Below are 112,488 nucleotides of genomic sequence, written 5' to 3' on the forward strand. Positions count from 1 at the left end.
GTCGGCCATGAAGCCGGCAGACAGGACGACGTTGGGGATCAGGTCCACCACCAGCCGTGCGTAGAGTTCGATGTAGGTGTGGATCGCGCCGATTTCCAGCAGGCCGTCTTCGAGCAACTGGCTGATGCGCAGGGACTGGGTGCCCGCGAAGGAGAAGTCGAGCTTGCGGGCGATGCCCTTTTCAAACAGGTCCAGGTGCTCGGAGCGGCCGACACTGGGCATGATCATGTGCAAGTCGTGGAGCTTGGCGGGGTCGGCCTTGGCCAGGGAGCGGGAGAGGAAGTCGGCTTGTTTCTGGTTATTGCCTTCCAGCACCACGCGGTCGCCGGGGAGGATCAGGGCTTCCAGGGCCTCGACGATCTTGTCGCTGGGCAACACGGCCCCGTCTGCATACTGTTTGACCCGCCCGAGCCGCCGCTGCTTCTCGTCGCGCCGCCGCGTCCAGCGCGAGTCGGGGGTGTTGGTTGTTGTCATGGTCGCTCCACGGGGTTTGCTGTCGTGGGCTGTACCTTAGGAGTGAATCGGGGGGGCATCAATCAAGCCCGGTGGTGGATCGTTACGGATGGAGTAACGGAACATCAGCAAATACGCCCTCAAGCCGGACGCAGTTCTAAATGTGGGAGCGGGCTTGCTCGCGAATGCAGTGGGTCAGCTAATGAAGTGTCTGCTGACAGTCCGCATTCGCGAGCAAGCCCGCTCCCACATTGGTTCGGTGGTGTTTGTTAAATAGCGATCCCCAAAAGGGAACGATCAGTCCCTGCTTGGGACCGTTTTAAGCGGCTGTCGCCGGGCTGACTTGCTCCAACGCCCTATCAATCAGCATCTGCCCCAGCTCCGCCATTTGCTGGATGCCGAGCAGGATGGCGCGCTGGGAGGTGTCCAGGTCGAAGGCCAGGTTGCAGGTGAGTGCGTTGAGGGAGGACAGGGTTTCGCTGGCGTTGACCAACAGGGTTTCGGTGTCTTGGTGAGGATTTACGCTGAAGAGAGGTGGATTGGGGGTAGGTTTGACCATGATTTACAGCTCCGATATGTGATGGAGACTGCCCTCTTCCGCTTGCACGCGAATTAAGGTGGCAGCTGTGCGCAGGTGTGCAAGACCGGGCATATCGGACCCCGGCAGACCCCGAGGGATCTCCCACGCACAGCCGCCATAACATATACAGCAGGCATAAAAAACGCCCGTTGAATAGCTATGGGCGCCGGTGCGCCGACATGTAACCGGACTTGCACGTCCGTGTCACCGTTTTTTGCGATGACGGGACGAAGACTAGGCGCGCCGCCTGCACGCGACAAGTTCACGCACACCTCCAAATCTCGCAGGAAAAATCCGAAGCCCGCCGGTCTACAACTTCATGTCTATGCTCACAGCCCCCAAACCTTCGAGCGGATAGCTGCGGTACTCATAAACCTCACCACGAACAATGAGGTGGATGACGCCATCCACCTGAGTGACCTGGACATCTGGCTTTTTGGTTTTCAAAAAGGGATGTGCCGACATCAGCGCTGTCAGTATCTCCTGGTCACTGCCCAAGTCCTTATAAACGTAGTACCTGTAGGAAAATCCCACTGTCGCGCCGCCCTGTCCGTCACGCGCTCCATAAATTGAGTTGCCGTTGCCCAACGAGTGTTTCAAAACCACTTCGTCCAAATCCGGTGTGCCGGATGACATGATCCAATGGCCCCCGATATACATCAGGCAGGCTACCAGCAGGCAGTTGCGCAGGACCGGAAAGAGGCCTTTAGTAGCCCTGAGAAATTGCATACTCAATCCCCCTCCTTATCCAATATTGATCGCGAGGATCATCGCCAAACGGTTCTCCTCCCCACCATGACCCAAACTCCGGCTTGGTGGTTTCTGCGAATGTTTGAGCGACACCTGCTGCCCGTAACAAAACATGCTCGGGAATGCCCAGCACCGTACCTGTAGCACCATAATTGAAGTTTCCGAATGCCTCATACTCCAGGCTTTTCTGTTTGTAATCCCAAGGCCCACGCCCTCGGACCTGTGAGTAGAACCACGAATACATGAGCGCCGAACCGGGCTTCAAATGCAGCCTGCGGTTGTTGGCGATAGCGATATTGTCTTGCAGCGAAACGCCTGGGGGCGCGGGTGGAACGGCCATTTGCGAGTCCTTGCTGATGGAGTTGAGCAAGAAACGCTAACACTCAACAATCGGCAAAAAATCCCGAGTTCGTACTTACAGAAACTTCACACAACCATTCGATCCATGCCTTACGTCTCAGGTGTTAGGACAAGATTTGTCCAGGAACCATGAGGCACCGACAGTCAGATCGGAATGCTCTGACAGGCTATTCAGGTTGTTGCTCGGAACCGGTACCCCTAGCCTTTTCGGTCTGAATCGTCACGGGCATACCGCATGAATCTCACAGCTAAGAAGCGATGCAAGGACATCAACAACCCACCTCACCCAGGTGAGATCCTGCTTGAAGACGCGGTGCCAGCGTTGGGTATCACCATCACCGAAATGGCCCGGCGCCTTGGCTTCGCTCGCGAAACCTTTTCAAGGATCTTGCATGGCCACGCCCCAGTCAGCCCAGACCTTGCCGTGCGGCTGGAGCGGGCCGGGGTGAGTACTGCCCAGCTTTGGCTGTCGATGCAAAGCGCCTACGACTTGTGGCAGGCCGAGCATCGGGAACAGCCGGTAATTGAACGGTTTGCGCGGATTGATTGAGGTCTTGAGGCCAACACAATTTAGTGTGGGAGCGGGCTTGCTCGCGAATGCGGGGCGTCAGTCAGCGCATCTGTGACTGATCCAGAGCTTTCGCGAGCAAGCCCGCTCCCACATTTGGATCTTCATAGGTTTTTGGATACAGGGTAATCAGGCCAGGCCGGACTCTATCAACAAGGCTTCAAGCCCCATCAAATCCGGCACTTTCGCCACATGCTCACCCACCTGCACTGCCGCCAGTTCCAGCGGGCACAGCGGCACGTCCACGTAGCTGAGTTGGCTGTCGAGCTTGTACGAGCGGGGGATCCCCTGGATCACCAGCGCAATGAACTTCAACGTCGGCCGCCCGCCCAGGGCGTTGAGCACCACGATGCGTGAGCGTTCACCGGCGACGATGGCTTCGCCGCACGCGGCTTCAAAGCTGATCAGCGGCAGTTGCTGATCACGCCAGGTCACTTGCCGCAGGTACCACGGCGGTGCGTCGCTGGCGGGTTCGCCGCGCTGGAAGTCGATCAGCTCGGCAATCGCGACGTTGGGCAGCACCAGGTGGCGGTCGGCCAGGGGCAGCAGCAGGCCAGTGAGTTGGCTGGTGCGGTGGTCAAGCATGGGACTTGCTCCAGTAGGCGATGCTTTCCAGCAGCACCGACTCTTGGTACGGCTTGCCGAGGTAGTCATTCACGCCAATCGCCATGGCGCGGTCGCGGTGTTTCTGGCCGGTGCGGGAGGTGATCATGATGATCGGCAGGCGCATCAGCCTAGGGTCGTTGCGCACTTGGGTGGCCACTTCGAAGCCGTCCATGCGCGGCATTTCGATGTCCAGCAGCATCAGGTCCGGCGTGTGTTCTTCCAGCACCGCGATGGCGTCGATGCCGTCCTTGGCGGTGAGCACGTTCATGCCGTTGCGTTCCAGCAGGCGGCTGGTGACTTTGCGCACGGTGACCGAGTCGTCCACCACCAGCACCAGCAACGGGCGCTTTTTCAGCGGGTCGTTGAGGATCAGCGGCGCGTCGAACGTCTGGGCCGGCAAGGCCGGTTGCCGGGCGCGGATGTGCGCCAGCAAATCGATGATCAGCACCACACGGCCGTCGCCCAGAATGGTCGCGCCGGACAAGCCCTGCACCCCCGCAAACTGTGGCCCCAGACCTTTCACCACGATTTCCCGCGTACCCGCCATGGCGTCCACTTGCACCGCCACGCGCCGCTCGTTGCACTGCACCAGCAGCACCGGCACGGGCTGGTACTGGCCCAGCAGTTTCGGACGGCTGACGGTGTGCAACAGGTCGCCGAGGTAGAAGAGTTCGTAGCGCTGGCCGGCATATTCATAACGTGGCGGGTCCTGCTGATAATGCCCCGCCAGCTCATGGGGCAGCACACTCACCAGGCCTTCGATGGTATTGAGCGGGATAGCGTATTGGTCGTCCGCGCACTGCACCATCAACGCCCGGTTGACCGACACGGTAAACGGCAAGCGAATACGAAAGTGCACGCCCACCCCAGGCGTCGACTCAATGAACATCGAGCCGCCCAGCTGGCGCACCTCTTCGTGCACCACGTCCATGCCCACGCCACGCCCGGAGATCTGCGTGATTTTTTCGGCCGTGGAAAAACCCGGCTGCAGGATGAACTGCAACACGTCGCGGTCGCTGATCTCCTGATTGGGGTCGAGCAAACCGCGCTTGATCGCCTTGCGCCGCACGGCCTCCAGCGGTACCCCGGCGCCGTCGTCGCGCATGTCGAAGACGATATCGCCGCCTTCGTGGGTCAGGTCCAGGGTGATGCGGCCCTTCTCCGGCTTGCCGGCCAGCAGCCGCGCATCGCGGGATTCCAGTCCGTGGTCCACCGCATTGCGCAACATGTGTTCCAGGGGCGCCGCCATGCGTTCGAGCACGTTGCGGTCCATCTCGCCCTCGGCGTTGCCGACCACGAACTCCACGTCCTTGCCCAACTCCCCCGCCACTTGCCGCACGATGCGCTTGAGGCGCGGCAGCATGCGTTCGAACGGCACCATGCGCGTGCGCATCAAGCCTTCCTGCAACGCGGTGTTGATGCGCGCCTGTTGTTGCAGCAGGTCATGGGCGTCCTGATTGCGACGGTCGAGCGTGTCCTTGAGGTCGAGCAGGTCGGAGGCGGATTCGGACAACGCGCGTGACAGTTGCTGCAACTGCGAATGACGATCCATTTCCAGCGGATCGAATTCTTCATAGCCCAGGCGCTCGGCCTCGGCCTGCTGACGGCTGAGGATGCGCCCTTGGGTTTCGGTGTCGAGCCGGCGCAGTTGGTCGCGCATGCGCTCAATGGTCGTTTCCACTTCGGTCAGGGCGATGCGTGCGTCGTTGACTTGTTGCTCGATGCGGCCGCGAAAAATCGAGGTTTCGCCGGCCAGGTTAACCAAGTCGTCCAACAGCTCAGCGGAAATCTTCACCATGTCGGCCGTCGGGTCGACCGCCGCCTCGGCCTTGCCCGCGGGCAACGCCACCGGCACTACCGGTTCATCGCTGGGGTGCACCAGGCTTTTGATGCGCTGGATCAGCTTGTCCACCGAGCCCACCGGCAAGCCATCGGCCACCGCGTCGATCATCTGGGCCAGGCGGTCATGGCAGCCTTGCAGCAGCGCAAACAGTTCTGCCGACGGCGCCAGCAACCCGGCCGAGAGCCCTTCGTAGAGGGTCTCCAGTTCATGGGCCAGATCGCCGATCGGCCCGATCTCGACCATGCGCGCACCGCCCTTGAGGGTGTGCAGGTCGCGCAGCAGGGTTTCCACTTCCTGGCGATTGCCGGGCTCGGCTTGCCAGCGCACCAGCGCGCTGCTGGAGCTGTCGAGAATGTCGGCGGCTTCTTCGAGGAAGATATCCAGCAACTCAGGGTCGGCGCCCGACGCTGGCGCCACCGCTGCAGGCGCCGTCGGTGGGTTGCCCTGGCGTACCGCGCGCAACTTATCGACCAGCTCACGGCTGTCGCTCAAGGGTTGATGGCCTTGCAGCTCCTCCAACTGCAAGGCCAGGTGTTCATGGCTGGCCATCAGCACCTGGGACAGCTCGGCGCTGTAGCTGTAGCGGCGGTCTACCAGGCCTTCGTACAGGCATTCCAGCTCATGGGCCAGGTCGCCGATCGGGCCGATTTCGGCCATGCGTGCGCCGCCCTTGAGGGTGTGCAGGTCACGTTGCAACGACGACAACGGCGCGGCGCTTTCGGGCTCCAGCAGCCAGCGCTTGAGGGACTGCCCGGCACTGTCGAGGATGTCCACGGCCTCTTCGAGGAAGATCTCGACGATCTCGTCGTCCATGGCCGTTTCATGCTCCAACTGCTGGGTCGCGGCACCCAGCTCGGCGATGCTCAGCGCTCGGCTGCCATCGCTGCGGATCAACCCGGTGGCGGACGGGTCGAGAGCCTCGTCCAACAGCTCGCGCAGCGCCTCGACCCGTGCCGGGGCCGGGCTGATTTCCTGGCCGGCCGCCAGTTGGTCGAGCATGTTGATCAGGGCTTCGTGGGCCTGTTCGGCCTCATGGAAAAACCGCTCGCTCACGGCCAGGCTGCTTTCTTCGACGGCGCCGTACAGGTCGAGCAACGCCTCGCACAGCGCGTCGATGGCATGCAGGTCGGCGACGTGCGCGCCCTCCCCCAGGGTGGTCAGCTCATCCAGCAACGCCGTCAGTTCCTGGCGTTCGCCCGGGTGCTGTTGCCAGCGGCGCAGCAGGTTCTCGGCGTCGAGCAGGATGTCCATGCCCTGGGCCAGGAAGTTGGCGATCAACTGCGGGTCGCGCTTGATGCGCAAGCCCGTGTGGGGTGCGTCGAGCAGCGCGGTCAGTTGGCTGTCGAGCAGGCTTTGGGTGCGGCCGATCAGGTCCTCGGCGCCCTTGATCGGCGCCAACGGGTCACGGTCCAACTGGCGCACCCCTCGCTGGAACAGGCCCTCGGCCTCTAGCAGCAGCTCCACTTCGTCCAAGTCCAGTGGCAGGCGGTGGGCCTTGTACTCGCGGGTCAGATGGTCAAGCGGGCGGGCCAGTTCGGCGATGGGCAACACGCCGGCCATATAGGCGCTGCCCTTGAGGGTGTGCAGGGCGCGTTGCAGTTCATCGCTGACTTGCAACGGCACATGCTCGGCAGCCTGTTGCAGGAAGTGGTTGAGGCTGTCCAGGTGGCTCTGGGCTTCGTTGCGGAAAATCTCCAGCAGCATGGGGTCATGGGCTTCAGCCGCTGGCTCGGGTGTGCCGCTGGCCAGGGCATGGGCGCGGGCGGCCAGGGCGTCGACTTCATCGCGCTGGTGTTGATCGTCGGTGGCGAAATCGGCGATCAGCTCCGGCAGCAAGGCCACCGCTTCATCCAGCACCTCTTGCACGTCAGGACCCAGGGCCACGCTGCGTTCCAACACGCGGTTGAGCAGGTTTTCCACGGCCCAGGCCAACTCCGCCAGCACCAGGGCGCGCACCATGCGGCCGCTGCCTTTCAAGGTGTGGAAGGCACGGCGCATTTCGCCCTGGGCGGTCTTGTCGGCACTGTTGGGCAGGTAGCGGTGCAGCACGTCGAGGACTTCGTCGGTTTCCTCAAGGAAGACTTCGCGCAGTTCGTCGTCGATGGGTTCTTCGTCGGCCGGTGGTGGCAACAGGCTGCCCGGGCGTTGCAGGGCCGGAGGGTTCAGGCGCGACGTCGGGCTGGCCAGCGCATCGAACTGGGACTGGCTGGGCGTGGCCTCGGTGGTCAACGCCCCCTCCGGCGCAACCAGCGCTTGGCGCCACGGTTTTTCAGCCGGCAGATAACCGAGTGCCGCAAGGCCTTCGGTGGCCAACTCCAGCACCCGTTCACCTGCAGCGTCAGGGTCTTGGAGCATGCGCTCCAGGTAGTACTCCAGGCTGCTGATTACATCGGCAAAATGCCCCAACTGCGCCTCGTCAGGTGTCGCATCACCGCCCATCAGCTGTTCATCGACGTAGTCGGTGCAGCCGCGCATCAAGCTCGCAGCACGAGGCAGGGGAATCATCGCCAAGGCGCCGCGCACCTGGCTCAGCAGTTCCGGCAGGGACTCCAGGCGCTGGCGGTCCCAGTCGGCCTCGATGCAGTCGATCACCAGTTCCTTGGCTTGCTTGAGGCACTGGCAGGACTCACGGATCACCAACTGATGGATCTGGGTCAGGTCGGTGGTGGGCAGGCGGCTTTCTTCGCGGCTTTCCGGTTCGACGGTGCCGACCATCCCCGCCAACGTAGCCTCGACATAAAGCAAGGCGCCTGCAACGTCCATCAACACGGCGTCATTGGGTTCGCGCTGACCCTGGACCAGGCTCAGCACCACCGCCAACTGGTCGATGATCACTTTGCGCGGTTGGCCAAAGCCCAGTACCGCCAGGGTGTCGGCGATCTGTCGCAGCGGCGCGAGCAAGGCTTCAAGGTCGCTGGTGTGCTGGCGATCGCTGCGCACGAACAGGTCGAGACGCTCCTTGACCCGCACCAGTTCTTCGCACAACGCGCCGAGCACCGAGCCCATGGCATTGCGGTCCGGCCCGGCCAGGCGCGCACGCTCGGCATCGACCACGGCACTGTCGGGCAAGGCTTCGTCCAGGCCATAGCGTTCTTTCAGGCTTTGCATGCGCGGCGTCGGCCGGGTCACCTTGGCCACGTAGAACAGCAGGCTTTTGAGCAGTTCATCCGGCGCCGGCTGGTTGATGCCACCAATGCCTTGGGCCAGCAGGCGCTTGAGTTGCTTGTCACTGGCCTTGAGCAGGCTGCGCAGGGCCGGGCTGTTGGCGATCACGCCGGTGAGCATGCCTTCGACCAGCGCCGAGGTGACTTGCCACAACGGCAGCAACGGCGCGCCCTGGCACAGCGCTTCGAGGCGGGCGAAGACCCGCGCCATGTCTTCCAGGTTGCTGGGGCCGTGGTCTTCGCGCAGCAGGCCGGCGAGGGCCTGTTGCAGCAATTGGTGCCACTGGCGCAGCTGTTCGTGCAGGTCGGGCAACGCACGTTGGGCCAGGGCTTCGTCGGGCAGCGGCGCAATCGATAGCAACTGCGGGCTGAACAGGCTGGTCTCCGACAACAGGCTTTCGCCGCGCGCACTGCGCAGGTCGTTGAGCAGCGGCAAGACCACCAGCGGCAGGTCGCGGCGGGCGCTGTGCACGCGGTCCAGGTACAGCGGCAATTGGTTGAGCGCCTGTTGCAGCAGGCGGATGCTTTCGTCGCGCTGGCTGACGTGCCCGGCCTGGAGTGCCAGGGCGAGTTCTTCAAGCTCTTCGGCCAGCAGTGCCGCGCCGTAGAACTCGACCATCTGCAACGCGCCATGCACCTGATGGATGCCGGCCAGGCACTCGCTGATGGCCTCGGCGTCAGCGGTCTCGACAAAGGCGTCCAGGGCCGAACGCGCCTGTTTCAGGGTTTCGGCAATGTCGCCCTTGACCCATTCGAGGGCCACGTAGTCGTGCCGATCAACCATAACTGCTCCGCTTAGAATTCGTGGGTTGCTGGTGTTGCAGAGATCTCAAACCGAATGGAGATCTAGTGTGGGAGCTGGCGTGCCTGCGATAGCGGTGGGTCAGCTATACATGTGCCAGCTGATAGATCGCTATCGCAGGCAAGCCAGCTCCCACAGTTGGACAGTGGTGTGCTTTAAAATGCATTTCAATTATCGACCTGCTTGGGCGGCGGCAAGGTGAACCCCGACACCGACCGGCGCAACTGGCTGGCCATCTTCGCCAGGTTGCCGATGCTTTCGGCGGTGGCCGTGGAGCCCGACGAGGTCTGGGTGGTGATCTGCTGGATCACGTTCATGGTCAGGGAAATCTGCCCCGCCGAGGAGGTCTGCTGCTGCGCCGCGTTGGAAATGCTCTGGATCAACGCCGCCAGGGTTTTCGACACGCCTTCGATTTCTTCCAGCGCCACGCCCGCGTCCTGGGCCAGCCGCGCGCCGCGCACCACTTCGGTGGTGGTCTGTTCCATGGAAATCACGGCTTCGTTGGTGTCGGCCTGGATCGCGCGCACCAGGGTTTCGATCTGCCGGGTGGCCGCCGACGAGCGCTCGGCCAGTCGCTGCACTTCGTCGGCGACCACGGCAAATCCGCGCCCGGCGTCCCCGGCCATGCTCGCCTGGATCGCGGCGTTGAGGGCCAGGATGTTGGTCTGGTCGGCAATGTCGTCGATCAGGCTGACGATGTCGCCAATTTCCTGGGACGACTCGCCCAGGCGCTTGATGCGCTTGGCCGTGTCCTGGATCTGTTCGCGAATGTTGTCCATGCCGTGGATGGTGTTGTGCACCACCTCGTTGCCCTTGTTGGCGATCTCTACCGAGCGCTCCGCCACTGCCGAGGACTCAGCGGCGTTGGCCGACACCTGGTCGATGGACTGGGCCATCTCATTGATCGCGGTGGACGCCTCGGCAATCTGCTGGGCCTGGTGCTCCGAAGCCTGGGCCAGGTGCATGGCGGTGGCCTGGGTGTCTTGCACCGCGCCAGCAACTTGGCCGGCAGTGAGGTTGATGGTGGCGACCAGGTCGCGCAGCTGGTCCACGGAATAGTTGATGGAGTCGGCGATGGTGCCGGTGAAGTCTTCGGTCACCGAAGCGGTCACGGTGAGGTCGCCGTCGGCCAGGTCTTCGATTTCATCGAGCAGGCGCATGATCGCGTTCTGGTTGCGCTCATTCTTCTCGGCGGTTTCGTGCAGCTGGCGGTTGGTTTCGCGCACCATCACCAGGCCGATCAGGATGATCGAGGTCAGCGCCAGCAAGCCCAGCACATAGCCGCCAATGGTGTCGAAACTGCGCCCGCTGGCGAGGTTTTCAAACCCGGTGGCCAAGTGTGAGGCTTCATCGAGCAAGGTTTGCGACAGGTTGAAGATATTGCTCGCCGACGCTCGCACCTGGAACAGCTGCGGCGAGGTTTCGAGGATTTCATCCACCGAGCCGGAGACGAATTCGAACAACTCGGCGATTTCCGCCAGCCGCGCCCGGGCGTCGTGGTCTTCGACCTGGCTGATGCGCAACCCGGCGTTGCCCTGGAGCATGCCGTTGAGCACCTGGCCGAAGCGGTTGGCGTCGCGCCCAAAGGCGTCGGCGGCCTGGGCGGCGGTTTCGTCGCCGGCCAGCACGGTGTTCACGGCACCCAGGATTCGCTCGGCCAGCAGCGACTGGCGTTGGGCCAAGGCCACTTGGCTGGCCGGGGCACCGCGTTGCAGCAGGATGTCGACGACCTTTTCCGATTCCATCTGCAACTGCGGCACCGTTTCGGCCAGGGTCGCGGCCACTTGGTGCAATGACAGCACCGTCTGCTCGCTGGCGAGGATCGCGTCGGTGTTTTTCAGCAGCGCTTCCCAATCGGTCTGCACCGCACGCATCTCGGCACGCACGGCGTTGGGTGCGGCGGGCAGGCCGGTCTCGATGTCGCCTTTTTTCAGGTAGCCCCAGCGCTGGGCGAAGTCGTTGCGCGCGTCAGACAGCAACTTGAACGCCGCCGCCTTGCCAGCCGCGGCTTCGGTGGCGTTCTTGGCGATACGCTGGGACAGCACGCGCAGCTCGCCGGCGTGGCCGATGTACTGTTTGTCGTAGGTGGACTGGGTGTTGAGGTACGCGAAGTTGGCGAACAGCAACATGATGAACACGATCAGCGCGATGAACAGCACGATGATCTGCGAGCGACTGCGCGACGCGGCTTGGGGTTTGGGCGTGGTAGCGGTGGTCATGCGGCGACATCCATGAAGCCTGGGGCCTGGGCCAGAGCGAAGGGGCTGAAGACCTGCCACAGCTGGTCGCCGTCGAACTGGCCCCTGATAAACGGCGCGCTGGAGAGCGTGCCCGTCAACAATGCGTCTTGCGCGAAATGCTGCATGCCCACCACCTCGTCTACCAGCAGCCCGACAAACAGGTCGTTGTATTCCACCACCAGTACCCGCCGCTGCTTGCGCACCCGGGACAACTCAAGGCCGAGAAAACCGCCGAGGTCCATCACCGGCAGCAAGCGCCCGCGCAGGTTGGCCACGCCCTTGACCCAGGGTTTTACTCCCGGCATCACGGTGCAGCGCGGTTCATGCAGGACTTCGGCGACTTCGCCCATGGGCGCCACGTACCAGTGCGGCCCCAGGCGAAAGCCGATCCCGCTCCAGCGTTGCAGGCGGGTTTCCTGGGACGGCAGGTCGGCGGCCAGCAGGCGGCAGCGGCGGTCGATGTCCAGCAGCAGCTCGAAGGCGGTTTGCGACTCGGTCATGGTGGCGAACCGTCAGCCGGCCAGCACCTTGTTCAGGGTAGCAATCAGGGTTTCTTCGTCCACCGGTTTGGTCAGGTAATCCTTAGCCCCCTGGCGGGCGCCCCAGATCTTGTCGGTCTCCTGGTCCTTGGTGGTAATGATGATGATCGGGATACCGTTGGTTTCCGGCTCCTTGGACAGCTGGCGGGTGGCCTGGAAGCCATTGAGGCCCGGCATCACGATGTCCATCAGCACGGCGTCGGGCAGTTCCTGCCGGGCCAGGGCCACGCCGTCCGCGCCGTTTTCGGCTTTCAGGACCTGGTGGCCATGCTTTTCCAGCATGCCGGTCAGTTTGTACATTTCGGTCGGCGAATCGTCGACGATCAGAACACGTGCCATGGTTTTCCCCACTACATTGGTTGGCGCCGGCCCTTGTGAGGCGGCGTCAGTGTGCTTGTTCTACTGCGGCGAAGGCAGGCACGTAGGCCTTGATCGCGCCCAGCAGTTCTTCCTTGCTGAAAGGCTTGGTCAAAAACTGATCGACACCCACGATGCGCCCCTTGGCCTTGTCGAACAGGCCGTCCTTGGAGGACAGCATGATCACCGGGATCGACTTGAACGCCGGGTTGTTCTTCACCAGCGCGCAGGTCTGGTAGCCATCCAGGCGCGGCATCATGATGTCGACAAAAATAATGTGCGGGTGATGATCAACAATCCGGGCCAGGGCATCGAAACCGTCGATGGCCGTGATGACGTCGCACCCTGCGTTCTTCAACAGTGTTTCAGCGGTGCGGCGGATCGTTTTCGAATCGTCGATCACCATCACTCTCAAGGCGTTGGAATGCTGTTCCATATCTGCTCTACCATCGCCACAGCGAATCGGTTTTCGGTGTGTACTGCCTGATGTCTCACAGGATGGGCGCCGCAAGCCTTGGAATCCAAGGGCTGCTGCACCGTGGCAGTCTTTTTAGCACAGTCTTGGGGTGCAATCTATCGAGCGGCCTGCCCGGTGGTTTTTCCTTGACCCACAACAGCCGCAGCGCCACTCTGACGCCACTTTTATGCGCCCTAATTTGCTAGAGGAAATCCCCCATGAGCGTTCGCGTCGGCATTGTCATGGACCCTATCGCCAGCATTTCCTATAAAAAGGACAGTTCGCTGGCCATGCTCCTGGCCGCCCAGGCCCGCGGCTGGACCCTGTTCTACATGGAGCAGCGCGACCTTTACCAGGGCGACGGCGAGGCCCGCGCACGCATGCGCCCGCTGCAGGTGTTCGCCAACCCGGAGAAGTGGTTCGAGCTGGCCGACGAAATCGACAGCCCGCTGAGCGATCTGGACGTGATCCTGATGCGCAAGGACCCGCCGTTCGACATGGAGTTCGTCTACTCCACCTACCTGCTGGAGCAGGCCGAACGTGCTGGCGTGTTGATTGTCAACAAGCCGCAGAGCCTGCGCGACTGCAATGAAAAGCTGTTTGCCACCCTGTTCCCGCAGTGCACGCCGCCGACCGTGGTCAGCCGCCGTGCCGACGTGCTGCGTGAATTCGCCGCCAAGCACGGTGATGTAATCCTCAAGCCGCTGGACGGCATGGGCGGCACCTCGATTTTCCGTCACCGCGCCGGTGACCCGAACCTGTCGGTGATCCTGGAAACCCTGACCGCGCTGGGCACCCAGCAGATCATGGGCCAGGCGTACCTGCCGGCGATCAAGGACGGCGACAAGCGCATCCTGATGATCGACGGCGAGCCCGTGGATTACTGCCTGGCCCGCATCCCGGCAGCCGGTGAAACCCGCGGCAACCTGGCGGCCGGTGGCCGTGGCGAAGCACGCCCGCTGTCGGACAAGGACCGTTGGATCGCCTCCCAGGTCGGCCCGACCCTACGCGAAAAAGGCTTGCTGTTTGTAGGCCTGGACGTGATTGGTGAAAACCTCACCGAAATCAACGTGACCAGCCCGACCTGCATCCGCGAGATCGACAACGCCTTTGGTACCAACATCGGCGAAATGTTGATGGCCGCCATCGAGCGCAAGCTACAAGCCAAGTGACATAGAACAGCCGGACACGCACCAACATTGCGCTATCATGCCCCACCTGTGAAACGCGCGATGTTGGTTTTTTTGTCATGACACTCCCGTCCGACCTGCCCCCCGAACTCTCCCACAGCGGCGTGCGCCCGGCTGATCGGCTCGGATTTACCCTGTTCCTGGCCGCATTGATTCACCTGGCCCTGATCCTCGGCGTGGGTTTCACCATGGTCGAGCCCAAGCAGATCACCAAGACCCTGGAAATCACCCTCGCCACGTTCAAGAGCGAGAAAAAGCCGGAAAAAGCTGACTTTCTCGCCCAGGAGAACCAGCAAGGCAGCGGTACCCTCGACAAGAAGGCCGTGCCCAAGACCACCGAAGTGGCGCCGTTCCAGGACAACAAGGTCAATAAAGTCACCCCGCCTCCGGCCCCCAAGCCCGAGGTCAAGCAGGCCGCACCCAAGGCCGCCGTGACCACCGTCGCGCCCAAGCCGCAAAAAGCCCCGACCCAGCGCGAAAAAACCAAGACCGAACCGACACCTGAGCCAGTAAAACCGGCGCCAACCTTCGACAGCTCGCAGCTTTCCGACCAGATCTCCAGCCTGGAAGCCGAACTGGCCAACGAACAGCAGCTGTACGCCAAGCGCCCGCGTATCTACCGATTGAACGCCGCCTCGACCATGCGCGACAAAGGCGCCTGGTATAAGGACGAATGGCGCAAGAAGGTCGAGCGCATCGGCAACCTCAACTACCCGGATGAGGCACGTCGCCAGCAGATTTACGGCAATTTGCGCTTGCTGGTGTCGATCAACCGCGACGGCACGCTCTATGAAGTGCAGGTGCTGGAATCGTCCGGCCAACCGCTGCTGGACCAGGCCGCCCAGCGCATCGTGCGCCTGGCCGCGCCCTTTGCCCCATTTACCGGGGACCTGAACGACGTCGACCGCCTGGAAATCATCCGCACCTGGAAGTTCGCCAAGGGCGACCGCCTGTCCAGCAACTGACGCAGATCCCCTGTAGGAGCCGGCTTGCCGGCGATGCGGCCCTCAGGTCTTGCGATGCCCATGCGGACGCTATCGCCGGCAAGCCGGCTCCTACAGGGTTCGCGTTTGACATGAAAGGTGGGCATGCCATGCATCCCCGGCTTGTCAGTTCGCCCCTCCACCGCCACACTAGCGGACATGAAAAATGTCAGCCCGACCTACCTCAAGCACCAATTCCTGATCGCCATGCCCCACATGGCTGACCCGAACTTTGCGCAGACCTTGACCTACATCGTCGAGCACACGGCCAATGGTGCCATGGGGCTGGTGATCAACCGCCCGCAAGAGCTGAACCTGGCGGATATCCTTGAGCAACTGCGCCCGGAAATCGATCCGCCAGCCCGTTGCCAACATGTACCCATCTACATCGGCGGGCCGGTGCAGACCGATCGCGGTTTCGTGCTGCACCCCACCGGGCCGAAGTTCCAGGCCACGGTCGACCTTGAAGGGGTTTCGCTGTCCACGTCCCAGGACGTGCTGTTTGCCATCGCCGACGGCATAGGCCCCGAGCAGAGCGTGATCACCCTGGGTTACGCCGGTTGGGAAGCTGGCCAGCTGGAAGCCGAACTGGCCAGCAATGCCTGGCTGACCTGCCCGTTCGATGCCGAAATCCTGTTCAACACCCCCAGCGAACTGCGCCTGGAAGCAGCGGCGGCCAAGCTGCGGGTCAACCTCAGCCTGCTGACCAGCCAGGCAGGGCACGCCTGATGGCTTTACGTCTGATTCTGGGGTTTGACTACGGCACCAAACAGATCGGCGTGGCGGTCGGCCAGGTCATTACCGGCCAGGCCCGCGAGCTGTGCACCTTGAAAGCCCAGAACGGCGTGCCGGACTGGAACCAGGTCGAAGCCCTCATTAAAGAGTGGAAGCCCGACGCCGTGGTGGTCGGCCTCCCCTTGAACATGGATGGCACGCCCAGCGACATGTGCCTGCGCGCCGAGAAATTCGCCCGCCGCCTCAACGGCCGCTACAACCTGCCCTTCTATACCCACGACGAACGCCTGACCACCTTTGAAGCCAAGGGTGAGCGCCGTGACCGTGGCGGGCAAAAGGGCAGCTACCGCGACAACCCCGTGGACGCCATCGCCGCCGCCTTGTTGTTGCAGGGCTGGCTGGATGAAAACACCGCTTTATTTGAATCCTGACTGACGCGGCTTGCCGCGTCTTTTTACGTTTGAGCCCGGACCCTGCCTGCGGCAAGGTCCTGAAGGAGCCTGCATGAGCCTGCCGAACCCCGCCGAACTGATCAGCCAGATGGCCACAAGCCTCACGGCCCATCTGCAACACCGCAACATCAGCGAGCCGCGCTTCATCGGCATTCGCACCGGCGGTGTGTGGGTGGCCCAGGCGCTGCTGGAAGCGCTGGGCAGCGATTCGCCATTGGGCACCCTCGATGTGTCCTTCTACCGCGACGACTTCAGCCAGAACGGCCTGCACCCGCAAGTGCGCCCTTCTGCCCTGCCGTTCGAGATCGAAGGCCAGCACCTGGTGCTGATCGACGACGTACTGATGAGCGGCCGCACCATCCGTGCCGCCATGAACGAACTGTTCGACTACGGCCGCCCGGCCAGCGTGACCCTGGTGTGCCTGCTCGACCTCGACGCTGGCGAACTGCCGATCAGCCCGGATGTGGTCGGCGCTACACTGTCGCTGGAAGCCCACCAGCGGGTAAAATTGTCCGGTCCTACGCCGCTCGAACTCGAACTGCAAGACCTCGCCCTTTAAACCGCCTTGTAAAGAGTCCCCGCGATGACGCCTCTAGATGCCAAGCGCCCGCTGCAGCTCAATGCTCAGGGCCAGTTGCAACACTTCTTGTCCCTCGACGGTTTGCCCCGCGAACTGCTCACCGAAATCCTCGACACCGCCGACTCGTTCCTTGAAGTCGGTGGCCGGGCGGTGAAGAAGGTCCCGCTGCTGCGCGGCAAGACCATCTGCAACGTGTTCTTCGAGAACTCGACCCGCACCCGTACCACCTTTGAACTGGCCGCCCAGCGGTTGTCGGCCGACGTGATCACGCTGAACGTGTCCACCTCGTCGGCGAGCAAGGGCGAGACCCTGCTCGACACCCTGCGCAACCTGGAAGCCATGGCCGCCGACATGTTCGTGGTACGCCACGGCGACTCCGGCGCCGCGCACTTCATCGCCGAGCATGTATGCCCGCAGGTGGCGATCATCAACGGCGGCGACGGCCGCCACGCCCACCCGACCCAGGGCATGCTCGACATGCTCACCATCCGTCGGCACAAGGGCAGCTTTGAAAACCTCTCGGTGGCTATCGTTGGCGACATCCTGCACTCGCGGGTGGCACGTTCGAACATGCTGGCCCTGAAGGCCCTGGGTTGCCCGGATATCCGCGTGATCGCACCCAAAACCCTGCTGCCGATCGGCATCGAGCAATACGGCGTGAAGGTCTACACCGACATGGCCGAAGGCCTCAAGGATGTGGACGTGGTGATCATGCTGCGTCTGCAGCGCGAGCGCATGGCCGGTGGCCTGCTGCCGAGCGAGGGCGAGTTCTACCGCCTGTTCGGCCTGACCACTGCGCGCCTGGCCGGCGCCAAGCCGGATGCCATCGTGATGCACCCGGGCCCGATCAACCGTGGGGTAGAGATTGAGTCGGCAGTGGCCGACGGCCCACAGTCGGTGATCCTCAACCAAGTCACCTACGGCATCGCCGTGCGCATGGCCGTGCTGTCCATGGCCATGAGCGGGCAAACCGCGCAACGTCAATTCGAGCAGGAGAACGCCCAGTGAAGCTCAGCATTCTCGGCGCCCGAGTCATCGATCCGGCCAGCGGCCTGGATCACGTTACCGATCTGCACCTGGAAGCCGGCAAGATCATCGCCATCGGCGCGACGCCTGCGGGTTTCAGCGCAGTTGAAAGCATCGACGCCAAAGGCCTGGTGGCTGCACCTGGCCTGGTGGACTTGAACGTCGCCCTGCGCGAGCCGGGCTACAGCCGCAAAGGCAACATCACCAGCGAAACCCGCGCCGCTGCGGCCGGTGGCGTGACCAGCCTGTGCTGCCCGCCGCATACCAAGCCGATCCTCGACACCTCGGCCGTGACCGAGCTGATCCTAGACCGCGCCCGTGAAGCCGGCAATTGCAAGGTGTTCCCTATCGGCGCCCTGAGCAAAGGCCTGGAAGGCGAACAGCTCGCCGAGCTGATCGCACTGCGCGACGCCGGTTGCGTGGCCTTCGGCAATGGCCTGGAAAGCTTTCGCAGCACCCGCACGCTGTTGCGCGCCCTGGAATACGCGGCCACCTTCGACCTGACGGTGATCTTCCACTCCCAGGACCGCGACCTGGCCGAAGGCGGCCTGGCCCATGAAGGCGCTGTGGCCAGCTTCCTCGGCTTGCCGGGCATTCCGGAAACCGCCGAGACCGTGGCCCTGGCCCGCGACCTGCTGCTGGTGGAACAAAGCGGCGTACGCGCGCACTTCAGCCAGTTGACCAGCGCACGCGGTGTCGCCCTGATCGCCCAGGCCCAGGCCCGTGGCCTGCCGGTAACGGCGGACGTGGCGCTGTACCAGCTGATCCTGACGGACGAGGCGCTGATCGATTTCTCCAGCCTGTACCACGTGCAGCCGCCGCTGCGCACCCTGGCCGACCGCGAAGGTTTGCGCGCGGCGGTCAAATCCGGTGTGGTTTCGGCGATTTCCAGCCATCACCAACCCCACGAGCGGGATGCCAAGCTGGCGCCGTTTGGTGCGACCGAGCCGGGCATCAGCAGTGTCGAACTGTTGCTGCCGCTGGCAATGACGCTGGTGGAGGATGGTTTGCTGGATTTGCCGACCCTGTTGGCCCGCCTGAGCGCAGGCCCGGCCCAGGCACTGCGCCTGCCAGCGGGCAAATTGGCCGTGGGTTCGGCGGCCGACCTGGTGCTGTTTGATCCGGCCAGCTCCACGGTTGCAGGGGAGCAGTGGTTGTCCAAGGGTGAAAACTGCCCGTTCATCGGCCATAGCTTGCCGGCGACGGTGCGTTACACGCTGGTAGACGGACGCATCAGCTACCAGGCCTAAAGCGGGCATGGTAAAAATGTGGGAGCGGGCTTGCTCGCGAATGCGGTGGTTCAGTCAGTAAATTCGGTGACTGACACTCCGCATTCGCGAGCAAGCCCGCTCCCACATTTGGATCTCCACAAATCTTATCGCCCGGCGTTGCGCTCGGCATTGCGGACCGAAATCTGTGTATTCAGCGTCCAGAAGTCGTACAGCACCCCCACCAGGAACAAACCGCCGGTCAGCAGGTAGATCAGGCCGGTAATCCATTTGCCCTGGTACATGCGGTGCACGCCGAACACGCCAAGAAACGCCAACAGAATCCAGGCCACGTTGTATTCGATCGGTCCGGCGGTAAAACGCAGGTCCGCTTCACGGTCCATGGCCGGGATAAGGAACAGGTCAATCAGCCAACCGATGCCCAACAGGCCGAAGGTGAAAAACCAGATCGTGCCGGTGACCGGTTTGCCGTAATAGAAGCGATGTGCACCGGTAAAACCGAAAATCCACAGCAGGTAGCCAATCACCTTGCTATGGGTGTCTGGCTGGGAATAATCCTGTCGATAGGTGTTCATGAAGGACCTCTTTTGCCTCGATAGATAAATTTTTTCATTTTCTTTGTGACTTTTTTACGGGCGCCCGACGTACGGCAAATGGTATCTTCCCTCCCCTGAAAGCCTTATGCCACCTGACTTGTGTAGGACAATTGCGGCGATTCGTCGCGTATTTCCTGATTTTGACGTCAAGGTTCAGTCGACAAACGGCCTGAGAACGACACAAAAAGCTGTTATAAAGTTGCGCGCAAACCTAAAAGAGCCACGCCTAATGCGACCATTTTTCAAGACATGGCTAACCATCTGCCTATTAATGCCACTGGCCGCCCACGCCACCAATCGTGAGCAACGACTTCCGAACGTTAATGGTTTCACCCCTAAAGTCCACAGCACACCGAGCACCGCCAAGTCGGTAAAGCTGACCGTCAACCGCCCGACTCAAGTGAGCAAGGTTCACGGTAAAGCTGTTCACACCGCACTGGCTGCCAGCAACACCAAGCAAAGCAGCAACGTCCTCAGCCGCGCCGTCAACGTGCTCGGTACTCCTTATCGTTGGGGCGGCAGCAGCCCAAGTAAAGGGTTCGACTGCAGTGGTTTGGTGAAATATGCGTTTAACGACGTAAAAGCCGTGGATTTGCCGCGCACTTCCAACGCCATGGCCGCCGGCCACGGGCTGAAGGTTGATCGCAAGGACCTGAAACCCGGTGACCTGTTGTTCTTCAAATTGAAGAGCCGCCAGGTCAACCACGTTGCCATCTACCTGGGCAATGATCGTTTTATCCACGCACCGCGTCGCGGCAAGGCCGTCAGCATCGACACGCTGAAAAAGCCGTTCTGGGACAAGAACTACGTGATTGCCAAGCGGGTGTTGCCTAAAGAGCAGAACAACCTGCGCGTCGTTCAGCGCTGATTACTGGCTGAACGCGTTACAAAATGTGGGAGCGGGCTTGCTGTGGCGAGGGAGCTTGCTCCCGCTCGGGTGCGCAGCGCTCGCAAGCTTTTAGGGCCGCTGCGCAGCCCAGCGGGAGCAAGCGCCCTCGCCACAAAACCTGCTCCTACATTGATCTAACCGCTTGCTAGATATCTGCAGGCACCCTCGCCTTCTCCCGCGCGTGCTCGCGACTGATCACCCCCTCGCTCACCAGCGCCTTCAAGCTCATATCCAAAGTCTTCATCCCCAACGCCCCGCCTGTCTGGATCGCCGAGACCATCTGCGCCACCTTGTCCTCACGGATCAAATTCCGGATTGCCGGCGTGCCCAGCATGATTTCATGGGCCGCCACCCGCCCGCCGCCGACCTTCTTCACCAGCACCTGAGACACCACCGCCTGCAGCGACTCGGACAGCATCGAGCGCACCATGGCCTTTTCACCGGCCGGGAACACGTCGACCAGCCTGTCCACGGTCTTCGCCGCCGACGTGGTATGCAGGGTGCCAAACACCAAGTGCCCAGTCTCGGCCGCCGTCAGCGCCAGGCGGATGGTTTCCAGGTCACGCAACTCGCCCACCAGGATCACGTCCGGATCTTCGCGCAACGCCGAGCGCAAGGCCGCCGAGAAGCTGTGGGTATCCCGGTGCACCTGGCGCTGGTTGATCAGTGCTGTTTTCGGCCGGTGGATAAATTCGATGGGGTCTTCGAGGGTGAGGATGTGCTGGCGCCGATGCCCATTGAGGTAATCGATCATCGCCGCCAGCGTCGTGGACTTGCCGGACCCGGTGGGCCCTGTGATCAACACCAGCCCACGCGGCAACTGGGCGATACGCTGGAACACCTCGCCCAGCCCGAGACTCTCCAGGCTCTGGACCTCGGCGGGAATCGTACGGAATACGGCCCCCATGCCACGGTCCTGCTGGAACACATTCACGCGGAACCGCCCCACGCCCGGCAGCGCGAAGGCAAAATCCGTTTCAAGAGATGTTTCGAAATCCTTTTGCTGACAATTGTTCAGCAACGGGCTCAATAGGTCCGCCACCTGCGGAGGTGAAAGCACCGGCCCGTCCAAAGGCCACACCTCCCCATCCACACGCAGCATGGGCGCCAGGCCAGCCGACAAATGCAGGTCGGAGGCGCCTCGGCGCACGCTAGCCGTCAGCAATTCAGTGATATCCATAGGGCTTTCCATTTCCAGTAGAATGCCGCGGACTCCATATCCACGGGCGCATCTTGAATGTCGACGATAGCAGACAACATTGGCCAGGTTAGCCAGCGCATCCGCGCCGCAGCCGACGCCGTGCAACGTGACGCAAGCAGCATCCACCTGCTGGCCGTGAGCAAGACCAAACCCGCGCAAGCCGTGCGTGAAGCCTATGCCGCCGGGATGCGCGACTTTGGCGAGAACTACCTGCAGGAAGCCTTGGGCAAACAGGCCGAATTAACCGACCTGCCCTTGAGTTGGCACTTCATCGGCCCCATTCAATCGAACAAGACGCGCGCTATCGCCGAGAACTTCGCTTGGGTGCATTCCGTGGACCGCCTGAAAATCGCACAACGCCTGTCCGAACAACGCCCGGCCGACCTGCCGCCGCTGAACATCTGCATCCAGGTCAACGTCAGTGGCGAAGCCAGCAAGTCCGGCTGTACGCCCGCCGACCTGCCGGCCCTGGCCGAGGCAATCAGCGCACTGCCGCGCTTGCAGCTGCGGGGCTTGATGGCAATCCCTGAGCCGACTGAAGACCGTGCCGCGCAAGATGCAGCCTTCGCCACGGTGCGTGAGCTGCAAGCCCGTTTGAACCTGCCGCTGGACACACTTTCCATGGGCATGAGCCACGACCTTGAGTCGGCCATTGCCCAAGGTGCCACCTGGGTGCGGATCGGTACCGCCCTGTTTGGCGCCCGCGACTACGGCCAGCCTTGAAATGGCTGACTTCCCTCTGAGTAAGGACCTGTCATGAGTAACACGCGTATTGCCTTTATCGGCGCCGGTAACATGGCGGCCAGCCTGATCGGTGGCCTGCGGGCCAAGGGCTTGCAAGCCCAGCAGATCCGCGCCAGCGACCCGGGCGCCGAGACCCGCGCCCGCGTCAGCGCCGAGCACGGCATTGAAACCTTTGCCGACAACGCCGAGGCCATCCAGGGCGTCGACGTGATCGTATTGGCAGTCAAGCCACAAGCCATGAAGGCCGTGTGCGAAAGCCTGCGCCCGAACTTGCAACCGCACCAGTTGGTGGTCTCGATTGCCGCCGGCATCACGTGTGCCAGCATGACCAATTGGCTTGGCGCACAGCCGATCGTGCGTTGCATGCCCAACACGCCTTCGTTGTTGCGCCAGGGTGTGAGCGGCCTGTACGCCACCTCCGAAGTCAGCGCCGAACAGCGCGGCCAGGCCCAGGAACTGCTGTCTGCCGTGGGCATCGCCCTGTGGCTGGAACAGGAGCAGCAGTTGGACGCGGTCACCGCCGTATCCGGCAGCGGCCCGGCGTATTTCTTCCTGCTGATCGAAGCCATGACCGCCGCCGGCGTGAAACTGGGGCTGCCGCAGGAAATCGCCAAGCAACTGGCCGAACAAACGGCCCTTGGCGCCGCGAAGATGGCGGTGACCAGCGACGTAGACGCCGCCGAACTGCGCCGCCGCGTGACCTCCCCAGGCGGTACCACGCAGGCTGCCATCGAATCGTTCCAGGCCGGGGGCTTTGAAGCCCTGGTGGAAAAAGCACTGGGTGCCGCAGCACATCGTTCAGCCGAAATGGCCGAGCAGCTGGGCAAATAGTCGTCCCCTACAAGGAATCAAACATGCTTGGAATCAATGACGCTGCCGTTTTCATCATCCAGACCCTGGGCAGCCTGTACCTGCTGATCGTGCTGATGCGCTTTATCCTGCAACTGGTGCGGGCGAACTTCTACAACCCGCTGTGCCAGTTCGTGGTGAAGGCTACCCAGCCGCTGCTCAAGCCACTGCGCCGGGTGGTCCCGAGCATGTTTGGCCTGGACATGTCATCGCTGGTGCTGGCGCTGCTGCTGCAGATCCTGCTGTTTGCAGTGATCCTGCTGCTCAATGGCTACCAGGCCAACACCGTGCTGCTGTTGCCGTGGGGCCTGATTGGCATTTTCTCGCTGTTTTTGAAGATCATCTTCTGGTCGATGATCATCAGCGTGATCCTCTCATGGGTCGCTCCCGGCAGCCGCAGCCCGGGCGCCGAGCTGGTGTATCAGATCACCGAGCCGGTGCTGGCGCCGTTCCGTCGCTTGATCCCCAACCTGGGCGGCCTGGATATCTCGCCGATCTTCGCGTTTATCGCGATCCAGCTGCTGCAAAGCTGGGTGATCCCGCGCCTGGCCTACTACGCGTTCATGCCTAAGGAATTGTTCGGCCTGATCTGATATGCCTCCTGTGCAAGCTGGCTTGTGTGGGAGCTGGCTTGCCTGCGATAGCATCACCGCGGTGTCACTGACACACCGAGGTGCCTGCATCGCGGGCAAGCCCGACTCCCACACAGGCCAACTGCCATATTTTGTATCTGCGCCTTTGCTTGCCGCTGGCCCCCCCGCTCTTTAGACTTACGCCTCATTTAAACGAGAGCAGGGTCGATGCCAGCTGCCTTCCCCCCCGATTCTGTTGGACTGGTCGTGCCCCAAGTGGCGCACTTCGGCGAACCGCTGGCCCTGGCCTGCGGCCGGTCGCTGCCAGCCTACGACCTGATCTACGAAACCTACGGCCAATTGAACGCCACGGCGAGCAATGCCGTGCTGATCTGCCACGCCCTGTCCGGCCATCATCACGCCGCAGGCTATCACTCGGCCGACGAGCGCAAGCCCGGCTGGTGGGACAGCTGCATCGGCCCCGGCAAGCCCATCGACACCAACAAGTTCTTTGTGGTCAGCCTGAACAACCTCGGCGGCTGCAACGGTTCCACCGGCCCGAGCAGCCTCAACCCGGAAACCGGCAAGCCGTTCGGCGCGGACTTCCCGGTGCTCACCGTGGAAGACTGGGTACACAGCCAGGCACGCCTGGCCGACCTGCTGGGCATCAGCCAGTGGGCCGCCGTGATCGGTGGCAGCCTGGGCGGCATGCAGGCCCTGCAATGGACCATCACCTACCCGGATCGCGTACGCCACTGCCTGGCCATCGCCTCGGCCCCCAAATTGTCGGCGCAGAACATCGCCTTCAACGAAGTGGCGCGCCAGGCCATCCTCACCGACCCCGAGTTCCACGGCGGTTCGTTCCAGGAAGCCGGCGTGATCCCCAAGCGCGGCCTGATGCTGGCGCGGATGGTCGGGCATATCACCTACCTGTCCGATGACTCCATGGGCGAGAAATTCGGCCGGGGCCTCAAGAGCGAAAAGCTCAACTACGACTTCCACAGCGTCGAGTTCCAGGTAGAAAGCTACCTGCGATATCAGGGCGAGGAGTTCTCCGGACGTTTCGACGCCAACACCTACCTGTTGATGACCAAGGCCCTGGACTACTTCGACCCTGCGGCCAATCACGACGATGACCTGGCGAAAACCTTCGAGGGCGCCAAGGCCAAGTTCTGCGTGATGTCGTTCACCACCGACTGGCGCTTCTCGCCGGCGCGCTCCCGCGAGCTGGTGGATGCCTTGATGGCGGCGCGCAAAGACGTCTGCTACCTGGAGATCGACGCGCCGCAGGGCCACGACGCCTTCCTGATTCCGATCCCGCGCTACCTGCAGGCGTTCGGCAATTACATGAACCGGATTACTGTGTGAGAACGCCATGAGAGCCGACCTGGAAATCATCCAAGACTGGATCCCCGCCGGCAGCCGCGTGCTCGACCTGGGCTGCGGCGATGGCGAACTGCTGAGCTGGCTGCGCGACAACAAGCAAGTCACCGGCTACGGCCTGGAAAACGACCCGGACAACATCGCCCAATGCGTGGCCAAGGGTATCAACGTGATCGAGCAGGACCTGGACAAGGGCCTGGGCAACTTTGCCAGCAACAGCTTCGACATCGTGGTGATGACACAGGCCCTGCAGGCGGTGCACTACCCAGACCGCATCCTCGATGAAATGCTGCGCGTAGGCCGCCAGTGCATCATCACCTTCCCCAACTTCGGCCACTGGCGCTGCCGTTGGTACCTGGCCACGAAGGGCCGCATGCCCGTGTCGGACTTCCTGCCGTACACGTGGTACAACACGCCGAACATCCACTTCTGCACCTTCGAAGACTTCGAAGCCTTGTGTGGCGAGCGTGAAGCCAAGGTGATCAACCGCCTTGCCGTCGATCAACAGCACCGCCATGGCTGGGCGAGTAAGCTGTGGCCTAATCTGTTGGGAGAAATCGGCATTTACCGGGTCAGCAGCCCTGGCCTGACCGACCACAAGATTGCCGTCTAATCATTTTCAAGAGGGACGCTCATGAGTCGTTTGGCTGTTTTTCTATTGACCGCACTGCTTGGCGCCAACGCCATGGCCGCCGACGTTATCGACCCTAACCGCACGAAGGAATTCGGCGATATCACCGTGCGCTACAACACCTTCACCTCCAGCTTCCTGCAGCCGGAAACCGCCCAGGCCGTTGGCGTGGTGCGTAGCAAGAACAAGGGCCTGATCAACGTGTCCGTGTTCAAGGGCGTGACCCCGGTGGTGGCGCAAGTGACCGGCACCATCAAGGACTCGCTTGGCAAAAGCGAAGTGCTGACCTTCAAGCAGATCACCGAAAAAGGCGTGACCAACTACCTCGCGCCCTACTCGGTGCCGCAGCAGGAATTCAAGACTTTCACCATCAATGTTGAAACCGGCGGCAAAGCCCACGGTTTCAGTTTTGTTCAAGAACTCTTCCCGGCCGAATGATGAAACTCACCCAACTCGTACTGGCCAGCCATAACGCCGGCAAACTCAAAGAACTGCAAGCCATGCTCGGCGACTCCGTGCAACTGCGCTCGATTGGCGAGTTCAGCCAGGTGGAGCCGGAAGAGACTGGCCTGTCGTTCGTCGAAAACGCCATCCTCAAGGCACGCAATGCTGCACGCATTTCCGGCCTGCCGGCGCTGGCGGATGACTCGGGCCTGGCGGTGGACTTCCTCGGCGGCGCACCGGGCATCTATTCGGCGCGTTATGCCGATGGCAAAGGCGATGCAGCCAACAACGCCAAGCTGCTGGACGCCCTCAAGGACGTGCCGGACGCCGAGCGCGGCGCGCAGTTCGTCTGCGTGCTGGCCCTGGTGCGCCACGCCGACGACCCGTTGCCGATCCTGTGTGAAGGACTGTGGCACGGGCGCATCCTGCATGCGGCCAGCGGTGAACACGGTTTTGGCTATGACCCGCTGTTCTGGGTGCCGGAGCGCAATGCCTCCAGCGCCGAACTGAGCCCGGCCGACAAGAACCAGATCAGCCACCGTGCTCGCGCAATGGATTTGCTGCGCCAACGCCTGAGCCTGAAATGACCCAGAACACCTCTGCGCAGCCGCTGATCCACGGCGGCGCGCAAACTCCACGGGCGGCCCTGCCCCTGCTGCCGCCCTTGGCACTGTATATCCACATCCCGTGGTGCGTGCGCAAATGCCCTTATTGCGACTTCAACTCCCACACCGCCAGCAAGGTGCTGCCGGAAGAAGCGTATGTGGACGCGTTGCTGGCCGATCTCGACCAGGACCTGCACGCGGTGTATGGCCGCGAGCTGAGTTCGATCTTCTTTGGTGGCGGCACCCCGAGCCTGTTCAGCGCTGCGGCGCTGGGCCGTTTGCTCAAGGGCGTGGAAGCACGCATCCCGTTTGCCAGCGATATCGAGATCACCCTGGAGGCCAACCCCGGCACCTTCGAGCAAGAGAAGTTCGTGGCGTACCGCAAGCTGGGGATCAATCGGCTGTCCATTGGCATCCAGAGTTTCCAGCAGCAGAAGCTTGAAGCCCTGGGACGCATCCACAACGGCGACGAAGCCGTGCGTGCTGCCGGCATGGCGCGCCAGGCCGGGTTCGATAACTTCAACCTGGACTTGATGCATGGCTTGCCCGACCAGTCCCTGGACGACGCCCTGAGCGACCTGCGCCAGGCGATTGCGCTCAAGCCGACGCACCTGTCGTGGTATCAACTGACCCTGGAACCCAACACGGTGTTCTGGAACCAGCCACCGGCGCTGCCGGAAGACGACACCTTATGGGATATCCAGGAAGCGGGTCAGGCGTTGCTGGCTGAGCACGGCTACGCGCAATACGAAGTGTCAGCCTATGCCCAACCGGACCGTCCGGCGCGGCACAACCTGAACTACTGGAGTTTTGGCGACTTCATCGGCATCGGCGCGGGCGCCCATGGCAAGCTCAGCCACCCAGATGGGCGCATCGTGCGCACCTGGAAGACACGCGCACCAAAGGACTACCTCAACCCGGCCAAAAGCTTTCAGGCCGGCGCGAAAGAGCTGACGAACGAGGAACTGCCGTTCGAGTTCCTGATGAACGCCTTGCGCCTCACCGAAGGCGTGGACGCCAAGCTATACGCCCAGCGCACCGGGCTGGACCTGGCGAGCCTGGATGAAGGCCGTCGCGAGGCCGAACAAAGTGGCTTGATGCAGGTCGAACCGTCACGCCTGGCGGCGACCGACCGCGGGCAACTCTTTCTCAATGACCTGCTGCAGAAGTTTTTGAGCTGACGCTCTTAAGGAAATCACATGGATTTGGTACTCGACCTGCTCGCCACCGTATCCCGCTGGAGCCGTAGCAATCTGTCGGAAATCTCCCTGGCCCTGGTGGGCTGCTTGCTGGTGCTGTTTGGCGCCGACATCAAGGGCTGGGTGGAAGCCCGCCTGGGCAGCGTTGCCGGTGCGTTGCGCGTGCCGCTGATGGCGTTGCTGTGCATGATCGGCAGCGGCGCCGCGTTGATCTACGCCACGCCGTGGATTGTGCGGGGCTTGAGCCAGTTCAATAACTACAGCCTGGCGCCGGTGCTGGTGGTCGTATTGGTACTAATTGGCGTAGTTGCAGACCGCCGCTGATCCAAAACCAACACACCCCCTGTAGGAGTCCGGCAAGCCGGCGATGGGGCCCTCAAGGTGCACCGTGATGAATCGGCTGCCATCGCCGGCAAGCCGGGCTCCTACAAGTTCAGAGTGCGGGGCAGGTCGGCGCTGATTTCATCCAGACAAAGCCAAGGACATCTCATGAGCAAAACGCTTCTGGACGACACCAGTAAATTTCTTAGCTATGTACTGCGTCACGAGCCTCAGGCAATTGGTCTTTCCTTGGACTCAGAGGGCTGGGCAAGCGTTGCCGAACTGATCGAGACCGCTGCCAGCAACGGGCGCAACCTTACCCGGGAATTGCTTGAGCAGGTGGTGTCCGGCAACGACAAAAAACGCTTTGCGTTCTCTGAGGACAACGGACGAATCCGGGCCGTGCAAGGCCACTCCAACAAGAACGTCCAGCTGCAACTCGACGAAAAACAACCGCCCGCGGTGCTTTTCCATGGCACCGCGACCCGCTTCATGGAGTCAATCAGCCAGCAGGGCCTGATTCCAGGCTCGCGTCATCACGTACACCTCAGTGAACAACTTGAGACGGCCAGAGAAGTCGGGCAACGCTATGGGAAAGTGGCGATTCTGCAGATAGACACCCCGAAGATGCTCGCCGAGGGCTACAGGTTTTTTCAGGCTGAGAATGGGGTTTGGCTGACAGAGCGGGTGCCTGCGCGGTTCCTCAAAGTGCTTTGACTCGACAGACATCGTAGGAGCTGGCTTGCCGGCGATGGCGGTGTGTCAGGCAGTTCATTGGCCGCCTATAGACCGCTATCGCTGGCAAGCCAGCTCCTACAAGGGTGCGTTTTGGGCTGGCCGATTTTTTGAATTTCAGCGACACATGTCGCTGACCAGCGTTAGACGAAGCAGCCCTATTTGGACGCCTGCCCTCCAAACGCTTTCTCGTAATACTCTTTAAGCGTCATCGGGTCTTTGCAGCCCAACGCCAGCGCTTGGTTCAGATAGGTCAGGTTGAGGCTGTCGGGCATGCCTTTTTCGTTCATTCGAGTTGCAGCCAATATGTAGTAGGCGTCGGCTCGGTACTGGTCATAGGTCAGCATTCGCGCACTGGCCTGCGCCTGCTGGTTGGCTACGGTCCACTCCTCCTTGATCTCAGCCAGACGATCTTTCTCGAAACAGAGCGAGCGTTGTGTGTACAAAGGGTAATAGCCCTGAAATCCATCAGCGCGCAGGAGCATCTGCTTAAGATCCTCCAGATACTTCACATGGCCTGGGTCAAGAAAATTAAGGCGCATGTAAGTCTGGTCGCATTGGTAGTAATAACCTACCGCGGCTGCCAACAGGCCTTGATCCATTGCCCTGTGCATCGGCTCGCAGACCTGTTTACGCTCGGCGTCCGACATCCCGAACCGACTTTGCATATTGGCCAGCATGTAAGTCGCTACCGTATGCCCACCGTCGGAAGCCATCTTCAGGTCGCTTTGCAACGCAGCTATCTTATCCTTACCTTCTTTGGCCAACTCAGCCGAGACCTTGGGATCCAGTTTGCCACTGGCTTCCAGAGGCAGGTTTTCCTCAATCAACACGCGCAGTTGTTCCGCTTTCTTTTGAGCACGCTCAAGGTAGTCGTCCGGAGAAATCACTGGAAGGGAGGCGGTCGTGGTGGCGAATACTGCCGCAGACAGCAGACTCAGCAGCAACAAGCAGGGGAACGTAAATTTCAAACCCTTGTATTCCTTTACAAGTAGAAACGAAAACGGCGGTGAAGCAAACCTGCTTCACCGCCGCTGATGCGTAGCCGTTTAAGCCAGCTTCTCGAACTTCAAATCCCACACACCATGCCCGAGTCGCTCACCACGACGTTCGAACTTGGTGATCGGGCGCTCCGCCGGGCGCGGCACGCATTTGCCGTCTTCGGCGATGTTGCGGTAGCCAGGGGCGACGTTCATCACTTCCAGCATGTATTCGGCATACGGTTCCCAGTCGGTGGCCATATGCAGGATGCCGCCCACTTTCAGCTTGCTGCGCACCAGTTCCGCGAAGGAGGCCTGGACGATGCGGCGTTTGTGGTGACGGGCCTTGTGCCATGGGTCTGGGAAGAACAGCATCAGGCGGTCGAGGCTGTTGTCGGCGATGCAGCGGTTGAGCACTTCGATCGCGTCGCAGTCATACACCCGCAGGTTGGTCAGGCCTTGGGTCAGCACGCCATTGAGCAGCGCGCCGACACCCGGGCGGTGAACTTCCACACCGATGAAATCCTGTTCCGGCGAGGCGGCCGCCATTTCCAGCAGGGAGTGGCCCATGCCAAAACCGATTTCCAGGGAACGCGGCGCCGAACGGCCGAACACCTGGTCGTAGTCCACCGGCGCATCCGCCAATGGCAGCACGAACAGCGGCGTACCTTGCTCCAGGCCCTTTTGCTGGCCTTCGGTCATGCGACCGGCGCGCATCACAAAACTCTTGATGCGGCGGTGCTTGGACTCGTCGCCTTCTTCCACGGTGTTCGGCGTTTCGTTTGATTCAGTCATCAATGGCTCTTACTTGATCAGACCATCCAGCGGCGAAGAGGCGCTGGCGTAGAGTTTTTTCGGCATGCGACCGGCGAGGTACGCCAGGCGGCCTGCGACGATTGCGTGTTGCATGGCTTGGGCCATCATGACCGGTTGCTGGGCATGGGCGATGGCCGAGTTCATCAGCACCGCGTCGCAGCCTAGTTCCATGGCGATGGTCGCGTCGGAGGCCGTGCCTACGCCCGCGTCTACCAGCACCGGGATCTTGGCTTCTTCGAGGATGATCTGCAGGTTGTACGGGTTGCAGATACCCAGGCCGGAACCGATCAGGCCGGCCAGCGGCATCACCGCGATACAGCCGATTTCCGCCAATTGGCGGGCGATGATCGGGTCATCGCTGGTGTAGACCATCACGTCGAAGCCTTCCTTGACCAGGGTTTCGGCGGCCTTGAGGGTTTCGATCACGTTGGGGAACAGGGTTTTCTGGTCGGCCAGCACTTCCAGCTTCACCAGGTTGTGGCCGTCAAGCAGCTCACGGGCCAGGCGGCAGGTACGCACGGCTTCGATGGCGTCATAGCAGCCGGCAGTGTTCGGCAGGAAGGTGTAGCGATCTGGCGACAGCACTTCGAGCAGGTTCGGCTCGCCTTCGATCTGGCCCAGGTTGGTGCGGCGCACGGCGAAGGTGACGATCTCGGCGCCGGAGGCCTCGATGGCCAGGCGGGTTTCTTCCATGTCGCGGTACTTGCCAGTGCCGACCAGCAAACGGGACTGGTAGGTACGACCGGCCAGGACGAAGGGCTTGTCGCTACGAACGATGCTCATGGGAAATCCTCGAAATGGGGTGAGGTTCTGCAGAATTCAGAAAGCTGCGCGACTAACCGCCGCCGATGGCGTGGACCACTTCGACCTGATCACCGTCGGTGAGCGCGGTCTCGGCGTGCTGGCTACGCGGGACGATATCCAGGTTGAGTTCCACTGCGACGCGACGCCCGGTCAGGTCCAGACGGGTCAGCAGGGCCGCAACGGTTTCACCGTCGGGCAGTTCAAAGGATTCGCCGTTCAACTGAATGCGCATGCCACGGGCCGCCATCGTTTTTAGGGGCCCGCATTCTAGCCCGATTGGGGTTGCTGGCCCAAGTCCCTTGGTCAGGCCGCTTGCAGGCGCCACGCCGCCAAGCCGAGGAAGAACCAGCCCAGCAGGAACGCCAAGCCACCAAACGGCGTGATGATCCCCAGCTTGCTGAAACCTGTCAGCGTCAGCACATACAGGCTACCGGAGAACAGCAGGATGCCGACGGTAAACGAGATACCCGCCCAGCTGACCAATCGGCCAGGAATATGCGCCGCCAGCAACGCCACACCGAACAATGCCAAGGTGTGTATCAGTTGATAGGTCACGCCGGTATGGAAGATCGCCAGGTACTCGGCGCTCAGGCGGTTTTTCAGGCCGTGGGCGGCGAAGGCGCCAAGGGCGACACCGGTGAAGCCGAAAAAGGCAGCCAACATCAGAAAGCCACGCAACATGAGGAACTCCAGTCAGACGCAAAGGGCCGGGTCTGTATAATGGCCCGCTCAACGGGTTCGGCCAAGCCATCTCTATGCTGCGTCTCCTCTTCAAACGTTTTCTCAAAGTCGTGAAATGGTTTGCCATCGGCAGTGTACTGCTGGTGCTGTTGTTCCGTGTCGTCCCGCCGCCCGGCACTGCGCTGATGGTGGAGCGCAAGGTGGAGTCCTGGGTCGACGGCGAGCCGATTGACCTGCAGCGCACCTGGGTGCCGTGGGACGAGATCTCCGACGACCTCAAAGTGGCGGTGATGGCCGGTGAAGACCAGCGCTTCCCGCAGCACTGGGGTTTCGACTTTGGCGCGATCCAGGCGGCGATCCTGCACAACGAGCGCGGTGGCTCGATCCGTGGCGCCAGTACCTTGAGCCAGCAAGTGTCGAAAAACCTGTTCCTGTGGGCCGGTCGCAGTTATCTGCGCAAGGGCCTGGAGGCGTGGTTTACCGGGCTGATCGAGGTGTTGTGGCCCAAGCAGCGGATTCTTGAGGTGTACCTCAACAGCGTGGAATGGGATGAAGGGGTGTTTGGCGCAGAAGCGGCCGCCCGGCATCACTTTGGGGTGAGTGCCAAGGCGCTTTCGCGGCAGCAGGCCAGTTATCTGGCGGCGGTGTTGCCTAATCCGAGGGTGTGGAGTGCCAGCCATCCGACGGCGTATGTGGCAAGGCGGGCGGCGTGGATTCGGCAGCAGATGAGCCAGTTGGGTGGGGACGGCTATTTGGTCGAGCTGAACAATTCCCGAAAAGCGCCCTGGTCTGACTGACACACTGCCCCCCCTGTGGGAGCTGGCTTGCCTGCGATAGCGGTGTATCACCTTGCCCATAAGTTGGCTGACAGGGCCCCGTCGCAGGCAAGCCAGCTCCCACAGAGACCGCGTAGATTCTGAAGACAAACAAAAATGCCCCGATCTTTCGATCAGGGCATTTTTTTGTTTTATCGCTGCGTGTTAGGCGGCGATCGACAATTTAAGCTTGTTCATCGCGCTCTTCTCAAGCTGACGAATCCGCTCGGCCGACACGTTGTACTTCTGCGCCAGGTCGTGCAGCGTGGCTTTGTCTTCTGCCAGCCAGCGCTGATAGAGGATGTCACGGCTGCGGTCGTCCAGCACTTCCAGCGCTTCGTGCAGGTTGTGGTTGGAGTTGTCGCTCCAGTCAGCATCCTCCAGCTGACGCGCCGGGTCGTACCGGTGGTCTTCCAGATAGTTGGCCGGCGATTGGAAGGCGCTGTCGTCGTCTGCTTCAGCAGCAGGGTCGAAGGCCATGTCATGGCCGGTCAGGCGACTTTCCATCTCGCGCACTTCACGCGGTTCCACACCGAGGCTTTCGGCCACGCGGTGGACTTCCTCGTTGTTCAGCCACGCCAGGCGCTTCTTCTGGCTGCGCAGGTTGAAGAACAGCTTGCGCTGGGCCTTGGTGGTCGCGACTTTCACAATGCGCCAGTTGCGCAGGATGAACTCGTGGATTTCCGCCTTGATCCAGTGCACGGCGAACGACACCAGGCGCACACCCATTTCAGGGTTGAAGCGTTTCACAGCCTTCATCAGGCCGACGTTGCCTTCCTGGATCAGGTCAGCCTGGGCCAGGCCGTAGCCGCTGTAGCTACGGGCGATATGTACGACAAAACGCAGGTGGGCGAGCACCATCTGCCGAGCCGCCCCCAAATCCTGCTCATAGTAGAGACTCTCGGCCAGTTCACGCTCCTGCTCGGGCGTCAGCAATGGAATGCTGTTGACCGTGTGCACATAGGCTTCCAGGTTCGCACCCGGGACCAAGGCATAAGCAGGTTGCAAAGAAGTGGTCATACGAAAAAACCTCCGACTCACATAACTCGTGCAGTGAAGCACTGCGAAAATTGACCGGGAACCGTAGGACAAGTTCCTAAACCACCAATACGGTCAATACAAACGAAACCACATTAATCTGACATTAACTACTTCGGTGCCAACTCACGTAAGTGACGGGCGACCGCAATCCAAGCACCGATATACCCCAACAAGACCGCGCCAAGCAAGAGACTCAGACCATCGGCTACCGGCACGCCCGCCAGGGCGAAATCACTGCCGTACAAGCCAGCCAGCCCGATCACCGCGTCGTTCAGCCAGTCAAGACCAAACGCCAGCACTCCCCAGGACAAAATCCCGGCACCAAAGCCATAAAGCGCGCCCATGTACAGAAAAGGACGACGCACATAGCTGTCTGTGCCGCCGACCAGTTTAATCACTTCTATCTCGGTGCGACGGTTTTCAATATGAAGACGAATGGTATTACCTATCACCAAAAGTAATGCAGACACCAACAACACCGTCAGGCCGAACACAAAGCGGTCGCCCAGCTTGAGAATCGCCGCCAGGCGCTCCACCCAGACTAGATCAAGCTGCGCCTGCTGTACCTTGGGCATCTCTGCGAGTTTTTGTCGCAGGACTTCCAGCGCGGGCTTGTCCACTTCATTTGGCGTGACCAGCACCACGCCCGGCAGCGGGTTCTGCGGCAGCTCTTTCAGCGCTTCGCCCAGGCCGGACTGTTGCTGGAACTCTTCCAGGGCCTGGTCACGGCTGATGTACTCGGCGTCTGCCACACCCGGCAGGTTTTTGATGTCGTCGCGCAGGGCCTCGCCCTCTTTGGCGCTGGCATCGATATTCAGGTACAGGGAAATCTGCGCGGCGCGCTGCCAGGAACCGCCCAGGCGCTCCACATTATTAAGCAGCAACGACAAACCCATTGGCAGGCTCAAGGCCACAGCCATCACCAGGCAGGTAAAGAAGCTGCCGATCGGTTGCTTGCCCAGACGACGCAGGCTGTCCAGCAGGCTGGCGCGATGGCTTTCGATCCAGGCGCGCAGCAGCGTGCCGAAGTCCGGGCCGTCGTCATCGTCGTGTTTTTTCTTTTTCTGCGGTTGCGGGTCGGCGGCTTTGGGCGCCACGCGCTCGGAAACCTTGGGGCTACGGGTCGCACTCATACGCCAGCCTCCCCGTCACCGATCAAGCGGCCGCGTTGCAGGGTCAGCATGCGGTGGCGCATGCGGGCGATCAGCGCCAGGTCGTGGCTGGCGATCAGCACGCTGGTGCCCAGGCGGTTGATGTCTTCGAACACGCCCATGATCTCGGCCGCCAGGCGCGGGTCGAGGTTACCGGTGGGTTCGTCCGCCAGCAGCAGGGCTGGGCGATGAACGATAGCACGGGCGATGCCGACGCGTTGTTGCTGGCCGGTGGACAGGTCGCCCGGGTAGAGATCGGTCTTGTCCGACAGTGCCACACGCTCCAGGGCCGAATCCACGCGCTTGACGATCTCGGCCTTGGACAGCCCGAGAATCTGCAGCGGCAGCGCCACGTTATTGAACACGGTGCGATCGAACAGCAATTGGTGGTTCTGGAACACCACGCCGATCTGGCGGCGCAGGAACGGAATCTGCGCATTGCTGATGGTGGCAAGGTCCTGACCAGCTAGCAGCAGCTTGCCGGTGGTCGGGCGCTCCATGGCCAGCAGCAGGCGCAGCAATGTACTTTTGCCGGCACCGGAGTGGCCGGTTACAAACAGAAACTCGCCGCGACGCACTCGAAAGCTCAGCTCATGCAAGCCCACATGCCCGTTGGCATAGCGTTTACCGACCTGTTCGAATCGAATCATGAACGCTCCCGCTCGGCAAAGAGTGCCTGTACAAAGGGTTCGGCTTCAAAGGTGCGCAGGTCGTCGATGCCTTCACCGACGCCGATATAACGAATCGGCAACCCGAACTGTTTGGCCAGGGCGAAAATCACGCCGCCCTTGGCCGTGCCGTCGAGCTTAGTCAATGCCAGGCCGGTCAGTTGCACCGTCTGGTTGAATTGCTTGGCCTGGCTGATGGCGTTCTGGCCAGTGCCGGCGTCAAGTACCAGCAACACTTCGTGGGGAGCGTCTGCGTCGAGCTTGCCGATCACGCGGCGCACCTTCTTCAGTTCTTCCATCAGGTTGTCTTTGGTGTGCAGGCGGCCGGCGGTGTCGGCGATCAGCACATCGATGTTACGGGCCTTGGCGGCCTGCACAGCATCGAAGATCACGGAGGCGGAATCGGCGCCAGTATGCTGGGCAATCACCGGGATCTTGTTGCGCTCACCCCAGACTTGCAACTGCTCTACGGCGGCGGCACGGAAGGTGTCACCGGCCGCCAGCATGACTTTCTTGCCCTCGGACTGCAGCTTCTTGGCCAGCTTGCCGATCGTGGTGGTCTTGCCCGCGCCGTTCACGCCCACGACGAGGATCACGAACGGCTTGTTCGGCTTGATCACCAGCGGTGCTTCCACGGGCTTGAGCATCGCGGCCAGCTCGGCCTGCAAGGACTTGTAGAGGGCGTCGGCGTCGGTCAACTGCTTGCGCGCGACCTTCTGGGTCAGGCTCTGGATGATCACGGCGGTGGCTTCGACACCCACGTCGGCGGTGAGCAGGCGGGTCTCAATGTCTTCGAGCAGCTCGTCATCAATGACTTTCTTGCCCAGGAACAGGCTGGCCATGCCTTCGCCGATGCTGGCGCTGGTCTTGCTCAGGCCTTGCTTGAGGCGGGCAAAGAAGCCGGTTTTGCTGGTTTCGGGCGCTGCAACGACAGGTTCCGGTTCGACGACGGCTGGCGCAGCCGCTTCGACGACGACGGCAACCGGCTCGACCACCGCGGGAATCGGCGGCGTGATGTGTTCGGCCTGCACGTCTACTACCAGGGCCACCGGTTCTTCAGCGACCGGCAGTTCCAGCCACGGCTTGGGCTCTGGCTCTGGTTCTGGCTCCGGTGCAGCTTCAACCACGGGCTGCAACACCGGTTCAGCCATCGGCAGTACCACTGGCGCCGGGGTTTCTACGGCCGGTTGGGCTTCTACGATTGGCTCAGGGGTAGGTTCAGGCTGAACCTGCGGCTGTTCGTCGACGGTTTCCTGCGGCTTTTTGCGCAGCCATCCGAACAGGCCTTTTTTCTCGCCAGCCGCAGCTGGGGTCTTCTTGTCGTCGTTGGAACCAAACATGGAGACGGCTATCTCAAGGTAGCGACGCGCCAGCAGGCGCGTCGGTAAATAAAATTCGATGCGTAACAGACTGTTTTTTAGCCAGCTCGTTCATGCGCAACATTTTGTAAGGCCTAAATAGAGCCTTAACGGGACAGCCGCAGTGGCCGTCACTCAGTCGGATCAGTATCCTAGCACCTCCTCGCCCGCCGACGCTAAGACCAAGCGGGCAGCCCAACAGGTTTAAAAACGAATGAATGCTCTAGCCCGCCATGCCGCAGGCCTGCTGTTCAGCACAGTTTGTCTGCCTCTCTCAGCCTTGGCTGCCGACCCACAACCCACCCACGAATTCACCCTGGATAACGGCCTCAAGGTGGTCGTGCGCGAAGACCATCGCGCGCCGGTGGTGGTTTCCCAGGTCTGGTACAAGGTCGGTTCGAGCTACGAAACCCCGGGCCAGACCGGTTTGTCCCACGCCCTGGAGCACATGATGTTCAAGGGCAGCGCCAAGATCGGCCCTGGCGAAGCCTCGCTGATCCTGCGCGACCTGGGCGCCGAAGAAAACGCCTTTACCAGCGACGACTACACCGCCTACTACCAGGTACTGGCCCGTGACCGCCTGGGTGTCGCCTTCGAACTGGAAGCCGACCGCATGGCCAGCCTGCGCCTGCCGGCCGACGAGTTCAGCCGCGAGATCGAGGTGATCAAGGAAGAACGTCGCCTGCGCACCGACGACAACCCCATGTCCAAGGCTTACGAGCGCTTCAAGGCCATGGCGTACCCGGCCAGTGGCTATCACACGCCGACCATCGGCTGGATGGCTGACCTGGAACGCATGAAGGTCGAAGAACTGCGCCACTGGTACCAATCCTGGTACGTGCCGAACAATGCCACCCTGGTGGTCGTGGGCGATGTCACCCCGGATGAGGTCAAGAAACTGGCCCAGCGCTACTTCGGCCCGATCCCCAAGCGCGACGTGCCACCGGCCAAGGTCCCGCTGGAGCTGGCTGAACCCGGCGAGCGCCTGCTGACCATGCACGTGCAGACCCAACTGCCGAGCGTCATCCTCGGCTTTAATGTGCCCGGACTGGCCACCGCCGAGGACAAACGTTCGGTGCAAGCCTTGCGCCTGCTCTCGGCCCTGTTGGATGGCGGCTACAGCGCACGCATTTCGGAACAACTGGAGCGTGGTGAAGAGCTGGTCTCGGCCGCGTCCACCAGCTACGACGCCTACACCCGTGGCGACAGTCTGTTCACCTTGACCGCCACGCCGAACCAGCAGAAGAAAAAGACCATCGCCCAAGCCGAAGCCGGCCTGTGGCGCCTGCTGGATGAATTGAAAGCCAAACCGCCGACCACCGAAGAACTGGAGCGCATCCGTGCCCAGGTCATTGCCGGCGTGGTTTACCAGCGCGATTCCATCACCAGCCAGGCCACCGCCATTGGCTCCCTGGAAACCGTCGGCCTGTCCTGGAAGCTCATGGACACCGAACTGGCTGACCTGCAAAGCGTGACCCCGGAAGACATCCAGAAAGCTGCGCGCACCTATTTCACCCGCGAACGCCTCAGCGTCGCCCATGTCCTGCCTGAGGAGACCGCTCATGAGTGATCGCAAAAGCAGCCGCTTGATCTTCCCCGGCCTGATCGTGGTCACCCTGATCGCGGCGAGCGCCGTGTATTTCCTGCGCCCGAGCGAATCCGTGGCCAGCCCGGCGCTGGAAAAAGCCCAATCGGCCAACAAACTGCAATCCCTGGCAGAGCTGGACGGCAAAGCGCCGACCAACCGCAAGCTCGACGTGCAGACCTGGACCACCGCCGAGGGCGCCAAGGTGCTGTTCGTCGAGGCCCACGAACTGCCGATGTTCGACATGCGTATCCTGTTCGCAGCCGGCAGCAGCCAGGACGGCAACGTCCCGGGCCTGGCGCTGATGACCAACGCCATGCTCAACGAAGGTGTGCCGGGCAAGGATGTGAGCCAGATCGCCAGTGGCTTTGAGGGCCTGGGTGCCGATTTTGGCAATGGCGCCTACCGCGACATGGCGCTGGTGTCCCTGCGCAGCCTGAGCGACAGCGACAAGCGCGAGGCCGCGCTGGCGCTGTTTGACCAGGTGATCGGCAAACCGACGTTCCCGGCCGACTCCCTGGCGCGGATCAAGAACCAGATCCTGGCGGGCTTCGAGTACCAGAAACAGAACCCTGGCAAGCTGGCGAGCCTGGAGCTGTTCAAGCGCCTCTATGGCGAGCACCCTTATGCTCACCCGAGCGAAGGCACGCCCCAGAGCGTTCCCGCGATTACCCTGGCGCAGTTGCAGGCGTTCCACGCCAAGGCCTATGCCGCCGGCAACGCCGTGATCGCCGTGGTTGGCGACCTCACCCGCGCCGAAGCCGAAGCCATGACCGCCAAGGTCTCCGCCTCGCTGCCCAAAGGCCCGACCCTGGCGAAGATTGCCCAGCCTGCCGAGCCCAAGGCCGGCCTGAGCCATATCGAGTTCCCGTCCAAGCAGACTCACCTGCTGTTCGCCCAACTGGGCATCGACCGCGCCGATCCGGACTACGCGGCCCTTTCCCTGGGCAACCAGATCCTCGGTGGCGGCGGCTTCGGCACCCGCTTGATGAGCGAAGTGCGCGAAAAACGCGGCCTGACCTACGGCGTGTACTCCGGCTTCTCGCCGATGCAGGTACGCGGCCCGTTCATGATCCAGCTGCAGACCCGCGCCGAAATGAGCGGCGGCACCCTGCGCCTGGTGGAGGACGTGCTGGCCGACTACCTCAAGAACGGCCCGACCCAGAAGGAACTGGACGACGCCAAACGCGAGCTGGCAGGTAGCTTCCCGCTGTCCACCGCCAGCAATGCCGACATCGTCGGGCAGTTGGGCGCCATGGGTTTCTATAACCTGCCGCTGAGCTATCTTGAGGATTTCATGAAACAATCCCAGGCCCTGACCGTAGAGCAGGTCAAGGCTGCAATGAATAAACACTTGAGCGCCGACAAGATGGTCATCGTGACCGCCGGCCCGACGATTGCGCAAAAGCCACTACCGCCCCCCACTGATAAACCCGCCGAGCAGCCGCTCGGGGTTCCGGAGCATTAATGGCCAGTTCATCTCGCCCGAAAAAACCCGTCCACAACGTGCATAACGGTGTGGGCCAGCTGCGCATCATCGGCGGCGAATGGCGCAGCCGCAAGCTGAGCTTCCCCGACGTGGTGGGCCTGCGCCCCACGCCGGACCGCGTGCGCGAAACCCTGTTCAACTGGCTCGCGCCGTACATTGCGGGCGCCAAGGTGCTGGACCCGTTCGCGGGCAGCGGCGCGCTGTTCCTGGAGGCGCTGTCCCGTGGCGCCGCCCTGGGCCAGGCGCTGGACGCCAGCAATGTGGCGGTTTCCAGCCTCAAGGAACACCTGGGCACCCTGCGCTGCACCACCGGCCAGGTACAGACCGCCGACGCCCTGCGCTACCTGGAAACCCAGCCGGCCAGCGAGTTCGACGTGGTGTTCCTCGACCCGCCGTTCAACCAGAACCTGCTGCCGACCGTGTGCGCGCTGCTGGAAGAACGCCAATGGCTGGCGCCGGATTCGTGGATCTACACTGAAAGCGAGGCGGCGCCTTCGACCCTGGGCTTGCCCGGAACCTGGCGTTTGCACCGCGAGCAGAAGTCCGGCCGCGTCTACTACGCGTTGTGGCAACGCAGCGTATAAATCTGTAATGACGGGCTTGTTGTGGCGAGGGAGCTTGCTCCCGCTGGGCTGCGAAGCGGCCCCTAAACCTGCAATCGTGTTCTGACTGACCAAGCGCGGCGTTTTAAATGGGGCTGCTACGCGCCCAGCGCGAGCAAGCTCGCTCGCCACAGAGAGTTTCATGACAGCCTCTTTCGACCTGTTCAAACCCGCCTTTGGCCTCGGCAACCCTCACCTGCAAACCTTGTGGGGACCGTTGTGGCGCCCCACCACCCACATTGAACGCCTGCGCGAACGCCTGTGGCTGGACGACGGCGACTTCCTCGACCTCGACTGGCACGGCCCCCACGACGCGCAAGCGCCGTTGGTGCTGGTGTTGCACGGTCTGACCGGCTCGGCCAATTCGCCCTACGTGGCCGGGCTGCAAAAAGCCTTGGCCACTCAAGGCTGGGCCAGTGCCGCGTTGAACTGGCGCGGTTGCTCGGGTGAGCCCAACCTGTTGGCGCGCAGCTATCACTCGGGCGCCAGCGAAGACCTGGCCGCTGCGATTGCCCATCTGCGCGCCAAGCGGCCATTGGCGCCGTTGTATGCCGTCGGCTATTCCCTGGGCGGCAACGTGCTGCTCAAGCATCTGGGGGAGACGGGCGAAGCGTCCGGGTTGCAAGGCGCGGCGGCGGTGTCGGTGCCGTTTCGCCTGGACCAGTGCGCCGATCGCATCGGGCTGGGCTTTTCGCGGGTGTACCAGAAGCACTTCATGCGCGAAATGCTGGCGTACATCCGCGTCAAGCAGAGCCGCTTTCAGCAGGATGGCCGGGCGGACGGGCTCAAGACCCTGGAAGACCTTGGCTCACTGGAGAAGATGCGCACGTTCTGGGATTTCGATGGCCGGGTCACCGCGCCGCTGCACGGTTTCCTGAGTGCCGAGGACTATTACCGCCGCGCGTCAAGCCGTTATTACCTGGGGGCGATTCGTACGCCGACCCTGATTATCCAGGCAGCAGATGACCCGTTTGTGTTTGCCCATAGCTTGCCCGAGGCCAGTGAGTTGTCGGCGTGCACCGAGTTTGAGCTGCTGGCCAAGGGTGGGCATGTGGGGTTTGTCGACGGTTCGCTCAAACGCCCCGGTTATTACCTGGAACGCCGTATTCCTGCCTGGCTACTGACGCAACACGGTTAAAACATGTGGGAGCTGGCTTGCCTGCGATAGCGGTGTGCCAGCCAATAATAAGATTGCTGACACGCCGTCATCGCAGGCAAGCCAGCTCCCACAGTTGATCGGGTTTACACCTCCGTCGATTTAGTCACCCGTAGCAATTTCACGCTGCGGATCGGTAATCCACTCGCTCCATGACCCCGCATACAACTTGCCCAACGGGTAACCCGCCAGGCTCAGGGCGAACAGGTTGTGACAGGCCGTGACGCCCGATCCGCAATAGGCCACCAGCTCATCCGGCGAGCGCCCCTGCAGTTGCGCAGCAAAGCGCTGCTTGAGTTGTTCAGCCGGCAGGAAACGCCCATCGCTGCCCAGGTTTTCAGTGAACGCCGCACACTGCGCGCCCGGAATATGCCCGGCGACTGGGTCGATCGGTTCCACATCACCACGAAACCGCGCCTGGGCACGCGCATCGATCAGGGTCAGGCCCGGTTGGCCCAGGCGCTTTTGCAGGTGTTCGGCATCCAGCACCAGGCGAGAATCAGACGTGCCGGCAAATGTACCGGGCTCGACCACCGGCGCATCCAGGCTCAGGGGAAACCCAGCGCTGTGCCAGGCCTTGAGGCCACCGTCCAGCACAAACACGCCGTCGCGCTTGCCCAGCCAGGCCAGTAACCACCAGGCGCGGGCGGCATAGGCGCCGGGGCCGTCGTCATACAGCACGATGTCGGTGTCGGCGCTGATGCCCCAGGCCCGCAACTGACGCACCAGGGCATCGGCCCCCGGCAGCGGGTGACGACCGGTCACCCCCTTGGTCACCGGGCCACTCAGGTGGCGCTCCAAGTCAGCATACTGCGCGCCGTCGATATGCCCTTCGGCATAGCTGCACAGCCCGTAGTCCGGGTCTTCCAGGGCAAAGCGGCAGTCGAGGATCACCAATCCGCCGGCCTTCTGGCGCTCGGCCAGTTGCTGGGGGCTGATCAATTGGGCAAGCGGCATGACGGACTCCTGTGAACAGATTCGGGAAAGGTCCTACTTCACTTCTTCCAGTGCCTGGTTCAACGGCACGTAAAACTCTTTGAACAGCGCATCCACCGCCTCTTTCGCCTGGGGCGTGACGAAACCTGCTTCCAATACCAGCACCTGATACACCCCGCGCTTGATCGCCTCAGCGCTCAACTGGGTGGAATTTTCGTTGGTGGTGCACAAGAAACGCACCCAGGAGGTGAGGATGATCCAGGCATTGAGGGTCAAGGCCTCGGTTTGCACCGGGTCCATATTGAGGATGCCCGCGTCGACAAACCCTTGATAGATAGCACCGCCTTGGGTCAGGCAGCGCTGGGAAAAACGCCGGTAGCCGGTGGCCAGTTCCGGGTCGCTCTCCAGCAGGTGTTCGAGATCACGGTGCAGGAAACGGTAGCGCCACATGCCGGCCAATACGGCTTGCAGGTAGAAACGCTTGTCTTCGACGGTGACGGCACGGCCCTGGGGCGGGCGCAGGAAACTGTCCACCAAGGCTTCGTATTCACGAAACAGCACGGCGATGATCGCCTGCTTGTTGGGGAAGTGGTAGTACAGGTTGCCCGGGGAAATTTCCATATGGGCGGCGATGTGGTTGGTGCTGACACTGCGCTCGCCCTGCTGGTTAAAAAGCTCCAGGCTGGTTTGCACAATGCGCTCGCTGGTCTTTACTCGTGGTGCCATAGGGAATCAGCTTCTGTACACGTGAAGGGGCATCTTACGGCCTATCCTTGCCAGGATAAATCCACATGTTGCTGCAATGTTATTTGACAATTTAGAGCAATGACTCTAATAAATGAACCATTCAAATAACAATCGGGAACTGTGCCATGTCTGCCAACGTTGCCTACCTGCAAGATTCCCAGGCGCTGGATCAACTCCAGGACCTGTTCGACGCCCAACGTCGTGCCTACGCGGCCAACCCGATGCCGCCCGCCGCGCAACGCCAGCAATGGCTCAAGGCCCTGCGCGACCTGCTCAGTGATGAGCGCCAGGCACTGATCAACGCGATCAGCCAGGACTTCAGCCATCGCAGCGCCGACGAGACCCTGTTCGCCGAGCTGATGCCGAGCCTCCATGGCATTCACTACGCCAGCAAACACCTCAAGCGCTGGATGAAACCTTCCCGCCGCGCCGTGGGCATTGCCTTTCAACCGGCGTCAGCCAAAGTCATTTATCAGCCACTGGGGGTGGTTGGGGTGATCGTGCCCTGGAACTACCCGCTGTACCTGGCCATCGGGCCGCTGGTGGGCGCGTTGGCCGCCGGCAACCGGGTGATGCTCAAGCTCAGTGAATCCACCCCCGCCACCGGCGAATTGCTCAAGGCTTTATTGGCGAAAATATTCCCCGAGGACCTGGTGTGCTTGGTGCTGGGTGAAGCCGAGGTCGGCATGGCGTTTTCCAAGCTGCCCTTCGATCACCTGCTGTTCACCGGCGCTACCAGCATCGGCAAACACGTGATGCGCGCTGCCGCCGAACACCTGACCCCGGTCACGCTGGAGCTGGGCGGCAAGTCCCCTGCCATCGTGTCCGCCGATGTACCGCTAAAAGATGCCGCCGAACGTATTGCCTTCGGCAAAGCCCTGAACGCCGGGCAAACCTGTGTGGCCCCCGACTACGTGCTGGTTCCAGAGGATCGGGTAGACGGCTTCGTCGAGGCCTACACCCAGGCCATTCGCGGGTTTTATCCGACGCTGGCTGACAACCCGGACTACACCGCCATCATCAACGAACGGCAACTGGCTCGGCTCAATGCCTACGTCAAGGACGCCACCGACAAGGGCGCGACCCTCATCCCTCTTTATGACCAAGGCCAGGCCCGGCGCATGGCTCACAGCCTGCTACTGAATGTCAGCGACGAGATGACGGTGATGCAGGATGAAATCTTCGGTCCGGTGCTACCGATCGTGCCGTATCGCGGCCTCGATCAGGCATTTGCCTACATCAATGGGCGCCCTCGCCCACTGGCCCTGTATTACTTCGGCTACAACAAAGCCGAGCAAAACCGCGTGCTCCACGAAACCCACTCCGGCGGCGTGTGCCTGAACGACACCCTGCTGCATGTGGCCCAGGACGACATGCCGTTTGGCGGCATCGGCCCTTCCGGCATGGGCCATTACCACGGCCATGAGGGCTTCCTCACGTTCAGCAAGGCCAAGGGTGTGCTGGTGAAACAGCGCTTGAACGCGGCGAAGCTGATCTACCCGCCGTATGGCAAATCGATCCAGAAGTTGATCCAGAAACTGTTCGTGCGCTGAAACCACCACCTTCGGGATAACAATAACAATGAACCCAAGCCTGACTGAAACCCCCGCGCTGTCGCGGCGCGGCGTCCTGAAAATCGGCCTGTGCACCAGCGCCTTCCTGGCCACGGCCGGGCTGGGTGCCAGCCTCAGCGGCTGCTCCAGCAGCACCCCGGCCAGCGGCTTTGCCATGTTGCGCAGCAGTGACCTGCCGTTCCTGCGAGCGGTCATTCCGGTGCTGCTGGAAGGTGCCGCCAGCGCCGAGCAAGTGCTCGCTGGTATCGAAGACACCCTGAAAAAGCTTGATTACAGCCTGCAGCACCTGTCGCCGGAGATGTTCAAGCTCACCCAGCAACTGTTCGACGTGCTGGGCATGGGCATCACCCGTGGCCCGCTGACCGGCATCTGGGGCAGCTGGGAAAACGCCAGTGCCGAACAGATCCGCAATTTCCTGCACCGCTGGGAAAACAGCTACCTGAACCTGCTGCGCATGGGCCAGGGCTCGTTGCTCAAGCTGGTGATCATGGCCTGGTATTTCCGACCGGCGTCCTGGGCCCATTGCGGCTACCCCGGCCCGCCGAAGATCTGACACCCCCCGTAGGAGCCGGCTTGCCCGCGATAGCGGTGCGCCTGACGCACCGCATCGACCGGATCGCCGGCAAGCCGGCTCCTACAAAGGTTCACTACAACAATAAGAGTGCATGTTTATGCCCGTACCCGATCTGTTCCGCGAGGGCCTGGCCCGTGGCTGGAAAACCCACAATGGCGCCGCCCTTGAAAGCGACCTGACCTTGGAAGCCGACGTGGCCATCATCGGCAGCGGCGCCGGTGGCGGCACCACCGCCGAGATCCTCAGCGCTGCCGGCTACAAAGTGTTGCTGATCGAAGAAGGCCCGCTCAAGACCAGCAGCGACTTCAAGCTGCTTGAGGACGAGGCCTACGCCAGCCTGTACCAGGAAGGCATTGGCCGCATGAGCAAGGATGGCGCGATCACCATCCTGCAAGGCCGGGCCGTCGGCGGCACCACCTTGATCAACTGGACCTCGAGCTTTCGCACCCCGGACGCCACCCTCGCCCACTGGGCCAGTGAATACGCGGTCAAGGGCCACAGCAGCGCCGAGATGGCGCCCTGGTTCGAAAAAATGGAGCAGCGCCTGGGCATTGCACCCTGGGCCATCCCGCCGAACGCCAACAATGATGTGATCCGCAAAGGCTGCGAACAGCTCGGCTACAGCTGGCACGTGATCCCGCGCAATGTGCGCGGCTGCTTCAACCTGGGTTACTGCGGCATGGGCTGTCCGGTCAACGCCAAGCAATCGATGTTGGTGACCACCATCCCATCCACCCTGGAAAAAGGCGGTGAGCTGCTGTACCTGGCCCGGGCCGAACGCCTCAAGTACAGCGGCGACAGCATCAGCAGCCTGGAATGCGTTGCCATGGATGAGCGCTGCGTGGCGCCCACCGGGCGCAAGATCACGGTGAAGGCCAGGCATTACGTGCTGTCCGGTGGCGGTATCAACAGCCCGGCATTGCTGATGCGCTCGGACGCCCCCGACCCGCATTCGCGGCTCGGCAAGCGCACCTTCCTGCACCTGGTGAATTTCTCTGCGGGGCTGTTCGACGAGGTGATCAACCCGTTCTACGGCGCGCCACAGTCCATTTACTCCGACCATTTCCAATGGCAGGACGGCACCACCGGCAAAATGTCCTACAAGCTGGAAGCTCCACCCTTACATCCAGGACTGGCCAGCACCTTGTTCGGCGGCTACGGCGGGCAGAATGCCCTGGAGATGAGCCAACTGCCCCACACCCACGCGATGCTGGCGCTGCTGCGCGACGGCTTCCACCCCGACAGCCAGGGCGGCACGGTGGATTTGCGCGGCGACGGCACGCCCGTGCTCGACTATCAGGTCTCGCCCTACGCCTGGGACGGCCTGCGCCGGGCTTTCCACAGCATGGCCGAGATCCAGTTCGCGGCCGGTGCCAAGTCGGTCAAACCGTTGCACCACGACGCGCGTTACGTGACGACCTTGGCCGAGGCACGCAGTGTGATTGACGGGTTGAACCTTGAATTGCACCGCACAACCCTGGGCAGTGCTCACGTGATGGGCGGCTGTGCGATGGGCGAAGACCCTAAAAATGCCGTGGCCGACAGCCTGGGTCGGCATCACCAACTGCGCAACCTGTCGATCCATGACGGCTCGCTGTTCCCCACCAGCATTGGGGCCAACCCCCAATTGTCGGTGTATGGATTGACCGCCCAACTGGCGACAGCATTGGCCGAACGTCTGAAAACGGCGTGAAAAAACACGGTCTATCGGGCTTTCTTCTACATAAGTTGACTTGGCCGACCGGGATGGCTGCGATACCATCCGGTTCCCCAACGGACTCCGCCAGGACGACGCGATGAACCGAGTGTTGTACCCAGGTACCTTCGACCCGATTACCAAAGGCCATGGCGATCTGGTCGAACGTGCCTCTCGCCTGTTCGACCATGTGATCATCGCGGTCGCGGCCAGCCCCAAGAAAAACCCGCTGTTTCCCCTGGAACAGCGCGTGGAGCTGGCGCGTGAGGTCACCAAGCACCTGCCCAACGTGGAAGTGGTGGGCTTTTCCACCTTGCTGGCGCATTTCGCCAAAGAGCAGAACGCCAATGTGTTCCTGCGTGGCCTGCGTGCGGTGTCGGACTTCGAATACGAATTCCAGCTGGCCAACATGAACCGCCAACTGGCGCCGGACGTGGAAAGCCTGTTCCTCACGCCGTCGGAACGTTATTCGTTCATTTCCTCGACGTTGGTCCGTGAAATCGCCGCTTTAGGCGGAGATATCACCAAGTTCGTCCACCCCGCCGTGGCCGACGCGCTGACCCTGCGCTTCAAGAAGTAAGGCTCTCTGTGGCGAGGGAGCTTGCTCCCGCTGGGGCGCGAAGCGGCCCCGCTCTGCTTGAAAAGATTGGGACTGCTGCGCAGTCCAGCGGGAGCAAGCTCCCTCGCCACAGGTAGTAGTGCTTGCCACAGGCTCGCACTGCGGGCGCCAATGCGGCACAATTGCGCGCATTAGTTTTTCAGATGCCTTGGCTGACGGCCCTGGCAGGAGTTTCCATGTCCCTGATCATCACCGACGATTGCATCAATTGCGACGTCTGCGAACCCGAGTGCCCGAACGCTGCGATTTCCCAAGGCGAAGAGATCTACGTGATCGACCCGAACCTGTGCACCCAGTGTGTCGGCCACTACGACGAACCCCAGTGCCAGCAGGTGTGCCCGGTAGATTGCATTCCCTTGGATGAAGCCCATCCGGAGACGGAAGAGCAGTTGATGGCCAAGTATCGGTTGATTACCGGTAAGGCGTGAGGCTCAACAGCGCCTGCCAGGGCCTCTTCGCGAGCAAGCCCGCTCCCACATTCGACCGCATTCTCATGTTGGAACCCGGTTAACTGTGGGAGCGGGCTTGCCCGCGAAGGCGGCATCAGCCATCACACAGAATCAGCGCTGACACTTAGGGCAAAACACACTCGCCCGCTGCCCCAGCACCACATTGCGCAGTTCCGTCCCGCACACCTTGCACGCCTCGCCGCCCCGGCCGTAGACGAACAATTCCTGCTGGAAATACCCCGGCTGCCCGTCCCCACCGATAAAATCGCGTAACGTCGTGCCGCCGCGCTCGATGGCAGCCGCCAGCACGCGTTTGATCTCGATGGCCAGCTTCAAATACCGCGCCCGCGAAATGCCGCCTGCCTCGCGACGTGGATCGATCCCCGCCGCGAACAGCGCTTCGGTCGCATAGATATTGCCCACGCCCACCACCACCGCGTTGTCCATGATGAACGGCTTCACCGCCATCGAACGCCCACGGGACAGCTGGAACAGGCGATCACCGTCAAACAGGTCGGTCAACGGCTCCGGCCCCAGGCGAATCAGCAGCTCATGGTTGTGCGGGTCCTGGCTCCACAGCATCGCGCCAAAACGCCGAGGGTCGGTGTAGCGCAGGGCCAGGCCCGACTCCAGTTCGATGTCCACATGCTCATGCTTGGCCGCCGGCATCCCCACTTCCACCAGCCGCAGGTTGCCCGACATACCCAAGTGGCTGATCAAAGTGCCCACTTCGGCGTTGATCAGTAGGTACTTGGCCCGTCGCTCCACCAGCACGATGCGCTGCCCAGACAGGCGCACATCGAGGTCTTCCGGGATCGGCCAGCGCAACCGGCGCTCACGCACCACCACGCGGCTGACCCGCTGGCCTTCCAGGTGCGGTGCGATGCCGCGCCGGGTGGTTTCGACTTCTGGTAACTCGGGCATGCGTACCTCGTGAAGAACGGTTTAGTGGGCGCCCAGCTCGCGGATCGACAGCTTCATGCTTTCGAAGTCGTAGTCCGACAGCCCCACGTAGTCGAGCACCAGGTGGCCGATGGCATTCCATTCATGGTCCACCGACTGGTTGCCCAGCACGCGGCAGGACGAACAGATGTGCTCGGCCATCTTGAGGATCGCCAGCAGGTTTTTCAGTTGGGAGTTGCGCGAGGACTCATCGCTGAAGATCGCCAGGGCGTTGTGGTGGTTGGCGATGGCGTCGGTCACATGCTGGGGCAGGCGCCAGGATTTGGCGGTGTAGTAGCCCACCACCGCGTGGTTGGTGTTGAACGCGTTGTTCTCGGTGTCGACCACGCGGCAATCAGGGCCGGCGTTGGCGTAGGCCTCTTCCAGCACGGTCATGTAATTGGGGAAGCGCTTGAGCATCAGCGGCACGCCACAATCGTGGAACAGACCCAGGGCGTAGGCTTCGTCCACCGCCTGGGCGCCGGTGCGCTTGGCCAGGGTGAGGCAGGTCATGGCCACGTCCTGGGCGGTGTCCCAGAAACGGTTGAGGGTGACGATGGTGTCGTCGCTCATCTCGCCCCTGATCGACAGCGCGTTGATCAGGTTGATGATCGAGCGGCTGCCCAGCAGGTTCACCGCACGCTGGATCGAGGCGATCTTGTTGCTCAGGCCGAAATACGACGAGTTGACGATTTTCAGCAGTGCGCCGGACAAGCCTGGGTCCTGGGAGATCAACCGTGCAATCACTTCCAGGTCCGGATCGGGCATGTACTGCTCCATCTGCAAATCCACCATGATTTGCGGTTGGGGCGGCACGCTGATGCCTTGCAGGGCCTGTTGGATCTGTTCGGCGGAAAGCTCTTGGGACATAAGTACTTACTCTGGGCTAGGCGGGGATTCTAACCTCTATGGGAACCTGACTGACACCTCAATAACCTGAATGCAAACCCAATCAAATGTGGGAGCTGGCTTGCCTGCGATGGCCTCACCGCCGTACGTCAGATACACCGCGCCGTCCGCATCGCAGGCAAGCCAGCTCCCACATGAACAGCGCCGCAACAGGTATACTCCCGCTCTTTTTTCCGGAGCGACGTCATGTCCCTGCCAAGCCTGCGTCTCAAAGCCAACGCCGATCGTCGTTTGCGCAACGGCCACCTGTGGGTCTACAGCAACGAAATCGACGTGGCCGCCACCCCACTCCACGGCTTCCAGGCAGGCGACCAGGCTATCCTGGAAGCGGCCGGCGGCAAGACCCTGGGCATCGTGGCCATGAGCCCGAACAACCTGATCTGCGCCCGCCTGCTGTCGCGCGACATCAAGTTGCCTTTGGACAAGTCGCTGCTGGTGCACCGCCTGAACGTCGCCCTGTCGCTGCGTGACCGCCTGTTCGACAAGCCGTTCTACCGCCTGGTGTACGGCGATTCCGACCTGTTGCCAGGCCTGGTGGTCGACCGTTTCGGCGACATCCTGGTGGTGCAGATCGCCTCGGCGACCATGGAAGCGCATAAAGAAGACGTGATCGCTGCACTGACCCAAGTGCTCAAGCCAAGCGGCATCCTGTTCAAGAACGACTCCGCCGCGCGTGACGCCGAAGGCCTCAACCGCTACGTCGAGACCGTGTTTGGCCTGGTGCCGGAGTGGGTGGCGCTGGAAGAAAACGGCGTGAAATTCGAAGCCCCGGTGATCCAGGGCCAGAAGACCGGGTGGTTCTACGACCACCGCATGAACCGCGCACGCCTGGCCCCGTATGCCAAAGGCAAGCGCGTACTCGACCTGTACAGCTACATCGGCGGTTGGGGCGTGCAGGCTGCGGCCTTCGGCGCCAGCGAAGTGTTCTGCGTCGACGCCTCCGCCTTCGCCCTCGACGGCGTGGAGCGCAATGCCGCGCTGAACGGCTTTGCCGAGAAGATGACCTGCATCGAAGGCGACGTATTCGAAGCCCTGAAAGAGCTGAAAGCCAGTGAAGAGCGCTTCGACGTGATCGTCGCCGACCCACCGGCCTTCATCAAACGCAAGAAAGACATGAAGAACGGTGAAGGCGCCTACCGCCGCCTGAACGAGCAAGCCATGCGCCTGCTCAGCAAGGACGGCATCCTGGTCAGCGCCTCGTGCTCCATGCACTTGCCGGAAGACGACCTGCAAAACATCCTGCTGACCAGCGCCCGCCACCTGGACCGCAATATCCAGATGCTCGAACGCGGCGGCCAGGGCCCGGACCATCCGGTGCACCCGGCGATTGCCGAGACGCGCTACATCAAGAGCATCACGTGCCGGTTGTTGCCTAACAGCTAAACCCTAGCGCGGATCAAAATGTGGGAGCGGCGGTGCGACGATTCGACTTGCCCGCGATGGCGGTGTATCAGGTACAGAATTTTAACCTGTTAAACCGCTATCGCAGGCAAGTCGAATCGTCGCACCGCAGCTCCCACATTGTTTTGTGTTGTGTCATAGCTAGTGCCTAAGCCTCTGAGCATTGACTTTCCCCCTCATCAAATCAATTCTGCGTCCTCGCTCAAGGACTGAGTTTTGACCTGATGACCACCCTCGCCACCCCCGCCCGCAAGACTGCCGCCATCTTTCTGCTGATGACGATGACGGTCCTCGGCGTGTTCCCCCTCGATGTAATCCTCCCCTCATTCCCGTCCATGGCGACACACTTCGGCACGTCGGTGGCCGACATCGCGCTCTCCGTCAGCCTGTTTTCCATTGGTCTTTCCTTGTCGCTGCTGCTGGTCGGCCCACTGTCCGACAACCTGGGGCGTAAACGGCTGCTGATGATCGGCATGACCGTTGCCGTCATAGGCTCAGCAGGCTGCGCGATGGCAGACGACTTCACTACGTTTCTGTTGTTCAGGGTGGTGCAGGCAGTCGGGTGCGGCAGCTTTGTGCTGTCACAGGCGCTGGTTCAGGACCTGTTTGTGGGCAAGGAGCAGGAGCGGCTGCGGATCGCGATTGTCACTGCGGGCGGGATCTGCATTTCAGTCTCGCCCTTGTTCGGCAGTTGGCTGCAAACCTGGCTGGACTGGCGCGGCAGTTTCCAGGTGTTTGGAGTCATTGGCCTGGTATTGGTCTTCAAGGCCTGGTTACTGCTGGAAAGCCCAAGCACCGCGCCATCAGTCCGCATTCCCATTCTGAAAGCCTATCGTCAGGTGTTGTCCGACCGGCGTTTTGTCGGCTACTGGCTGATCTCGGCGCTGGCCTTCACCTGCCACTTCGCCTTTATCGTGGTGTCGCCGATCATCCTGATGGAACAACTGGCCCTCACGCCTTACCAATTCTCCCTGGCGCTGCTGCTCTATGGTGCGGCGTATGTGCTGGGTGGCATGGGCGCGGGCTGGATGAACCGACGAATGGAAGGCCACACTCAAATCGTCACCGGCCTACGGCTGATCGCGTTGGCGGGCGTGCTGATGCTGGTGCTTCATAACGTGTGGGGCCTGAGCGTGATAACGGTGATGCTGCCGATGATCCTGTGCACCGCCGGCACCACCATCACCCGACCGATAGCCACATCCCGGGCCATGGGGCTGTTTCCACACAGCGCCGGGACGTCAGCATCGGCCGGCAACGTGATCATTTTCGTCAGCGGCGGCTTGATCAGCGGGCTGGTCAGCCAGGCCGGCACGCAGGTCATGACCGTACTGCCAATGACCTTCCTGATCCTGAGCGCAATCGGTATGGGCCTCAATGCCCTGGTGCAAAGGCCGGCGCACGTCTCGTAAGCGCTAACTTCACACTGGCGGCCATTCCCTCCCGCCGCCAGCGGTGTAGAATCGACGCTATTCATCGCCAGTCATCCCCCGGCGGGTTTATGAGCTCGAGGCCCAAGCAAGCGGCGATCCCGCGACGCGAGTGGCAACTTTTGGACACACGGCCATTTTCTGAGTGTTCCAGACGTCAATAGAAGCTCACTCCCCTTTGCACCTGATTAGTAAGTGATTAGCCGCCCGGAGTGCTCCATGCCAGATTACCGCTCGAAAACATCCACCCACGGCCGCAACATGGCCGGCGCGCGCGCACTGTGGCGTGCCACGGGGATGAAAGATGACGACTTCAAAAAGCCGATCATCGCGATTGCCAACTCGTTCACCCAGTTCGTACCAGGCCACGTCCACCTCAAGGACCTGGGCCAACTGGTCGCCCGCGAGATTGAACGCGCCGGCGGTGTAGCGAAAGAATTCAACACCATCGCCGTGGATGACGGCATCGCCATGGGCCATGACGGCATGCTGTATTCCCTGCCGAGCCGCGAGATCATTGCCGACTCCGTGGAATACATGGTCAACGCCCACTGCGCCGACGCCATTGTGTGCATCTCCAACTGCGACAAGATCACCCCCGGCATGCTGATGGCCGCCCTGCGCCTGAACATCCCGGTGATCTTCGTCTCCGGCGGCCCGATGGAAGCCGGCAAGACCAAGCTCGCCTCCCACGGCCTGGACCTGGTCGACGCCATGGTCATCGCCGCCGATTCCAGCGCTTCTGACGAGAAGGTCGCGGAATACGAGCGCAGCGCCTGCCCGACCTGCGGTTCGTGCTCCGGCATGTTCACCGCCAACTCGATGAACTGCCTGGTGGAAGCCCTGGGCCTGGCCTTGCCGGGCAACGGTTCCACCCTGGCCACCCACAGCGACCGTGAGCAGCTGTTCCTGCAGGCCGGCCGCACCATCGTCGAGCTGTGCAAGCGCTACTACGGCGAGAACGATGAGTCGGTGTTGCCGCGCAACATCGCCAACTTCAAGGCGTTCGAAAACGCCATGACCCTGGACATCGCCATGGGCGGTTCCACCAACACCATCCTGCACCTGCTGGCCGCGGCCCAGGAAGCCGAGATCGATTTCGACCTGCGCGACATCGACCGCCTGTCCCGTCACGTGCCGCAACTGTGCAAGGTCGCGCCGAACATCCAGAAGTACCACATGGAAGACGTGCACCGCGCCGGCGGGATCTTCTCGATCCTCGGTTCGCTGGCCCGTGGCGGCCTGCTGCACACCGACCTGCCGACCGTGCACAGCACGTCCATTGCCGAAGGCATCGCCAAATGGGACATCACCCAGACGGACGACGAAGCCGTGCACACCTTTTTCAAGGCAGGCCCGGCCGGCATCCCGACGCAAACCGCGTTCAGCCAGTCGACCCGTTGGGACACCCTGGACGACGACCGTGAAAACGGCTGCATCCGCAGTGTCGAGCACGCCTACTCCAAAGAAGGCGGCCTGGCCGTGCTGTACGGCAACATCGCCCTGGACGGCTGTGTGGTGAAAACCGCCGGCGTGGATGAGTCCATCCATGTGTTCGAAGGCAACGCCAAGATCTTCGAAAGCCAGGACAGCGCCGTGCGCGGGATCCTCGCCGACGAAGTGAAGGAAGGCGACATCGTGATCATCCGCTACGAGGGCCCCAAAGGCGGCCCAGGTATGCAGGAGATGCTGTACCCGACGTCCTACCTGAAATCCAAAGGCCTGGGCAAAGCCTGCGCCTTGCTCACCGACGGCCGTTTCTCTGGCGGCACCTCGGGCCTGTCCATCGGCCACGCTTCGCCAGAAGCCGCAGCCGGTGGCGCGATTGGCCTGGTGCAGGATGGCGACAAGGTACTGATCGACATTCCGAACCGTTCGATCAACCTGTTGATCAGCGATGAAGCACTGGCCGCGCGCCGCGTCGAGCAGGACAAGAAAGGCTGGAAGCCGGTGGAGAAGCGCCCGCGCAAAGTCACCACCGCGCTGAAGGCTTACGCCCTGCTGGCCACCAGTGCCGACAAGGGTGCTGTGCGTAACAAGGCGATGCTTGACGGTCTGTAAGCTGCGCCCCTAGAAAATGCCCCGCCAGGTGCGGGGCATTTTTTTGCCTGGCCAACCCCCTCCAGGACACTGGAGATCATACTGTGGGAGCGGGCTTGCTCGCGAAGGCGGAGTGTCAGTCAACACATGCATGACTGATGTCCCGCATTCGCGAGCAAGCCCGCTCCCACACAAGCCCGCTCCCACAGGGGTTATATGTAGGGCTTAAAACTGCGGGGTGTAGGTCATGGTGAACATCACATTGCGCGGATCACCGTAGTAGTTGCTGCCCCAGTTCGCGTTGTACGCCGGGATGTAGTACTTCTTGTCGAACATATTGTTCAGGTTCGCCGCAACGGTGAATTCCTGGTTGATCTTGTAGGCCACCCGCGAATCCCATAACGCATTGCCCGGCACACTGAAGGTGCGGTCATAGGCAACAGTGCTGCTTTGCGCCGTCACACCGGCACCGACGCTGAACTTCTGCCAATCCCCCGGCAACTGGTAATCACCCCAGACCTTGAGCAAGTGCTTGGGCGTCCAGGTGCTGAAAACCTTGCCTTCGTAAGTGTCGTCCTTGAGGAATTGGGTGGTGTTGTAGGTGTAGCTGGAGGCCAGTTGCAGGCCAGGCAGCACTTCACCGCCCAAGGTCGCTTCAAAACCCTGGCTGCGGACTTTGCCCGAGGCCACCGAGCAGTACCAGCCATTGCAGTTCATCGGCCCTTGCAGGTCCTGAACGCCACGGTTTTCCTGGTCGTAGCGAAAGATCGCAAACGAGGTGTTGAGTCGGCCATCGGCCAGTTCTCCCTTGATGCCCAGCTCATAGTTCTTGCCCTCAATGGGCTTGAGCAATGAACCGGAGGTGGTCAGGTTGGTTTGCGGTTCGAATGCATCGGCGTAGCTGGCATAGGCCGACCACTCATCGTTCAGGGCGTATACCAGGCCGGCATACGGCGTGACCTTGCCAGAGGTTTGCGTGGTGCTTTCTTCCGGCGCGCTGTACACACCCTGGCGACCGCTCTGGCCGATGTACGAATACTCATACCAACTGGTGCGTGCGCCGAGGATCAGGGTCAGGGGGTCCAGCACCTTGACGCGCCAGGTGCCATAGAGGCCTTTCTGGCGAATGTCATACCAGCTCTTGGAGGCGTTACCCGCCTGGAACAGCTGGTATTTGTCGCGTTGCACACGGTTGTGGTCGATGTTGAAAATATCCGCGCCATTCGTTGCCGCGCGTGCCCACTGGTCGTCGGTAGTGAGTTTGGAATAGTTGGCGCCCAGCACCACTTCCTGTTGGAAGCCCAGCCCATCGAACTTGCCGTTGACATACACATCCGCACCGCGGCTTTTGGTATTGAAGTCGGTGACCCAGTCGATGTAGCGCACATTGCCCGTGTCGCCAGGGTTGGGAACGGTATCCCACGTCGCCTGGTAGGTCGCGTCGTTATGCTCGTCCATGGCCACCAGCGCAGCCTTCACTTTCCAGTCATCGTTGAAACGATGCTCCAGGTCGGCGAACACCTGGGTCTGGTTGTTGACGGCGCGGTTCCAACTGGCGCCGACAAAGGTCGAACGCGGCAGGCCGATATCACTGCCATTGGCGTAGCGGGGCAACGACATGAAGTTGGGGCGTGAGTGGCCTTTCTGGTTGCTGATGCCGACACCGACGGTAGTATCGGGCGTGAAATCGTAGTCCACTGCCCCATAGACCGTCTGATTCCAGCCGCCGACATAATCGACAAAGGAATTGGTCGTGTCGTAATCCGCCACAAACCGCCCCCGCAGCGTGCCTTCAGGATTGAGCGGGCCACCCGCGTCCACTTGAGTGCCGTAATGGTCCCAGGAGCCGGCCTTGGCGGTGACGGTTACCGTGGGCGCCTGCTGGCCGCGTTTGCGCACCAGGTTCATGGTACCGCCAGGGCTGTTGGCGCCTTGCAACAGGGCAGCCGGGCCGCGCAGGGTTTCGACGCGGTCGTAGATCGCCATGTTTTCGGTGAGGTAGCTGCCCAGCGTGTAGGTGTTGCGCGCAATGCCCACACCGTCGTATTGCAGCGTGCCGACTTCGAAGCCACGGGAGAAGATGAACATGCCAGGGCCAGGAGATTTGGTCGCCGTCAGGCCAGGCGTGCGCTTGACCACTTCGGACAGTTTGGTGGTGTTCTGGTCATCCATTTGCTTGCGGGTCATGACGCTGACCGACTGCGGAATGTCCTTGAGCTTCTGCTCGCCCTTGCCCAGGGTTACGGCACCCGTGGTGTAGGAACCCGTACCTTCGGTGGTGACCCCAAGGCGTTCGGCGCTGATGGTGGTGGCGCCGACTTCAAGGGCGGTGCCTGTGCCCACGCGCTTTTCCAGGGTGACCGTATCCGCGTTGATAAACGCTGCGCTCAACCCTGTGCCGCCCAACAATTGGCCCAGGGCTTCGCGCTGCCCCAGGTTGCCCTTGACGCCCGGCGACACCACCCCTTGGGTCAATTCCCCGGAAACCAGCACCTGAACCCGCGTCACTGCCGAAAACGCCGCCAGCGCACCGTCCAGGCTTTGCCCCGGAATATCAAAACGATAGGTCTGGGCCTGGGTGGTCTCGGCGGCCTGCAAGTACAGCGGTGCAGTGCCGCAGGCCAAGGAAATGGCCAGTGCCAGCAAGGGCCGTGCGGCGTGTCGGTGTGCCATGGATGGTGCTCCCCGGTGCAAAAAGTCAGTGATCGGCGCCGCACTACTTGAGAGTGCTTACTATTTGCGCCTCAGTGATCAAGGACGATGCCTTGCAGAGAAACCCTGAAAGTTTTTGAAAAAAAGTGCCGGCTAGGACGCTTTGCCTTCGCGCAGCACCAGCAAATACGGGGTGTAGTGCTCGGCGTGCAGGTTGAGGGTGTATTCCAGTGCCTTGATCACGGCGTCGGGTTTGTCGATCTCGAACACCCCGGACACCACGCGATTACGCAGCGCATCCCCTAGCACCAGGGTCTTGCCGGGCCAGTAGCGGTTCAACTCGCTGACCACGTCCGCCAACGGTTGCTGACGAAATACCAGTTGCCGCTGGCGCCAGGCGAAGCCACTGGCCGGGTCGAAACCATGGGCGTCATTGAGCTGCTGGCCCTGATACTCCACGGCCCGCCCCGGCTCCAGATAAACCGGCGCCCCCTTGCCCGCACTGACCTGCACCTTGCCTTGCGCCACCTGTACCCGTGTCTGCGCATCACGCCGGGCCACGCTGAACTGGGTGCCCACCACCTTCACCCAGCCATCGCCGGACTGCACCACGAAAGGCCGCGCCGGGTCTTTGGTCACGCTGAAAAACCCTTCACCGCGCAGCAAGCGTACTTGGCGCTCACCGCCGCTCATGCGCACTTGCACCGCGCTGTCGGTGTTGAGTTGCAACTGAGAGCCGTCCGCCAACTCGACGGTGCGCGATTCGCCGGTGCGAGTGGCGTAATCGGCCCGCAGGCGGTCCAGCCAAGGGGTGTTCTGCACGGTCAGCCCCACCGCCAGCAATACCGCGGCGGCATAGGCCCAGCGCCGGGCGGGTTTGCGCCAGGCCGCCTGTTCGGCGCGACGGATGAACCGCGCCGGTTCGCGCAAGCCGCCCAGCATCGCCTGGACTTCCTGCCACGCATCGTCCTGGGCCTGGCCCTGTCCGAGCCAGGCGGCAAAGGCCTCCATTTCGGCCGGGGTCACGTCCTCGGCCTGCAGGCGGAAATACCAGCCTGAAGCTTGCTCGAACAACGCATCGGCAGTGTGTGCGGCGGTCATGGCCGACGTCCTTGTGTGTCGCAGGCGAGCCGCGTCTTGATGTAGGCACGGCATTCGATCAGGGCACGGCGCAGTTGGTATTCCACGCTGCGCGGGGTGATCGACAGGCGTTCGCCAATCTCGCGGTAGGAAAGTTCGTCGACATGATAAAGCAGGAAGATCTGCCGAGTCGCTTCGGGCAACGCCAGGATCGCGTCCTGCATCAGTTGTTCCTGCTGGTAGGCGGCCAATTGCTCATCGGCGCCTGGGTTGCCGCACGGCAATTCTTCACTGGGTTCGCCGGCGTCCAGGCGCTCACGGCGGATGGCCTGGCGCTGGTGATCGCGCACCAGGTTGCTGGCGATGGTGAAGAGAAAGGCCGGGAGGTTGTCGATCTTCTCGCCGCAGTCCATGCGGGCCAGGCGTAGGAACGATTCCTGAGTCAGGTCGGCGGCCACCTGGGCGCTGCCGGTGCGGCGGGTGACGAAGGCTTCGAGGGCTTTCTTCTGCTCCGCGAACAGGCGCGCGATCTGCGAATTCCAGGAGGGCACAGCACTACCTTGAGAAGAACGAGGGGTTCAGGGAGTGCGCACGCTAGCAGAAGATGAGATTGGTTCGCAATTGATATCTATTTTTGCTGCAAGGCCCGTGGTGTTCTTGGGATCGCTATCGCAGGCAAGCCAGCTCCCACAGGTTGACCGCATTCTCCTGTTGGAACTCGGTCAACTGTGGGAGCTGGCTTGCCTGCGATGCAGACGACTCGGTCTTACTGGATTTCGTCCGGCTTGACGATCACCCAGTTCTTGTCCGCCGTCACCGGCAGCCCTTCTTTGGCCTGGGCTGCTGCATGCTTGGCCATCATGCCGTTCAGCTGGGTCATGTATTTGTCTTTGCGGTTGACCCACAGGTGAATGCCGCCCTTGGCCACGTCCACATCGTGGAACAGCATGTAGCCGTCACTGCTGGGCGTGTCGCCGCCCACGATCACTGGTTTTTTCCATTCGTCGATGTAGGTGAGGATCGCCGCATGCTTACCCGCCATCCAGGTGGCCGGGGTCCACAGGTACGGGGTGAGTTCGAGGCCGAGGTTGGCCTTCTCGTCATACTTGCCGGCCGCAATCTGCTTGCGTGCGGTGGTCAGCTCGCCAGTCTTGCGGTCCTTGAGCAAGGTGCTCACGCCGATGACGTTCTCGGGTTTGACGTTGTAGCCATACTTAGGATCGGCCGCGACCATGCGCACCAGCTCTTCCGAGGCGGCGGTCATCACGTACACCTCGATGCCGTTTTCCATCAGTTTGTTGTACAGCTCAGCCTGGCCGGTGAAGACTTTCGGCGGCTGCACTTCGGAGTTCTTCACCACGTCGCCTTCGTAATAGGTCACGGGCACCGGCTTGCCGGAAGCCATCAGCTCATCCACATAGCCCTTGAGTTCCTTGAGGGTGAAGCCGGAGAAGATTTGCGCAACCCACGGGTAGCAGACCATGTCGTCCACTTCGCACAGGCGGTAGTAGTAACTGAACAGGCTTTCCTTGTGGTCGGCGGTGTCCTTGAACGGGATCAGTTTCAGGGACGGGTCCATGGTGTCGCGGGTGATCAGGCCCTTGTTTTCCAGGTAAGGCAGCAAGGACTCTTCGAGGTCGTAGCGGTAGCTGGTGTTGTCCATGTCGAATACCGCGAAGTTACCTTTGTTGGCATTCGCAGCGATCATTTCGTTCAGTTGCTTGGCCGCAGGCGCTGGCCAATGCTTCAACTCGGTGGCGGCAAAGGCCTGGCTGGCGAGGCCAAGGCAGAAGGCGGCAGAGACCAGTAGTTTCGGCGCAAGCTTCATAAGCGTTTTCTCCCTGAGTGAAAGACATCGACGCTAACAAATCTGTATGACAGTTATCGCCCGAGCACGACCGCTTGCATCGTGATTGCGCCAACGGCATGTGCCTGAGCGTCAAACGCTTATTCCAAAAACGACAGTCAACATTCCATATCGGTATTAAATCAATATATTTCAAGCTGTTAGGCTTTCCGGTTCGCAATCGCAGGCTCACGCGATTGGCTGCCTTCTCAACGGAGCTTCAATGAATCTGCCCCTGATTCTCAACTTACTGGTGTTCGTGGTCCTGTTGCTGGGCCTGGCACAAACCCGTCGCACAAACTGGAGCCTCGCCAAGAAGGTGCTGTTCGCCCTCGCCCTCGGCGTGGTGTTCGGGACGGCCCTGCACACGATCTACGGTGACGGCAATCCAGTGCTCAAGGCCTCCATCGGCTGGTTCGACCTGGTCGGCAACGGCTACGTGCAACTGCTGCAGATGATCGTGATTCCATTGGTGTTCGCCTCGATCCTCAGCGCCGTGGCGCGCCTGCACAACGCCTCGTCCCTGGGCAAGATCAGCTTCCTGACCATCGGCACGCTGCTGTTCACCACCGCCATTGCGGCGCTGATCGGTATCGGCCTGACCAACCTGTTCGGCCTCACCGCCGAAGGCCTGGTGGCCGGCACCCAGGAAATGGCGCGCCTGCAAGTGATCCAGAGTGATTACGCGGGCAAGGTCGCCGACCTGAATATCCCGCAACTGCTGCTGTCCTTCGTGCCCGCCAACCCGTTCGCCGACCTGGCCCGGGCCAAGCCCACGTCGATCATCAGCGTGGTGATCTTTGCCGCGTTCCTGGGGGTTGCCGCGCTGCAACTGCTCAAGGATGACGTGGAAAAAGGCCAGAAAGTGCTCAACGCCATCGACACCCTGCAAGCCTGGGTGATGCGCCTGGTGCGCCTGGTGATGAAGCTCACGCCCTACGGCGTACTGGCGCTGATGACCAAGGTGGTCGCCGGCTCCAACCTGCAAGACATCATCAAGCTCGGCAGTTTCGTGGTGGTGTCGTACCTGGCCCTGGGCCTGATGTTCGTGGTGCACGGCCTGCTGCTGTCCCTGGCCGGGATCAACCCGCTGCGCTTCTTCCGCAAAGTGTGGCCGGTGCTGACCTTTGCCTTTACCAGCCGCTCCAGTGCCGCCGCGATTCCGCTGAGCATCGAGGCGCAAACCCGCCGCCTGGGCATCCCGCAGTCCATCGCCGGTTTCGCCGCCTCGTTCGGTGCGACCATCGGCCAGAACGGTTGCGCCGGTCTCTATCCGGCGATGTTGGCAGTGATGGTGGCGCCAACCGTGGGCATCAACCCGCTGGACCCGCTGTGGATCGCGACCCTGGTGGCGATTGTGACCTTGAGTTCGGCAGGCGTTGCCGGCGTGGGCGGTGGTGCAACCTTTGCCGCGCTGATCGTGCTGCCGGCCATGGGCTTGCCGGTGTCACTGGTGGCGCTGCTGATTTCCGTAGAGCCGCTGATCGACATGGGCCGTACGGCGTTGAACGTGAACGGTTCGATGACGGCCGGCGCGATTACCAGCCAGGTGATGGGGCAGACAGACAAAGCGCTGTTGAATGCCGATGAGCATGCCGAGTTAGCGCAAGCCTGATAGACCGCTATCGCGGGCAAGCCCGCTCCCACATTTGACCGAGTTTCCCTGAAGAAACCGGATCAAACTGTGGGAGCTGGCTTGCCTGGGATGCTTTTAGGCTTTTTCCCAGACTTCGAAGTTGTACGCAGGCTTGTCGCCTTCCGGCGCATTCTTCACGTTCGACACCAGCTTCCACTGGCCCGCATCAAACTCCGGAAACCACGCATCCCCTTCCGGACTCAACGCCACCCGCGTCAGATACAGGCGATCCGCCTGCTCCAGCCCCTGCGCATACAACTGCGCACCACCAATCAGCATCAGCTCATCCGCGCCTTGCTCCAGCGCCCACGCCTCGGCACGTTCCACGGCGGCGTCCAGCGACGGAAAAACTTCCGCACCTTCCAGCGCCAGATCGGTCTGACGGCTGACCACAAGGTTCAAGCGCCCCGGCAACGGTCGGCCCAGGGAGTCCCAGGTCTTGCGCCCCATGATGATCGGCTTGCCGAGCGTGGTGGCCTTGAAATATTTGAAATCCCCCGGCAAATGCCAGGGCATGCTGTTGTCGACGCCGATCACACGGTTTTCACCGAGGGCTGCGATCAGGCTTAAAGGGAGAGTTTTTTTCATGGCGACGAGAATACCAGAGGTGCGAGCCAGCGGTTATGCTCAGACCTCACTGGCTCAACAGGATGGCGCGTGACTGCACTGAACCCGCTGCACACACTCTGGCTGACAGAAACCGTGCGCCTGCGCGAAGAACACGCAGGCCCACTGGAAGACCAGGAAGCCAACCGCCTGGCCCGCACGGCCGGTGGCGACCTGCCGACGCGCATCCAGCACCGCGCCCTGCACCTGGCCGAGCGCGACGGCCTGGCCACCGCCCTTAACCGCTGGCTGCAAGGGGCACGCCTGGCGCTGGTGTTGCTGGCTATCGTCGCTGTCATCAGCGGCGCCGGCTTGGCCTTTGCCGCATTGGGTAACGGCCTGACCCCGGTGAACGTGTTCTGGGCGCTGGGCAGTTTGCTCGGCTTGAACCTGATCCTGCTGATCAGTTGGGCCCTAGGCCTGCTGTTTGCCGGTGAACACAGCGCCAGCCTGGGGCGATTGTGGTTGTGGCTCAGCGAAAAACTCGCCCGGGATGCCAAGGCCGCGCAATTGGCGCCCGCGCTGTTGCTGTTGCTGCAACGGCAGAAACTCAATCGCTGGGCCGTGGGCGTGCTGGTCAACAGTTTATGGCTGCTGGCGTTGCTCAGTGCCCTGGTGATTCTTCTTACGCTGCTCGCCACCCGTCGCTACGGCTTCGTGTGGGAAACCACCATCCTCGGTGCCGACACCTTTGTCGCCGTCACCCAAGCCCTGGGCAGCCTGCCCGCCCTGCTGGGCTTCAACGTGCCCACCGTCGACATGATCCGCGCCAGCGGCGATGCCGCCCTGAATATCGAAAGCGCCCGCCAGGCCTGGGCCGCGTGGCTGGTGGGTGTACTGCTGGTGTACGGCCTGCTGCCAAGGTTGATCCTCGCCCTGCTGTGCCTGTGGCGTTGGAAACGCGGGCGTGCGGCCCTGCGCCTGGACCTCAACCTGCCCGGCTACAGCCAACTGCGCGAACGCCTGATGCCCAGCAGCGAACGCCTCGGCGTCAACGATGCCGCGCCCGAGCAACTGCACCACGTCAGCGGGGGCGTCAGTGAAGTGGAAAGCGACGGCGCCCTGCTGGTGGCCATCGAACTGGACGACCAGCATCCCTGGCCACCCAAACTGCCCGCCAGCGTGAAGAACGCCGGCATCCTCGACAGCCGCGAGTCGCGCCACACACTGCTGGAGCAACTCACCCGCTTCCCGCCTGCCCGACTGGCCATCGCCTGCGACCCACGCCGCTCGCCCGACCGTGGCAGCCTGGCGCTGATCGCCGAACTCGCCCGCAGCGCCACCGCCACCCGCGTCTGGCTGCTGCAAGCGCCGCCCGGCCAGGCCCTGGACGCCGAGCGCCTGGGCGACTGGCACGCCGCGTTGGAGCAACTTGAGCTGCCGTTCGCCGACTGTGCACCGCTGAACTGGCTGGAGACCGGTCATGACTAAACCGCTGAAACTCGCCGTGGTCGGCCACACCAACGTCGGTAAGACTTCACTGCTGCGCACGTTGACCCGTGACGTGGGCTTCGGCGAAGTGTCCCATCGCCCCAGCACCACGCGGCATGTCGAAGGCGCGCGCTTGTCGGTGGAGGGCGAGGCGCTGCTGGAACTCTACGACACCCCCGGCCTTGAAGACGCCATCGCCCTGCTCGACTACCTGGAGCGTCTGGATCGTCCCGGCGAACGCCTCGATGGCCCGGCCCGCCTGGCGCGATTCCTGGAAGGCAGCGAAGCGCGCCAGCGTTTCGAACAGGAAGCCAAGGTGCTGCGCCAACTGCTGGCCTCGGACGCCGGGCTGTATGTGATTGACGCCCGCGAACCGGTGCTGGCCAAGTACCGCGACGAGCTGCAGGTGCTGGCCAGTTGTGGCAAGCCGTTGTTGCCGGTGCTCAACTTTGTCAGCAGCAGCGACCACCGCGAGCCGGACTGGCGCGAAGCCCTGGCCCGCCTTGGCCTGCATGCGCTGGTGCGTTTCGACAGCGTCGCGCCGCCGGAGGACGGCGAGCGGCGCTTGTACGAAAGCCTCGCCCTGCTGTTGGAAAACGCCCGGCCGCAATTGGAACGCCTGATCCTGGATCAGGAGGCCCAGCGCCAGGCCCGCCAACAAAGCGCGGCACGCTTGATCGCCGAGTTGCTGATCGACTGCGCCGCCTGCCGTCGCAGCGTGGTCACTGAAGATGAACCGCAAGCCATCGGCGACCTGCGCAAAGCCGTGCGCCAGCGCGAGCAAAAATGTGTGGAGGCTCTGCTCAAACTCTTCGGCTTCCGCCCGCAGGATGCCGCCGCCAGCGACCTGCCGTTGCTCGACGGCCGCTGGGGCGATGACCTGTTCAACCCCGAAACCCTCAAGCAACTCGGCGTACGCGTGGGGGGCGGGATCGCCGCCGGTGCAGCCGCCGGTGCGGGTGTGGATTTGTTGGTCGGAGGATTAACCCTGGGCGCCGCCGCCCTGGCCGGGGCGATTGCCGGTGGCGCGCTGCAAACCGCACGCAGCTACGGCAGCCGTTTGCTGGGCAAGATCAAGGGTCAGCGCGAACTGACCGTGGACGACAGCGTGCTGCGCCTGCTCGCCCTGCGCCAGCGCCAACTGCTCAAGGCCTTGAACCTGCGCGGCCATGCCGCGATGCACAGCATCAAGGTCGACACGCCCCAGGACAAAACCTGGCGCGAAGGCAAGTTGCCAGACGCCCTGCACAAGGCCCGCGCCCACCCGCAATGGTCGTCCCTCAACCCCCACGCCAAACTCAGCCAGGCCGAGCGCCAGGAACAGATCGAAGCACTGGCTACCCGGCTCGACGAGGCGTAAACCGCTTACACCTCATACCAGTTCAAGGCCAGGAAGGTCGTGCATAGCGAGCGGATCAGTTCCTTGTCCGCCTTGTCAGCCGCGCCATTGCGGTCAACGTCACTGTTGGTGAACGACTCCAGTACGCCGTCGCTGTCGCCGTCATAGGCAGCCACCTTATAGATCAGTGGAGCACCAGCCCCAGAGGCACCAGGTCCGTGGAAGTCCAGCTTGACTGCGTTCGGCCGACCGGTTTTGCCGAAATGGTCGACGTACATGATCAATGTACGCTGCCACTGTCTAGCCGAATTGAACCAATTCAGCTTCAAGAAGCTGTCAGCGAAACTCACCAACTGAGGTTTGTCCACAACCAGACAGTCAGGCAGAGGTTCTCCCGCCAGTTGCAGATCGACCTTGCCATCCACTGTCATATCCAGGCCGACGGTTTCGTAGATCAGCGCGTCGGGGGCACCCGGTTGCTGTTGATAAAAATGCAGAATCACCGCATCGGCGCGACCATTCCCGCACAAGTCCTGGGCGGTGGCTTTCAAATAACGCATCGCATTGCTCCTTTAACTAAAGAAGCAAGCACCTTAGTAACGTACCGATAGTGACTCTAGGCGGCGTGTCTGCGTTATGCGTAAGGCCACTCTACACAGCGAGTAGCCGTATAGCCTTGGCCTTGAGCAACTGCAGATCCATCACCGGCACATGCATTTCCTTGGCCTGTTCGTCCCAATGACGCATGCGCAGGCTGACCGCGCACAGCGGGTCCTGCTCGAACGCCCGAGCTTCCTCGGCACTCATCACACCGCCCTGGTAACCCAGGGTGCGGCGGCTGGCTTCACTGAGGCGAGCGTAGTAGTCCGGTTGGCTGAACGTCAGGTAACGCTTGGCCTGCACGTGGTACTCCACCAGTTTGGCCATGCGCTCGCTGAACCCTGCACGGCGCAAGTAGTCCGCGCCCAAGCGCTCGTGGCTGACCACGCCATAACCGCCCATATTCTCGCCACCTTGGCCGCAAATGTGCCCGATGTCGTGGAAAAACGCCGCCAGCACCACTTCATCGTCAAAGCCCTCGGCCATCGCCAGCTGCGCGGCCTGGGACATGTGTTCGATCTGCGACACCGGCTCGCCGATGTAATCCGCCGCGCCGTGCGTTTCGTACAAGCCGAAGACGTCGGCAATTGCCTGTTCCGGGTTCATCACGCCGCTCCCCACAAGGTTGTGATATTTCGCTCGGCCATCGCCGGCCCTACGCTCATGCCCACGCCGGTGTGCATCAACGCCGCACTCACGCCCGTCGCCGCACGCACGAATGAAAACGGCCCCGGCCCACGCGAGCCGTACACGCCCTGCCACCGCTCCACCACCTGGATCTTGCACCCCAGGGTTTGCTCGGCCAGCTCGATCATCCAGTCGTCCACTTGCTCGGCGTTGAACGGCGAGGCATCGCTGCCGTAATCGTGGGAGTCGCCGATGATCAGTTCGCCATGGGGCGTCGGGCTGATCAGCAGGTGAATCCCGTGCTCGTGCAAATGCGGTTCGTCACGCAGGATCTGCGCCTGCACCGGCGCCGCTTCCGGCAGGTCGGCAAAGGCGCCGTAGTGCACGCAACTCAAGCCCGTGAGCAACGCGTGTTGCAGGTTCAGGTTCACCGTTGGCCGGGCACGCAGCATTTGCAGGCGGCAGATACTCGGGTTGAGCTCGGCCATCGCCTCGGCCAGCAGGGTTTGGTAGTCATGGCCGGAACACACGATGATCTGCTCACCGCGAAAGCTGCCTGCCGTGCTGTGCAACTGGCCCGGCTCGACGTCGCGCACCAGGGTGGAGAAGTAGAACTCCACGTTCAGCGCCTGCGCCAGGTAGTTGATCAGCGCCGGGATCGCTTCGCGCGAATACAGCTGCTGGTCGTCCTTGCCGTGCAGTGCGGCGCGGTGATGGCGGAACTGGCCGCCGTACAGGTCCTTCATGGCCGAGCCTTGCAGCAGCTCGACGTTGTAGCCGTGTTCCCGCGCGCGGCCGGCGCAGAAGGCTTCCAGCAGGTGTTCTTCGGCTTCGGTGCGGGCGAACAGGTACGCGCCGTTGCGTTTGAGTTGCAGGCCGGCGACTTGAGCCCAATGGCCCCAGATGTCGCGGCTTTGCCGCGCCAGGTCGAGCATCGGGCCGGGCGGCTGGCCGGTGACCAGGGCTTGGCCGAAGTTGCGCACCGAGGCGCCCAGTGGCGTGGCGCTGCGTTCGAAAACCTTGACCTTGAGGCCGCGCTTGGCGGCGGCGTAGGCGTGGGACAGGCCGAGGATGCCGGCGCCCACGATCAGCAGATCCGTGTGGTGTGTCATGGAGAGATGTCCTGAATTTGAAGCCGCCTTCGCAGGCAAGCCAGCTCCCACATTTGAATGTGTTCACAAATCAAAATGTGGGAGCTGGCTTGCCTGCGAAGAGGCCATCAGCCCTAACGAAAATTCTTACTGACCGGCTACCTTCTCCGACTTGCCGTCATAGCGCTTGCGCCACTCAGTCAGGATGCTGTCGCGGTTCTTCGACGCCCAGGCAAAGTCGTTCTTGATCAAACGCTGCTCGTAGTCAGCCGGCAATTCGGTCTGCGGCTTGGCAATGCCCGGTTGGGCGAGCACGGCGAAGTTGTCTTTGTACAGGTCCATGGCCGCGCTGCTGGCAGAGAAGTCCGCGAGCTTTTTGGCGGCGTCCGCATGGGCGGTGCCCTTGATCACGGCGGTGGCTTCAATGTCCCAGCCCAGGCCTTCTTTCGGCAGGATGATGTCCAGCGGCGCACCCTGGCGTTTGAGCTGCACGGCCGGGTATTCGAAGGAGATTCCGATCGGGAACTCACCCGAAGCCGCTAGCTTGCACGGCTTGGAACCGGAGTGAACGTATTGGCCGATGTTCTGGTGCAGGTCGTCCATGTACTGCCAGCCCTGCTTCTCGCCGAAGGTCTGCAACCAGGCGCTGACGTCCAGGAAACCGGTGCCGGAAGACGCAGGGTTCGGCATCACGATCTTGCCCTTGTACTCAGGCTTGGTCAGGTCCTGCCAGCTCACCGGCTTGGTCAGGCCCTGCTTCTCGGCTTCTACAGTGTTGAAGCAAATAGTTGCCGCCCAGACGTCCATGCCCACCCAGGCCGGCGGGTTGGCCGGGTCGCGGTAGTGTTTGCCGATCTTGTCCAGATCTTTTGGCGCGTAGTTGTCCAGCATGCCCTGCTGGTCGAGGATCGCCAGGCTCGACGCGGCCAGGCCCCACACCACGTCGGCTTGCGGACGGTCTTTCTCGGCCAGCAGCTTGGCAGTGATGATGCCGGTGGAGTCACGTACCCACTTGATCTCGACGTCAGGGTTGGCCTTTTCGAACGCCTGCTTGTAGGTCTTCAACTGCTCGGCTTCGAGGGCCGTGTACACGGTGAGCTCGGTCTTGGCGAAGGCATTCAGGCTGAATGCAGTGAGTACGGCAGCGACCAGCGCCAGGGGCTTGAACATGCAACACCTCCTATCGGGATTATTGGCCGGGCGCGGTCTGGCGCCAGGCTTGGGAGCGACGCAGTGCGCCACGTGAAGCCCACGCCAGCAGCAGCGAGACGCCGGCTGAAGTGAACAGGATCAGGGTCGACATGGCCGCCGCACCGCCCACGTTGCCGGCATCGTCCATGTTCAACACGGCGACGGCGGCGAGGATGGTGTCGGGGCTGTAGAGGAAGATCGCGGCCGACACAGTGGTCATGGCCGATACAAACAGGTAGCGCACGATGTCCAGCAGCGCCGGCAGGCAGATCGGCACGGTCACGCGCAGGTAGTGGCGGTACAGCGGCGCCTTGAGGGACAGCGCGGCGGCTTCGAACTCGGCGTCCAGCTGTCGCAAGGCCGTGGTGGCGGTCATCTGTGCAGTGGTCAAATAGTGCGCAATGGTGCACACCACCAACAGCGTCATGGTTTCGTAGAACACATGCAGCGGGTTGCCATTGAGGTTGAAAAAGAACACGTAGCCCAGGCCCAGCACCAGGCCCGGCACAGCCATCGGCACGAAGCTGAGCATGCGCAGCGCCAGGTTGAGGCCTTTCTGGCCCTTGGTCTTTTCCATCAGGTAAGCACCGGTGAAGATCAGCACGCTGCCGATCAACGCCGTGCACAGCGCCAGGGTCAAGCTGTTGCGATAGGCCAGCCAACCGCCGCCCGCGGTGTCTTCGAACTGGTAGTGGTTGAGGGACAGCGACAGGTTGTACGGCCAGAACTTCACCAGCGAGGAATACACCGCCATGCCGAACACCAGCAGCAACACCGCGCAAATCAGCAACACGATGGCCAGGTAGCAACCGTCGCGCAGCCGCGAGGGCGCCGGCTGGAACACCTGGGCACGGCCGCTCATCGAGTCGCCATGACGACGGCGCAGCCAGGCGTCCACCCCAAAGCTGAACAGTGCCGGCAACAGCAACACCATGCCGATCAGCGCACCCCGCCCGAACTGTTGCTGGCCGACCACCGCCTTGTAGGCTTCCAGCGCCAGCACTTGATAATCCCCGCCGACGACAACGGGCACGCCAAAATCGGTGATGGTCAGGGTGAACACCAGGCAGAACGCAGCGAACACCGCCTGGCGCGTCGCCGGCCACGTGATGCTGCGAAACGCCCGCGCCGGACTGGCGCCCATGCTGGAGGCAGCGTCGAACAGGCGCGCATCCGCCAGGGACAGCGCCGACAGCAGGATCATCAAGGCGTGTGGGAAGGTGTAGATCACTTCGCCGAGAACAATGCCCCAGAAGCCGTAGATATTGTCCGAGAGCAAGCCACGCAGCATGCCCTGGTTACCGAACAGGTAGACCAGCGCAATGCCTGGCAACATCGACGGGGCCATCAGTGGCAGCAGCGACATGCCACGCCAGATCGCCTTGCCGGGAATCAGCGTGCGTTGCAGGGCGTAGGCAAACAGGTAGGCCAGCGGTACGACAATCGCCGCCACGCTGAGGGAGACTTTCAGGCTATTGCCCAGCAGCCAGTGGAAGTTGTCGCTGGTCACCAGCTCCCGCGCCGCCACCAAGCCACCGCCCTGCCCGGCTTCACTGCTGAAACCGCGCCAGAAGATCGCCAGCAAGGGCAGCAACACGGCGATGCCCAGCAGCACCAGCCACAGCAGTTTGCCGCCGACCACGAAAATACGGTCGCCGGTTTCGGCACGGGACACCTGTCGTGGCTGCGTCATGACAGTGGCCATCTCAGGCAAACACCTGCAGGCTGCGTGGCGGCAAGGCCACCCAGATATCCTGGGCACCCAGGCGCGGCATGGCTTCCGGCGCCAACTCGGCCAGCAATGGGTGGCCGGGCAACTGCTCCAGCTCAAAGCTCATGCGGCAACGATTGCCGAGGAAGGTGATCTCGCGGACCTTGGCCGGGAACAGGTTCTCTTCATGCACCGGCGGGTTGACGCTGATCGCTTCCGGGCGGCAGAACAGGCGGCCGGACTTGGCCACGCCGGCGTCGTCGGCCAAGCGCATGTTCATCCCACCCACCTGGGCGTGGCTGGCACTGTTGCGGCTGAACGGCAGCCAGTTGCCCTGGCCCACAAACTCCGCCACGAACGGCGTGGCCGGGCGGTCGTAGATTTCCTGGGGCGTGGCGTACTGCTCGACCTTGCCGTTGTTCATCACGGCAATGCGGTCGGCCATCAGCATGGCCTCGTCCTGGTTGTGGGTGACCATCAACGTGGTGATGCCCAGGCGGCGCTGCAGTTGGCGCAATTCGGTGCACAAATGCTCGCGGACGCGGGCGTCGAGGGCCGACATCGGTTCATCCAGCAACAACAACGAAGGGGCCGGCGCCAACGCACGGGCCAGGGCCACGCGTTGCTGCTGGCCGCCAGAGAGTTGGCCGGGGTATTTCTTTTCACTGCCGACCAGGCCGACCAGCTCCAGCATCTGCCCGACGCGCTTGCGCACTTCATCGCGGCCGCTGCCAGTGAGGCCGTAGCCGATATTCGCTTCGACGGTGAGGTTGGGAAACAGCGCGTAAGACTGGAACAGAATGCCGTAGTCCCGCGCCTGGGGCGGCAGCAGGGACACGTCGCGGTTGCCCAGGCGCAGCTCACCGCTGTCCTGGCGCTCCAGGCCGGCAATGCAGCGCAGCAAGGTGGTCTTGCCACAGCCGGACGGGCCCAGCAGGCACACCAGTTCGCCCGCAGCGACGTCCAGAGAAACGTTGTCCAGGGCGGTGAAGGCGCCGAAACGCTTCTGGATACCGCGCACCGTCATCGGCGCGCCGGGGTTAGTCAGGGCTGTGTTCATGGTGGCACCTCATCAAACGGATGAAGGCCATGCTAGGAGGGCAATGCGTCCCTGATGTGGCAGGAAGGCAAAATGGGGCGATAGTGGTATTGGTAGATTTGGGTTGTCTGGGCGATGACGTATTCAGATCGGCGACATTTCCTGCGCCAACCCCAGAAACGCCGCCGGCAACCGTGCGCCTTTGCGCTCCTTGAGGCAGTACAGATACTCCGGAATCTGCGGCGCATGCTCGATGGTCAGCACCCGCAACTGCGGGTCATGGGGCACTTCCTGGCGTGCAATGATGCTGATGCCGATATTGCGCAGCACCGCCTCGCGGATCGACTCGCGGCTGCCGATCTCCAGCAGCGGCCCATAACTCACACCGGCGCCCTGCAACATTTCTTCGGTCAGTCGTCGCGTGGTGGAGCCGGCCTCGCGCATCAACAAGGTGTGCCCGGCCAACGCACTGAGCGGCACATGGTCGAGCTTGGCCAGCGGGTGGTTGCGATGCACCGCCAGCACCAGCGGGTCGGTGCCGAGCACGCGGCGGATCAGACGCGGGTCTTCGAGCAATTGTGAGGAGGCGGCGACGTCGACGCGGTAATCGTCCAGTGCTTCGAGGACCTGCTGTGAGTTGCCGATCTCCACCGATACCTCCACGTGGGGCAGGCGTTCGCGGAAGGCTTTGACCAGGTCGAGGATGTAATACGGCGCCGTCGCGGCAATCCTCAATGCGCCCTGCACCTGGCCGGTGTTGCGCAGGAAAAACTCGATATCCGCTTCCTGCTGCAACAACGTCTTGACCATCGGCAGCAGCCGCGCGCCGTCGTCACTGACGGTGAGGCGGCGCCCGCCACGGTAGAACAGCTCAACGCCGTATTGGCTTTCCAGGTTGCGGATCTGGGTGGTGACCGTGGGCTGGCTCAAGCCGAGTTTTTTCGCCGCCTGGGTGATGCTGCCCAGGCGGGCGACCATGAAAAAAGCCTTCAGCTCGGCACTCAGCACACCACCCTCTCATCGTTTATTTGCGCAACAGGCGCAGGCCATTGAACACCACCAGCAGGCTCACGCCCATGTCGGCGAACACCGCCATCCACATAGTGGCCATGCCCAGGAAGGTGACCGCCAGGAAGATCGCCTTGATCACCAGCGCCAGGGCGATGTTCTGCTTGAGGATACTCGACGTTTGCCGCGAGAGCCGAATGAAAGCCGGAATCTTGCGCAAATCATCGTCCATCAACGCCACGTCGGCGGTCTCGATGGCGGTGTCGGTGCCCGCTGCGGCCATGGCAAAGCCGATCTCGGCACGGGCCAGGGCCGGCGCGTCGTTGATGCCGTCGCCGACCATGCCGACGCGGTGGCCTTGGCCGTAGAGGGTTTCGATAGCGTGCAGTTTGTCGGTGGGCAACAGGTCGCCCTGAGCCTGATCGATGCCGACCTGGGCGCCAATTGCCTGGGCGGTGTGGGTGTTGTCGCCAGTGAGCATCAGGGTCTTGATCCCCAACGCATGCAACTGCTGGATGGCTTCGCGGCTGCTGTCTTTGACGGTGTCGGCCACGGCGAACAGCGCCAGCGGGCCGGACTTGTCGAGCAGCAACACCACGGACTTGCCTTGTTTTTCCAGGGCGAAGAGTTTTTCTTCCAGGGCCGGCGAGCACAGGCCGAGGTCTTCCACCAGGCGATGGTTGCCCAGGTGGTAGGTCTGGCCATTGATATCGCCGCGCACACCCCGCCCGGCCAGGGCCTCGAAGTTATCCACAACGTGCGTCGGCAGGTTTTTATCCACAGCCGCGTTGGCGATGGCCAGGGACACCGGGTGGTCGGACCGCCCGGCCAAACTGACGGCCAGGGCCGGCGCGCTGTCCTCGACGTTGGGGAACAGTGGCAAGTAGTCAGTTTGCACCGGCTTGCCGTGGGTGATGGTGCCGGTCTTGTCGAGGGCCAGATAATCAAGCTTGTAACCGCCCTCCAGGTACACGCCGCCCTTGATCAGAATGCCTTTGCGCGCCGCTGCCGCCAGGCCGCTGACGATGGTCACCGGGGTGGAAATCACCAGTGCACAAGGGCACGCGACCACCAGCAGCACGAGGGCGCGGTAGATCCAGTCAAACCAGGCGCCGGCCATGAACAGCGGCGGGATCACTGCCACGCCCAGGGCAAACAGGAACACGGCCGGGGTGTAGACCTTCGAGAAGCTGTCGACAAAGCGCTGGGTCGGCGCCCTTGCGCCTTGGGCCTGCTCCACGGCGTGGATGATGCGCGCCAGGGTGGAGTTGTTGGCCGCAGCCGTCACCTTGTATTCCAGGGAGCCGGCCTGGTTGATGGTGCCGGCGAAGACTTTATCGCCCACGGTCTTTTCAATCGGCAGGCTTTCGCCGGTGATCGGCGCCTGGTCGATGGTGGACTGGCCGGCGGTGACTTCACCGTCCAGGCCAATGCGTTCGCCGGGCTTTACCCTCACGATCGCGCCAATCTCAATACTTTTGACGTCCTGTTCAGCCCACGAACCGTCCGCCTGCCGAACTGTGGCCTGCTCGGGTGTCATCTGCATCAAGCCGCTGATGGCGTTGCGTGCACGGTCCAGGGACTTGGCTTCGATCAGCTCGGCCACGGTAAACAGGAACATCACCATGGCCGCTTCCGGCCACTGGCCAATCAGCACGGCGCCGGTGACGGCGATGCTCATCAGGGCATTGATGTTCAGGTTGAGGTTTTTCAGGGCGATCCAGCCCTTTTTGTAGGTGGTGAGGCCGCCGCTGAGGATCGACACCAGCGCCACCACTGCAATCACCCACGTCGGCGCGGCGTTGGTGAAGTGCAGCACTTCGGCGCCTAACGCGCCGACGCCAGACACCGCCAGCGGCCACCCGTGTTTCTTGGCAGGCGGCTCGGCGGCCGGGGTGCCTTCCTCGATAGGGTCAGCCTGCATGCCGAGGGATTTGATCGCGTCGATGATCGGCGCTGTAGTCGGCAGGTCATGGGTGACGCCGAGGATCCGGTTGATCAGGTTGAATTCCAGTTGCTGCACGCCGGCCAGCTTGCCCAGTTTGTTCTGGATCAGCGTCTGCTCGGTGGGGCAGTCCATGGCTTCGATGCGGAAGGTGCTCAGGCGCGAGCCGGCGGTGGGGGCTTCGCTCAGTTGCACCACCGCAGGGGCTGGCGTGCCGGAACAGCAGGAACCGCCGTGGCCATGGTTGTGCACAGGCGTGAGTTTCTTCGGGGCATGATCGTGGTCATGGTCATGACCGTGGTCGTGCTTGTGTGGGGTGTGGAGGGAATCGCTCATTCTGTCGCGTCCGTAAAGGTGCCTGTTGCCAAGTAAAGACCCTGTAGCCACTATAGGGTCAAGCACCCATTTGGAGATTGCTGCGATGAAGATCGGCGAACTGGCCAAACTGACCGACTGTCAGGTGGAAACCATCCGGTATTACGAGAAAGAAGGCCTGCTGCCACCGCCGGCCCGCACGGACGCCAACTACCGCGTGTACACCCAGGCGCACACCGAACGGCTGATCTTTATCCGCAACTGCCGCAGCCTGGACATGACCCTGGAAGAAATCCGCAGCCTGCTGGGCCTGCGCGACAGCCCCCAGGACCAGTGCGAAAGCGTGAATGCGTTGATCGACGAGCACATCCACCACGTGAAAGCGCGGATTGATGGGCTGTTGGCGTTGCAGGAACAATTGCTCGACCTGCGCCAACGCTGTGGCGGCGGGCCGGAATGCGGGATTCTGCAGCGTCTGGAAGTCAGCGGGAGTGTCGCGGCCAGCGAGGCCGAGCACTCACATGTGGGCCGTAGCCACGGGCACTAACCCAGATGGATGGCGCCCCACAGGGGACTTGTGCAGCGACGAAGATCCACTGTAGGAGCTGGCTTGCCTGCGATGGCGACGGCACAGCCAATAGAGAGGTCGCCTGACCCACCGCTATCGCCGGCAAGCCAGCTCCCACAGTGATTAGTGTTGCTGCAAGTCTTCGGGCAATAGAGCCTCGGGGATGTTCTGGTAACTCACCGGCCGCAGGAACCGGCGGATCGCCATCGTGCCCACCGACGTCGCGCCAAAGTTGGTCGACGCCGGATACGGCCCGCCATGCACCATGGCCTCGCTCACTTCCACACCGGTCGGGAAGCCATTGGCAAGAATGCGCCCGGCCTTGCGCTCCAGAATCGGCAGCAAGCGGCTGACCTCGGCGCTGTCCGCTGCATCCAGATGAACCGTGCAAGTCAGCTGGCCTTCCAGGGAACGCGCAACCTCCAGCATCTCCTCGCCATCCTTGACCGTCACCACCAGCCCCAACGGGCCGAACACTTCATGACCCAATGACGCATTGGCCAGCCATTCGCGGCCCGTGGTGGCGAACAGATACGGCATCGCCTGGCGCGGCTCGCAGGTGTTGGACAGCACTTCACGCACACCCACGGCATTGGCCACACGTTCACGGCCATCGCGATACGCGGCGGCAATGCCTTCTGTCAGCATCACCTGGGCGCCGACCGGCGCCAACGCGGTGACCGCCGCGTCGATAAACGCATTGGCCGCCTCACCTTCAGCCAACACCGCCACGCCAGGGTTGGTGCAGAACTGCCCCGCGCCCATGGTCAATGAACCGGCCCAACCCTTGGCAATCTCCAACCCGCGCGTCGCCACCGCATGGGGCATCAGGAACATCGGGTTCACCGAACCCAACTCGCCAAAAAACGGAATCGGCTCGAATCGCTTGGCACACAGATCAAACAACGCCCTGCCCGCCCCCAGCGAACCGGTGAAACCCACCGCCTTGATCAGCGGATGCTGCACCAGCCGTTGCCCCACCGCCCGCGAACCGCCGTGCACCAGGCTGAAGACGCCCGGGTGAACGTCGCACTGCTTGATCGCCGCATGAATCGCCTCGGCCACGATCTCGCTGGTGCCAGGGTGCGCCTCGTGCCCCTTCACCACTACCGGGCAACCGGCAGCCAGCGCCGACGCCACGTCACCGCCTGCGGTGGAGAACGCCAGCGGGAAGTTCGACGCCCCAAATACCGCCACCGGCCCGATCGGGCGCTGGATCAAGCGAATGTCCGGGCGCGGCAGCGGCTGGCGATCGGGCAACGGCAAATCGCGGCGACGGTCCAGGTAATCCCCCGCCAGAATATGCGACGCAAACAATCGCAACTGCCCCACGGTGCGCCCACGCTCACCTTGCAAGCGCCCTTCCGGCAGGCCGGTTTCCAGCGCGCCCACGGTGGTGATGATCGCCGCCCGCGCCTCGATTTCATCGGCGATGGCATTCAACAATTCGGCCCGCGCCTCCCGGCTCGAATAACCGAAGCTCCAGAACGCCGCTTCCGCAGCCTCGCAGGCGCGGTTCACCAGTTCGATGCTGCCTGCCGAAAACCACTGGGCCGGGCCCTGGGTCGGTGCGTTGGAAAAGGTGCTGTCGCCGGCGACCCAAACGCCTGCGATCAGGTGCTTGCCGTGGGGTGTAAAAGACATGGGCGTTTCCCGAAGTTGAAATGGATTAACCGAAATAGCGCACGCGGATAGCGTCAATGGCCACGGCGATAAAGATCATCACGCCACCGATCATGCCGACATAAAACGACGGCACATTCACAATCGCCAGGCCGACCTGGATCACCGTCAGCAACAATACGCCGCCCAGTACGCCTTTGACGTTACCGCGCCCGCCGAACACGCTGACGCCACCGATGATCGGCGCGGCAATCGCATACAAGAGGTAGCTGGAACCCTGGCTGGAGGTGATCGCCATCTGCCAGGACGCCAGCAGAAAGCCCGCCGCCGCCGCGAGAAAACCGGAGATGGTGTAGGTGATGATTTTCACCCGGTCCACGCGGATACCCGCCGAGTTCGACGCAATCGGGTTGCCGCCCACCGCGTAGATCGAGCGACCCAGCACCGTGCGGCGCAGCACCACGCCCATCACCACCAGCGCGACCAGGAACACCACCGGCATCAGCGGCCAGCCACCGAGGGTGACTTGGCCGATCCAGATGTAGCCGTCAGCCATGTTGGTCAGCGTGGTGCCCTGGGTCAGCGCCAGCAGCGCGCCTTGCAGAATGATCATCATCGCCAGGGTTTCGATCAGCGAGACCATTTTCAGCCGGGTGATGCACAGCCCGTTGAAGAAGCCGATCGCAGTGCCCACCAGCAAGCCGATGATCACGGCCAGGTACCACGGCAACCCCCAGCTGGAATAGGCCAGTGCGCCCACCGCCGAAGAGAACCCGGCATTGGCCGGGATCGACAAGTCGATCTCCGCCACCAGCAACGGCAGCGCCACCGCGAGCCCCAACATACCGAGCACCGTGGCTTGCACCATCACGTTCTGCAGGTTGAACAGGGTGAAGAAGAATTCGTTGAACAGGCCGAAGCCCGCCACCAGCGCGATCAGCCAGATCCACACCACGTTGTGCAGCACCCAGCCCAGCACGGCCGGGCCGTTGATTTTGGTTGCGGCAGGCGCTACCCCGTTGCCGGGTTTCACTAAAGTACTCATACCCGTGTCTCCACTCTTTTTCTTATTCAACTGCTGGATCCTTGTACGGATGCGCGGATGCGCTCGACGCTGATGTCCTCTCCCGTCAATGTTTCCTTGATCGTGCCCTGATCGAAGATGCACACCCGGTCCACCGCGCGCACCAGTTCATCGGTGTCGCTGGACACGATGATTACCGCCACGCCGGCATCACTGAGTTCGTCGATGATGCGCAACACGTCCTGCTTCACGCCCATGTCGATACCCCGCGTAGGCTCGTCCACCATCAACAGGCGTGGCTGGGTCGCCAGCACCCGGCCCAGGCAGACCTTTTGCTGGTTGCCGCCGCTGAGGGTGTTCACCGAGTAATCCGGATTGGGCGATTTCACGCCCATTGCCGCGAAGTAGTGATTGATCACCGAGGCTTCGGCGTCGGCGTCGATAAACCCCAATCGGCTGCGCGTGGCGAGGGACGACATGGCGATGTTGCTGCCAATCGACATCTGCCCCACGGCGCCGTCCTTGCGGCGGTCGTCGGAGAGGTAGGCAATGCCCGCCTCGAACGCCGCATTGGGGGAACGTGGCAGTGGGCGCACGTCTTCGCCGTTCATCGCCAGGGTGCCGATGGCCGGGTGCAGGCCGAAAATCGCCCGGGCCATTTCCTTCGCGCCGGCACCGGGCAACCCGGTAAACCCGACCACCTCACCTGGCGCGATGTCCAGGCTGTCGAGCGCCAGCCACTTGCCACGCACACCGCGCAGGGAAATCGCCGGCGCCTTGCCGCTGTGGTCGCGGCGCTTGCGCTGGAACAGCTGCACGCCGTGGCCGATCACCAGTTCGGTGAGCTGCTCGGAGGTCAGCCCGGTGATGTCCGAACGCGTACCCGCCAGGGCGCCGTCGCGCAGCACGGTGACCGCGTCGCAGATTTCGAGGATCTCGTCGTTGTAGTGGGAGATGAAGATGAAGGTCACGCCCTCGCCTTTGAGGCGCAGCATGAAGTCGAACAACTGGCGCCGGTCGACCACGGTCAGTGACGCGGTTGGCTCATCGAGGATGATGACCTTGCCCCCGGAAAACATCGCCCGCAGGATGTTCAGCTTGCGCCGCGCCACGGCGTCGAGCTGCCCGGCGAGCGCCTTGGGGTCGATGCCGGAGCCGTCGAGCATGCGCGCCGCGTCCGCGTTCAACTGCTTCCAATCGACCAGGCCATTGCGCGTCGGCCAGATACCGAGCATCAGGTTTTCAGCGGCGGTGAGGTTGCCGATGATCATCGGCTCCTGGGTCACCAGGAACACCCCGGCCTGCTCCATCACCTTGACGTCCACCTGCTTGAGCGGCTGCCCGTTCATGAGGATCTGCCCGGAGGTGGGGATGACCTGCCCGGAAATAATCCCCACCAGCGTGGATTTGCCCGCACCGTTTTCCCCCAGCAGCCCATGGATCGAGCCGCGACGGATTTGCGTGGTCACCCCGCGCAAGGCGCGGACCGGGCCATAGCTTTTGGCGACATTCTCGATGCTCAGGATCGTGTCGTCGGGCGTTGGGTGTAAGGTCATTTTGTTGTTCTCACCATCACCTTGTCGGATAAACATCGCGCCAGCCGTTGCTCACGCCGCGCGACGGCCCATCACTTGGAGGCCACGCCCCACACCTTCTCCGCGACGTAGCCCCAGTGGCGTTTATCGTCGGCGTTTTCAGGGGTGATCATGAACGCCGGGATCACCAGCGCCGGGCCCGTCTTGCCCTGCACGATCTCGCCGGTTTCCCAGAAGTAATCCTTGTTCTGGTAGGTACCCAGCGGCACGGCCTGGCCGTTGAGGGCGTACTTGGTGATCATTTCCACGGCGATCTGGCCGTAGGCAACCGGGTCCTGGGACACACAGCCGTCCATGTAGCCGTCCTTGATCCAGTCCAGCGCCACGGGTTCGCCGTCGATATTGATGAAGATGACGTGGCCTTTTTCGCCGACTTTTTTCCAGCGGTCCTTCTGCTTCAGCGCGGCGGCGATCCCCCGTGACGGCGAGTCCGACGGCGCGTGCACGGCGTCCAGGTCAGGGAATTCCGAGAGGGTCGAGAGCGTGACCGACTGCATCTTGTCCAACTGGCCTTCGGTGGGCCGTGCGAGGTATTTGATCTCGGGGTATTTGGCGAATACCGAGTCCATGCCCTCTTTGCGCAGGCGCCACGCCACCGAGGCCAGGGCGCCGAAGCAGTTGAGCACGGTGCCTTTGGGGCTGCCGTATTTGGCCACCAGGCGTTTGACGATTTCTTCAGCGGCCATCACGCCGCCCTTGAAGTTGTCGAAGCTCACGGTGATCGCCACGTCGCCGCCGTCGGCCGGGGTGTCGATAATGCCCACCGGGATCTTGCGTTGGTTGTAGCGCTTGATCGCCGAGACGATGGCCTGGCTGTCGATGGGGTCGGAGATGATCGCCGACGGCTGGGACAGCATCAGGCTTTGCCATTGGCCCAGCTGGGTGGTGGTGTCGAAGCTGGCATTGGTCGCCTGAAACTTGCCGGACTGGGCCAGCACCGCACGCTTGACCGACTCTTCCTGGATCACGAAGAAGTAGTAATCCAGGCTCTTGTTCGAATAGGCCACCGACAGCGGGGTCTGTGCCATGGCCGTGCGCCCCAGCAGCGAACCCAACCCCAGTACCACACCGCCTGCCAGGACACTGCGGCGGCTCACGCTCGAAAAATCGACTTTTTTCATGGAAGTGACTCCGACTTATTATTGTTGGTTGAGTACGTCTTTCCTTTCTTCACGCGTCATGCGGTATAGCTCCAGACAAACCGGGAAATCAGCGCATCTGTACGTAGGACGTGCCGTCAAAACAGCCCACTACCATGCCCACCGCTTCGCGGGTGAACAGGCCGTTTTCCAACACGCCCGGGATTCGGTTCAGCTCGATTTCCAGGGGCGCCGGGTCGGTGAGCACCGGGCCGCAATGGCAGTCGAGAATGAAGTTGCCGCTGTCGGTCACCACGGTCTCGCCGTTGCGTTCGCGGCGGATGATCTGCACCTCGCGGATGCCATGTTCGGCCAGCACGCGCTGGACCAGGCGCTCGGTCTGCTTCCAGCCGAACTGCACCACTTCCACCGGCAGCGGGAAGGCGCCCAGGCGGTCGACGATCTTGGTTTCGTCGGTCACGCAAATCATGCGTTTGGAGGCGTGGGCGATGATCTTTTCCCACAGCAGGCAAGCGCCGCCGCCCTTGATCATGTTGAACTGGCGGTCGATCTCGTCGGGGCCATCGACGGTCAAGTCCAGCTCGCCGATCTCGTTGGGGTCGGTGATTTCGATGCCGACTTCCCGCGCCACGTCATTGGTGGAGCGCGAGGTGGTGGTGCAGGTCAGTTTCAAGCCGTTGGCCACGTGCTTGCCCAGCTCGCGAACGAAGAAATGCGAGGTGGTCCCGGAGCCCAGGCCCAGCTTCATGCCATCGCGCACAAATTCCTCGATCACCCGGCGGGCGGCGACCTTCTTGGCTTCGTTCTGTTGATTACTCATTACCTGCTCCACGGATCGGGGTTTAAATTTTGTCGGTACGCCAGGAATCGAGAGCGGTCAGTTGATCGGGGAACTGACTGCCGCTGGCGATGGCAATCGCCGCCACCAGCATGTTGGTGACCAAATGGTGGTTGAGCCGTGATGCCAAGGGCGTCATCAGCTCGGTGTGTTCGTAGGGCTTCACGGCGATCAGCACGTCCGAGACTTTCGCCAGCGGGCTGTCATCGGCGGCAATCGACACCACCTTGGCCCCGGCTTTGCGCGCGGCAATGGCCATGTCGACCATCTGCCGGGTGTGCCCCGACTGCGAAAAGATCAGCGCGATTTCACCGCTGCGTGCGCCTTCGGCGTGCATTTCCTGGCGCTTGCCACCGAGCAAGGCCTGGCAGCGCATGCCCAGGCGCTGGAACTTGTGCTCGGCGTCCAGCGCGTTGACCACCGAAATGCCGGTGGCGTAGATGCCTACCCAGCTCGCGGCCTGCAACAGCTGCGCGGCCTCGGCAACTTTTTCCGGTTTCAGGTCTTCTTCCAAACGCTGGATCGCGTTCAACGAATTGCGGCAGGTCTTGCGCACAATGTTGTCGATGCTGTCATCCGGGATGATCTGCTCGTAGGCAAACGGCGCCGACGGCACCAGGCTCTGCACCAGGTGCAGCTTCAATTCCTGATAGCTCTCGAAACCGAAACGCCGGCAGAAACGCATCACGGTCGGGTCGCTGACCGAACAGGTTTCCGACAACTTGGCCATGCTCATCTGCAGCACTTTGGACGGTGATGTGGAGACGAAATTGGCCACCCGGCGCTCGGCGCGGTGCATGTTCTTGCTTTCATCAATAATGCGTTGCAGCAAACTGTCGCTCATATCCGCTCCTTGGCGATTGGTGGGCTGCGTTGTAACAGATCAGCCAAACGGTTCAAGCGCTGCGCCGGGGAAATCTCCACCAGTGGGCCACCGCCCCACGGCACCACAAAAAACATGACACCAGCGGCCTGCGCGGTTTGCTGGTCAACCCGGGTATCGCCCACATAGGCCCAAGTGTGGTCGGCCAGCGCCATGGCATCGGCCACGGCAAGCAAGTGGCCGGGGTCCGGTTTGCAGGCCGGCACGGCGTCGGCGCCAATCGCGGCATCGAACAGATCCGCCAGGCCCAGTTGCTGCAGCACCTTGCCGGTGACGGCGTGGTTCTTGTTGGTGCAGATGCCCAGGCGGATACCGGCTTCGCGCAGCGCCACCAGGTCTTCGCGCACATGGGGGTAGAACCGCGTGCGCCCGGCCGGGTCGTCCATATAGGCCTGCAAGTAGCCTTCAAACGCGCGCTGCACCTGGGCCTCGGTGTAGGGAATATCCAGGTCTTCGAGGATGTCGACGATCAAGCGCCGAGGCCCGTTGCCCAGGAATGTCTCCACGTGGTCCGGGGCCAGTTCCGGCCAGCCGTTGAGCGTGAAGCCAACATTCAGGGCCTTCGCGATATCGCAGGCGCTGTCGATCAGCGTCCCGTCGAGATCAAAAATCAGCGCGTTATAGACGGCCATGAAAAGACTCCTAATCGAAAAGAGGGGCGCCGAGCTCAACAAAGGTGTCCCTGAGCGTCGGGTACAAATGGCGATAGATGCGATGGGCCTGAGCGTGAACCTCGGCCGTGGCGCCGTCTGGCGCCTGGCGGGTCATTGCACGGCAGCTGGCGGCGGCACTCGCTGCGTCGGGCCATACGTTGACCGCCAGCCCGGCCACCAGCGCCGCGCCGAATGCTGCCCCCTCGGCCGCGCCTTCGGTGGTCACCACGTCGCAGCCGAAAATATCTGCCTGCAACTGGCGCCACAGCACCGAGCGCGCACCACCACCAGACGCCTTGATCACCTGCCCGGCAATGCCCAGCGGGCGCATCAACGCGTACATATCGGCGAGGGCATAGACCGAGCCTTCCATCACGGCGCGGGCCATATCACCGCGTTGATGGCGACCGGTGAGGCCGATAAAGGCAGCCCGCAGAACCGGGTCCGGATAAGGGCAGCGTTCGCCATTGAGGTAGGGCAAAAACAGCAGGCCATGGGCGCCGGGCGGGCTGTCGGCAGCTTCGGCAGCGATCTGCTCGAAGGGCACGCCGGCGCAGAAGGTGTCGCGAAACCAGTTCATCGAACCACCGGCGTTCAGCGACACGCCCATGCAATGCCACTTGTCGGCGGCGACGTTGCAGAAGATCTGCAGGCGGCCGTCCGGGTTGTCCTGGGGGGTGTCCAGCGCCGCCGCGAGGATGCCGGCGGTGCCGATGGTGGTTTGCAATTCGCCGGGCGCAATCACGCCGGAGCCGAGGGTCTGGATCACGGAGTCGCCACCGCCACCCACCACGGGCGTGCCCACGGGCAGGCCAAACAGCTGGGCACCCTGGGCGCTGACCCGGCCGGAAATCACTTGGGATTCAAACACCGGTGGCAACAACGCGGGGTCAATCCCCAACGTCTCGACCAGCCCCGTCGCCCACTGCCGCGAGCGCACATTGAACAGGCCGGTCCCCGACGCATCGGACACTTCGCTGGCGACTTCACCGGTCAGGCGCAGGCGCAAATAGTCCTTGGGGTTGAGCACCGTGGCCAGGCGTGCGAACAGCTCGGGTTCATGGCGCTGCATCCACACGATCTTGCCGCCGGTGTAACCCACCAGCATGCGGTTGTCGGTGGCCGCCAGCAGGCCTTCAAGGCCACCGGCTGCCTGGGTGATCCACTCGCATTCGGCGGCGTTGCGCTGGTCGTTCCACAGGATCGCCGGGCGCAGGACGTTGTGTGTGGCGTCCAACGGCACCAGCCCGTGCATCTGGCCGGACAAACCCACCGCCAGCAATTCCACGCCGGGCGCCTTGGCCAGTACCCCGGCAATCGCACGGCGGGCGCCATCGATCCACAGTTCAGGGTCTTGCTCGGTCCAGCCGGGCCGCGGTTGGGACAGCGGATACGTCGCCGTGTCGGCGGCAATCACTGCGCCATGGGCGTCCAGCAGCAACGCCTTGCACCCGGAGGTGCCGATGTCGATACCAATAAGGGCCTGCATGGCTCAATTCCCGACGCCATGGTGCAGGCGCACATGCTTGAAGTTGAAGTACTCCAGCAACCCTTCGCGCCCGTGCTCGTAACCCACGCCACTCTGTTTGCGGCCACCGTAAGGTGCATTCATGATCCCGGCATCGACGTTATTGATCGCCACGTTGCCGTAGTCGAGTTGAGCCGACAGGGTGTGGATGTCCACCAGGTCCCGGGCGTACACATACGCGGCCAGCCCGTAAGGCGTGTCGTTGGCCAGGTGCACGGCTTCGGCCAGGTCATCGAAGGGCGCGACACCCACCAGCGGGCCGAAGGTTTCTTCGCTCATCACCAGCATCTGGTGGGTGCAGTCGGCGACCACGGTGGGGCGGAAGAAATGCCCGTGGGCGAACTCCTCGCCTTCGGGCGCCTTACCGCCAGCGACCAGACGTGCGCCTTTGGCCAGTGCGTCTTCAAGGTGGGCGCGGGTTTTGTTCAGGGGCTCAGCGGAGGCCATGGCGCCCAAATCGGCGCCGGGGTTTTCCAGGCCGTTGCGCACCGTCAGCGCCTCGGCGGCGGCGCCCAGCTGGGTGACGAATGTTTCGTAGATCGAACGGTGCACATAGATGCGGTTGATCGCGATACAGATCTGCCCGCAGTTACGGAAGCTGCGACGCGTGGCGCCTTTGACGGCCGCGGCGACATCCGCGCTGGCGGTGACCACCATCGGGCAGTTGCCACCCAGTTCCAGGGACAGGCGCTTGACCTGCGGGCAACTGCGCTGGATATGCAGGCCCACGGCACTGGAGCCGGTGAACGCGACTTTGCTGACGTCCGGGTGTTCGACCAGCGCCTGGCCGACCACCGAGCCCTTGCCGGTCAACACATTGACCACGCCTGCGGGGATCCCGGCTTCGATGCATTTTTGCGCAATGGCCAGCGCGGTGAACGGCGTCAGCTCGGCAGGCTTGATCACGATGGTGCAACCAGCGGCCAGGCTCGCACAGAGCTTCCAGCCGACCAGCTCGGCCGGGTAATTCCACGGCGTAATCGCAGCGACGACGCCAATCGGCTCGCGCACCACCAGGCTCTGGAAACCCGGTTGGTCGTTGGGCACGATCTCGCCGTGCACGCGGGTGGCTTCTTCTGCATAGAAGTGGCAGGCCTCGGCGAGCTTGAGCACTTCGCCACGGGCTTCATTGACGGGCTTGCCCTGCTCGGAGGTCATCACCTGTGCCAGGGTCTGCGCATCGGCGGCGATCAAGTCGCCCAAACGATGCAAGGCGCTGGCGCGGGTTTTCGGCAGTTCGCGGGACCACAGTAGAAAGGCACGGCGTGCAGCGGCCACGGTCTCGTTGATTTCTTGCGGCGTGGCAGCGGCGATATGCCCCAGCACCTCACCGGTCGCCGGGTTCTCCACCGGCAACTGAGCGCCGGCGCCTTTGCGCAGCTGACCCTCGATAAACAAAGCGCCTTGCAGCGCGGCAATCGTGTCGCCGTGAATCTTATTGTTATGCATCGAACTGCTCCGTCACCGGTCTTGGCGGTTGAACCACTCGCTTAATTCGAAAATATAGTATTGCTAGCTTTTTGCAATAGCCTGGCGAAAATTCACTCAACTTCGTTTTGCACCAAAACTGCTCACGAACGGCTGAAACACTTAATATTCGCCTTATTTTTCAGCAAATTAGTCTTAAAACGCGTTTTTTATCGCGAAAAATGCAGTTTCTTTCATACGAGAGCGCTTGACCGTGCTTAAAATCGAAACGTAGCATTACTAGATATCAAACAATAAAGGATCACCCTCATGCTGCCCATCTCACTCAAGCACGCCAAATTGGTCGGTCGGGTCTGGCTTCCCGGCAAGGGCCCCAGCGTGGTGATCCTGCGCGAAAACGTGCTGATCGACGTCACGCCGTCCGTGGTCTCCATGGCCGATTTTCTCGACAACAACCCTGCCGAACGCTTCGACACCCTGGCCGGTGAGCCGGTGGGCGACCTCGCGGACCTGATCCTTGAACCTTCCGAGATGGGCTATCACTCGGACCGCCCTTGCCTGCTGGCACCGTGCGATTTCCAGGCGCTCAAGGCCTGCGGCGTGACCTTTGCCAGAAGTATGGTCGAACGCGTGATTGATGAGCGCACGGCGGGCGATCCCGGCCGGGCCAATGAACTGCGCGCGCTGATCGGTTCGTTGATCGGCGACAGCCTGTCCAATGTGCAGGCCGGTTCCGCCAAGGCGGCCGAGATCAAGGCTGCGCTGATAGCCGAAGGCCTGTGGTCGCAATACCTGGAAGTGGGCATCGGCCCGGACGCCGAAGTGTTCACCAAATCCCAGCCCATGGCGGCAGTCGGTTACGGCGCGCAGGTGGGCATCAACCGTATTTCCGAGTGGAACAACCCCGAGCCCGAAGTGGTGCTGGCGGTGGACAGCCAGGGCAATATCCGTGGCGCCACCCTGGGCAATGACGTGAACCTGCGCGACGTGGAAGGCCGCTCGGCGCTGCTGCTGGGCAAGGCCAAGGACAACAACGCCTCGTGCTCCATCGGGCCGTTTATTCGCCTGTTCGACGAGCACTTCACCCTGACCGACATTGAAAACGCGACCCTCACCCTGTCGGTCAGCGGCCTCGACGGTTTTGAAATGTCCGGCGGTTCGAACATGGCCGAGATCAGCCGCAAGCCGGCGAACCTGGTCGAGCAGACCCGCAACAATTCGCACCAGTACCCGGACGGCTTCATGCTGTTCCTCGGCACCATGTTTGCGCCGACCCAGGACCGCGAGAAAAAGGGCTCGGGCTTTACCCATAAGGCCGGCGACCTGGTGGAAATTTCCACGCCGCTGCTGGGCACCTTGCGCAATACCGTCGTGTACTCCGACGAAGCCGCGCCCTGGACCTTCGGCACCCGCGCACTCATGCGCAACCTGGCAAAACGGGGGCTGCTATGAGCCAGAAGTTGGTCGTGACTGACCAGGCGTTTGGCAACACACGCCATGAACAGGCCGCCGCCGCACTGGTCGGCGCGCAGTTTTCCGAGCACCAATGCCGCAGCGAAGACGAAACCCTGGAAGCGGTGCGCGGCGCCCATGCGGTGATCAACAACTTCGCGCCGATGACCCATCGCGTGATGGCGGCCATGGCGCCGGGCGCGGTGGTGGTGCGCTACGGCGTCGGCGTGGATAACGTCGACCTCGCGGCGGCCAAGGAACTGGGGATTCGCGTGTGCAACGTGCCGGACTACGGCGTCGAAGAGGTGGCTGACCATGCTGCCGCGATGACCCTGGCCCTGGCGCGCAAGCTCGATCATTACGGCACCGGTATTCGCAACGGCGAGTGGAAGATCGCGCAGATGGTCGACGGTGTGCGCTCCCTGCGTGACACCACGGTTGGCCTTATTGGCTTGGGCCGCATTGCCCGCGCCTTTGCGTCACGCATGACGGCGTTTGGCTGCACGATTGTGGGTTATGACCCGTACGTGACCAACCAGCAGGCGCGGGAGTCGGGGATCGAGCCGATGTCGCGGGCCGAGGTGATTGCTTGCGCCAACGTGCTGTCGCTGCATGTGCCGCTGACGCCCGAGACGCGCCATGTGATCGATGCCGATGCCATCGCGCGGATGCCCAGGGGGGCTATTCTGATCAACTGCTCCCGGGGTGGTTTGATCGATGAAACAGCCCTGGCCCAGGCGCTGGTCAGCGGGCAGTTGTCGGGGGCGGGGTTGGATGTGTTCGAGAAGGAGCCGTTGCCGGCGGATTCGCCGTTGCGCAGTGCGCCGCACTTGTTAGTGTCGCCGCATGCGGCGTTTTTTTCTGATGCGTCGGTGGATGCGTTGCAGCGGTTGGCCAGTGAGGAAGCCTTGCGCGGCTTGCGCGGAGAAGCATTGCGCTGTGCGTTGACTTGAGCTGAATCAGGGCAGGCAGCTGGCTCGGATTGGATTAGCTTGGCTCACCGCATTCTAAATGTGGGAGCTGGCTTGCCTGCGATGGCGGTTTGTCTGGGTACATATCCGTTATTGGGATTACGGCCTCTATTGGTTCCGCTCTTACAGCGGGTCACTTTTGAACAGCCGGAATGCCGGCCCAGCCAAAAGTAACCAAAAGGCTCTTGCCCCACCACTCGGCACCTCGCTTAGGCTCGGTGTGCCCGTAATCCGACATTGATTTGGGGGGCCGCCGCCACGCGCCATCCATGGCGCGGGGCGGCTAAACCGGCATCCCTGCCGGTTTACCCCCCAAATCAATATCGAATTCCGGCCAGCGTGGTTAACGGGGCGCCTAGGATCAAGATCACCAGCAGAGCAAAAGCAGAGCAAAAGCGGGTGTTTGGCTGGCTTCCATTTGTGGTGAGGGACGCGGGATGAATTATTCGGAAAAACAGGCGCTGAACGGCAAGCTGGCGTTGGTGACGGGGGCCGGTCAAGGCATTGGGGCGGCGATCGCTGAAGCCTTGGCGGCGACGGGTGCGGAGGTGATTTGCACCGATATCCTGCAGGCTCGGGCCTTGGCGACGGCACAGCAGTTGATCGAAAAAGGCTACGCCGCGCGGGCGCATGCGCTGGATGTGACGAACAGCGCCGCAATCAATGCGTTGGCGACGTCGCTGCCGCCGCTGGATGTGCTGGTGTGCAACGCTGGCATTGTCACCAACACGCCGGCCGAGGAGATGACTGACGAGGAGTGGGACAAGGTCATCACCGTCAACCTGACCGGCGTGTTTCGTACCTGTCGGGGTTTTGGCCGGCGCATGCTGGAGGCCGGGCGCGGTTCGGTGATCAATATCGGGTCGATGTCGGGGCAGGTGGTCAACGTGCCGCAGCCGCAATGCCACTACAACGCGTCAAAGGCGGGTGTGCATCAACTGACCAAGTCATTGGCGGTGGAGTGGGCAACGCGCGGGGTGCGGGTGAACGCGGTGGCGCCGACGTATATCGAAACACCGCTGCTGCATGGGCTGGAAAGCCAGCCGGGGTTGATCCAGCGCTGGCTGGACATGACCCCCGCCGGGCGCATGGGGCAGCCTCATGAGGTCGCGTCGCTGGTGCAGTTCCTGGCTTCCGATGCGTCGAGCCTGCTGACAGGCTCGATCATCAATGCGGATGCGGGCTACACCTGCATCTAGCCATCAGATAGCGACGTCGGCCTTGATGCTTGGGTCGGCGTCGTAGCCCACGATTTCGAAGTCTTCGAACTTGTAGTCGTAGATCGACGCCGGTTTGCGTTTGATCACCAGCTCCGGCAACTTCTTCGGCGTACGCGCCAGTTGGGTGCGGATCTGTTCCATGTGGTTGCTGTAGGCATGGGTGTCGCCGGTGGTGACGATGATCTCGTGAGGGATCAGGTCGCACTGCTGGGCCAGCATGTGGGTAAGCAACGCCAGGGCGGCGGTGTTGTACGGCAGGCCGAGGAAGACGTCGGAGCTGCGGATATACAATTGCATCGACAGGTGGCCGTCGTGCACAAACGCCTGGTACAGCAGGTGGCACGGCGGCAGAGCTTGTTTGCCGTCGAGCGCGTTTTGCTGCGGGCTCTTGGTTTCGTCGGGCAGGTACTCGACGTTCCAGCCGTGGAACAGGATGCGCCGGCTGTTGGGGTTGTTCTTCAGCGTGTCGACCATGTAGTCGATCTGGTTGATCGTGCCGCCGTCCTTGGTCGGCCAGGCAGTCCACTGCTCGCCGTACACCGGGCCGAGGTCGCCGTCTTCGGTGGCCCATTCGTCCCAGATACGCACGCCGTTTTCGTTGAGCCACTTGATGTTGGTGTTGCCGCTCAACATCCAGATCAATTCGTTGGCGATGCTTTTGAAGTGAAGCTTCTTGGTGGTCAGCAGCGGGAAGCCGTCGGCCAAGTTATGCCGATACTGACGGGCAAACACGGCCTTGGTGCCGGTGCCGGTGCGATCGCCCTTGGTCAATCCATTGGTCACGACGTCGTTCAGTAGTTCGAGATATTGCTTCATGTGTGTACCTGTATCAAAGAAGCCGGGGCTCGCAAGCCCCGGCATTCGAATTTAAAGCGCGGCGTTCTTCAACGGCTGTGGGCGATTGTACGCCCACCACAGCAGGCCCAGACCACCCAGGATCATCGGCAGGCTGAGGATCTGCCCCATGGTCACCCAACCCCACGCCAGGTAGCCCAGCTGTGCATCCGGCACGCGGACGAACTCGACGATGAAGCGGAAGATCCCGTAGAACAGCGCGAACATGCCGGACACGGCCATGGTCGGGCGCGGCTTGCGCGAGAAGATGTAGAGGATAAGGAACAGCGCCACGCCTTCCAACGCGAATTGGTAAAGCTGCGACGGGTGGCGCGGCAGTTGCGCCGGGTCGCTGAACGGCGGGAACACCATCGCCCACGGCACGTCGCTAGGCTTGCCCCACAGCTCGGCGTTGATGAAGTTGCCGATACGCCCGGCACCCAGGCCGATCGGCACGAACGGCGCGACGAAGTCCATCAGTTGGAAGAACGACTTGCCGTTGCGACGGCCGAACCACCAGGCGGCGATCATCACGCCGATAAACCCGCCGTGGAACGCCATGCCGCCCTTCCACACCTCGAAGATCAGCGTCGGGTTGGCGATGTAGGCCGACAAATCGTAAAACAGCACATACCCCAGGCGTCCGCCGACGATCACCCCCATCGACATCCAGAACACCATGTCGGAGAGTTTCTCCTTGGTCCAGGTCGGGTCGAAGCGGTTCAGGCGCCGGGAGGCCAGCACCCAGGCACCACCGATGCCGATCAGGTACATCAACCCGTACCAGTGGATTTTCAGCGGACCGATGGCCAAGGCCACCGGGTCGATCTGCGGGTAAGGCAGCATTGCGACTCCTCGTTAAATCATTTAGTCATGACGCACCGGACCATGCCGGTGTGCGATTAAGCCTGCGTTACAGCCGCTATTTCAAATTAAGAAGTTCACACGCACCGAATCGCTTGGCATGTTAACGGATGGAAGGCACGCGACCCAACTGGATACGATGGAACGCCTCCGCCCGAGTGGGTAGAGTGGCAAGAAACACAAAAGGGATCGCCTGATGTGCCTGATTGTTTTCGCCTGGCGGCCGGGCCACGCCCAGCCGCTGATCGTCGCGGCCAACCGTGATGAGTTCTACGCCCGCCCCAGCCTGCCCCTGGCCCAGTGGCCGGATGCGCCCGAGGTCTATGCCGGCCGCGACCAGGAAGCGGGCGGCACCTGGCTGGGGGTGAACGCCGACGGGCGTTTTGCTGCCCTGACCAACATCCGTAACCCGCACCAACCACCGGCACGCAAGTCCCGGGGGGAGCTGGTGGCACGTTTTCTCAGCGGTTCGCTGCCCATTGATGAGTATTTGGCCGACGTTAACGGACGTTCCATTGAATATGCCGGGTTCAACCTGCTGGTGGGCACGCGGGATGAGCTGTGGCATTACAACGCCAATGACTCCGAGCCCACACGGTTGAAGGTCGGGGTTTATGGGCTGTCGAATGCGGGGCTGGATACGCCGTGGCCCAAGTTGCTCAAGGCCAAGGCGGCGTTGAACGCCGTGCTGGATGATCCGCAGCCGGAGGCTTTGCTGGATATTTTGAGTGACCCGCAGACGGCGCCGTTTGCTGACTTGCCGGATACCGGGGTGGGGTTGGCGACGGAGAGTCTGTTGTCGAGTGTGTTTATTGCCAGCCCCAGTTATGGGACGCGGGCGAGTACGGCGTTGATTGTGAATGCTGACGGGACGCGGCGGATGGTGGAGCGTAGTTTTGGGCCGCATGGCGGGCGGCTTGGCGAGGTGGAACTGCATATTTGACGGCGCTTGGACCGGCCTCATCGCAGGCAAGCCAGCTCCCACAGTTCGAATGCATTTCAACTGTGGGAGCTGGCTTGCCTGCGATGACCGCGCCTCGGTCTAAAGGGTTTTGGCAGAAGCCGGGTTGATCATGCGCGTCAGTCCCAGGTTCTTCAGCGCCAACTGCAGCGAGCTGTGGATAACTTGCGGGTTGTCGATGGTCATCAACTCCTCCAGCAGTTCCTTGGCCATGCCCAGTTCAACCTGGCGCAGCATCCACTTCACCTTCGGCAAGTTGGTGGCGTTCATCGACAGGCTGTCAAAACCCATCGCCATCAACAGCACCGCCGCCGCCGGGTCACCGGCCATTTCACCGCAGATACTCACCGGCTTGCCTTCGGCATGGGCGTCGCGCACCACATGTTGCAGAGCTTGCAGCACCGCCGGGTGCAGGTAGTCGTAGAGGTCGGCCACCCGTGGATTGTTGCGGTCCACGGCCAGCAGGTATTGGGTCAGGTCGTTGGAGCCCACCGACAGGAAGTCCACCTGCCGCGCCAGTTCCTTGGCCTGGTACACCGCTGCCGGGATTTCGATCATCACGCCAATCGGCGGCATCGGTACGTCGGCGCCTTCATCGCGCACTTCGCCCCAGGCGCGGTGGATCAGGTGCAGCGCCTCTTCCAGCTCATGGGTGCCGGAGATCATCGGCAACAGGATGCGCAGATTGTTCAGGCCTTCGCTGGCCTTGAGCATGGCGCGGGTCTGGACGAGGAAGATTTCCGGGTGGTCGAGGGTCACGCGAATGCCGCGCCAGCCGAGGAAGGGGTTGTCTTCCTTGATCGGGAAATACGACAGTGACTTGTCGCCGCCGATGTCCAGGCTGCGCATGGTCACCGGCAACGGGTGGAAGGCTTGCAGTTGCTCGCGATAAATCGCCAGTTGCTCCTTCTCACTCGGGAAACGCTGGTTGATCATGAACGGCACTTCGGTGCGGTACAGGCCCACCCCTTCGGCGCCGCGCTGTTGCGCGCGAGCCACGTCGGCCAGCAGGCCGGTGTTGACCAACAGCGGCACACGGTGGCCGTCGAGGGTCACGCACGGCAGTTCGCGCAAGGAATCCAGGCCCAGGGCCAGTTGTTTCTCTTCCTCGACCACTTCGCCGTATTGCTTGCGCAGCACGTCGCTGGGGTTGGTGAACACTTCGCCGCGATGGCCATCGACGATCATGTCGATGCCGTCAACCTTGGCATACGGCAGGTCGACCAGGCCCATCACCGTCGGAATGCCCATGGCGCGTGCCAGGATCGCGACGTGGGAGTTGCCCGAACCGAGTACCGAGACCAGGCCTACCAGTTTGCCTTCCGGCACTTCGCCGAGCTGGGTGGCCGTCAGCTCTTCACTGACCAGAATGGTGTTGTCGGGGAACACCATGTTGGTGTTCCGGTCTTCCTGCAGGTAGGCCAGCAGGCGGCGACCCAGGTCGCGCACGTCCGAGGCCCGCTCGCGCAGGTAGTCGTCGTCCATCATTTCAAAGCGGTTGACGTGATCGGTGACCACCTGGCGCAGCGCGCCCTGGGCCCACTGGCCGGTCTTGATCACGGTCTTGACTTCATTCCCCAGGGACGCGTCGTCGAGCATCATCTGGTACACGTCGAACAGCGCGCGCTCTTCGGGGCGCAGTTGAGTGGCCAGCTTGTTCGACAGGTTGCGCATGTCGGCGCGCACGCCTTCCAGGGCCGTCTTGAACAGTTTGATTTCGGCGTCGATGTCGGTGACGGTCTTGTCCGGCACCACGTCCAGGTCTGCCGGTGGCAACATGACCACCGCCGTACCGACGGCAGCGCCCGGCGAACCCGGCACGCCGACGAACTTGGCTTCCTGGATGCCCTTGCCTTCACGGCCCAGGCCGCGAATCGAGCCGGTGGCCTCGGCGTGGGCGATAACCCCGGCGAGTTGCGCGCTCATGGTCACGAGGAAGGCTTCTTCACCTTCGTCGAACTGGCGGCGTTCTTTCTGCTGGATGACCAACACGCCGACGACGCGGCGGTGGTGAATGATCGGTGCGCCGAGGAACGAGGCGTAGCGCTCTTCGCCGGTTTCGGCAAAGTAGCGATAACGCGGGTGATCAGCCGCGTTTTCAAGGTTCAGGGGTTCTTCACGCGTCCCCACCAGGCCCACCAGACCTTCATTGGGCGCCATGCTGACCTTGCCGATGGAGCGCTTGTTCAAGCCCTCGGTGGCCATCAGGACAAAACGGTTGGTCTCGGGGTCCAGCAGGTAAACCGAGCAGACCTGGCTGCCCATGGCTTCCTTGACGCGCAACACAATAATCCCCAACGCCGCCTTGAGATCCTTGGCGGAGTTAACTTCCTGGACGATCTTGCGCAGCGTATTGAGCATGGCTCGGGGTCGAACTCCGTCGTCAGTCGCGCGCTAAAAGGCGCGGGGCAAGCTCTTTGAGAGCGCGACGATAAACTTCGCGCTTGAATGTCACCACCTGGCCCAACGGGTACCAATAGCTGACCCAGCGCCAGCCATCGAACTCCGGTTTACCGGTCAAATCCATCCGCACCCGCTGCTCGTTGGAGATCAGGCGCAGGAGAAACCATTTCTGCTTCTGGCCGATGCACAGCGGTTGGCTGTGGGTACGCACCAGGCGTTGCGGCAAACGATAGCGCAACCAGCCTCGGGTGCAGGCCAGAATTTGCACATCTTCGCGCTCCAGGCCGACTTCTTCATTCAACTCACGGTACAAGGCGTCTTCAGGGGTTTCGTCGGGGTTGATTCCGCCTTGAGGAAACTGCCAGGCATCTTGGTTGATTCGGCGAGCCCATAGCACCTGTCCGGCATCATTCGTAAGAATAATCCCGACATTAGGACGGAAACCATCGGGGTCGATCACGGCAACAACCTCGCAAACGCATGTCGCCGCATTGTTCCACAAAGGTTGATCAAGCGGCAACGAGGCTTCTTACCTTATGTGCACTCTTGTGAAAAGACCGTATTCTGGACGCCTTTTTACAGACTTTTCAGCGAGTAACTGCAATGCGCCTGGCTTTATTCGACTTGGACAACACCCTCCTCGGCGGTGACAGCGATCACGCCTGGGGCGATTACCTCTGTGAACGCGGGATTCTCGACCCGGTGGCCTACAAGGCCCGCAACGACGAGTTCTACCAGGATTACCTGGCCGGCAAGCTGGACAATGCCGCCTACCTGAACTTCAGCCTGGAGATCCTCGGGCGCACCGAGATGGCCCAACTTGACGAGTGGCACAACGATTTCATGCGCGATTGCATCGACGCGCTGATGCTGCCCCTGGCTGCAGAGCTGCTGGCCAAGCACCGCGCCGCCGGCGACAAGCTGGTGATCATCACCGCCACCAACCGCTTCGTCACCGCACCGATTGCCGCACGCCTGGGCGTGGACACCCTGATCGCCACCGAGTGCGAGATGGAAAACGGCCGCTACACCGGGCGCAGCACCGACGTGCCGTGCTTCCGCGAAGGCAAGGTGACACGCCTGAACCGTTGGCTGGAAGAGACCGGGTATAGCCTGGAAGACAGCTACTTCTATAGCGATTCGATGAATGACCTGCCGTTGCTGGAGCAGGTGACCCATGCGGTGGCGGTGGATCCGGACCCGAATCTGCGGGCTGAGGCCGAGAAACGTGGCTGGCCGGTGATTACCCTGCGTAACTGAGGGCCCCTTCGCGAGCAAGCCCGCTCCCACATTTTGACCGCATGCTCATGTTGGTACTCGGTCGAGTGTGGGAGCGGGCTTGCTCGCGAATGCAGACGACTCGGTCTCAAGCCTTAAACCGGCTTGGCACCCATCAGCCCGGCAATCGCCACAAACCCCACCAGGCTGACCACCGCCAGCACCAGCGTGAAGTTGAGGCTACCGCCCTCGCCTTTACGCAGGCGGTTGAGCCGCGCCACCAGCCAGAACCAGGCCAGCGCCGCCACGGTATAGAGGATGCTGGAACCCAGGATCCAGGTCTGCCCCAACGGCCAGCCGATCAGGTGCACCAGCCACCAGCCGGTAAACGGCATGCTGACCACGCACACGCCCATCAACAGCCACACGAACGCCCACGGCCGCTGTACGGTCGCCGCCGCGCCGGCACTGCGTTTGCGCCAGGCCAGCAGCGCCAGGCCGAGGCCGCTGAGCAGCAGCAACGCCGTGGCCGCGATGTGAATAACTTTCAGGGTGGTCAGGGGTTCCATGTCTCGTCTTCCTTATAGGCCGCCCCAATCAGCGTAGTCGCTCAACCGAGGAACAGTGTGTAGGCCGGGTTATCGCTTTCATCCCAGTACGGGTAGCCGATGGCCTCCAGGGCTGCCGGTACCAGGTGACGCTCGTCCGCCGGCACTTGCAGGCCGGCGACCACACGGCCGTCGGCTGCGCCGTGGTTGCGATAGTGGAACATCGAGATGTTCCAGCGCCCGCCCAATTTGTTAAGAAAGTTGAACAAGGCGCCCGGGCGCTCGGGGAATTCGAAACGCAACACCACTTCATCGCTGACTTTGGCCGCGTGCCCACCGACCATATGACGAATGTGCAGCTTGGCCAGTTCGTTTTCGGTCAGGTCCAGCACCGGGAAACCCTGGCTGGTCAGGCTGGCGATCAGCGCGCTGCGCGGGTCGTTTTCCGGGTGGGTCTGCACGCCAACAAAGATGTGTGCCTCGCTGCCGGAGTGGTAGCGGTAGTTGAATTCGGTGATCTGGCGCTTGCCCACGGCTTCGCAGAACGCCTTGAAGCTGCCCGGCTTCTCGGGAATGGTCACGGCGATGATGGCTTCGCGGCCCTCACCCAGCTCGGCCCGCTCGGCCACGTGGCGCAGGCGGTCGAAATTGACGTTGGCGCCGGAGTCGATGGCCACCAGGGTTTGCCCAGTGACGCCACGGGTTTCGACGTACTTCTTGATCCCGGCCACGCCCAGGGCGCCCGCAGGCTCGGTGATGGAGCGGGTGTCGTCGTAGATGTCCTTGATCGCCGCACAGATTTCATCGGTGCTCACGGTGATCACTTCATCCACATAGTCCTTGCAGATGTCGAAGGTGTGCTGGCCGATCTGCGCCACCGCCACGCCGTCGGCGAAAATGCCGACGGTCGGCAATACCACGCGCTCACCGGCTGCCATCGCAGCTTGCAGGCAGTTGGAGTCGTCGGGCTCGACGCCGATGATCTTGATGTCCGGGCGCAGGTATTTCACGTACGCCGCAATACCGGCGATCAGCCCGCCGCCGCCCACCGGTACGAAAATCGCGTCCAGCGGCCCCGGGTGCTGGCGCAGGATTTCCATCGCCACGGTGCCCTGCCCGGCAATGGTGTGCGGATCATCGTAGGGGTGAATGTAGACGTAGCCTTTTTCGTCGACCAGTTTCAGCGAGTAGGCCAGGGCTTCCGGGAAGGAATCACCGTGCAGCACCACTTTGCCGCCACGGGAGCGCACACCTTCGACCTTGATCTCCGGGGTGGTCTTGGGCATCACGATGGTGGCTTTGACCCCCAGCACCTTGGCCGCCAGGGCCAGGCCTTGGGCATGGTTGCCCGCCGAGGCCGTGACCACGCCGCGCGCGCGCTCTTCGCTGCTCAGTTGGGTCAACTTGTTGTAGGCACCGCGAATCTTGAACGAGAACACCGGCTGCAAGTCTTCGCGCTTGAGCCAGACCGTGTTGCCCAGCCGCTCGGAGAGCTGACGAGCGGTCTGCAGCGGGGTTTCTACGGCAACGTCGTAGACGCGCGAGGTGAGGATCTTTTTGACGTACTGTTCAAGCATCGGCGGGCTTCTACTTTCACGGTTTGGCAGGGCCAAGGAGTCTAACCCGGCTTTTGGCCGGGCGACCACACGAATCCCGAGGTTTTGTTGGGTTATACTCGCCGCCCTCGATAACTCCCCGCCCGTTCCGGAGCCCGCATGACCCAGGATCAACTCAAACAGGCAGTGGCCCAGGCCGCCGTCGATTTAATCCTTCCTAAACTCGACGACAAGAGCATCGTCGGTGTCGGCACCGGCTCCACCGCCAACTGCTTCATCGATGCACTGGCCCAGCACAAGGGCGCCTTCGACGGCGCCGTGGCCAGCTCCGAAGCCACCGCCGCGCGCCTCAAGGGGCACGGTATTCCGGTGTACGAGCTCAACACCGTGAGCGACCTGGAGTTCTACGTCGACGGCGCCGATGAAAGCGACGCGCACCTGAACCTGATCAAAGGCGGCGGCGCAGCCCTGACCCGCGAGAAGATCGTCGCGGCCGTGGCCAAGACGTTCATCTGCATCGCCGACGCCAGCAAGCTGGTGCCGGTACTCGGCGCATTCCCGCTGCCGGTGGAAGTGATCCCGATGGCCCGCAGCCACGTGGCCCGCGAATTGGTGAAACTGGGCGGCGACCCGGTGTACCGCGAAGGCGTGTTGACCGATAACGGCAACATTATCCTCGACGTGTTCAATATGCAGATCACCAACCCCGTGGAGCTGGAGACCCAGATCAACGCGATCGTGGGTGTGGTGACCAATGGCTTGTTCGCGGCGCGCCCTGCCGACGTGCTGCTGCTGGGGACTTCCGAAGGCGTGAAAACCCTCAAGGCCTGACACGAAACCTAATGTGGGAACGGGCTTGCCCGCTCCCACATAAGCCGGCTCCTACAGTGTGGTTCAGCGTTTTCAGGGATTGGGTTTCTTGAAGACGTAGAACAGGTTCGGCTCACTGGTCAGATACAGCGTGCCATCGTCGTCCATCGCGATCCCTTCCGCTTGCGGCACACGCTTTTTCAGGCCGTGGCGCCCAGCGAGCAAAGACAGGCTGCTCAACGGGCGACCGTCAATATCCAGTTCCAACACCAGGAACGACTCATCCGACAGCGCCAGCAAGTGGCCACTGCGCTCGTCGTACTGCAGGCTCGACAGGTCCCGCACAAACAGCCCGGCGTCGCGCCTGGGGTTGTTGATCACGTGGACTGAGTAGGTTTTTTCCGGCTTGAAATGGGGAAACCCGTGCACCTCGTAGATCAGCATCGGGTCGCGCTCCTTGGCGACAAACAGCCGCTTGCCCACCGAGTCATACGCCAGGCCTTCAAAGCCCTTGTTGCCCCCAATATGCACACCCAGGGTCATTTGCTCTGCATCGGCGGCGTCGAGGAACTGGGTGTCGTCGTCCACATGCACCTTGATCAAGCGCTGCTGGCGCTCGTCGCTGATCACATAAATGTTGTCGCTGATGAACTCCACCGCCTCGGCATCGCCAAAACCCACCAACGCAATACGCCGCAGGATCTTGCCCTCCAGGGACAGCTCGATCAGCTCGGCATTTTTATTGGTGACGGTAAACAGGCTCTTGCGCACCGGGTCGTAGGTGAGCGCCGAGACATCATTATCGAGGCCCTCGATCACCCGCGCTTCGACCGCGACGCGGTAATCCGCCAGGCCGATGGAACGCTCATTGGCAGGCTGGCGCCAGGCCTGCCAGTTGAACCATGCACGCTCGAACAAGCGAAAGTGCTGCGCAAAGGCCCCGGCGCTGATCAGGGCAATCAGCACCAGCATGAATAGAAGGGGTTTGGGGCGGGCAAATCGACGCATCGGACGGGCTCAAAGTCAAAAGTGGCGAAGGAATATCACGCCCGTCTGAATTTAAACTTAAACGCTGCGGAGTGTCTGGCGAATGCCGCTAATAGAGACTTATCCGACGTAATCGTCGGATTACTTCTGCTTTTCGAAGCGGTAGAACAAGTTGGGCTCACTGACCATGTACAGGGTGCCGTCTTCATCCATGGTCACGCCTTCGGCGCGGGGGATGGTGTTCTTGAGGCCGTTGAAACCGCCGAGCAAGGTCATGAAACTGACTTGCTTGCCCTTTTCATCCAGCTCCAGCAGCAAGTGGGAGTCGGCCGACAGTGCCAGCAAGTGGCCCGTGCGCGGGTCGACGGCCAGGGCAGAGAGGTTGCGCATGTCCAGCTCGGTCGTGGCGACTTTTTGCTTGTCGCCGGTCAGCGTGCTGCCATCGCTTTTCCAGGTGAACAGCGCGGGCGGGCGCTCTTCACCGAGCACAATGTGCTGGTTACGCTTGTCCCAGGTGACGCCTTCAAAGGCTTTGTTCTGGTCCTTGGAAGGGCCCAGGTCGTAGCTTTTGAAGTCAGCGATGTTCAGTTGCTGGGTGCTGGCGTCGACCTTGACCACCGTCAGGGTGTGCATGCGCTCATCGACGATGGCCATCTGGCCGTTTTCCATCACCGTGACGCCTTCCGGGTTGTTCCAGCCATTGAGCGGCATCTTGCGCAGCACATCGCCTTGCAGGCTCAACTCAACAAGAAAAGGGTTCTTGCCCATGACGGAAAACAGGGTTTTGGTCTGCGGGTTATAGGACACATCCGAAGCTTCGTCCTTCTCCATGCCGGGCAGCAACTTGCCATCGATGACCGCGTGGTAGTCCGGCAGCCACACACTTTCCTGGCGCTCTGCCTGGGTTTCGAAGCGCTCCATCACCCACAACACGCCGCGATCGTCCCAATGCATCGCCCACGAAACGCCATAGACGATGGCCCCCGCCAGGAACAGCCAGGAATACCAACGCAGGGCAAAACGGGAGCGGGGCTGGGGTGTGGCGGAAGGCAGAGGCACGGCCATTGAGCGCTTTTCCAGAAAGTCAGCTTAAGGTGATAGCACAGGATCAACGGGCCCGCGTGCTGAAGGCTGAGGATTATCCGGATGGCGTGTGAAAAAAATGCAAAGAACGATGCTTGAGGATGAACACAAACCCCTCTGGGAGCTGGCTTGCCTGCGATGCGGGCAGCTCGGTCTGTCAGTTACACCGAGGTGATGCTATCGCCGGCAAGCCGGTTCCTACGAAGGGAGAGGGGTTTAGCGAACGTGGCTTTCGAAGCGGCTGACGCCTGGCAGTTCCAGCACCAGCTCGTCGCCGACATTCAGCGGGCCCACGCCCACCGGGGTGCCGGTGAGGATCACGTCGCCGGCCTGCAGCGAGAAGCAACCGGCCATGTACTGGATCATCGGGATGATCGGGTTGAGCATGATCGCGCTGTTGCCGTCCTGGCGAACCTCACCGTTGATGGTCAGGCGGATGCCGATATCGGTCACGTCCGGGAAGGTGCTGCCCACCACGAAGGGTGCAATCACCGCCGCGCCGTCAAAGGACTTGGCGATTTCCCACGGCAGGCCCTTGGCTTTCAGCTCGGCCTGCTTGTCGCGCAGGGTCAGGTCCAGGGCCGGGGCGAAACCGGAGATGGCGTCCAGCACTTCTTCACGGCTCGGCTTGGTCGACAACGGCTTGCCGATCAATACCGCGATTTCCGCCTCGTAGTGCACCGAACCGCGCTCGGTCGGGATGGCGAAGCCGCCTTCCAGCGCGACCACGCAACTGCCAGGCTTGATGAACAGCAGCGGCTCGGTCGGTACCGGGTTGTCCAGTTCCTTGGCATGTTCGGCGTAGTTACGCCCGATGCACACCACTTTACCCAGGGGAAAGTGGATGTTGGTGCCGTCGACATACTTGTGCTGGTAGCTCATGGAACGACTCCTTCAGGGGCGATTAAACAGCGAAGATCTTGCCAGGGTTCATGATCCCGTTCGGGTCGAACACGGCTTTCACGGCTTTCATGTACTCGATTTCCACCGGCGAACGGCTGTAGGTCAGGTAATCACGCTTGGTCATGCCCACGCCGTGCTCAGCGGAGATCGAGCCGTTGTACTTCTCGACGGTTTCGAACACCCACTTGTTCACGGTGGCGCACTTGGCGAAGAACTCATCCTTGCTCAGGTTTTCCGGCTTGAGGATGTTCAGGTGCAGGTTGCCGTCGCCAATGTGGCCGAACCAGACGATTTCGAAATCCGGGTAGTGTTCGCCGACGATCGCGTCGATTTCCTGCAAGAACGCTGGGACTTTGGAGACAGTGACCGAAATATCGTTCTTGTACGGGGTCCAGTGGGAAATGGTCTCGGAGATGTACTCGCGCAGTTTCCACAGGTTGTGCAGTTGGGTTTCGCTCTGGCTCATCACGCCGTCCAGCACCCAGCCCTGCTCCACGCAGTGTTCGAAGGTTTCCAGGGCGTGGTTGGCGACTTCTTCGGTAGTGGCTTCGAATTCCAGCAGGGCGTAGAACGGGCATTCGGTCTCGAACGGCGCCGGCACGTCACCACGACCGAGGACCTTGGCCAGGGCCTTGTCGGAGAAGAATTCAAAAGCGGTCAGGTCCAGCTTGCTCTGGAACGCGTGCAATACCGGCATGATCGAGTCGAAGTCGGTGGTACCCAGCACCATGGCAGTGAGGTTTTTCGGTGCACGGTCCAGGCGCATGGTGGCTTCCACCACGAAGCCCAGGGTGCCTTCGGCGCCGATGAACAGCTGGCGCATGTCATAGCCGGTGGCGTTCTTGATCAGGTCGCGGTTCAGCTCCAGCACATCACCCTTGCCGGTGACGACCTTCATGCCAGCCACCCAGTTGCGGGTCATGCCGTAGCGAATAACCTTGATCCCGCCGGCATTGGTGCCGATATTGCCGCCAATCTGGCTCGAACCGGACGACGCGAAGTCCACCGGGTAGTACAAGCCTTTTTCTTCGGCGACGCTCTGCAACTGCTTGGTGACCACGCCCGGCTGGCACACGGCGGTGCGGTCGGTGAGGTTCACGTCGAGGATCTGGTTCATGTAGTCGAACGACACCACCACCTCGCCATTGGCCGCCACAGCGGCTGCCGACAGGCCGGTACGCCCACCGGATGGCACCAGCGCCACCTTGTGTTCATTGGCCCAACGGACGATGGCCTGCACCTGCTCGATGGTCTTGGGGAAGACGATGGCCGTGGGTGCGGGGGCGAAATGCTTGGTCCAATCCTTGCCGTAAGCCTCCAGGGAGTCTGCATCGGTCAGCACTTTGCCAGGCTCAACCAGGGTCTTTAGCTCATCAATCAGGGCAGGATGGGTCATCGACAGAACTCTCGAACAATTCATGGTCATCCTGAGAACGCTTCACGTCGCAGGAATGAGTGTTTAGCGGGGCGCGTATGCTAGCATACCGCCCCCGCAGGACAGAGCCCAAGGGCGTTTCTGCGGTGACGGCTTTCCTGCCGTCCGGGTCAGCTTAAGCGATCCGATTCCCTGCCATTTTTCTCCGGGATACAGGTTTACGCAGATGAGCAAGACTTCTCTCGATAAGAGCAAGATCAAGTTCCTTCTTCTGGAAGGCGTCCACCCATCGGCTGTCGACGTTCTGAAAGCCGCCGGGTACACCAGCATTGAGTACATCACCAGTTCTCTGCCGGAAGCCCAGTTAAAGGAAAAGATCGCCGACGCGCACTTTATCGGCATTCGCTCCCGCACTCAGCTGACCGAAGAGATCTTCGATCACGCCAAGAAACTCGTGGCGGTTGGCTGTTTCTGCATCGGCACCAACCAGGTCGACCTCAACGCAGCGCGCGAGCGCGGCATCGCGGTGTTCAACGCACCGTACTCCAACACCCGTTCCGTTGCGGAGCTGGTGCTGGCCGAGGCCATCCTGCTGCTGCGCGGCATCCCTGAGAAGAACGCTTCCTGCCACCGTGGCGGCTGGATCAAGAGCGCGGCCAACTCCTTTGAAATCCGTGGCAAGAAGCTGGGTATCGTCGGTTACGGTTCGATCGGTACTCAACTGTCGGTCCTGGCTGAGGGCCTGGGCATGCAGGTGTTCTTCTACGACACCCTGACCAAGCTGCCATTGGGCAACGCCACCCAAGTGGCCAGCCTGACCGAACTGCTGGGCATGTCCGACATCGTCACCCTGCACGTTCCGGAAACCGCTGAGACCCAGTGGATGATCGGCGAGAAGGAAATCCGCGCCATCAAGAAAGGCGGCATCCTGATCAACGCAGCACGTGGCACCGTGGTCGAGCTGGACGCCCTGGCCGACGCGATCAAGGACAAGCACCTGATCGGCGCCGCCATCGACGTGTTCCCGGTGGAGCCACGCTCCAACGACGACATCTTCGAAAGCCCGCTGCGCGGCCTGGACAACGTGATCCTGACCCCGCACATCGGCGGCTCCACCGCTGAAGCCCAGGCCAACATCGGCCTGGAAGTGTCGGAGAAGCTGGTCAAGTACAGCGACAACGGTACTTCCGTATCGTCCGTGAACTTCCCGGAAGTGGCCCTGCCGGCTCACCCTGGCAAGCACCGCCTGCTGCACATCCACCAGAACATTCCTGGCGTGATGATGGAGATCAACAAGGTCTTCGCGGAAAACGGCATCAACATCTCCGGTCAGTTCCTGCAGACCAACGAGAAGGTTGGCTACGTGGTAATCGACGTCGACGCCGAGTACTCGGACCTGGCGCAAGAGAAGCTGCAGCACATCAACGGCACGATTCGTAGCCGCGTGTTGTTCTAAGGTTTCACCTGCACCATAAAAAAGGGAGCCCTCAGGGGCTCCCTTTTTTTCATCTGAACAAATCTTACTTAACGTTAACCGTGATCACTTTGGACGCTACAGTCGGGTTGAACTGCATGTGCAGTTTGTCGCCCGCCACCAGTTGCAAGGTGTGCTTGCCTGGGGTGAGGGTCAGTTCGGTTTCGGTCTGGGCCTTGCCGTAGTGGATCACGGTGTCGGTGGCCGGGATTGGCACGCTGGCGTCAGGCAGTTCTTTCTGGTCGACCAGCAAGTGGTGGTGGCCGGTGCCTGGGGTCTGGTCAGTGGCCGGAGCCAGTTTCAAGCCTTCCATACCGAATTTGACGGTGAAGGTCTTGTCGACGGTGGCGCCGTCTTTTGGCGAAACGATAAACACCTTGGCGCCTTCAGGTGGAGCACTGCGCGGGATACCGTCGGCGGCGGTGGCCAACATTGAAGCACCCAGCAGCAGGCTGGCAATCGTTGCTCGGGACAAAAGGGCTTTCATTCGCTTCTCCAGTTTTTCCAGGAAATCTGTTGGGTTATGACAACTTCGCGGCAAATTGCTGTCCAAGGCACTCAACACACCATAGCAAAGCGATGCTGAACGGCGCCTCGCACAGATGAATACTTTAGGAGTGACCATGCGCCTTTCGCCTGGCCTTGTACTTTTGCTTTCCTTCCTGAGCCCTCTGGCTCATGCCGAGTTGATCGACGATGTGTTCGATCGCGGCGAACTGCGTATCGCCCTCGAAGCCAACACCCCACCCTTTAACTTCAAGGACGGCGACAAACTCACCGGCTTTGAAGTGGAGCTGGGTGAACAACTGGCCAAGGAAATGGACGTGCGCCCCTCATTCATCACCTCCGACGACAGCGACCTGCTACCCGGCGTGGAAACCGGCAAGTACGACGTGGCCATCAACCATATCGCTATGACTGCCGAGCTGCGGGATCGGTTCGATTTCAGTGAGGCTTATAAGGAAACACCTGAACTGGCGATTCCATTCCATAAAGGCAACCCGGCCTTCAAAAATAGCCTGGACAAGGCGCTGCAGCACATCAAGGCCGATGGCCGCTTGAAGGCGCTGACGCAAAAGTGGTTTGAAAACGAGCCCGTCGCCAAGACCCAATAACACGCTGTAGGAGCCGGCTTGCCGGCGATAGCGGCCTCAAGTTGTTCGCAAACCTTAAGGGCCTCATCGCCGGCAAGCCGGCGCCTACAGGTTATTGAGTGCCTGGGCGGCTTGGGGGAGTTCCAACTCGCTGAAGACGTGCACGCCATGGCGCTTGAGCAGCGCCGCCGTCACCCCCTCGCCGCTCACCTTCACCCCCGAGAACGTGCCGTCATAGGTCAGCAGGTTGCCGCACGACGGGCTATTGGCCTTGAGAATGGCGATACGGATATTGTGTTGCTGCACCAGCGCCAGGGCCTGGCGGGCACCGTCGAGAAACGCCTCGCTGAAATCCTCGCCGTCGGCGGTCAGCACCCGGGCACGGCCTTCCCACACATCCAGCCCTTGCCCGCCCGGGATTTCGGCCGCAGGCCTGGGGGTGGGCAACCCACCCGCCACTTCCGGACAGATCGCGACCACCCGCCCCTCGGCCTGCCATGCGGCCAACTGATCGAACGGCCCGCTGCCAGCGCCGTCGTAGCGCACCTTGTGCCCGAGCAGGCAACGGCTGACGAGGATCTTTTCCATGGTTAAAACGGCTCGTTGCCACGCCGACGGAACCAGCCCGTGAGGGACAGCCGCTCACGCGTCGCCGGCAAGACTTCGTGGGGCACCTCGCCCGACAGGAACACCACCAGGCAACCGCCGTTGGGGTCTACGTCGTACTCTGCGCCGTCCTTGAGGTACATGCGCAACTGGCCGCCGTGTTCGGGCAGCCAGGCATCATTCAAATAGACCACTGCCGACACCATGCGCCGGTCATCGTCGCGAAAGCGGTCCACATGTTTTAGGTAGAACGCTCCTGGCGGGTACATCGCAAAGTGGCTTTCGAAATCCTCAAGGCCCAGGAACAGGTCGCGATTCATCGCCTGGCGCAGGCCGTCCATCAAGCCCATGTAGGTGCCGCAGACAGCAGCATCACCCTCTTCCAGCCACTGGATATGGTCACCGCGAATCCCCTCGCGGATCTCCTGGGCCGGGCCGCGCCCGACCGCAGCCGGTGCCAACTCACCTTCGGCTTTACGTTTACGGCACTCAGCCGCCAATTCCAGGGTCAGAGCCTGGGGCAGGAAGCCGTCCTGCCGGGACCAGCCTTTTTCGGCGAGGTCGTCGACAATACGTTGCAACAGCGAGTGATCGAGGGGAATTTGCATGGCGCGCATAGTATCCATACGCCTGTGAATCCGACAGAGCCGCCGAGCGTCTGAATACACTTTAGTCAGGTGACCTATAGGATTTCTCGACAAATCCTACGCCCGACACGGACAATAGTGGCCGACTGACAGGAGTCCATATGCGTCGTTTGTTTTTTTCCGTGCTGATGTTCTGCGTTTTGCCCGCTTGGGCAGACGGCCATGACCAGTTGTACAAGGTCGCCGGCTGGGCCGAACAACGTGCGCATTTCAATGACGCCCTGAGTGCCGCCCAGCAACGCTATCGCAATAGTCTGCCGCCAGCGGTGTACCAGGCACTGGTGGACAACAGCAATAAACGCTTCGCCGCCCAGGCCGTGGACCAGCGCGCCGAGGCGCAACTGCGCAAGAACCTGGCGGACCCCAAGCCCGCCCTGGCGTTTTTCCAGTCGCCCCTGGGCCGCAAGATTGTCGCCGCCGAGCTGCTCGCCACCCGCCGTGACCAACTGGCAAAGAACGCCCAAGGCCTGCCGAAAATTGAAGCCGACGCCACCCGTAGCCTGATCATCGGCCACCTGGCCCAGGCGCTGCCGGCACGCGAAGCGGGCGCCGAGGTCAGCCTGGCGATTGCCGGTGTGGCCGCCGACAGCCTGAGCCAGATGATCCCCGGCCTGCTGGGGGGCGGTCAGGCCCAAGGCATGCTGAACGGTCAGCGCGAGCGGTTGATGCAGCAGATCGGCAATGACCTGAACAACACGCTGCTGTACGTCTATCGGGATTTGTCCGACCCGGAGCTGGAAGAATTCGCCACGTTTGCCGAGTCGCCGGAAGGCAAGGCGTATTACCAGGCAGCGTTGGCGGCCATTCGCGCCGGCCTGGCGGTCGGCCAAAGCACCTCAAGCCTGTCGCAATAACCCGCCTTGTAGGCGCTGGCTTGCCGGCTCCTACACAGGGGCGGTGTTATTTCAGATGGGCTGTTAGATACCGGAAGTACTCTTCACGAATCTCGGGAACCTCATTGGCCAGGTGATGCCTGCCACGCGGCAGCATCAGCACCTCAGGCTGGTTGAACTTGCCCCGCAGCACCTGCAGGTTGTGCTGCCAGTCCACCGTCATGTCCTCCTCCCCCTGGATAATCACCGGCCGCCGTGGGCTGCGCGGTGCGGCTTCGATACGTTTGATCCAGCGGGCGAGCGCGCCCACCCAGGCGGTGGGCAGTTGGCGCGGCTGCAGCGGGTCGGCTTCCAGGAACGGCTTGAACGCGGGGTCGTTGGTGTTCTCGCTGAACCGCCGCGCAATGCCTTTTACAAACGGGCGCAGCAGGTAATAGCTGACCTGCGACCAGCCCCACGCACGCGGCCGTACCAGCGGTGACAGCAGGAAGGTCTTGCCCTGGGCCGGGCTGTCGACGCCATGGTTGAGCAGGTGATCCACCACCACCGCCCCGCCGGTGCTTTGCCCGAACAGGTGCCAGGGTTGGGGCAATTGCAGGGCCGATGCCTGGGCAAACAGCGCCTGGACCACGTCCTGATACACCGAAAAATCATTGATGCTGGCCCGCGCGCCACTGGACAGGCCATGGCCCGGCAGGTCGCAGGCGATCACCACGAAGCCCTGGTCCAACGCCCAGTCCACCACGTTGCGGTACAGCCCCATGTGGTCGTAGAAACCGTGGAACAGGAACATCGTCGCCACCGGCGCCTTTGGCCACCAGACCTGCGCCACCACCTCGAAACCGTCGACCTCGAAGCGCCCCAGGCGGCTCACCGCAGGCACCGTGCGCTTGGCCAGGTCGAGCCCGTAGAAACGCTGGTAGACCCGCGCCTCGGCACTGAGCGGTTGCGCATCCACCAGGGGGCGCAAGCTGTCGCGCAGATGATCGGGGTCAAAGGTGACGGGCATAAAGGGTTCCAGACTGACGGCGAAGATGAATATCGAGCTGCGATATTCATCTGTCAGGACAAGCATGGCAAGCTACGCGACCTTCGAGGATTGATCTGAATGCGACAGCCTTACCGTACTGCCTTGTTCGCCAGCCTGATCCTGATCATCTGCGCCGGCGTGCTGTGGGCGGCCTACGACTGGTTCCAGGGCCGCTACCTGCGGGCCTTCAGCGAGCACACGGCGGTGTTTTCCGGTGATGCCCTGCGCCTGCCCGCCGAGCTGAGCGGCCCGGGTCCGATTCGCCTGGTGCATTTCTGGGACCCGGCCTGCCCGTGCAATGTCGGCAACCAGCAACACTTGGGCGAGCTGATCGAGCAATACGCGCCCCACGGCGTCCAATTCTATGCCCTGCAAAAAGCCGGCAGCCACGGCAAGCTGCCCGACAACCTGCGCCAGATGAAAACCCTCACCGTCCTGTCCGGCGCCGACCAGGTGCCCGCCAGCCCCGCCGTGGGTATCTGGGACCGCAGCGGCAAGCTCGCGTATTTCGGGCCCTACAGCGAAGGGCTGACGTGCAATTCCAGCAACAGTTTTATCGAGCCGATCCTCAAAGCCCTTGAAGCCGGACGCGAGGTGAATGCCACGCACACCCTGGCGGTGGGCTGCTATTGTTCGTGGCCTAAGGATCTGTAGCCGTTACCCTCACTCTTGGTAAGGAATGTTCATGAAGCGCGTCTTGCAGGTTTTCGCGGTTCTGGTGGTGCTGCTCGCCTTCGCGGGCGGTTGGTACGTGTACAGCAAGCAACCCACCCGCCAGGGCACGGTCACGCTGGCCGGCCTGCAAGGCTCGGTTACGGTGCGCTACGACGACCGGGGCGTGCCGCATATCCGCGCTGAGAACGAGACCGACCTGTACCGTGCCCTGGGCTATGTGCACGCCCAGGACCGCCTGTTCCAGATGGAAATCATGCGGCGCCTGGCGCGGGGCGAACTGGCTGAAGTACTCGGCCCCAAGCTGCTGGACACCGACAAGCTGTTTCGCAGCCTGCGCATTCGCGAACGCGCCTTGAGTTACGTGGAACAGCTGGACCACGACTCGCCTGCGTGGAAGGCACTGCAAGCCTACCTGGACGGGATCAACCAGTATCAGGACAGCCACGCCAGCCCCATGGAATTCGACGTGCTGGGCATCCCCAAGCGGCCGTTTACCGCTGAGGACACCATCAGCGTCGCCGGCTACATGGCCTACAGCTTTGCCGCCGCGTTTCGCACCGAACCCCTGCTGACTTACGTACGCGACCAACTGGGCAGCGACTACCTGAAAGTCTTCGACCTGGACTGGCAACCCAAGGGCGCGCTGAACCTGGCTGCCAGCGACTGGCAAAACCTCGGCGCCCTGGCCTCTCTCAGCGAGCAGGCCCTGGCCGAAAATGGCTTGCCGCAGTTCGAAGGCAGCAACGCCTGGGCCATCAGCGGCAGCCGCACCAAGAGCGGCAAGCCGTTGCTGGCGGGCGACCCGCACATTCGCTTTTCGGTGCCGTCGGTGTGGTACGAGGCGCAACTGTCGGCGCCGGGGTTTGAGTTGTACGGCTATCACAACGCGCTGGTGCCGGTGGCGTTCCTGGGGCACAACCTAGACTTCGGTTGGAGCCTGACCATGTTCCAGAACGATGACCTCGACCTGATCGCCGAGAAGGTCAACCCGGACAACCCCAACCAGGTCTGGTACCACGACCAATGGGTGAACATGACCACCAGCGAGCAGCAGATTGCCGTGAAAGGCCAGGCGCCGGTGACCATCACCCTGCGCCAGTCGCCCCACGGCCCGATCGTCAATGACGTGCTGGGTGAGAACGCCGGCAAGACGCCGATTGCCATGTGGTGGGCCTTCCTCGATACCCAAAACCCGATCCTCGAAGGGTTCTACCAGCTCAACCGTGCCGACACCCTGGCCAAGGCCCGGGCGGCAGCGGCCAAGGTATCTGCGCCGGGCCTGAACATCGTGTGGGCGAACGCCAAGGGCGATATCGGCTGGTGGGCGGCAGCGCAGTTGCCGATCCGCCCGGCGGGTGCCAATGCCGGGTTCATCCTCGACGGCAGCACCGCCCAGGCCGACAAGCTGGGCTTCTACCCCTTCAGCGCCAACCCCCAGGAAGAAAACCCGGCGCGCGGTTATGTGGTGTCGGCCAATGCCCAGCCGGTCTCGCCCACGGGCATGGAGATTCCGGGCTATTACAACCTGCCCGATCGTGGCCAACAGTTGAACGCGCAGTTGAGCGACAAGAGCGTGAAGTGGGACGTGAACAACAGCCAGGCACTGCAGCTAGGCACCACCACCGCCTACGGCCCTCGGTTGCTGGCGCCGCTGTTGCCGGTATTGCGCGACGTGGTCAAGGACCCGGCGCAGCTCAAGCTGGTGGAGCAACTGGCCGCCTGGAAAGGCGACTACCCGCTGGACTCCACCAGTGCCACGCTGTTCAACCAGTTCCTGTTCAACCTCACCGACGCCGCCTTCCACCCCAAGCTGGGCGACGCCCTGTTCAAGACCCTGCTCGGCACCCGCGTGATCGACGCCGCCCTGCCACGCCTGGCAGCCACGCCGGATTCGCCGTGGTGGGATGGCAAGCGCGCCGACACCGTCAAGCTCGCCTGGGACAACAGCCTGGCGCACCTCAAAGCCACCTTCGGCGATGACTCCAGCCAATGGCAATGGGGCAAGGCGCACACCCTGACCCACGGCCACCCGCTGGGCACG

The 112,488-nt window shown here is 62.1% G+C and carries 108 protein-coding genes (2 of these 108 cut by a window edge); 47 read left to right on the plus strand and 61 right to left on the minus strand.

The window, feature by feature from the left end:
* From mdcA to ACVWVP_RS01045, 4 genes are all read right to left on the minus strand, one after another.
* On the minus strand, positions 1-474 hold the 5' end (the start) of the coding sequence (gene mdcA / locus ACVWVP_RS01030) for a malonate decarboxylase subunit alpha (protein WP_178920054.1). The gene continues 1,197 nt to the left of window position 1, outside the view; only the first 474 of its 1,671 coding nucleotides appear in the window; the start codon lies at positions 472-474; the stop codon falls past the left edge of the window.
* Positions 475-772: 298 nt separating this feature from the next.
* On the minus strand, positions 773-1,012 hold the full coding sequence (locus ACVWVP_RS01035) for a DUF6124 family protein (protein WP_457404228.1): 240 nt from the start codon (positions 1,010-1,012) through the stop codon (positions 773-775).
* Positions 1,013-1,342: 330 nt separating this feature from the next.
* Positions 1,343-1,762 (minus strand): hypothetical protein, encoded by a 420-nt coding sequence (locus ACVWVP_RS01040; RefSeq protein ID WP_178920102.1) that lies wholly within the window; start codon positions 1,760-1,762, stop codon positions 1,343-1,345.
* Positions 1,740-2,123, minus strand: coding sequence for a polymorphic toxin type 44 domain-containing protein (locus ACVWVP_RS01045; RefSeq protein WP_178920052.1), 384 nt, complete (start codon positions 2,121-2,123; stop codon positions 1,740-1,742). The genes ACVWVP_RS01040 and ACVWVP_RS01045 overlap by 23 nt, the downstream gene beginning before the upstream one ends.
* Positions 2,124-2,378: 255 nt before the next feature.
* On the opposite strand from ACVWVP_RS01045, the gene ACVWVP_RS01050 reads away from it, so the two are divergent.
* Positions 2,379-2,693, plus strand: coding sequence for a HigA family addiction module antitoxin (locus tag ACVWVP_RS01050; RefSeq protein WP_457404230.1), 315 nt, complete (start codon positions 2,379-2,381; stop codon positions 2,691-2,693).
* A gap of 147 nt (positions 2,694-2,840) precedes the next feature.
* Here ACVWVP_RS01050 and ACVWVP_RS01055 read toward each other — a convergent pair whose 3' ends face one another.
* From ACVWVP_RS01055 to pilG, 6 genes are all read right to left on the minus strand, one after another.
* Entirely contained in the window at positions 2,841-3,296 is a 456-nt protein-coding gene (locus ACVWVP_RS01055; RefSeq protein ID WP_178920050.1) for a chemotaxis protein CheW, read from the minus strand.
* Positions 3,289-9,108, minus strand: coding sequence for an Hpt domain-containing protein (locus ACVWVP_RS01060; protein WP_178920049.1), 5,820 nt, complete (start codon positions 9,106-9,108; stop codon positions 3,289-3,291). The genes ACVWVP_RS01055 and ACVWVP_RS01060 overlap by 8 nt, the downstream gene beginning before the upstream one ends.
* A 185-nt stretch (positions 9,109-9,293) precedes the next feature.
* Positions 9,294-11,345, minus strand: a complete 2,052-nt coding sequence (locus ACVWVP_RS01065) for a methyl-accepting chemotaxis protein (protein WP_176996757.1) — start codon at positions 11,343-11,345, stop codon at positions 9,294-9,296.
* Positions 11,342-11,866, minus strand: a complete 525-nt coding sequence (locus tag ACVWVP_RS01070; protein ID WP_178920048.1) for a chemotaxis protein CheW — start codon at positions 11,864-11,866, stop codon at positions 11,342-11,344. The genes ACVWVP_RS01065 and ACVWVP_RS01070 overlap by 4 nt, the downstream gene beginning before the upstream one ends.
* Positions 11,867-11,878: 12 nt before the next feature.
* Positions 11,879-12,244, minus strand: a complete 366-nt coding sequence (gene pilH / locus ACVWVP_RS01075) for a twitching motility response regulator PilH (protein ID WP_016976047.1) — start codon at positions 12,242-12,244, stop codon at positions 11,879-11,881.
* A gap of 46 nt (positions 12,245-12,290) precedes the next feature.
* Entirely contained in the window at positions 12,291-12,698 is a 408-nt protein-coding gene (pilG, locus tag ACVWVP_RS01080; RefSeq protein WP_016972942.1) for a twitching motility response regulator PilG, read from the minus strand.
* 239 nt (positions 12,699-12,937) lie between these two features.
* Here pilG and gshB point away from each other — a divergent pair, with 239 nt between their 5' ends.
* The 7 genes from gshB (at position 12,938) to ACVWVP_RS01115 (ending at position 18,935) form a co-directional block, all read left to right on the plus strand.
* Complete coding sequence (gene gshB / locus ACVWVP_RS01085; protein ID WP_159960633.1) at positions 12,938-13,891, plus strand: glutathione synthase; 954 nt, start codon at positions 12,938-12,940, stop codon at positions 13,889-13,891.
* Positions 13,892-13,968: 77 nt separating this feature from the next.
* Positions 13,969-14,874, plus strand: a complete 906-nt coding sequence (locus ACVWVP_RS01090) for an energy transducer TonB (protein ID WP_259172194.1) — start codon at positions 13,969-13,971, stop codon at positions 14,872-14,874.
* A 177-nt stretch (positions 14,875-15,051) separates the two neighbouring features.
* Positions 15,052-15,621, plus strand: coding sequence for a YqgE/AlgH family protein (locus ACVWVP_RS01095; RefSeq protein ID WP_178920046.1), 570 nt, complete (start codon positions 15,052-15,054; stop codon positions 15,619-15,621).
* Positions 15,621-16,058 carry a Holliday junction resolvase RuvX gene (ruvX, locus tag ACVWVP_RS01100; protein WP_003195067.1) on the plus strand — a complete coding sequence of 146 codons (438 nt, stop codon included), beginning with the start codon at positions 15,621-15,623 and terminating at the stop codon, positions 16,056-16,058. The genes ACVWVP_RS01095 and ruvX overlap by 1 nt, the downstream gene beginning before the upstream one ends.
* Before the next feature lie 73 nt (positions 16,059-16,131).
* Positions 16,132-16,638 carry a bifunctional pyr operon transcriptional regulator/uracil phosphoribosyltransferase PyrR gene (gene pyrR / locus ACVWVP_RS01105; RefSeq protein WP_178920045.1) on the plus strand — a complete coding sequence of 169 codons (507 nt, stop codon included), beginning with the start codon at positions 16,132-16,134 and terminating at the stop codon, positions 16,636-16,638.
* Positions 16,639-16,662: 24 nt separating this feature from the next.
* Positions 16,663-17,667, plus strand: a complete 1,005-nt coding sequence (locus ACVWVP_RS01110; protein WP_010207224.1) for an aspartate carbamoyltransferase catalytic subunit — start codon at positions 16,663-16,665, stop codon at positions 17,665-17,667.
* On the plus strand, positions 17,664-18,935 hold the full coding sequence (locus ACVWVP_RS01115) for a dihydroorotase (RefSeq protein WP_178920044.1): 1,272 nt from the start codon (positions 17,664-17,666) through the stop codon (positions 18,933-18,935). The genes ACVWVP_RS01110 and ACVWVP_RS01115 overlap by 4 nt, the downstream gene beginning before the upstream one ends.
* A gap of 125 nt (positions 18,936-19,060) precedes the next feature.
* Here ACVWVP_RS01115 and ACVWVP_RS01120 read toward each other — a convergent pair whose 3' ends face one another.
* Positions 19,061-19,489, minus strand: a complete 429-nt coding sequence (locus ACVWVP_RS01120) for an NINE protein (RefSeq protein ID WP_178920043.1) — start codon at positions 19,487-19,489, stop codon at positions 19,061-19,063.
* A gap of 250 nt (positions 19,490-19,739) precedes the next feature.
* Between ACVWVP_RS01120 and ACVWVP_RS01125 the strand changes: the two genes are divergently transcribed.
* Positions 19,740-20,378, plus strand: coding sequence for a C40 family peptidase (locus tag ACVWVP_RS01125; RefSeq protein ID WP_259172546.1), 639 nt, complete (start codon positions 19,740-19,742; stop codon positions 20,376-20,378).
* Positions 20,379-20,544: 166 nt separating this feature from the next.
* Here ACVWVP_RS01125 and ACVWVP_RS01130 read toward each other — a convergent pair whose 3' ends face one another.
* Positions 20,545-21,579: a type IV pilus twitching motility protein PilT gene (locus ACVWVP_RS01130; protein ID WP_457404236.1), complete on the minus strand. Its 1,035-nt coding sequence runs from the start codon at positions 21,577-21,579 to the stop codon at positions 20,545-20,547.
* Between the two features lie 57 nt (positions 21,580-21,636).
* Between ACVWVP_RS01130 and ACVWVP_RS01135 the strand changes: the two genes are divergently transcribed.
* The 10 genes from ACVWVP_RS01135 to ACVWVP_RS01180 all read left to right on the plus strand — a co-directional run bounded on the left by ACVWVP_RS01135 (position 21,637) and on the right by ACVWVP_RS01180 (position 29,065).
* Positions 21,637-22,323: a YggS family pyridoxal phosphate-dependent enzyme gene (locus ACVWVP_RS01135; RefSeq protein WP_178920041.1), complete on the plus strand. Its 687-nt coding sequence runs from the start codon at positions 21,637-21,639 to the stop codon at positions 22,321-22,323.
* Between the two features lie 33 nt (positions 22,324-22,356).
* Entirely contained in the window at positions 22,357-23,175 is an 819-nt protein-coding gene (gene proC, locus ACVWVP_RS01140; RefSeq protein WP_178920040.1) for a pyrroline-5-carboxylate reductase, read from the plus strand.
* A 23-nt stretch (positions 23,176-23,198) separates the two neighbouring features.
* Positions 23,199-23,786 carry a YggT family protein gene (locus ACVWVP_RS01145; RefSeq protein ID WP_176996769.1) on the plus strand — a complete coding sequence of 196 codons (588 nt, stop codon included), beginning with the start codon at positions 23,199-23,201 and terminating at the stop codon, positions 23,784-23,786.
* Positions 23,787-23,993: 207 nt separating this feature from the next.
* Positions 23,994-25,133, plus strand: a complete 1,140-nt coding sequence (metX, locus tag ACVWVP_RS01150) for a homoserine O-succinyltransferase MetX (protein ID WP_457404239.1) — start codon at positions 23,994-23,996, stop codon at positions 25,131-25,133.
* A 7-nt stretch (positions 25,134-25,140) separates the two neighbouring features.
* Positions 25,141-25,761 carry a methionine biosynthesis protein MetW gene (metW, locus tag ACVWVP_RS01155; RefSeq protein ID WP_016972957.1) on the plus strand — a complete coding sequence of 207 codons (621 nt, stop codon included), beginning with the start codon at positions 25,141-25,143 and terminating at the stop codon, positions 25,759-25,761.
* Positions 25,762-25,782: 21 nt separating this feature from the next.
* A complete protein-coding gene (locus ACVWVP_RS01160; RefSeq protein WP_159960660.1) occupies positions 25,783-26,217 on the plus strand; it encodes a DUF4426 domain-containing protein in 435 nt (144 codons plus the stop codon).
* Positions 26,214-26,810, plus strand: coding sequence for an RdgB/HAM1 family non-canonical purine NTP pyrophosphatase (rdgB, locus tag ACVWVP_RS01165; protein ID WP_178920038.1), 597 nt, complete (start codon positions 26,214-26,216; stop codon positions 26,808-26,810). Before ACVWVP_RS01160 ends, rdgB begins: the two co-directional genes overlap by 4 nt.
* Positions 26,807-28,009, plus strand: coding sequence for a radical SAM family heme chaperone HemW (hemW, locus tag ACVWVP_RS01170; RefSeq protein WP_457404242.1), 1,203 nt, complete (start codon positions 26,807-26,809; stop codon positions 28,007-28,009). Before rdgB ends, hemW begins: the two co-directional genes overlap by 4 nt.
* 18 nt (positions 28,010-28,027) lie before the next feature.
* Positions 28,028-28,351, plus strand: a complete 324-nt coding sequence (locus ACVWVP_RS01175; protein WP_010207241.1) for a DUF3392 domain-containing protein — start codon at positions 28,028-28,030, stop codon at positions 28,349-28,351.
* Positions 28,352-28,516: 165 nt separating this feature from the next.
* On the plus strand, positions 28,517-29,065 hold the full coding sequence (locus ACVWVP_RS01180) for an RNA 2'-phosphotransferase (RefSeq protein WP_457404244.1): 549 nt from the start codon (positions 28,517-28,519) through the stop codon (positions 29,063-29,065).
* A gap of 176 nt (positions 29,066-29,241) precedes the next feature.
* Here the strand turns inward: ACVWVP_RS01180 and ACVWVP_RS01185 are convergent, their stop codons facing one another.
* The 5 genes from ACVWVP_RS01185 to ACVWVP_RS01205 form a co-directional block, all read right to left on the minus strand.
* Positions 29,242-30,054: a hypothetical protein gene (locus tag ACVWVP_RS01185; RefSeq protein WP_457404246.1), complete on the minus strand. Its 813-nt coding sequence runs from the start codon at positions 30,052-30,054 to the stop codon at positions 29,242-29,244.
* A 78-nt stretch (positions 30,055-30,132) separates the two neighbouring features.
* The gene (gene trmB, locus ACVWVP_RS01190) at positions 30,133-30,858 is read right to left on the minus strand and encodes a tRNA (guanosine(46)-N7)-methyltransferase TrmB (protein ID WP_178920035.1); all 726 of its coding nucleotides are present in this window, start codon (positions 30,856-30,858) and stop codon (positions 30,133-30,135) included.
* A gap of 9 nt (positions 30,859-30,867) precedes the next feature.
* Positions 30,868-31,662, minus strand: a complete 795-nt coding sequence (locus ACVWVP_RS01195) for a thiazole synthase (protein WP_105521099.1) — start codon at positions 31,660-31,662, stop codon at positions 30,868-30,870.
* Positions 31,663-31,714: 52 nt separating this feature from the next.
* Positions 31,715-31,915, minus strand: coding sequence for a sulfur carrier protein ThiS (gene thiS, locus ACVWVP_RS01200; protein ID WP_025859525.1), 201 nt, complete (start codon positions 31,913-31,915; stop codon positions 31,715-31,717).
* A gap of 71 nt (positions 31,916-31,986) precedes the next feature.
* On the minus strand, positions 31,987-32,364 hold the full coding sequence (locus ACVWVP_RS01205) for a DUF423 domain-containing protein (protein WP_178920034.1): 378 nt from the start codon (positions 32,362-32,364) through the stop codon (positions 31,987-31,989).
* Positions 32,365-32,438: 74 nt separating this feature from the next.
* Here ACVWVP_RS01205 and mtgA point away from each other — a divergent pair, with 74 nt between their 5' ends.
* A complete protein-coding gene (gene mtgA, locus ACVWVP_RS01210) occupies positions 32,439-33,161 on the plus strand; it encodes a monofunctional biosynthetic peptidoglycan transglycosylase (RefSeq protein ID WP_176996775.1) in 723 nt (240 codons plus the stop codon).
* A gap of 183 nt (positions 33,162-33,344) precedes the next feature.
* Here mtgA and rpoH read toward each other — a convergent pair whose 3' ends face one another.
* From rpoH to ftsY, 4 genes are all read right to left on the minus strand, one after another.
* The gene (gene rpoH / locus ACVWVP_RS01215; RefSeq protein WP_016972967.1) at positions 33,345-34,199 is read right to left on the minus strand and encodes an RNA polymerase sigma factor RpoH; all 855 of its coding nucleotides are present in this window, start codon (positions 34,197-34,199) and stop codon (positions 33,345-33,347) included.
* A gap of 128 nt (positions 34,200-34,327) precedes the next feature.
* Positions 34,328-35,353 (minus strand): permease-like cell division protein FtsX, encoded by a 1,026-nt coding sequence (gene ftsX / locus ACVWVP_RS01220; RefSeq protein WP_457404250.1) that lies wholly within the window; start codon positions 35,351-35,353, stop codon positions 34,328-34,330.
* On the minus strand, positions 35,350-36,021 hold the full coding sequence (gene ftsE, locus ACVWVP_RS01225; protein WP_003234627.1) for a cell division ATP-binding protein FtsE: 672 nt from the start codon (positions 36,019-36,021) through the stop codon (positions 35,350-35,352). Before ftsE ends, ftsX begins: the two co-directional genes overlap by 4 nt.
* Entirely contained in the window at positions 36,018-37,379 is a 1,362-nt protein-coding gene (gene ftsY / locus ACVWVP_RS01230) for a signal recognition particle-docking protein FtsY (RefSeq protein ID WP_178920032.1), read from the minus strand. Before ftsY ends, ftsE begins: the two co-directional genes overlap by 4 nt.
* A gap of 232 nt (positions 37,380-37,611) precedes the next feature.
* Here ftsY and ACVWVP_RS01235 point away from each other — a divergent pair, with 232 nt between their 5' ends.
* The 4 genes from ACVWVP_RS01235 to ACVWVP_RS01250 all read left to right on the plus strand — a co-directional run bounded on the left by ACVWVP_RS01235 (position 37,612) and on the right by ACVWVP_RS01250 (position 42,211).
* On the plus strand, positions 37,612-38,967 hold the full coding sequence (locus ACVWVP_RS01235; protein WP_178920031.1) for a M16 family metallopeptidase: 1,356 nt from the start codon (positions 37,612-37,614) through the stop codon (positions 38,965-38,967).
* Positions 38,960-40,450 carry a M16 family metallopeptidase gene (locus tag ACVWVP_RS01240; protein ID WP_457404253.1) on the plus strand — a complete coding sequence of 497 codons (1,491 nt, stop codon included), beginning with the start codon at positions 38,960-38,962 and terminating at the stop codon, positions 40,448-40,450. The genes ACVWVP_RS01235 and ACVWVP_RS01240 overlap by 8 nt, the downstream gene beginning before the upstream one ends.
* Positions 40,450-41,055, plus strand: coding sequence for a 16S rRNA (guanine(966)-N(2))-methyltransferase RsmD (gene rsmD / locus ACVWVP_RS01245; protein WP_178920029.1), 606 nt, complete (start codon positions 40,450-40,452; stop codon positions 41,053-41,055). Before ACVWVP_RS01240 ends, rsmD begins: the two co-directional genes overlap by 1 nt.
* 160 nt (positions 41,056-41,215) lie before the next feature.
* Positions 41,216-42,211, plus strand: a complete 996-nt coding sequence (locus ACVWVP_RS01250) for a hydrolase (protein ID WP_457404255.1) — start codon at positions 41,216-41,218, stop codon at positions 42,209-42,211.
* A 120-nt stretch (positions 42,212-42,331) separates the two neighbouring features.
* Here ACVWVP_RS01250 and ACVWVP_RS01255 read toward each other — a convergent pair whose 3' ends face one another.
* Both ACVWVP_RS01255 and ACVWVP_RS01260 read right to left on the minus strand, forming a co-directional pair.
* Entirely contained in the window at positions 42,332-43,186 is an 855-nt protein-coding gene (locus tag ACVWVP_RS01255; protein WP_457404257.1) for a sulfurtransferase, read from the minus strand.
* A gap of 33 nt (positions 43,187-43,219) precedes the next feature.
* Positions 43,220-43,891 carry a TetR/AcrR family transcriptional regulator gene (locus ACVWVP_RS01260; RefSeq protein ID WP_178920026.1) on the minus strand — a complete coding sequence of 224 codons (672 nt, stop codon included), beginning with the start codon at positions 43,889-43,891 and terminating at the stop codon, positions 43,220-43,222.
* 146 nt (positions 43,892-44,037) lie between these two features.
* On the opposite strand from ACVWVP_RS01260, the gene ACVWVP_RS01265 reads away from it, so the two are divergent.
* From ACVWVP_RS01265 to ACVWVP_RS01285, 5 genes are all read left to right on the plus strand, one after another.
* The gene (locus ACVWVP_RS01265; RefSeq protein ID WP_457404260.1) at positions 44,038-45,465 is read left to right on the plus strand and encodes a coniferyl aldehyde dehydrogenase; all 1,428 of its coding nucleotides are present in this window, start codon (positions 44,038-44,040) and stop codon (positions 45,463-45,465) included.
* 28 nt (positions 45,466-45,493) lie between these two features.
* Positions 45,494-46,039: a twin-arginine translocation pathway signal protein gene (locus tag ACVWVP_RS01270; protein WP_457404262.1), complete on the plus strand. Its 546-nt coding sequence runs from the start codon at positions 45,494-45,496 to the stop codon at positions 46,037-46,039.
* Positions 46,040-46,157: 118 nt separating this feature from the next.
* Positions 46,158-47,753 carry a GMC family oxidoreductase gene (locus ACVWVP_RS01275; RefSeq protein ID WP_259172223.1) on the plus strand — a complete coding sequence of 532 codons (1,596 nt, stop codon included), beginning with the start codon at positions 46,158-46,160 and terminating at the stop codon, positions 47,751-47,753.
* Positions 47,754-47,856: 103 nt separating this feature from the next.
* Positions 47,857-48,336: a pantetheine-phosphate adenylyltransferase gene (gene coaD, locus ACVWVP_RS01280; protein ID WP_003176711.1), complete on the plus strand. Its 480-nt coding sequence runs from the start codon at positions 47,857-47,859 to the stop codon at positions 48,334-48,336.
* A 215-nt stretch (positions 48,337-48,551) separates the two neighbouring features.
* Positions 48,552-48,803: a YfhL family 4Fe-4S dicluster ferredoxin gene (locus ACVWVP_RS01285; RefSeq protein ID WP_017139475.1), complete on the plus strand. Its 252-nt coding sequence runs from the start codon at positions 48,552-48,554 to the stop codon at positions 48,801-48,803.
* Positions 48,804-48,935: 132 nt separating this feature from the next.
* On the opposite strand, the gene mutM is transcribed toward ACVWVP_RS01285, so the two are convergent.
* Positions 48,936-49,748, minus strand: coding sequence for a bifunctional DNA-formamidopyrimidine glycosylase/DNA-(apurinic or apyrimidinic site) lyase (gene mutM, locus ACVWVP_RS01290; protein ID WP_178920022.1), 813 nt, complete (start codon positions 49,746-49,748; stop codon positions 48,936-48,938).
* A 21-nt stretch (positions 49,749-49,769) separates the two neighbouring features.
* The gene (locus ACVWVP_RS01295; protein ID WP_457404487.1) at positions 49,770-50,582 is read right to left on the minus strand and encodes an HDOD domain-containing protein; all 813 of its coding nucleotides are present in this window, start codon (positions 50,580-50,582) and stop codon (positions 49,770-49,772) included.
* 279 nt (positions 50,583-50,861) lie between these two features.
* On the opposite strand from ACVWVP_RS01295, the gene ACVWVP_RS01300 reads away from it, so the two are divergent.
* The 3 genes from ACVWVP_RS01300 (at position 50,862) to ilvD (ending at position 55,567) form a co-directional block, all read left to right on the plus strand.
* Entirely contained in the window at positions 50,862-52,058 is a 1,197-nt protein-coding gene (locus tag ACVWVP_RS01300) for a class I SAM-dependent rRNA methyltransferase (RefSeq protein ID WP_003195152.1), read from the plus strand.
* 242 nt (positions 52,059-52,300) lie between these two features.
* The gene (locus ACVWVP_RS01305; RefSeq protein ID WP_457404265.1) at positions 52,301-53,488 is read left to right on the plus strand and encodes a Bcr/CflA family efflux MFS transporter; all 1,188 of its coding nucleotides are present in this window, start codon (positions 52,301-52,303) and stop codon (positions 53,486-53,488) included.
* 237 nt (positions 53,489-53,725) lie between these two features.
* Positions 53,726-55,567 carry a dihydroxy-acid dehydratase gene (gene ilvD, locus ACVWVP_RS01310; RefSeq protein ID WP_178920020.1) on the plus strand — a complete coding sequence of 614 codons (1,842 nt, stop codon included), beginning with the start codon at positions 53,726-53,728 and terminating at the stop codon, positions 55,565-55,567.
* A 204-nt stretch (positions 55,568-55,771) separates the two neighbouring features.
* On the opposite strand, the gene ACVWVP_RS01315 is transcribed toward ilvD, so the two are convergent.
* The 4 genes from ACVWVP_RS01315 to ACVWVP_RS01330 form a co-directional block, all read right to left on the minus strand.
* The gene (locus tag ACVWVP_RS01315) at positions 55,772-58,219 is read right to left on the minus strand and encodes a TonB-dependent siderophore receptor (protein WP_259172247.1); all 2,448 of its coding nucleotides are present in this window, start codon (positions 58,217-58,219) and stop codon (positions 55,772-55,774) included.
* A 132-nt stretch (positions 58,220-58,351) separates the two neighbouring features.
* Positions 58,352-59,299 carry a FecR family protein gene (locus tag ACVWVP_RS01320; RefSeq protein ID WP_259172249.1) on the minus strand — a complete coding sequence of 316 codons (948 nt, stop codon included), beginning with the start codon at positions 59,297-59,299 and terminating at the stop codon, positions 58,352-58,354.
* Positions 59,296-59,829, minus strand: a complete 534-nt coding sequence (locus ACVWVP_RS01325) for an RNA polymerase sigma factor (RefSeq protein WP_457404268.1) — start codon at positions 59,827-59,829, stop codon at positions 59,296-59,298. Before ACVWVP_RS01325 ends, ACVWVP_RS01320 begins: the two co-directional genes overlap by 4 nt.
* Positions 59,830-60,044: 215 nt before the next feature.
* Entirely contained in the window at positions 60,045-61,106 is a 1,062-nt protein-coding gene (locus ACVWVP_RS01330) for an HAD family hydrolase (protein ID WP_256349846.1), read from the minus strand.
* A 241-nt stretch (positions 61,107-61,347) separates the two neighbouring features.
* On the opposite strand from ACVWVP_RS01330, the gene ACVWVP_RS01335 reads away from it, so the two are divergent.
* Complete coding sequence (locus ACVWVP_RS01335; protein WP_178920016.1) at positions 61,348-62,739, plus strand: L-cystine transporter; 1,392 nt, start codon at positions 61,348-61,350, stop codon at positions 62,737-62,739.
* Between the two features lie 96 nt (positions 62,740-62,835).
* Here the strand turns inward: ACVWVP_RS01335 and ACVWVP_RS01340 are convergent, their stop codons facing one another.
* Positions 62,836-63,348 (minus strand): dihydrofolate reductase, encoded by a 513-nt coding sequence (locus ACVWVP_RS01340; RefSeq protein WP_259172260.1) that lies wholly within the window; start codon positions 63,346-63,348, stop codon positions 62,836-62,838.
* 69 nt (positions 63,349-63,417) lie between these two features.
* Here ACVWVP_RS01340 and ACVWVP_RS01345 point away from each other — a divergent pair, with 69 nt between their 5' ends.
* The gene (locus tag ACVWVP_RS01345; protein ID WP_457404270.1) at positions 63,418-64,797 is read left to right on the plus strand and encodes a DUF2868 domain-containing protein; all 1,380 of its coding nucleotides are present in this window, start codon (positions 63,418-63,420) and stop codon (positions 64,795-64,797) included.
* Positions 64,790-66,157: a DUF3482 domain-containing protein gene (locus tag ACVWVP_RS01350; protein ID WP_259172270.1), complete on the plus strand. Its 1,368-nt coding sequence runs from the start codon at positions 64,790-64,792 to the stop codon at positions 66,155-66,157. The genes ACVWVP_RS01345 and ACVWVP_RS01350 overlap by 8 nt, the downstream gene beginning before the upstream one ends.
* Positions 66,158-66,162: 5 nt before the next feature.
* Here the strand turns inward: ACVWVP_RS01350 and ACVWVP_RS01355 are convergent, their stop codons facing one another.
* The 8 genes from ACVWVP_RS01355 to ACVWVP_RS01390 form a co-directional block, all read right to left on the minus strand.
* Positions 66,163-66,696 (minus strand): hypothetical protein, encoded by a 534-nt coding sequence (locus ACVWVP_RS01355; protein WP_457404272.1) that lies wholly within the window; start codon positions 66,694-66,696, stop codon positions 66,163-66,165.
* A gap of 91 nt (positions 66,697-66,787) precedes the next feature.
* Positions 66,788-67,342, minus strand: coding sequence for a phosphonate degradation HD-domain oxygenase (locus tag ACVWVP_RS01360; RefSeq protein WP_457404274.1), 555 nt, complete (start codon positions 67,340-67,342; stop codon positions 66,788-66,790).
* Positions 67,342-68,475, minus strand: a complete 1,134-nt coding sequence (locus tag ACVWVP_RS01365; RefSeq protein ID WP_457404276.1) for a TIGR03364 family FAD-dependent oxidoreductase — start codon at positions 68,473-68,475, stop codon at positions 67,342-67,344. Before ACVWVP_RS01365 ends, ACVWVP_RS01360 begins: the two co-directional genes overlap by 1 nt.
* A gap of 126 nt (positions 68,476-68,601) precedes the next feature.
* Complete coding sequence (locus tag ACVWVP_RS01370) at positions 68,602-69,624, minus strand: putative 2-aminoethylphosphonate ABC transporter substrate-binding protein (protein WP_178920009.1); 1,023 nt, start codon at positions 69,622-69,624, stop codon at positions 68,602-68,604.
* 19 nt (positions 69,625-69,643) lie between these two features.
* Complete coding sequence (locus ACVWVP_RS01375; RefSeq protein ID WP_457404278.1) at positions 69,644-71,350, minus strand: putative 2-aminoethylphosphonate ABC transporter permease subunit; 1,707 nt, start codon at positions 71,348-71,350, stop codon at positions 69,644-69,646.
* A 1-nt stretch (position 71,351) separates the two neighbouring features.
* Positions 71,352-72,416 carry a putative 2-aminoethylphosphonate ABC transporter ATP-binding protein gene (locus tag ACVWVP_RS01380; protein ID WP_178920007.1) on the minus strand — a complete coding sequence of 355 codons (1,065 nt, stop codon included), beginning with the start codon at positions 72,414-72,416 and terminating at the stop codon, positions 71,352-71,354.
* Between the two features lie 123 nt (positions 72,417-72,539).
* Positions 72,540-73,403 carry a LysR family transcriptional regulator gene (locus ACVWVP_RS01385; protein WP_457404280.1) on the minus strand — a complete coding sequence of 288 codons (864 nt, stop codon included), beginning with the start codon at positions 73,401-73,403 and terminating at the stop codon, positions 72,540-72,542.
* Positions 73,404-73,419: 16 nt separating this feature from the next.
* A complete protein-coding gene (locus ACVWVP_RS01390) occupies positions 73,420-75,684 on the minus strand; it encodes a heavy metal translocating P-type ATPase (protein ID WP_457404282.1) in 2,265 nt (754 codons plus the stop codon).
* An 85-nt stretch (positions 75,685-75,769) separates the two neighbouring features.
* Between ACVWVP_RS01390 and cadR the strand changes: the two genes are divergently transcribed.
* Entirely contained in the window at positions 75,770-76,210 is a 441-nt protein-coding gene (gene cadR / locus ACVWVP_RS01395; RefSeq protein ID WP_178920004.1) for a Cd(II)/Pb(II)-responsive transcriptional regulator, read from the plus strand.
* Positions 76,211-76,354: 144 nt separating this feature from the next.
* Here the strand turns inward: cadR and ACVWVP_RS01400 are convergent, their stop codons facing one another.
* From ACVWVP_RS01400 to ACVWVP_RS01440, 9 genes are all read right to left on the minus strand, one after another.
* Complete coding sequence (locus ACVWVP_RS01400) at positions 76,355-77,875, minus strand: aldehyde dehydrogenase (NADP(+)) (protein WP_457404285.1); 1,521 nt, start codon at positions 77,873-77,875, stop codon at positions 76,355-76,357.
* Between the two features lie 25 nt (positions 77,876-77,900).
* A complete protein-coding gene (locus ACVWVP_RS01405; RefSeq protein ID WP_178920002.1) occupies positions 77,901-78,899 on the minus strand; it encodes an ABC transporter permease in 999 nt (332 codons plus the stop codon).
* Positions 78,900-78,925: 26 nt separating this feature from the next.
* Positions 78,926-80,434, minus strand: a complete 1,509-nt coding sequence (locus ACVWVP_RS01410) for a sugar ABC transporter ATP-binding protein (RefSeq protein WP_457404287.1) — start codon at positions 80,432-80,434, stop codon at positions 78,926-78,928.
* A gap of 71 nt (positions 80,435-80,505) precedes the next feature.
* On the minus strand, positions 80,506-81,594 hold the full coding sequence (locus ACVWVP_RS01415; protein WP_016972997.1) for a sugar ABC transporter substrate-binding protein: 1,089 nt from the start codon (positions 81,592-81,594) through the stop codon (positions 80,506-80,508).
* A gap of 88 nt (positions 81,595-81,682) precedes the next feature.
* Positions 81,683-82,393, minus strand: coding sequence for a ribose 5-phosphate isomerase A (rpiA, locus tag ACVWVP_RS01420; RefSeq protein WP_457404289.1), 711 nt, complete (start codon positions 82,391-82,393; stop codon positions 81,683-81,685).
* A gap of 22 nt (positions 82,394-82,415) precedes the next feature.
* Positions 82,416-83,255: a MurR/RpiR family transcriptional regulator gene (locus ACVWVP_RS01425; RefSeq protein ID WP_457404291.1), complete on the minus strand. Its 840-nt coding sequence runs from the start codon at positions 83,253-83,255 to the stop codon at positions 82,416-82,418.
* Positions 83,252-83,926, minus strand: a complete 675-nt coding sequence (locus ACVWVP_RS01430) for an HAD family hydrolase (RefSeq protein ID WP_178919998.1) — start codon at positions 83,924-83,926, stop codon at positions 83,252-83,254. The genes ACVWVP_RS01425 and ACVWVP_RS01430 overlap by 4 nt, the downstream gene beginning before the upstream one ends.
* Before the next feature lie 10 nt (positions 83,927-83,936).
* Positions 83,937-85,436, minus strand: coding sequence for a xylulokinase (gene xylB, locus ACVWVP_RS01435; RefSeq protein ID WP_457404293.1), 1,500 nt, complete (start codon positions 85,434-85,436; stop codon positions 83,937-83,939).
* A 3-nt stretch (positions 85,437-85,439) separates the two neighbouring features.
* Complete coding sequence (locus ACVWVP_RS01440; RefSeq protein WP_457404295.1) at positions 85,440-86,924, minus strand: aldehyde dehydrogenase family protein; 1,485 nt, start codon at positions 86,922-86,924, stop codon at positions 85,440-85,442.
* Between the two features lie 288 nt (positions 86,925-87,212).
* Between ACVWVP_RS01440 and ACVWVP_RS01445 the strand changes: the two genes are divergently transcribed.
* The 3 genes from ACVWVP_RS01445 to ACVWVP_RS01455 all read left to right on the plus strand — a co-directional run bounded on the left by ACVWVP_RS01445 (position 87,213) and on the right by ACVWVP_RS01455 (position 90,525).
* Positions 87,213-88,355 (plus strand): fumarylacetoacetate hydrolase family protein, encoded by a 1,143-nt coding sequence (locus tag ACVWVP_RS01445; protein ID WP_178919995.1) that lies wholly within the window; start codon positions 87,213-87,215, stop codon positions 88,353-88,355.
* Positions 88,352-89,308, plus strand: coding sequence for a C-terminal binding protein (locus tag ACVWVP_RS01450; protein ID WP_259172297.1), 957 nt, complete (start codon positions 88,352-88,354; stop codon positions 89,306-89,308). The genes ACVWVP_RS01445 and ACVWVP_RS01450 overlap by 4 nt, the downstream gene beginning before the upstream one ends.
* Positions 89,309-89,763: 455 nt before the next feature.
* Entirely contained in the window at positions 89,764-90,525 is a 762-nt protein-coding gene (locus tag ACVWVP_RS01455) for an SDR family NAD(P)-dependent oxidoreductase (RefSeq protein ID WP_457404297.1), read from the plus strand.
* A 3-nt stretch (positions 90,526-90,528) separates the two neighbouring features.
* Here the strand turns inward: ACVWVP_RS01455 and ACVWVP_RS01460 are convergent, their stop codons facing one another.
* Positions 90,529-91,362 carry a thymidylate synthase gene (locus ACVWVP_RS01460; RefSeq protein WP_176996808.1) on the minus strand — a complete coding sequence of 278 codons (834 nt, stop codon included), beginning with the start codon at positions 91,360-91,362 and terminating at the stop codon, positions 90,529-90,531.
* Between the two features lie 51 nt (positions 91,363-91,413).
* Positions 91,414-92,226, minus strand: a complete 813-nt coding sequence (lgt, locus tag ACVWVP_RS01465) for a prolipoprotein diacylglyceryl transferase (RefSeq protein WP_176996809.1) — start codon at positions 92,224-92,226, stop codon at positions 91,414-91,416.
* A 214-nt stretch (positions 92,227-92,440) separates the two neighbouring features.
* On the opposite strand from lgt, the gene ACVWVP_RS01470 reads away from it, so the two are divergent.
* Entirely contained in the window at positions 92,441-93,187 is a 747-nt protein-coding gene (locus ACVWVP_RS01470; RefSeq protein ID WP_457404300.1) for an NRDE family protein, read from the plus strand.
* A gap of 99 nt (positions 93,188-93,286) precedes the next feature.
* Here ACVWVP_RS01470 and ptsP read toward each other — a convergent pair whose 3' ends face one another.
* The gene (gene ptsP, locus ACVWVP_RS01475) at positions 93,287-95,566 is read right to left on the minus strand and encodes a phosphoenolpyruvate--protein phosphotransferase (protein ID WP_457404301.1); all 2,280 of its coding nucleotides are present in this window, start codon (positions 95,564-95,566) and stop codon (positions 93,287-93,289) included.
* A 22-nt stretch (positions 95,567-95,588) separates the two neighbouring features.
* Entirely contained in the window at positions 95,589-96,068 is a 480-nt protein-coding gene (locus tag ACVWVP_RS01480) for an RNA pyrophosphohydrolase (protein WP_003176750.1), read from the minus strand.
* A gap of 143 nt (positions 96,069-96,211) precedes the next feature.
* Between ACVWVP_RS01480 and ACVWVP_RS01485 the strand changes: the two genes are divergently transcribed.
* A complete protein-coding gene (locus ACVWVP_RS01485) occupies positions 96,212-96,868 on the plus strand; it encodes a histidinol-phosphatase (RefSeq protein ID WP_259172315.1) in 657 nt (218 codons plus the stop codon).
* 113 nt (positions 96,869-96,981) lie between these two features.
* On the opposite strand, the gene ACVWVP_RS01490 is transcribed toward ACVWVP_RS01485, so the two are convergent.
* Together ACVWVP_RS01490 and ilvA are read right to left on the minus strand one after the other, a co-directional pair.
* On the minus strand, positions 96,982-97,395 hold the full coding sequence (locus ACVWVP_RS01490; RefSeq protein WP_457404304.1) for a DUF2269 family protein: 414 nt from the start codon (positions 97,393-97,395) through the stop codon (positions 96,982-96,984).
* A gap of 41 nt (positions 97,396-97,436) precedes the next feature.
* A complete protein-coding gene (ilvA, locus tag ACVWVP_RS01495) occupies positions 97,437-98,981 on the minus strand; it encodes a threonine ammonia-lyase, biosynthetic (protein WP_256732832.1) in 1,545 nt (514 codons plus the stop codon).
* A gap of 108 nt (positions 98,982-99,089) precedes the next feature.
* Here ilvA and rpiA (ACVWVP_RS01500) point away from each other — a divergent pair, with 108 nt between their 5' ends.
* Positions 99,090-99,761: a ribose-5-phosphate isomerase RpiA gene (gene rpiA, locus ACVWVP_RS01500; RefSeq protein ID WP_017253881.1), complete on the plus strand. Its 672-nt coding sequence runs from the start codon at positions 99,090-99,092 to the stop codon at positions 99,759-99,761.
* A 72-nt stretch (positions 99,762-99,833) separates the two neighbouring features.
* Here the strand turns inward: rpiA (ACVWVP_RS01500) and ACVWVP_RS01505 are convergent, their stop codons facing one another.
* From ACVWVP_RS01505 to ACVWVP_RS01520, 4 genes are all read right to left on the minus strand, one after another.
* The gene (locus ACVWVP_RS01505; RefSeq protein ID WP_178919987.1) at positions 99,834-100,748 is read right to left on the minus strand and encodes an SdiA-regulated domain-containing protein; all 915 of its coding nucleotides are present in this window, start codon (positions 100,746-100,748) and stop codon (positions 99,834-99,836) included.
* Between the two features lie 120 nt (positions 100,749-100,868).
* A complete protein-coding gene (locus ACVWVP_RS01510) occupies positions 100,869-101,792 on the minus strand; it encodes an SdiA-regulated domain-containing protein (RefSeq protein WP_457404306.1) in 924 nt (307 codons plus the stop codon).
* A gap of 234 nt (positions 101,793-102,026) precedes the next feature.
* The gene (locus ACVWVP_RS01515; RefSeq protein WP_176996819.1) at positions 102,027-102,692 is read right to left on the minus strand and encodes a fumarylacetoacetate hydrolase family protein; all 666 of its coding nucleotides are present in this window, start codon (positions 102,690-102,692) and stop codon (positions 102,027-102,029) included.
* 22 nt (positions 102,693-102,714) lie between these two features.
* On the minus strand, positions 102,715-104,109 hold the full coding sequence (locus tag ACVWVP_RS01520) for an FAD-binding oxidoreductase (protein ID WP_457404308.1): 1,395 nt from the start codon (positions 104,107-104,109) through the stop codon (positions 102,715-102,717).
* 205 nt (positions 104,110-104,314) lie between these two features.
* Between ACVWVP_RS01520 and serA the strand changes: the two genes are divergently transcribed.
* Entirely contained in the window at positions 104,315-105,544 is a 1,230-nt protein-coding gene (gene serA, locus ACVWVP_RS01525) for a phosphoglycerate dehydrogenase (protein WP_003195214.1), read from the plus strand.
* A 64-nt stretch (positions 105,545-105,608) separates the two neighbouring features.
* Here serA and ACVWVP_RS01530 read toward each other — a convergent pair whose 3' ends face one another.
* Positions 105,609-106,049 (minus strand): DUF4399 domain-containing protein, encoded by a 441-nt coding sequence (locus ACVWVP_RS01530; protein ID WP_176996821.1) that lies wholly within the window; start codon positions 106,047-106,049, stop codon positions 105,609-105,611.
* Between the two features lie 136 nt (positions 106,050-106,185).
* On the opposite strand from ACVWVP_RS01530, the gene ACVWVP_RS01535 reads away from it, so the two are divergent.
* Positions 106,186-106,677 (plus strand): transporter substrate-binding domain-containing protein, encoded by a 492-nt coding sequence (locus ACVWVP_RS01535; RefSeq protein ID WP_457404310.1) that lies wholly within the window; start codon positions 106,186-106,188, stop codon positions 106,675-106,677.
* 84 nt (positions 106,678-106,761) lie between these two features.
* Here ACVWVP_RS01535 and ACVWVP_RS01540 read toward each other — a convergent pair whose 3' ends face one another.
* Positions 106,762-107,244 (minus strand): DUF523 domain-containing protein, encoded by a 483-nt coding sequence (locus ACVWVP_RS01540; RefSeq protein ID WP_178919984.1) that lies wholly within the window; start codon positions 107,242-107,244, stop codon positions 106,762-106,764.
* Between the two features lie 2 nt (positions 107,245-107,246).
* On the minus strand, positions 107,247-107,879 hold the full coding sequence (locus tag ACVWVP_RS01545; RefSeq protein WP_176996903.1) for a 2OG-Fe(II) oxygenase: 633 nt from the start codon (positions 107,877-107,879) through the stop codon (positions 107,247-107,249).
* 131 nt (positions 107,880-108,010) lie between these two features.
* Here ACVWVP_RS01545 and ACVWVP_RS01550 point away from each other — a divergent pair, with 131 nt between their 5' ends.
* Positions 108,011-108,763 carry a DUF2059 domain-containing protein gene (locus tag ACVWVP_RS01550; protein ID WP_178919983.1) on the plus strand — a complete coding sequence of 251 codons (753 nt, stop codon included), beginning with the start codon at positions 108,011-108,013 and terminating at the stop codon, positions 108,761-108,763.
* A 46-nt stretch (positions 108,764-108,809) separates the two neighbouring features.
* On the opposite strand, the gene bipL is transcribed toward ACVWVP_RS01550, so the two are convergent.
* A complete protein-coding gene (gene bipL, locus ACVWVP_RS01555) occupies positions 108,810-109,751 on the minus strand; it encodes a phospholipase BipL (protein WP_457404313.1) in 942 nt (313 codons plus the stop codon).
* Positions 109,752-109,850: 99 nt separating this feature from the next.
* Here bipL and ACVWVP_RS01560 point away from each other — a divergent pair, with 99 nt between their 5' ends.
* Both ACVWVP_RS01560 and ACVWVP_RS01565 read left to right on the plus strand, forming a co-directional pair.
* Positions 109,851-110,426 carry a DUF6436 domain-containing protein gene (locus ACVWVP_RS01560; RefSeq protein WP_178919981.1) on the plus strand — a complete coding sequence of 192 codons (576 nt, stop codon included), beginning with the start codon at positions 109,851-109,853 and terminating at the stop codon, positions 110,424-110,426.
* A 31-nt stretch (positions 110,427-110,457) separates the two neighbouring features.
* Positions 110,458-112,488: the 5' portion of a penicillin acylase family protein gene (locus tag ACVWVP_RS01565; protein ID WP_457404315.1), read on the plus strand. Its footprint extends 324 nt past the window's final position; the window shows 2,031 of its 2,355 coding nt (coding positions 1-2,031); its start codon is at positions 110,458-110,460; its stop codon lies off the right edge, out of view.

The sequence above is a fragment of the Pseudomonas sp. TE24901 genome (assembly GCF_054058375.1).

Coding starts and splice junctions, on each gene's coding strand:
- ACVWVP_RS01035 (WP_457404228.1), bottom strand. CDS start 1,012: ATGGTCAAACCTACCCCCAATCCACCTCTCTTCAGCGTAAATCCTCAC.
- ACVWVP_RS01040 (WP_178920102.1), bottom strand. CDS start 1,762: ATGCAATTTCTCAGGGCTACTAAAGGCCTCTTTCCGGTCCTGCGCAAC.
- ACVWVP_RS01045 (WP_178920052.1), bottom strand. CDS start 2,123: ATGGCCGTTCCACCCGCGCCCCCAGGCGTTTCGCTGCAAGACAATATC.
- ACVWVP_RS01050 (WP_457404230.1), top strand. CDS start 2,379: ATGAATCTCACAGCTAAGAAGCGATGCAAGGACATCAACAACCCACCT.
- ACVWVP_RS01055 (WP_178920050.1), bottom strand. CDS start 3,296: ATGCTTGACCACCGCACCAGCCAACTCACTGGCCTGCTGCTGCCCCTG.
- ACVWVP_RS01060 (WP_178920049.1), bottom strand. CDS start 9,108: ATGGTTGATCGGCACGACTACGTGGCCCTCGAATGGGTCAAGGGCGAC.
- ACVWVP_RS01065 (WP_176996757.1), bottom strand. CDS start 11,345: ATGACCACCGCTACCACGCCCAAACCCCAAGCCGCGTCGCGCAGTCGC.
- ACVWVP_RS01070 (WP_178920048.1), bottom strand. CDS start 11,866: ATGACCGAGTCGCAAACCGCCTTCGAGCTGCTGCTGGACATCGACCGC.
- pilH (WP_016976047.1), bottom strand. CDS start 12,244: ATGGCACGTGTTCTGATCGTCGACGATTCGCCGACCGAAATGTACAAA.
- pilG (WP_016972942.1), bottom strand. CDS start 12,698: ATGGAACAGCATTCCAACGCCTTGAGAGTGATGGTGATCGACGATTCG.
- gshB (WP_159960633.1), top strand. CDS start 12,938: ATGAGCGTTCGCGTCGGCATTGTCATGGACCCTATCGCCAGCATTTCC.
- ACVWVP_RS01090 (WP_259172194.1), top strand. CDS start 13,969: ATGACACTCCCGTCCGACCTGCCCCCCGAACTCTCCCACAGCGGCGTG.
- ACVWVP_RS01095 (WP_178920046.1), top strand. CDS start 15,052: ATGAAAAATGTCAGCCCGACCTACCTCAAGCACCAATTCCTGATCGCC.
- ruvX (WP_003195067.1), top strand. CDS start 15,621: ATGGCTTTACGTCTGATTCTGGGGTTTGACTACGGCACCAAACAGATC.
- pyrR (WP_178920045.1), top strand. CDS start 16,132: ATGAGCCTGCCGAACCCCGCCGAACTGATCAGCCAGATGGCCACAAGC.
- ACVWVP_RS01110 (WP_010207224.1), top strand. CDS start 16,663: ATGACGCCTCTAGATGCCAAGCGCCCGCTGCAGCTCAATGCTCAGGGC.
- ACVWVP_RS01120 (WP_178920043.1), bottom strand. CDS start 19,489: ATGAACACCTATCGACAGGATTATTCCCAGCCAGACACCCATAGCAAG.
- ACVWVP_RS01125 (WP_259172546.1), top strand. CDS start 19,740: ATGCGACCATTTTTCAAGACATGGCTAACCATCTGCCTATTAATGCCA.
- ACVWVP_RS01130 (WP_457404236.1), bottom strand. CDS start 21,579: ATGGATATCACTGAATTGCTGACGGCTAGCGTGCGCCGAGGCGCCTCC.
- ACVWVP_RS01135 (WP_178920041.1), top strand. CDS start 21,637: ATGTCGACGATAGCAGACAACATTGGCCAGGTTAGCCAGCGCATCCGC.
- proC (WP_178920040.1), top strand. CDS start 22,357: ATGAGTAACACGCGTATTGCCTTTATCGGCGCCGGTAACATGGCGGCC.
- ACVWVP_RS01145 (WP_176996769.1), top strand. CDS start 23,199: ATGCTTGGAATCAATGACGCTGCCGTTTTCATCATCCAGACCCTGGGC.
- metX (WP_457404239.1), top strand. CDS start 23,994: ATGCCAGCTGCCTTCCCCCCCGATTCTGTTGGACTGGTCGTGCCCCAA.
- metW (WP_016972957.1), top strand. CDS start 25,141: ATGAGAGCCGACCTGGAAATCATCCAAGACTGGATCCCCGCCGGCAGC.
- ACVWVP_RS01160 (WP_159960660.1), top strand. CDS start 25,783: ATGAGTCGTTTGGCTGTTTTTCTATTGACCGCACTGCTTGGCGCCAAC.
- rdgB (WP_178920038.1), top strand. CDS start 26,214: ATGATGAAACTCACCCAACTCGTACTGGCCAGCCATAACGCCGGCAAA.
- hemW (WP_457404242.1), top strand. CDS start 26,807: ATGACCCAGAACACCTCTGCGCAGCCGCTGATCCACGGCGGCGCGCAA.
- ACVWVP_RS01175 (WP_010207241.1), top strand. CDS start 28,028: ATGGATTTGGTACTCGACCTGCTCGCCACCGTATCCCGCTGGAGCCGT.
- ACVWVP_RS01180 (WP_457404244.1), top strand. CDS start 28,517: ATGAGCAAAACGCTTCTGGACGACACCAGTAAATTTCTTAGCTATGTA.
- trmB (WP_178920035.1), bottom strand. CDS start 30,858: ATGACTGAATCAAACGAAACGCCGAACACCGTGGAAGAAGGCGACGAG.
- ACVWVP_RS01195 (WP_105521099.1), bottom strand. CDS start 31,662: ATGAGCATCGTTCGTAGCGACAAGCCCTTCGTCCTGGCCGGTCGTACC.
- thiS (WP_025859525.1), bottom strand. CDS start 31,915: ATGCGCATTCAGTTGAACGGCGAATCCTTTGAACTGCCCGACGGTGAA.
- ACVWVP_RS01205 (WP_178920034.1), bottom strand. CDS start 32,364: ATGTTGCGTGGCTTTCTGATGTTGGCTGCCTTTTTCGGCTTCACCGGT.
- mtgA (WP_176996775.1), top strand. CDS start 32,439: ATGCTGCGTCTCCTCTTCAAACGTTTTCTCAAAGTCGTGAAATGGTTT.
- rpoH (WP_016972967.1), bottom strand. CDS start 34,199: ATGACCACTTCTTTGCAACCTGCTTATGCCTTGGTCCCGGGTGCGAAC.
- ftsX (WP_457404250.1), bottom strand. CDS start 35,353: ATGAGTGCGACCCGTAGCCCCAAGGTTTCCGAGCGCGTGGCGCCCAAA.
- ftsE (WP_003234627.1), bottom strand. CDS start 36,021: ATGATTCGATTCGAACAGGTCGGTAAACGCTATGCCAACGGGCATGTG.
- ftsY (WP_178920032.1), bottom strand. CDS start 37,379: ATGTTTGGTTCCAACGACGACAAGAAGACCCCAGCTGCGGCTGGCGAG.
- ACVWVP_RS01235 (WP_178920031.1), top strand. CDS start 37,612: ATGAATGCTCTAGCCCGCCATGCCGCAGGCCTGCTGTTCAGCACAGTT.
- ACVWVP_RS01240 (WP_457404253.1), top strand. CDS start 38,960: ATGAGTGATCGCAAAAGCAGCCGCTTGATCTTCCCCGGCCTGATCGTG.
- rsmD (WP_178920029.1), top strand. CDS start 40,450: ATGGCCAGTTCATCTCGCCCGAAAAAACCCGTCCACAACGTGCATAAC.
- ACVWVP_RS01250 (WP_457404255.1), top strand. CDS start 41,216: ATGACAGCCTCTTTCGACCTGTTCAAACCCGCCTTTGGCCTCGGCAAC.
- ACVWVP_RS01255 (WP_457404257.1), bottom strand. CDS start 43,186: ATGCCGCTTGCCCAATTGATCAGCCCCCAGCAACTGGCCGAGCGCCAG.
- ACVWVP_RS01260 (WP_178920026.1), bottom strand. CDS start 43,891: ATGGCACCACGAGTAAAGACCAGCGAGCGCATTGTGCAAACCAGCCTG.
- ACVWVP_RS01265 (WP_457404260.1), top strand. CDS start 44,038: ATGTCTGCCAACGTTGCCTACCTGCAAGATTCCCAGGCGCTGGATCAA.
- ACVWVP_RS01270 (WP_457404262.1), top strand. CDS start 45,494: ATGAACCCAAGCCTGACTGAAACCCCCGCGCTGTCGCGGCGCGGCGTC.
- ACVWVP_RS01275 (WP_259172223.1), top strand. CDS start 46,158: ATGCCCGTACCCGATCTGTTCCGCGAGGGCCTGGCCCGTGGCTGGAAA.
- coaD (WP_003176711.1), top strand. CDS start 47,857: ATGAACCGAGTGTTGTACCCAGGTACCTTCGACCCGATTACCAAAGGC.
- ACVWVP_RS01285 (WP_017139475.1), top strand. CDS start 48,552: ATGTCCCTGATCATCACCGACGATTGCATCAATTGCGACGTCTGCGAA.
- mutM (WP_178920022.1), bottom strand. CDS start 49,748: ATGCCCGAGTTACCAGAAGTCGAAACCACCCGGCGCGGCATCGCACCG.
- ACVWVP_RS01300 (WP_003195152.1), top strand. CDS start 50,862: ATGTCCCTGCCAAGCCTGCGTCTCAAAGCCAACGCCGATCGTCGTTTG.
- ACVWVP_RS01305 (WP_457404265.1), top strand. CDS start 52,301: ATGACCACCCTCGCCACCCCCGCCCGCAAGACTGCCGCCATCTTTCTG.
- ilvD (WP_178920020.1), top strand. CDS start 53,726: ATGCCAGATTACCGCTCGAAAACATCCACCCACGGCCGCAACATGGCC.
- ACVWVP_RS01315 (WP_259172247.1), bottom strand. CDS start 58,219: ATGGCACACCGACACGCCGCACGGCCCTTGCTGGCACTGGCCATTTCC.
- ACVWVP_RS01320 (WP_259172249.1), bottom strand. CDS start 59,299: ATGACCGCCGCACACACTGCCGATGCGTTGTTCGAGCAAGCTTCAGGC.
- ACVWVP_RS01330 (WP_256349846.1), bottom strand. CDS start 61,106: ATGAAGCTTGCGCCGAAACTACTGGTCTCTGCCGCCTTCTGCCTTGGC.
- ACVWVP_RS01335 (WP_178920016.1), top strand. CDS start 61,348: ATGAATCTGCCCCTGATTCTCAACTTACTGGTGTTCGTGGTCCTGTTG.
- ACVWVP_RS01340 (WP_259172260.1), bottom strand. CDS start 63,348: ATGAAAAAAACTCTCCCTTTAAGCCTGATCGCAGCCCTCGGTGAAAAC.
- ACVWVP_RS01350 (WP_259172270.1), top strand. CDS start 64,790: ATGACTAAACCGCTGAAACTCGCCGTGGTCGGCCACACCAACGTCGGT.
- ACVWVP_RS01355 (WP_457404272.1), bottom strand. CDS start 66,696: ATGCGTTATTTGAAAGCCACCGCCCAGGACTTGTGCGGGAATGGTCGC.
- ACVWVP_RS01360 (WP_457404274.1), bottom strand. CDS start 67,342: ATGAACCCGGAACAGGCAATTGCCGACGTCTTCGGCTTGTACGAAACG.
- ACVWVP_RS01365 (WP_457404276.1), bottom strand. CDS start 68,475: ATGACACACCACACGGATCTGCTGATCGTGGGCGCCGGCATCCTCGGC.
- ACVWVP_RS01370 (WP_178920009.1), bottom strand. CDS start 69,624: ATGTTCAAGCCCCTGGCGCTGGTCGCTGCCGTACTCACTGCATTCAGC.
- ACVWVP_RS01375 (WP_457404278.1), bottom strand. CDS start 71,350: ATGGCCACTGTCATGACGCAGCCACGACAGGTGTCCCGTGCCGAAACC.
- ACVWVP_RS01380 (WP_178920007.1), bottom strand. CDS start 72,416: ATGAACACAGCCCTGACTAACCCCGGCGCGCCGATGACGGTGCGCGGT.
- ACVWVP_RS01390 (WP_457404282.1), bottom strand. CDS start 75,684: ATGAGCGATTCCCTCCACACCCCACACAAGCACGACCACGGTCATGAC.
- cadR (WP_178920004.1), top strand. CDS start 75,770: ATGAAGATCGGCGAACTGGCCAAACTGACCGACTGTCAGGTGGAAACC.
- ACVWVP_RS01400 (WP_457404285.1), bottom strand. CDS start 77,875: ATGTCTTTTACACCCCACGGCAAGCACCTGATCGCAGGCGTTTGGGTC.
- ACVWVP_RS01405 (WP_178920002.1), bottom strand. CDS start 78,899: ATGAGTACTTTAGTGAAACCCGGCAACGGGGTAGCGCCTGCCGCAACC.
- ACVWVP_RS01410 (WP_457404287.1), bottom strand. CDS start 80,434: ATGACCTTACACCCAACGCCCGACGACACGATCCTGAGCATCGAGAAT.
- ACVWVP_RS01415 (WP_016972997.1), bottom strand. CDS start 81,594: ATGAAAAAAGTCGATTTTTCGAGCGTGAGCCGCCGCAGTGTCCTGGCA.
- rpiA (WP_457404289.1), bottom strand. CDS start 82,393: ATGAGTAATCAACAGAACGAAGCCAAGAAGGTCGCCGCCCGCCGGGTG.
- ACVWVP_RS01425 (WP_457404291.1), bottom strand. CDS start 83,255: ATGAGCGACAGTTTGCTGCAACGCATTATTGATGAAAGCAAGAACATG.
- ACVWVP_RS01430 (WP_178919998.1), bottom strand. CDS start 83,926: ATGGCCGTCTATAACGCGCTGATTTTTGATCTCGACGGGACGCTGATC.
- xylB (WP_457404293.1), bottom strand. CDS start 85,436: ATGCAGGCCCTTATTGGTATCGACATCGGCACCTCCGGGTGCAAGGCG.
- ACVWVP_RS01440 (WP_457404295.1), bottom strand. CDS start 86,924: ATGCATAACAATAAGATTCACGGCGACACGATTGCCGCGCTGCAAGGC.
- ACVWVP_RS01445 (WP_178919995.1), top strand. CDS start 87,213: ATGCTGCCCATCTCACTCAAGCACGCCAAATTGGTCGGTCGGGTCTGG.
- ACVWVP_RS01450 (WP_259172297.1), top strand. CDS start 88,352: ATGAGCCAGAAGTTGGTCGTGACTGACCAGGCGTTTGGCAACACACGC.
- ACVWVP_RS01455 (WP_457404297.1), top strand. CDS start 89,764: ATGAATTATTCGGAAAAACAGGCGCTGAACGGCAAGCTGGCGTTGGTG.
- ACVWVP_RS01460 (WP_176996808.1), bottom strand. CDS start 91,362: ATGAAGCAATATCTCGAACTACTGAACGACGTCGTGACCAATGGATTG.
- lgt (WP_176996809.1), bottom strand. CDS start 92,226: ATGCTGCCTTACCCGCAGATCGACCCGGTGGCCTTGGCCATCGGTCCG.
- ACVWVP_RS01470 (WP_457404300.1), top strand. CDS start 92,441: ATGTGCCTGATTGTTTTCGCCTGGCGGCCGGGCCACGCCCAGCCGCTG.
- ptsP (WP_457404301.1), bottom strand. CDS start 95,566: ATGCTCAATACGCTGCGCAAGATCGTCCAGGAAGTTAACTCCGCCAAG.
- ACVWVP_RS01485 (WP_259172315.1), top strand. CDS start 96,212: ATGCGCCTGGCTTTATTCGACTTGGACAACACCCTCCTCGGCGGTGAC.
- ACVWVP_RS01490 (WP_457404304.1), bottom strand. CDS start 97,395: ATGGAACCCCTGACCACCCTGAAAGTTATTCACATCGCGGCCACGGCG.
- rpiA (WP_017253881.1), top strand. CDS start 99,090: ATGACCCAGGATCAACTCAAACAGGCAGTGGCCCAGGCCGCCGTCGAT.
- ACVWVP_RS01505 (WP_178919987.1), bottom strand. CDS start 100,748: ATGCGTCGATTTGCCCGCCCCAAACCCCTTCTATTCATGCTGGTGCTG.
- ACVWVP_RS01510 (WP_457404306.1), bottom strand. CDS start 101,792: ATGGCCGTGCCTCTGCCTTCCGCCACACCCCAGCCCCGCTCCCGTTTT.
- ACVWVP_RS01515 (WP_176996819.1), bottom strand. CDS start 102,692: ATGAGCTACCAGCACAAGTATGTCGACGGCACCAACATCCACTTTCCC.
- ACVWVP_RS01520 (WP_457404308.1), bottom strand. CDS start 104,109: ATGACCCATCCTGCCCTGATTGATGAGCTAAAGACCCTGGTTGAGCCT.
- serA (WP_003195214.1), top strand. CDS start 104,315: ATGAGCAAGACTTCTCTCGATAAGAGCAAGATCAAGTTCCTTCTTCTG.
- ACVWVP_RS01530 (WP_176996821.1), bottom strand. CDS start 106,049: ATGAAAGCCCTTTTGTCCCGAGCAACGATTGCCAGCCTGCTGCTGGGT.
- ACVWVP_RS01535 (WP_457404310.1), top strand. CDS start 106,186: ATGCGCCTTTCGCCTGGCCTTGTACTTTTGCTTTCCTTCCTGAGCCCT.
- ACVWVP_RS01540 (WP_178919984.1), bottom strand. CDS start 107,244: ATGGAAAAGATCCTCGTCAGCCGTTGCCTGCTCGGGCACAAGGTGCGC.
- ACVWVP_RS01545 (WP_176996903.1), bottom strand. CDS start 107,879: ATGCGCGCCATGCAAATTCCCCTCGATCACTCGCTGTTGCAACGTATT.
- ACVWVP_RS01550 (WP_178919983.1), top strand. CDS start 108,011: ATGCGTCGTTTGTTTTTTTCCGTGCTGATGTTCTGCGTTTTGCCCGCT.
- bipL (WP_457404313.1), bottom strand. CDS start 109,751: ATGCCCGTCACCTTTGACCCCGATCATCTGCGCGACAGCTTGCGCCCC.
- ACVWVP_RS01560 (WP_178919981.1), top strand. CDS start 109,851: ATGCGACAGCCTTACCGTACTGCCTTGTTCGCCAGCCTGATCCTGATC.